General features: G+C 72.3%; 104 protein-coding genes and 1 tRNA gene (2 of these 105 running past the window's edge). 46 read left to right on the top strand and 59 right to left on the bottom strand.

Going from position 1 to position 112471, the window contains the following annotated elements:
• The 4 genes from MOV08_RS32410 to MOV08_RS32395 all read right to left on the bottom strand — a co-directional run.
• Positions 1 to 94 carry the 5' portion of an HAD family hydrolase gene (locus tag MOV08_RS32410; protein WP_275309862.1) on the bottom strand. The gene continues 1196 nt to the left of window position 1, outside the view, so 94 of the gene's 1290 nt are visible here — the first part of the coding sequence; the start codon lies at positions 92 to 94; its stop codon lies off the left edge, out of view.
• Between the two features lie 77 nt (positions 95 to 171).
• Entirely contained in the window at positions 172 to 972 is an 801-nt protein-coding gene (locus tag MOV08_RS32405) for a 3-oxoacyl-ACP reductase (RefSeq protein ID WP_039637907.1), read from the bottom strand.
• A 43-nt stretch (positions 973 to 1015) separates the two neighbouring features.
• Positions 1016 to 2389 carry an aldehyde dehydrogenase family protein gene (locus MOV08_RS32400; RefSeq protein ID WP_275309861.1) on the bottom strand — a complete coding sequence of 458 codons (1374 nt, stop codon included), beginning with the start codon at positions 2387 to 2389 and terminating at the stop codon, positions 1016 to 1018.
• Positions 2390 to 2398: 9 nt separating this feature from the next.
• Positions 2399 to 3766 (bottom strand): glutamine synthetase family protein, encoded by a 1368-nt coding sequence (locus MOV08_RS32395; RefSeq protein WP_275309859.1) that lies wholly within the window; start codon positions 3764 to 3766, stop codon positions 2399 to 2401.
• Positions 3767 to 3839: 73 nt separating this feature from the next.
• Here MOV08_RS32395 and MOV08_RS32390 point away from each other — a divergent pair, with 73 nt between their 5' ends.
• From MOV08_RS32390 to MOV08_RS32380, 3 genes are all read left to right on the top strand, one after another.
• A complete protein-coding gene (locus tag MOV08_RS32390) occupies positions 3840 to 4571 on the top strand; it encodes a FadR/GntR family transcriptional regulator (RefSeq protein WP_039637904.1) in 732 nt (243 codons plus the stop codon).
• A gap of 144 nt (positions 4572 to 4715) precedes the next feature.
• Positions 4716 to 6182 carry an ethanolamine permease gene (gene eat, locus MOV08_RS32385; protein ID WP_039637902.1) on the top strand — a complete coding sequence of 489 codons (1467 nt, stop codon included), beginning with the start codon at positions 4716 to 4718 and terminating at the stop codon, positions 6180 to 6182.
• Between the two features lie 36 nt (positions 6183 to 6218).
• Positions 6219 to 6929, top strand: coding sequence for a gamma-glutamyl-gamma-aminobutyrate hydrolase family protein (locus MOV08_RS32380; RefSeq protein ID WP_039637901.1), 711 nt, complete (start codon positions 6219 to 6221; stop codon positions 6927 to 6929).
• A gap of 274 nt (positions 6930 to 7203) precedes the next feature.
• Here MOV08_RS32380 and MOV08_RS32375 read toward each other — a convergent pair whose 3' ends face one another.
• Positions 7204 to 7767 carry a helix-turn-helix domain-containing protein gene (locus tag MOV08_RS32375; RefSeq protein ID WP_275311964.1) on the bottom strand — a complete coding sequence of 188 codons (564 nt, stop codon included), beginning with the start codon at positions 7765 to 7767 and terminating at the stop codon, positions 7204 to 7206.
• A gap of 147 nt (positions 7768 to 7914) precedes the next feature.
• Here MOV08_RS32375 and MOV08_RS32370 point away from each other — a divergent pair, with 147 nt between their 5' ends.
• Positions 7915 to 9048, top strand: a complete 1134-nt coding sequence (locus tag MOV08_RS32370) for an aryl-sulfate sulfotransferase (protein ID WP_275309858.1) — start codon at positions 7915 to 7917, stop codon at positions 9046 to 9048.
• Positions 9045 to 10229, top strand: coding sequence for a uracil-xanthine permease family protein (locus MOV08_RS32365; RefSeq protein ID WP_275309856.1), 1185 nt, complete (start codon positions 9045 to 9047; stop codon positions 10227 to 10229). Before MOV08_RS32370 ends, MOV08_RS32365 begins: the two co-directional genes overlap by 4 nt.
• A 179-nt stretch (positions 10230 to 10408) precedes the next feature.
• Here MOV08_RS32365 and MOV08_RS32360 read toward each other — a convergent pair whose 3' ends face one another.
• Positions 10409 to 11362 (bottom strand): LysR family transcriptional regulator, encoded by a 954-nt coding sequence (locus MOV08_RS32360; protein WP_275309854.1) that lies wholly within the window; start codon positions 11360 to 11362, stop codon positions 10409 to 10411.
• A 70-nt stretch (positions 11363 to 11432) separates the two neighbouring features.
• Here MOV08_RS32360 and MOV08_RS32355 point away from each other — a divergent pair, with 70 nt between their 5' ends.
• Positions 11433 to 12617 carry a TDT family transporter gene (locus tag MOV08_RS32355; protein WP_275309852.1) on the top strand — a complete coding sequence of 395 codons (1185 nt, stop codon included), beginning with the start codon at positions 11433 to 11435 and terminating at the stop codon, positions 12615 to 12617.
• A 4-nt stretch (positions 12618 to 12621) separates the two neighbouring features.
• On the opposite strand, the gene MOV08_RS32350 is transcribed toward MOV08_RS32355, so the two are convergent.
• Complete coding sequence (locus MOV08_RS32350) at positions 12622 to 13380, bottom strand: helical backbone metal receptor (RefSeq protein WP_275309850.1); 759 nt, start codon at positions 13378 to 13380, stop codon at positions 12622 to 12624.
• Here MOV08_RS32350 and MOV08_RS32345 point away from each other — a divergent pair.
• Complete coding sequence (locus tag MOV08_RS32345; RefSeq protein ID WP_338057245.1) at positions 13267 to 13653, top strand: HNH endonuclease; 387 nt, start codon at positions 13267 to 13269, stop codon at positions 13651 to 13653. The two genes, MOV08_RS32350 and MOV08_RS32345, sit on opposite strands and share 114 nt — an antisense overlap.
• Before the next feature lie 1305 nt (positions 13654 to 14958).
• Entirely contained in the window at positions 14959 to 15894 is a 936-nt protein-coding gene (locus MOV08_RS32340; RefSeq protein WP_275309847.1) for a major capsid protein, read from the top strand.
• Between the two features lie 85 nt (positions 15895 to 15979).
• Here MOV08_RS32340 and MOV08_RS32335 read toward each other — a convergent pair whose 3' ends face one another.
• Positions 15980 to 17086, bottom strand: a complete 1107-nt coding sequence (locus MOV08_RS32335; protein WP_275309846.1) for a helix-turn-helix domain-containing protein — start codon at positions 17084 to 17086, stop codon at positions 15980 to 15982.
• 652 nt (positions 17087 to 17738) lie between these two features.
• On the opposite strand from MOV08_RS32335, the gene MOV08_RS32330 reads away from it, so the two are divergent.
• Both MOV08_RS32330 and MOV08_RS32325 read left to right on the top strand, forming a co-directional pair.
• Positions 17739 to 18221 carry a glycine-rich domain-containing protein gene (locus MOV08_RS32330; RefSeq protein ID WP_275309844.1) on the top strand — a complete coding sequence of 161 codons (483 nt, stop codon included), beginning with the start codon at positions 17739 to 17741 and terminating at the stop codon, positions 18219 to 18221.
• Positions 18222 to 18253: 32 nt separating this feature from the next.
• Positions 18254 to 18514, top strand: coding sequence for a hypothetical protein (locus MOV08_RS32325; protein WP_275309842.1), 261 nt, complete (start codon positions 18254 to 18256; stop codon positions 18512 to 18514).
• 50 nt (positions 18515 to 18564) lie between these two features.
• On the opposite strand, the gene MOV08_RS32320 is transcribed toward MOV08_RS32325, so the two are convergent.
• Positions 18565 to 18840: a GntR family transcriptional regulator gene (locus MOV08_RS32320; protein ID WP_275309840.1), complete on the bottom strand. Its 276-nt coding sequence runs from the start codon at positions 18838 to 18840 to the stop codon at positions 18565 to 18567.
• Entirely contained in the window at positions 18723 to 19619 is an 897-nt protein-coding gene (locus MOV08_RS32315; RefSeq protein ID WP_275306313.1) for an IS982 family transposase, read from the bottom strand. The genes MOV08_RS32320 and MOV08_RS32315 overlap by 118 nt, the downstream gene beginning before the upstream one ends.
• 342 nt (positions 19620 to 19961) lie before the next feature.
• Here MOV08_RS32315 and MOV08_RS32310 point away from each other — a divergent pair, with 342 nt between their 5' ends.
• Together MOV08_RS32310 and MOV08_RS32305 are read left to right on the top strand one after the other, a co-directional pair.
• Positions 19962 to 20327 carry a hypothetical protein gene (locus MOV08_RS32310; protein ID WP_275309838.1) on the top strand — a complete coding sequence of 122 codons (366 nt, stop codon included), beginning with the start codon at positions 19962 to 19964 and terminating at the stop codon, positions 20325 to 20327.
• Positions 20324 to 20527 carry a hypothetical protein gene (locus tag MOV08_RS32305; protein ID WP_275309836.1) on the top strand — a complete coding sequence of 68 codons (204 nt, stop codon included), beginning with the start codon at positions 20324 to 20326 and terminating at the stop codon, positions 20525 to 20527. Before MOV08_RS32310 ends, MOV08_RS32305 begins: the two co-directional genes overlap by 4 nt.
• A 106-nt stretch (positions 20528 to 20633) precedes the next feature.
• Here MOV08_RS32305 and MOV08_RS32300 read toward each other — a convergent pair whose 3' ends face one another.
• The 3 genes from MOV08_RS32300 to MOV08_RS32290 form a co-directional block, all read right to left on the bottom strand.
• Positions 20634 to 21071, bottom strand: coding sequence for a hypothetical protein (locus tag MOV08_RS32300; RefSeq protein ID WP_275309835.1), 438 nt, complete (start codon positions 21069 to 21071; stop codon positions 20634 to 20636).
• A gap of 207 nt (positions 21072 to 21278) precedes the next feature.
• A complete protein-coding gene (locus MOV08_RS32295; protein ID WP_275309834.1) occupies positions 21279 to 23879 on the bottom strand; it encodes an ABC transporter permease/substrate binding protein in 2601 nt (866 codons plus the stop codon).
• Positions 23872 to 25026 (bottom strand): quaternary amine ABC transporter ATP-binding protein, encoded by a 1155-nt coding sequence (locus tag MOV08_RS32290; RefSeq protein WP_039637889.1) that lies wholly within the window; start codon positions 25024 to 25026, stop codon positions 23872 to 23874. The genes MOV08_RS32295 and MOV08_RS32290 overlap by 8 nt, the downstream gene beginning before the upstream one ends.
• A 246-nt stretch (positions 25027 to 25272) precedes the next feature.
• Between MOV08_RS32290 and MOV08_RS32285 the strand changes: the two genes are divergently transcribed.
• The gene (locus tag MOV08_RS32285; protein ID WP_275311962.1) at positions 25273 to 26187 is read left to right on the top strand and encodes a 5'-3' exonuclease; all 915 of its coding nucleotides are present in this window, start codon (positions 25273 to 25275) and stop codon (positions 26185 to 26187) included.
• Between the two features lie 78 nt (positions 26188 to 26265).
• A complete protein-coding gene (locus tag MOV08_RS32280) occupies positions 26266 to 27117 on the top strand; it encodes a siderophore-interacting protein (protein WP_275309833.1) in 852 nt (283 codons plus the stop codon).
• A 7-nt stretch (positions 27118 to 27124) separates the two neighbouring features.
• Here the strand turns inward: MOV08_RS32280 and MOV08_RS32275 are convergent, their stop codons facing one another.
• Entirely contained in the window at positions 27125 to 27841 is a 717-nt protein-coding gene (locus tag MOV08_RS32275; protein ID WP_275309832.1) for a MerR family transcriptional regulator, read from the bottom strand.
• 223 nt (positions 27842 to 28064) lie between these two features.
• On the opposite strand from MOV08_RS32275, the gene MOV08_RS32270 reads away from it, so the two are divergent.
• From MOV08_RS32270 to MOV08_RS32260, 3 genes are all read left to right on the top strand, one after another.
• Complete coding sequence (locus MOV08_RS32270) at positions 28065 to 28994, top strand: hypothetical protein (RefSeq protein WP_420834310.1); 930 nt, start codon at positions 28065 to 28067, stop codon at positions 28992 to 28994.
• A complete protein-coding gene (locus MOV08_RS32265; RefSeq protein WP_275309829.1) occupies positions 28991 to 29443 on the top strand; it encodes an ABA4-like family protein in 453 nt (150 codons plus the stop codon). Before MOV08_RS32270 ends, MOV08_RS32265 begins: the two co-directional genes overlap by 4 nt.
• A gap of 329 nt (positions 29444 to 29772) precedes the next feature.
• Positions 29773 to 30897, top strand: coding sequence for an LLM class flavin-dependent oxidoreductase (locus MOV08_RS32260; RefSeq protein ID WP_039637883.1), 1125 nt, complete (start codon positions 29773 to 29775; stop codon positions 30895 to 30897).
• A gap of 81 nt (positions 30898 to 30978) precedes the next feature.
• Here MOV08_RS32260 and MOV08_RS32255 read toward each other — a convergent pair whose 3' ends face one another.
• The 11 genes from MOV08_RS32255 to MOV08_RS32205 form a co-directional block, all read right to left on the bottom strand.
• On the bottom strand, positions 30979 to 33795 hold the full coding sequence (locus MOV08_RS32255; RefSeq protein WP_275309827.1) for a DEAD/DEAH box helicase: 2817 nt from the start codon (positions 33793 to 33795) through the stop codon (positions 30979 to 30981).
• Positions 33796 to 33996: 201 nt separating this feature from the next.
• Complete coding sequence (tatC, locus tag MOV08_RS32250; RefSeq protein ID WP_039637881.1) at positions 33997 to 34953, bottom strand: twin-arginine translocase subunit TatC; 957 nt, start codon at positions 34951 to 34953, stop codon at positions 33997 to 33999.
• Between the two features lie 63 nt (positions 34954 to 35016).
• Entirely contained in the window at positions 35017 to 35316 is a 300-nt protein-coding gene (gene tatA / locus MOV08_RS32245; protein ID WP_039637880.1) for a Sec-independent protein translocase subunit TatA, read from the bottom strand.
• Between the two features lie 208 nt (positions 35317 to 35524).
• Positions 35525 to 35734, bottom strand: coding sequence for a hypothetical protein (locus MOV08_RS32240; RefSeq protein WP_039637879.1), 210 nt, complete (start codon positions 35732 to 35734; stop codon positions 35525 to 35527).
• Positions 35735 to 35793: 59 nt separating this feature from the next.
• Positions 35794 to 36054: a hypothetical protein gene (locus tag MOV08_RS32235; protein WP_052287004.1), complete on the bottom strand. Its 261-nt coding sequence runs from the start codon at positions 36052 to 36054 to the stop codon at positions 35794 to 35796.
• Between the two features lie 57 nt (positions 36055 to 36111).
• Positions 36112 to 37062, bottom strand: a complete 951-nt coding sequence (locus MOV08_RS32230) for a helix-turn-helix transcriptional regulator (protein WP_275309826.1) — start codon at positions 37060 to 37062, stop codon at positions 36112 to 36114.
• 14 nt (positions 37063 to 37076) lie between these two features.
• The gene (locus tag MOV08_RS32225) at positions 37077 to 38087 is read right to left on the bottom strand and encodes a helix-turn-helix transcriptional regulator (protein WP_275309825.1); all 1011 of its coding nucleotides are present in this window, start codon (positions 38085 to 38087) and stop codon (positions 37077 to 37079) included.
• 114 nt (positions 38088 to 38201) lie between these two features.
• The gene (locus MOV08_RS32220; protein WP_039637875.1) at positions 38202 to 38576 is read right to left on the bottom strand and encodes an FKBP-type peptidyl-prolyl cis-trans isomerase; all 375 of its coding nucleotides are present in this window, start codon (positions 38574 to 38576) and stop codon (positions 38202 to 38204) included.
• A gap of 69 nt (positions 38577 to 38645) precedes the next feature.
• Positions 38646 to 39662, bottom strand: a complete 1017-nt coding sequence (locus MOV08_RS32215; protein WP_052287003.1) for an FKBP-type peptidyl-prolyl cis-trans isomerase — start codon at positions 39660 to 39662, stop codon at positions 38646 to 38648.
• 154 nt (positions 39663 to 39816) lie between these two features.
• Positions 39817 to 41178 (bottom strand): Pup--protein ligase, encoded by a 1362-nt coding sequence (gene pafA, locus MOV08_RS32210; RefSeq protein ID WP_016570833.1) that lies wholly within the window; start codon positions 41176 to 41178, stop codon positions 39817 to 39819.
• Between the two features lie 9 nt (positions 41179 to 41187).
• Positions 41188 to 42447, bottom strand: coding sequence for an MFS transporter (locus MOV08_RS32205; RefSeq protein WP_275309824.1), 1260 nt, complete (start codon positions 42445 to 42447; stop codon positions 41188 to 41190).
• Positions 42448 to 42571: 124 nt separating this feature from the next.
• Between MOV08_RS32205 and MOV08_RS32200 the strand changes: the two genes are divergently transcribed.
• Entirely contained in the window at positions 42572 to 43726 is a 1155-nt protein-coding gene (locus MOV08_RS32200; protein WP_275309823.1) for a LacI family DNA-binding transcriptional regulator, read from the top strand.
• A 57-nt stretch (positions 43727 to 43783) separates the two neighbouring features.
• On the opposite strand, the gene prcA is transcribed toward MOV08_RS32200, so the two are convergent.
• The 5 genes from prcA to arc form a co-directional block, all read right to left on the bottom strand.
• The gene (prcA, locus tag MOV08_RS32195) at positions 43784 to 44659 is read right to left on the bottom strand and encodes a proteasome subunit alpha (RefSeq protein WP_039637873.1); all 876 of its coding nucleotides are present in this window, start codon (positions 44657 to 44659) and stop codon (positions 43784 to 43786) included.
• A gap of 70 nt (positions 44660 to 44729) precedes the next feature.
• Entirely contained in the window at positions 44730 to 45575 is an 846-nt protein-coding gene (prcB, locus tag MOV08_RS32190; protein WP_039637872.1) for a proteasome subunit beta, read from the bottom strand.
• A gap of 274 nt (positions 45576 to 45849) precedes the next feature.
• Positions 45850 to 46068 (bottom strand): ubiquitin-like protein Pup, encoded by a 219-nt coding sequence (locus tag MOV08_RS32185; protein ID WP_039642048.1) that lies wholly within the window; start codon positions 46066 to 46068, stop codon positions 45850 to 45852.
• A gap of 188 nt (positions 46069 to 46256) precedes the next feature.
• Positions 46257 to 47768: a depupylase/deamidase Dop gene (gene dop, locus MOV08_RS32180; RefSeq protein WP_338057242.1), complete on the bottom strand. Its 1512-nt coding sequence runs from the start codon at positions 47766 to 47768 to the stop codon at positions 46257 to 46259.
• 274 nt (positions 47769 to 48042) lie between these two features.
• Positions 48043 to 49809 (bottom strand): proteasome ATPase, encoded by a 1767-nt coding sequence (arc, locus tag MOV08_RS32175; RefSeq protein ID WP_039637870.1) that lies wholly within the window; start codon positions 49807 to 49809, stop codon positions 48043 to 48045.
• 249 nt (positions 49810 to 50058) lie between these two features.
• Between arc and MOV08_RS32170 the strand changes: the two genes are divergently transcribed.
• Positions 50059 to 50352, top strand: a complete 294-nt coding sequence (locus tag MOV08_RS32170; RefSeq protein ID WP_039637869.1) for a ferredoxin — start codon at positions 50059 to 50061, stop codon at positions 50350 to 50352.
• 101 nt (positions 50353 to 50453) lie between these two features.
• Here the strand turns inward: MOV08_RS32170 and MOV08_RS32165 are convergent, their stop codons facing one another.
• From MOV08_RS32165 to MOV08_RS32155, 3 genes are all read right to left on the bottom strand, one after another.
• Positions 50454 to 51044, bottom strand: a complete 591-nt coding sequence (locus tag MOV08_RS32165) for a hypothetical protein (protein WP_039637868.1) — start codon at positions 51042 to 51044, stop codon at positions 50454 to 50456.
• A 203-nt stretch (positions 51045 to 51247) separates the two neighbouring features.
• The gene (locus tag MOV08_RS32160) at positions 51248 to 52267 is read right to left on the bottom strand and encodes a tRNA (adenine-N1)-methyltransferase (protein ID WP_275309821.1); all 1020 of its coding nucleotides are present in this window, start codon (positions 52265 to 52267) and stop codon (positions 51248 to 51250) included.
• A 245-nt stretch (positions 52268 to 52512) separates the two neighbouring features.
• Positions 52513 to 53817 carry a site-2 protease family protein gene (locus MOV08_RS32155; protein ID WP_039637865.1) on the bottom strand — a complete coding sequence of 435 codons (1305 nt, stop codon included), beginning with the start codon at positions 53815 to 53817 and terminating at the stop codon, positions 52513 to 52515.
• 185 nt (positions 53818 to 54002) lie between these two features.
• Between MOV08_RS32155 and MOV08_RS32150 the strand changes: the two genes are divergently transcribed.
• A complete protein-coding gene (locus MOV08_RS32150; RefSeq protein WP_039637864.1) occupies positions 54003 to 55037 on the top strand; it encodes a RecB family exonuclease in 1035 nt (344 codons plus the stop codon).
• A gap of 25 nt (positions 55038 to 55062) precedes the next feature.
• On the top strand, positions 55063 to 55734 hold the full coding sequence (locus MOV08_RS32145) for a response regulator (RefSeq protein ID WP_039637863.1): 672 nt from the start codon (positions 55063 to 55065) through the stop codon (positions 55732 to 55734).
• Between the two features lie 102 nt (positions 55735 to 55836).
• On the opposite strand, the gene MOV08_RS32140 is transcribed toward MOV08_RS32145, so the two are convergent.
• The 4 genes from MOV08_RS32140 to metH form a co-directional block, all read right to left on the bottom strand.
• Entirely contained in the window at positions 55837 to 57432 is a 1596-nt protein-coding gene (locus MOV08_RS32140; RefSeq protein ID WP_275309820.1) for an ABC transporter substrate-binding protein, read from the bottom strand.
• Between the two features lie 83 nt (positions 57433 to 57515).
• Positions 57516 to 59126, bottom strand: coding sequence for an ABC transporter substrate-binding protein (locus MOV08_RS32135; RefSeq protein WP_275309819.1), 1611 nt, complete (start codon positions 59124 to 59126; stop codon positions 57516 to 57518).
• Between the two features lie 360 nt (positions 59127 to 59486).
• Positions 59487 to 60239 (bottom strand): HAD family hydrolase, encoded by a 753-nt coding sequence (locus tag MOV08_RS32130; RefSeq protein ID WP_420834231.1) that lies wholly within the window; start codon positions 60237 to 60239, stop codon positions 59487 to 59489.
• Positions 60240 to 60432: 193 nt separating this feature from the next.
• The gene (gene metH / locus MOV08_RS32125) at positions 60433 to 63981 is read right to left on the bottom strand and encodes a methionine synthase (protein WP_275309818.1); all 3549 of its coding nucleotides are present in this window, start codon (positions 63979 to 63981) and stop codon (positions 60433 to 60435) included.
• A 239-nt stretch (positions 63982 to 64220) separates the two neighbouring features.
• Here metH and MOV08_RS32120 point away from each other — a divergent pair, with 239 nt between their 5' ends.
• From MOV08_RS32120 to MOV08_RS32095, 6 genes are all read left to right on the top strand, one after another.
• A complete protein-coding gene (locus MOV08_RS32120; RefSeq protein WP_039637857.1) occupies positions 64221 to 64985 on the top strand; it encodes an IclR family transcriptional regulator in 765 nt (254 codons plus the stop codon).
• Positions 64986 to 65212: 227 nt separating this feature from the next.
• Positions 65213 to 66001, top strand: coding sequence for an MIP/aquaporin family protein (locus MOV08_RS32115; protein WP_039637856.1), 789 nt, complete (start codon positions 65213 to 65215; stop codon positions 65999 to 66001).
• Between the two features lie 49 nt (positions 66002 to 66050).
• Entirely contained in the window at positions 66051 to 67607 is a 1557-nt protein-coding gene (gene glpK, locus MOV08_RS32110) for a glycerol kinase GlpK (protein ID WP_039637855.1), read from the top strand.
• 13 nt (positions 67608 to 67620) lie between these two features.
• Entirely contained in the window at positions 67621 to 69225 is a 1605-nt protein-coding gene (locus MOV08_RS32105) for a glycerol-3-phosphate dehydrogenase/oxidase (protein ID WP_039637854.1), read from the top strand.
• A gap of 218 nt (positions 69226 to 69443) precedes the next feature.
• Entirely contained in the window at positions 69444 to 70589 is a 1146-nt protein-coding gene (locus tag MOV08_RS32100) for an LLM class flavin-dependent oxidoreductase (RefSeq protein ID WP_275309817.1), read from the top strand.
• A gap of 90 nt (positions 70590 to 70679) precedes the next feature.
• A complete protein-coding gene (locus MOV08_RS32095) occupies positions 70680 to 71351 on the top strand; it encodes a FadR/GntR family transcriptional regulator (RefSeq protein ID WP_039637853.1) in 672 nt (223 codons plus the stop codon).
• Positions 71352 to 71370: 19 nt separating this feature from the next.
• Here the strand turns inward: MOV08_RS32095 and MOV08_RS32090 are convergent, their stop codons facing one another.
• The 8 genes from MOV08_RS32090 to MOV08_RS32055 form a co-directional block, all read right to left on the bottom strand.
• The gene (locus MOV08_RS32090) at positions 71371 to 72156 is read right to left on the bottom strand and encodes an SDR family NAD(P)-dependent oxidoreductase (protein WP_052287001.1); all 786 of its coding nucleotides are present in this window, start codon (positions 72154 to 72156) and stop codon (positions 71371 to 71373) included.
• 159 nt (positions 72157 to 72315) lie between these two features.
• Positions 72316 to 73164, bottom strand: coding sequence for an amidohydrolase family protein (locus MOV08_RS32085; protein WP_275309815.1), 849 nt, complete (start codon positions 73162 to 73164; stop codon positions 72316 to 72318).
• 37 nt (positions 73165 to 73201) lie between these two features.
• Positions 73202 to 74215: an aldo/keto reductase gene (locus MOV08_RS32080; RefSeq protein WP_275309813.1), complete on the bottom strand. Its 1014-nt coding sequence runs from the start codon at positions 74213 to 74215 to the stop codon at positions 73202 to 73204.
• Between the two features lie 13 nt (positions 74216 to 74228).
• On the bottom strand, positions 74229 to 75260 hold the full coding sequence (locus MOV08_RS32075) for an ABC transporter permease (protein WP_039637850.1): 1032 nt from the start codon (positions 75258 to 75260) through the stop codon (positions 74229 to 74231).
• The gene (locus tag MOV08_RS32070) at positions 75257 to 76879 is read right to left on the bottom strand and encodes a sugar ABC transporter ATP-binding protein (protein WP_420834230.1); all 1623 of its coding nucleotides are present in this window, start codon (positions 76877 to 76879) and stop codon (positions 75257 to 75259) included. Before MOV08_RS32070 ends, MOV08_RS32075 begins: the two co-directional genes overlap by 4 nt.
• Positions 76876 to 77928, bottom strand: a complete 1053-nt coding sequence (locus tag MOV08_RS32065) for a sugar ABC transporter substrate-binding protein (RefSeq protein WP_420834229.1) — start codon at positions 77926 to 77928, stop codon at positions 76876 to 76878. Before MOV08_RS32065 ends, MOV08_RS32070 begins: the two co-directional genes overlap by 4 nt.
• A 116-nt stretch (positions 77929 to 78044) precedes the next feature.
• Positions 78045 to 78830, bottom strand: coding sequence for an SDR family NAD(P)-dependent oxidoreductase (locus tag MOV08_RS32060; protein ID WP_039642040.1), 786 nt, complete (start codon positions 78828 to 78830; stop codon positions 78045 to 78047).
• Entirely contained in the window at positions 78827 to 80158 is a 1332-nt protein-coding gene (locus MOV08_RS32055; RefSeq protein WP_039637848.1) for an enolase C-terminal domain-like protein, read from the bottom strand. The genes MOV08_RS32060 and MOV08_RS32055 overlap by 4 nt, the downstream gene beginning before the upstream one ends.
• A 319-nt stretch (positions 80159 to 80477) precedes the next feature.
• Between MOV08_RS32055 and MOV08_RS32050 the strand changes: the two genes are divergently transcribed.
• A complete protein-coding gene (locus tag MOV08_RS32050; protein ID WP_275309812.1) occupies positions 80478 to 81581 on the top strand; it encodes a PAC2 family protein in 1104 nt (367 codons plus the stop codon).
• Between the two features lie 88 nt (positions 81582 to 81669).
• On the opposite strand, the gene mshC is transcribed toward MOV08_RS32050, so the two are convergent.
• The 4 genes from mshC to MOV08_RS32030 all read right to left on the bottom strand — a co-directional run bounded on the left by mshC (position 81670) and on the right by MOV08_RS32030 (position 85414).
• A complete protein-coding gene (gene mshC, locus MOV08_RS32045; protein WP_039637847.1) occupies positions 81670 to 82899 on the bottom strand; it encodes a cysteine--1-D-myo-inosityl 2-amino-2-deoxy-alpha-D-glucopyranoside ligase in 1230 nt (409 codons plus the stop codon).
• Positions 82900 to 83113: 214 nt separating this feature from the next.
• Positions 83114 to 83989, bottom strand: coding sequence for an SCO1664 family protein (locus MOV08_RS32040; RefSeq protein WP_275309811.1), 876 nt, complete (start codon positions 83987 to 83989; stop codon positions 83114 to 83116).
• Between the two features lie 5 nt (positions 83990 to 83994).
• Positions 83995 to 84585: a DUF3090 domain-containing protein gene (locus tag MOV08_RS32035; RefSeq protein WP_039637845.1), complete on the bottom strand. Its 591-nt coding sequence runs from the start codon at positions 84583 to 84585 to the stop codon at positions 83995 to 83997.
• Positions 84586 to 84715: 130 nt separating this feature from the next.
• Complete coding sequence (locus tag MOV08_RS32030; protein ID WP_039637844.1) at positions 84716 to 85414, bottom strand: histidine phosphatase family protein; 699 nt, start codon at positions 85412 to 85414, stop codon at positions 84716 to 84718.
• 150 nt (positions 85415 to 85564) lie between these two features.
• Here MOV08_RS32030 and corA point away from each other — a divergent pair, with 150 nt between their 5' ends.
• Positions 85565 to 86557 carry a magnesium/cobalt transporter CorA gene (corA, locus tag MOV08_RS32025; RefSeq protein WP_039637843.1) on the top strand — a complete coding sequence of 331 codons (993 nt, stop codon included), beginning with the start codon at positions 85565 to 85567 and terminating at the stop codon, positions 86555 to 86557.
• A 21-nt stretch (positions 86558 to 86578) separates the two neighbouring features.
• On the opposite strand, the gene MOV08_RS32020 is transcribed toward corA, so the two are convergent.
• Both MOV08_RS32020 and MOV08_RS32015 read right to left on the bottom strand, forming a co-directional pair.
• Positions 86579 to 87367, bottom strand: coding sequence for a hypothetical protein (locus tag MOV08_RS32020; RefSeq protein ID WP_039637842.1), 789 nt, complete (start codon positions 87365 to 87367; stop codon positions 86579 to 86581).
• A 258-nt stretch (positions 87368 to 87625) separates the two neighbouring features.
• A complete protein-coding gene (locus tag MOV08_RS32015; RefSeq protein WP_039637841.1) occupies positions 87626 to 88681 on the bottom strand; it encodes an LLM class F420-dependent oxidoreductase in 1056 nt (351 codons plus the stop codon).
• A 160-nt stretch (positions 88682 to 88841) separates the two neighbouring features.
• Here MOV08_RS32015 and MOV08_RS32010 point away from each other — a divergent pair, with 160 nt between their 5' ends.
• From MOV08_RS32010 to MOV08_RS32000, 3 genes are read left to right on the top strand one after another with little or no spacing between them, the layout of a single operon-like run.
• The gene (locus MOV08_RS32010) at positions 88842 to 89825 is read left to right on the top strand and encodes an aldo/keto reductase (RefSeq protein WP_275309810.1); all 984 of its coding nucleotides are present in this window, start codon (positions 88842 to 88844) and stop codon (positions 89823 to 89825) included.
• Positions 89822 to 90361, top strand: coding sequence for a hypothetical protein (locus MOV08_RS32005; protein WP_275309809.1), 540 nt, complete (start codon positions 89822 to 89824; stop codon positions 90359 to 90361). Before MOV08_RS32010 ends, MOV08_RS32005 begins: the two co-directional genes overlap by 4 nt.
• Positions 90280 to 92235, top strand: a complete 1956-nt coding sequence (locus MOV08_RS32000; protein WP_275309808.1) for a helix-hairpin-helix domain-containing protein — start codon at positions 90280 to 90282, stop codon at positions 92233 to 92235. The genes MOV08_RS32005 and MOV08_RS32000 overlap by 82 nt, the downstream gene beginning before the upstream one ends.
• Positions 92236 to 92313: 78 nt before the next feature.
• On the opposite strand, the gene MOV08_RS31995 is transcribed toward MOV08_RS32000, so the two are convergent.
• A complete protein-coding gene (locus MOV08_RS31995) occupies positions 92314 to 92997 on the bottom strand; it encodes a hypothetical protein (RefSeq protein WP_039637838.1) in 684 nt (227 codons plus the stop codon).
• Between the two features lie 47 nt (positions 92998 to 93044).
• Between MOV08_RS31995 and MOV08_RS31990 the strand changes: the two genes are divergently transcribed.
• Positions 93045 to 93233: a DUF5703 family protein gene (locus tag MOV08_RS31990; RefSeq protein ID WP_018537156.1), complete on the top strand. Its 189-nt coding sequence runs from the start codon at positions 93045 to 93047 to the stop codon at positions 93231 to 93233.
• 85 nt (positions 93234 to 93318) lie between these two features.
• Here the strand turns inward: MOV08_RS31990 and MOV08_RS31985 are convergent, their stop codons facing one another.
• The 3 genes from MOV08_RS31985 to MOV08_RS31975 all read right to left on the bottom strand — a co-directional run bounded on the left by MOV08_RS31985 (position 93319) and on the right by MOV08_RS31975 (position 96148).
• On the bottom strand, positions 93319 to 94170 hold the full coding sequence (locus tag MOV08_RS31985) for a chaplin (protein ID WP_275309807.1): 852 nt from the start codon (positions 94168 to 94170) through the stop codon (positions 93319 to 93321).
• Positions 94171 to 94362: 192 nt separating this feature from the next.
• Positions 94363 to 94596: a chaplin gene (locus MOV08_RS31980; RefSeq protein ID WP_039637836.1), complete on the bottom strand. Its 234-nt coding sequence runs from the start codon at positions 94594 to 94596 to the stop codon at positions 94363 to 94365.
• 226 nt (positions 94597 to 94822) lie between these two features.
• Positions 94823 to 96148, bottom strand: a complete 1326-nt coding sequence (locus MOV08_RS31975) for a M20/M25/M40 family metallo-hydrolase (RefSeq protein ID WP_039637835.1) — start codon at positions 96146 to 96148, stop codon at positions 94823 to 94825.
• 304 nt (positions 96149 to 96452) lie between these two features.
• On the opposite strand from MOV08_RS31975, the gene MOV08_RS31970 reads away from it, so the two are divergent.
• A tRNA-Leu gene (locus tag MOV08_RS31970) sits at positions 96453 to 96540 on the top strand.
• Positions 96541 to 97013: 473 nt separating this feature from the next.
• Positions 97014 to 97688, top strand: coding sequence for an HAD family hydrolase (locus MOV08_RS31965; protein WP_275309806.1), 675 nt, complete (start codon positions 97014 to 97016; stop codon positions 97686 to 97688).
• Between the two features lie 82 nt (positions 97689 to 97770).
• On the opposite strand, the gene MOV08_RS31960 is transcribed toward MOV08_RS31965, so the two are convergent.
• Positions 97771 to 99435, bottom strand: a complete 1665-nt coding sequence (locus MOV08_RS31960; RefSeq protein ID WP_275309805.1) for an ABC-F family ATP-binding cassette domain-containing protein — start codon at positions 99433 to 99435, stop codon at positions 97771 to 97773.
• 350 nt (positions 99436 to 99785) lie between these two features.
• Positions 99786 to 101210 carry a cytochrome P450 gene (locus MOV08_RS31955; protein WP_275309804.1) on the bottom strand — a complete coding sequence of 475 codons (1425 nt, stop codon included), beginning with the start codon at positions 101208 to 101210 and terminating at the stop codon, positions 99786 to 99788.
• A 147-nt stretch (positions 101211 to 101357) separates the two neighbouring features.
• On the opposite strand from MOV08_RS31955, the gene MOV08_RS31950 reads away from it, so the two are divergent.
• Positions 101358 to 101765, top strand: a complete 408-nt coding sequence (locus MOV08_RS31950) for a hypothetical protein (protein WP_039637761.1) — start codon at positions 101358 to 101360, stop codon at positions 101763 to 101765.
• Positions 101766 to 101958: 193 nt separating this feature from the next.
• On the top strand, positions 101959 to 102714 hold the full coding sequence (locus tag MOV08_RS31945) for a response regulator transcription factor (protein WP_063777482.1): 756 nt from the start codon (positions 101959 to 101961) through the stop codon (positions 102712 to 102714).
• Between the two features lie 140 nt (positions 102715 to 102854).
• On the opposite strand, the gene MOV08_RS31940 is transcribed toward MOV08_RS31945, so the two are convergent.
• Positions 102855 to 104141 carry an MFS transporter gene (locus tag MOV08_RS31940; RefSeq protein ID WP_275309803.1) on the bottom strand — a complete coding sequence of 429 codons (1287 nt, stop codon included), beginning with the start codon at positions 104139 to 104141 and terminating at the stop codon, positions 102855 to 102857.
• Positions 104138 to 104791 carry a winged helix-turn-helix domain-containing protein gene (locus MOV08_RS31935; RefSeq protein WP_275311956.1) on the bottom strand — a complete coding sequence of 218 codons (654 nt, stop codon included), beginning with the start codon at positions 104789 to 104791 and terminating at the stop codon, positions 104138 to 104140. The genes MOV08_RS31940 and MOV08_RS31935 overlap by 4 nt, the downstream gene beginning before the upstream one ends.
• 269 nt (positions 104792 to 105060) lie before the next feature.
• Between MOV08_RS31935 and MOV08_RS31930 the strand changes: the two genes are divergently transcribed.
• The 9 genes from MOV08_RS31930 to MOV08_RS31890 form a co-directional block, all read left to right on the top strand.
• Positions 105061 to 105957, top strand: a complete 897-nt coding sequence (locus tag MOV08_RS31930) for a DMT family transporter (RefSeq protein ID WP_275309802.1) — start codon at positions 105061 to 105063, stop codon at positions 105955 to 105957.
• Between the two features lie 146 nt (positions 105958 to 106103).
• Complete coding sequence (locus MOV08_RS31925; RefSeq protein ID WP_275309801.1) at positions 106104 to 106751, top strand: TetR/AcrR family transcriptional regulator; 648 nt, start codon at positions 106104 to 106106, stop codon at positions 106749 to 106751.
• Positions 106748 to 107539 (top strand): glucose 1-dehydrogenase, encoded by a 792-nt coding sequence (locus MOV08_RS31920; RefSeq protein ID WP_275309800.1) that lies wholly within the window; start codon positions 106748 to 106750, stop codon positions 107537 to 107539. The genes MOV08_RS31925 and MOV08_RS31920 overlap by 4 nt, the downstream gene beginning before the upstream one ends.
• Before the next feature lie 65 nt (positions 107540 to 107604).
• Positions 107605 to 108156, top strand: coding sequence for an NUDIX hydrolase (locus tag MOV08_RS31915; RefSeq protein WP_275309798.1), 552 nt, complete (start codon positions 107605 to 107607; stop codon positions 108154 to 108156).
• Positions 108157 to 108160: 4 nt separating this feature from the next.
• Positions 108161 to 108544, top strand: a complete 384-nt coding sequence (locus tag MOV08_RS31910; RefSeq protein WP_205363732.1) for a YidH family protein — start codon at positions 108161 to 108163, stop codon at positions 108542 to 108544.
• A gap of 15 nt (positions 108545 to 108559) precedes the next feature.
• A complete protein-coding gene (locus MOV08_RS31905; protein ID WP_039637754.1) occupies positions 108560 to 108916 on the top strand; it encodes a DUF202 domain-containing protein in 357 nt (118 codons plus the stop codon).
• Positions 108917 to 109031: 115 nt separating this feature from the next.
• On the top strand, positions 109032 to 109988 hold the full coding sequence (locus MOV08_RS31900; protein ID WP_275309796.1) for an MBL fold metallo-hydrolase: 957 nt from the start codon (positions 109032 to 109034) through the stop codon (positions 109986 to 109988).
• A gap of 194 nt (positions 109989 to 110182) precedes the next feature.
• Complete coding sequence (locus MOV08_RS31895; RefSeq protein WP_275309795.1) at positions 110183 to 111232, top strand: phosphotransferase family protein; 1050 nt, start codon at positions 110183 to 110185, stop codon at positions 111230 to 111232.
• A 7-nt stretch (positions 111233 to 111239) separates the two neighbouring features.
• Positions 111240 to 112471 carry the 5' portion of an acyl-CoA dehydrogenase family protein gene (locus MOV08_RS31890; protein WP_039637751.1) on the top strand. It continues 19 nt past the right edge of the window, so the window shows 1232 of its 1251 coding nt (coding positions 1-1232); its start codon is at positions 111240 to 111242; its stop codon lies beyond the right edge, outside the window.

The following is a 112471-nucleotide window of genomic DNA, read 5'->3' as shown; positions in this document are numbered from 1 at the left end:
CGGCGGCGGTGGCCGGCGTGGTGGCCGTGAGGGCGGCGAGCGCGGCGGTGCCGGCGAGGCCGAGGGCGAGCAGCCGCCTGAGAGGTGTCGTCATGGGTCCTCCGTGGTCAAGGGGGGAAGCACGGCGGGACCGGCACCCGGTGGTGCCGGTCCCGCTGTTGATCATGGAGCCTACAGGGGGGTGACGTAGGCACCCGCGATGCCTCCGTCGACCAGGAATTCGGCGGCGTTGACGAACGAGGAGTCGTCGCTGGCGAGGAAGGCGACCGCGGACGCGATCTCCTCCGGCTCGGCGAACCGGCCGACCGGGACGTGCACCAGGCGGCGCGCGGCGCGCTCGGGGTCCTTGGCGAACAGCTCCTTCAGCAGCGGGGTGTTGACCGGCCCCGGGCAGAGCGCGTTGACGCGGATGCCCTCGCGGGCGAACTGCACGCCCAGCTCGCGGGACATGGCCAGCACGCCGCCCTTGGAGGCGGTGTAGCTGATCTGCGAGGTGGCGGCGCCCATCACGGCCACGAAGGAGGCGGTGTTGATGATGGAGCCGCCGCGCCCGGTCTGCTCGAACTGGCGCTGCATGTAGGGCAGGGCGTGCTTGCAGCAGAGGTAGACCGAGGTGAGGTTGACCTCCTGGACGCGCTTCCAGGCGTCGATCCCGGTGGTGAGGATGGAGTCGTCGTCGGGCGGCGAGATGCCGGCGTTGTTGAAGGCGATGTCCACCGAGCCGTAGGTGTCGAAGGCGGTCTTGTAGAGCGCCTCGACCTGCTCGGCGTCGGTGACGTCGACCTGGACGAAGGTGCCGCCGACCTCTTCGGCGGCGGCCTTGCCGGCCGTCTCGTCGATGTCGGCGCAGACGACGTTGGCGCCCTCGGAGGCCAGCCGGCGGGCGGTGGCCAGGCCGATGCCGCTGCCGGCCCCGGTGATCACGGCGGTACGGCCGACGAGGCGGCGGCACACGGCGGTCTGGTCGGTCACTTGCTCTCCTCGCGGGTGGTGGTGGTGCTGGTTGCGGTGCGGATCACGAGCCGGCCGGCTCGGTGGCGATGAAGACGTTCTTGGTCTCGGTGAAGGCGGCCAGCGCGTCCGGGCCGAGCTCGCGGCCGAGTCCGGACTGCTTGAACCCGCCGAAGGGGGTCCAGTAGCGCACGCTGCTGTGGGAGTTGACGGAGAGGTTGCCGGCCGCGACGGCCCGCGAGACGCGCAGTGCGCGGCCGACGTCGCGGGTCCACAGCGAGCCGGAGAGGCCGTAGTCGGTGGCGTTGGCGATCCGGATCGCGTCGGCCTCGTCGTCGAAGGGGATGGCCACCGCGACCGGGCCGAAGATCTCCTCGACGGCGGCGCGGTCCTCGGGGCGGCCCTCCAGGACGGTGGCCGGGTACCAGAAGCCCTTGCCGGCCGGGGCCTCGCCGCGGATGGCGGCGGGGGCGTCCTCGGGGACGTAGGACCGTACGCGGTCGCGCTGGGCGGCGGAGATCAGCGGGCCCATCTGGGTGGCGGGGTCGCTCGGGTCGCCGACGGTGAACGCCTTGACGGCGGGCTCCAGCAGCTCCAGGAAGCGGTCGTAGACGCCGCGCTGGACCAGGATCCGGCTGCGGGCGCAGCAGTCCTGGCCGGTGTTGTCGAGGAAGGAGCCGGGGGCGGCGGCCGCGGCGGCCTCGATGTCGGCGTCGGCGAAGACGATGTTGGGGCTCTTGCCGCCGAGTTCGAGGGTGAGCCGCTTGGTCTGCGCGGCGCACTGGGCGGCGATCCGGCGGCCGGTGGCGGTGGAGCCGGTGAAGACGACCTTGGCCACGCCGGGGTGGTCGACCAGTGCGCTGCCGGTGACCGGGCCCTCGCCGGGCAGGACCTGGAAGAGGCCCTCGGGGAGCCCGGCCTCCAGGGCGAGTTCGGCGAGCCGGAGCGCGGTGAGCGGGGTGGTCTCGGCGGGCTTGAGGAGGACGGCGTTGCCGGCCGCGAGGGCGGGGGCGGTGCCCCAGGCGGCGATCGGCATCGGGAAGTTCCAGGGGGCGATGACGGCGACCACGCCGAGCGGTTCCTGGAGGGTGATGTTCAGGCCGCCGGCGACCGGGATCTGCGTACCGGTCAGGCGCTCCACTCCCCCGGCCGCGTAGTGCAGCAGGTCGCGGACGTTGCCCGCCTCCCAGCGGGCGTTGCCCAGCGGGTGGCCGGCCTCGCGCAGTTCCAGCGCGGCGAGGGGTTCGATCGCCGCGTCGACGACGTCGGCGAACCGGCGCAGCAGGCGGGCCCGGTCGCCGGGCGCCACCGCGGCCCAGGCTTCCTGCGCGGCGGCGGCCCGGCGGACGGCCGCGTCGACCTCGGCGGGCGAGGTGGTGGGGACGGTGGCCACCACCTCCTCGGTCGCCGGGTTGAGGATGGTCAGCTCTTGCAACACGGGCGTTCCTTACATGCGCTCGAAGGAGCGGAAGCGCTCCCAGTCCGTGACGGCGGCGTCGTAGGCGTCCTGTTCGACGCGGGCCATGTGGCGGTAGTGGTCGACGACCTCGTCGCCGAAGGCGGCGCGGGCGATCGAGCTGTTCTCCCACAGTTCGGCGGCCTCGCGGAGGGTGGTGGGGACGTGCGCGGCACCCCCCGTGTAGGCGTTGCCGGTGGTGGCGTCGGGGAGCTCCAGCTCGTGCTCTATGCCGTACAGGCCGGCTGCGACCATGCCGGCGACCGCGAGGTAGGGGTTGACGTCGCCGCCGGGCAGGCGGTTCTCCAGGCGGTGGGAGCGGCCGTGGCCGACCACCCGCAGGGCGCAGGTGCGGTTGTCCGGGCCCCAGGCGACGGCGGTGGGCGCGAAGGAGCCGGGGCGGAACCGCTTGTAGGAGTTGATGTTGGGCGCGTACAGCAGCGTGAAGTCGCGCATCGCGGCGAGTTGGCCGGCGAGGAAGTGCTGCATGGTCCGCGACATGCCGTGCGGTCCCGCGTCGTCGGCCAGCACCGGCCGGCCCTGCTCGTCCTGGAGCGAGAGGTGGATGTGACAGGAATTGCCCTCGCGCTCGTCGTACTTGGCCATGAAGGTGAGCGCCATGCCCTCCTGGGCGGCGATCTCCTTGGCGCCGGTCTTGTAGATGCTGTGCTGGTCGCAGGTGGTGAGCGCCTCGTCGTAGACGAACACGATCTCGTGCTGGCCGAGGTTGCACTCGCCCTTGGCGGACTCGACGGTCATGCCGGCCGCGCCCATCTCGTTGCGGATCCGGCGCAGGACGGGCTCGACCCGGCCGGTGCCGAGGACCGAGTAGTCGCCGTTCCACTGGTTGGCCGGGGTCATCCCCCGGTAGCCGCGCGTCCAGGCGTCCTCGTAGGAGTCCTTGAAGATCATGAACTCCAGCTCGGTGCCGGCGTGGGCGGTCCAGCCGCGCTCGGCCAGCCGGTCGAGCTGACGGCGGAGGATCTGCCGGGGGGAGGCGACGACCGGGGAGCCGTCGTGCCAGGCGAGATCGGCGGTGATCAGGGCGGTGCCGGGGTTCCAGGGGGTGCGGCGGAGGGTGGCGGGGTCGCCGTGCATGGCGAAGTCGCCGTAGCCGCGCTCCCAGGAGGACATCGCATAGCCGTCGACGGTGTTCAGGTCGACGTCGACGGCGAGGAGGTAGTTGCAGCCCTCCGTGCCGTGTTCGAGGACGGTGTCGAGGAAGTAGCGGGCGGCGAACCGCTTGCCCTGGAGCCTGCCTTGCATATCGGTGAAGGCGAGGACGACAGTGTCGATCTCCCCGTTGTCGACGAGGGCGGTGAGCTCCTCGACGGAGAGCGGGGGCCTGCGGTCTGCCACGGTGGTGCCTCCTGTCGCTGCATCCGGAGGTCATAAGGTAGGCACACGAACCATTGATTGGGAAGGGGTTCAGATGGACGGTGCGGCCGATCGGCTGGCGCCGGTGCTGCGGCCGGTCCGGGCGGGCAACGGCTTCGAGGAGGCGCTGGAGCAGATACTCCAGATCGTCCGGCTCGGGCTGGTGCCGCAGGGCGAACGGCTGCCCGCCGAGCGGGAGTTGGCGGAGCGGCTGCAGATCAGCCGGGTCACCCTGCGCGAGGTGCTCAAGGTCCTCCAGGACGAGGGTTTGGTGGAGAGCCGGCGCGGCCGGTACGGGGGCACCTTCGTGCGGGTGCGCACCGAGAATCCGGGCGAGGCGGAGCTGCGCCGCCGGGTCGAGGGCATCGACGTGGAGGACGTGCTGCGCTTCCGCGAGGTGCTGGAGGTCGGCGCGGCCGGGCTGTGCGCGACGCACGGACTGTCGGACGACCAGGCGGAGCGGCTGCGGGAGGCGCTGGCCGCGACCCAGGACGCACCGCTGGCCGACTACCGCCGGCGCGACACGCTGCTCCACCTGACCCTGGCGGAGCTGTCCGGGTCGGCGTCGCTGGCCGCCCAGTACGCCGCGGTCCGGGCCGGCGTCAACGACCTGCTGGACTGCATCCCGCTGCTGGTGCGGAATCTGGAGCACTCCCAGAACCAGCACGCCGCGCTGGTGGAGGCGGTGCTGGAGGGCGACGCGGACGGCGCCCGCGAGGTGATGCGGGAGCACTGCTGCGGCACCGCGGCCCTGCTGCGCGGCTTCCTGGCGGCGCCGGCCCCGTAGCCCCTGCCGCACCGGCCCCGCGGCCCGCGCTCCGCCGCCCCGTAACCAGTCTTTTACGCAGGGGTCTTGCGCTGAGCCACCCGGACAGCAAAGGTATGCGGCTAAACCTTTACTCCGGATGTCCCCGCGAGGCAGGAGCGGCTCATGGCCGACAGCACCCGTGCGCAGACCGCAGCGTCCCCCGGTGGCGGGCCCCCGGGCGACGGCGACGCCTATCTGGAGCGGCGGACGCTGCGCCGCGGCAGCGCCGGCCCGCTGCTGCTGACCGGCCTGGGGGTCGCCTACGTCGTCTCCGGCGACTTCTCCGGCTGGAACAACGGGCTGGCACAGGGCGGTTTCGGCGGGCTGGCGATAGCCGCCGTCCTGATGGGCCTGATGTACACCTGCCTGGTCTTCGCGCTGGCGGAGCTGGCCTCGATCCTGCCCACCGCGGGCGGCGGCTACGGCTTCGCCCGGCGCGCGCTGGGCACCTGGGGCGGCTTCCTGACCGGCACCGCGATCCTGATCGAGTACGTGCTGGCGCCGGCCGCGATCTCCATCTTCATCGGCGACTACGTCGAATCGCTGGGTCTGTTCGGGCTGCACTCCAGCTGGCCGGTCTATCTCGCCTGCTTCGTGATCTTCATCGGGATCCATCTGTGGGGCGTGGGCGAGGCGCTGCGGTTCAGCCTGATCGTCACCGCGATCGCGGTCGCCGCGCTGCTGGTCTTCGCGGTCGCCGCGCTCAGCGACTTCCATGTGGACGCGCTCAACGACATCCCGGTCAGGTCCGGTGCCTTCGGGGCGAGTTCCTGGCTGCCGTTCGGCGTGTTGGGGATCTGGGCGGCGTTCCCGTTCGGCATGTGGTTCTTCCTGGGCGTGGAGGGAGTGCCGCTGGCGGCCGAGGAGACCAAGGACCCGGTCCGCTCGCTGCCCAGGGCGATGGCCGCCGCGATGGGCATCCTGCTGCTGCTCGCGCTGATCACCTTCGTCGCGGCGACCGGGGCGCGCGGCTCGGCCGCGATCCAGTCCGTCGGCGACCCGCTGGTCCAGGCGCTCCAGCCGCACGGCACCCCGACCACGGTCAGCCGGATCGTCAACTACGCCGGGCTGGCCGGCCTGGTGGCGTCCTTCTTCTCCCTGATCTTCGCCGGCTCCCGGCAGCTCTTCGCGCTCTCCCGGGCCGGCTATCTGCCCCGCTTCCTCTCCCTGACCAGCCGCCGCAAGGCGCCCTACCTGGGGCTGCTGGTCCCCGGCGCGCTGGGCTTCGGACTCGCCGCGGCGACCGGCGACGGCGCCCGGATGCTCAACGTCGCGGTCTTCGGGGCCACCATCTCCTATGCGCTGATGGCCCTTTCGCACCTCGTACTGCGCCGTCGCGAGCCCGGTCTGCACCGCCCGTACCGCACCCCCGGCGGCATGCTGACCTCCGCCGTCGCCTTCGTGCTGGCATGCTCGGCGCTGGTGGCGACGTTCCTGGTCGACAAGGAGGCCGCGTTCATCGCGCTCGGCGTCTACGGGGTCGCCCTGGCCTATTTCGCCTTCTACTCCCGCCACCGGCTGGTGGCCGCCGCGCCCGAGGAGGAGTTCGCGGCGCTGGCCGCCGCCGAGGCCGAACTCGAACGCGACTGACCCGCCCCGCACCGCACCGTACGGAGGAACCACCCGATGTCCCAGCCGCAGCCGCCCCTCATCGGCATCAGCACCTACCAGGAAGAGGCCCGGTGGGGGGTGTGGACGCTGCCCGCCGCGCTGGTGCCCGCCGGATATCCCCGCCTGGTGCGGCGCTCGGGCGGGCTGGCGGCGCTGTTGCCGCCGGGCGACCCGGAGACCGCCGCGGCGACCGTCGCCCGGCTGGACGGGCTGGTGATCGCCGGCGGCGCGGACATCGCCCCGGACCGCTACGGGGCGGAGCCGCACCCCCGGACCGGCCCGCCCGCACCGGACCGGGACGCCTGGGAACTGGCCCTGATCGAGGCGGCGTTGGCGGCCCGGGTGCCGCTGCTGGGGATCTGCCGGGGGCTCCAGCTGCTGAACGTGGCGCTCGGCGGCACCCTCGTCCAGCACCTGGACGGGCACTCCGGTCCGCCCGGGGTCTTCGGCCGGCACGACATCGAGCCGGTGCCCGGCACGCTGCTGGCCGCCGCGCTGCCCGAGCCGGTGGCCGTGCCGACCTACCACCACCAGGCGGTGGACCGGCTCGGCCGCGGGCTGGTGGCCTCGGCCCACGCGGCGGACGGCACCATCGAGGCGGTGGAGCTGCCGGACGCACCGGCCTTCACACTGGCGGTGCAGTGGCATCCGGAGGCCGGCGAGGACACCCGGGTGATGGACGCGCTGGTGGCGGCGGCCCGCGAGGCGTCCCCGGCCGGGGTGTGAACCCCGGACGGCCCGGCGGGCGCCCGACCACCGGGCCGTCCGCTTCGTCGGACACGCCCCAGGGCCTGTCCGACGGGTCAGGCCCTAGGCGCGGTTCACCGTGCAGCCGCGGGGTATCCAGCCGCGGATGCCGCGGCATCCCCCTGTTGTCCGGTGACGGTGCGTCAGTCCTCACCGCGGCCGCCGGAACGGCCGCGATCGACGATTGCGCACACAGTAGCGTGCGGGTCCGACAACGCCCGTCGCACAGGGTCCGGTCCTGACCCTCGGCGGCTCAGCCCCCGAAGTCGTCCGACACCCCCACCAGCAGCACCCGGCTCTCCGGGACCAGCGCCCGCCAGCGGTGGGTGACCCCGCCGGAGCAGTAGAGGGTGTCGCCCGGCCCGAGCTCGTAGCGGTGGCCGTCCGCCTCGGCCTCCACCGCGCCCTGGACGACGTACATCAACTCGTCGTGCGGATGCCGGAATTCACGCCGCCAGTCGTGCCGGCCGGTGAACTCCAGGGCGTGCAGCTGCTGGTGGCCGCGGACCAGCGGGCGCACCCGGCCGGCCTCGCCGTCCTCGGGGACCGCGGCGGAGTCGGCCCGCACCACATCGACCGTGCGCGGCCCGTCGGCGGCGGCCAGCAGCCGGACGGCGGTCGTCTCCAGGGCGTCGGCGATCAGTTGGAGCGAGCGCATGCTCGGTCGGGCCCGGTCGTTCTCGACCTGACTGAGGAAGGGCGCGGACAGCCCGGTGGCGCGGGCGAGGTCGGCCAGCGTCAACTCCCGCGCGCGGCGCCGCCGGCGGACCGCCGCCCCCACCCGCGGGACCTCCGCCCCGGCCTCGGCCCCGCCCATCCCTCGCTCCTCACCGACTCCCTCGCGCACCCGCACACTCCTTATCGAGCCGTTCACGGCGCTGCAACACTCCGCCCCTAGCGTCTACGCTGTTTGATCCCATCAAACAAAGTTTGACAAGACGTAGTTTGACGAGGGGAATTCGGCATGACCTCCGGCCCTACCGCAGTCGATCAAAACACACGGCGCCGCCGCGGCACCGGCCTGATCGCGCTCGACGCCACCGCCGCGTACGACGGCTACACGCTCTACGCCCCGCTCACCGGCGGCGGCCAGGTCCTGCTGATCGACCTGCGCGGCACCGTCGTCCACCGCTGGCAGCTGCCGCACCGCCCCGGCCGTCACGCCCGCATCCTCCCCAACGGCAACCTCGCCTACAACGCCACCCTCCCGGACCAGCACGCGCTCTTCCCGATGTGGCACAAGTACCGCGGCGGGCTGATGCAGGAGATCGCCCCGGACGGCACGGTGCTGCGCTCCTTCACCGATCCGCTCCAGCACCACGACGCCCACCACCACGGCGACGGGCGGATCCTCTACTCCGCGCTGGAGCCGCTCACCGGCGACCGGTCCGCGGCGGTCCGCGGCGGCGTCCCCGGCTCCGCGCCGGACGGCACGGTGTACGCCGACACCCTCCGCGAAGTCGACGCGGACGGGCGGCTGTTGTGGTCCTGGAACGCCGCCGACCACCTCGACCCGGACGACCACGCCCTGCACCCCGCCTACTCCCGCGAGCACTGGCCGCTGATCAACTCCGTGCTGCCGCTCGCCGACGGCAACGTGCTGGCCAGCCTGCGCAGCACCTCGGCGGTGATCGTCATCAGCCGGGCGACCGGCGAGGTGCTCTGGCGCACCGGGCCCGGCGTGGTCTCCCAGCAGCACCATCCCACCGAGCTGCCGAACGGCAACTTCCTGATCTTCGACAACGGCGTCTTCCGGCCCGGCTGCGACGTGCCCCACTCCCGCGTCATCGAGGTGGAACGGGCCACCGGCGCGGTGGTCTGGGAGTACCACGACCCGGCCCGGGAGGCGTTCTTCGCGCCGTTCATGGGCAGCGCCCAGCGACTGCCCAACGGCAACACCCTGGTGACCGACTCCCCCGCCGGCCGGCTCTTCGAGGTCACCGCCGAGGGGCAGGTGTGCTGGGAGTACGTCGTCCCGGAGTTCGGCGGCTACCACGAGCCGGAGGTCGGCGAGCTGTTCCCCAGCCGGCACAACGCGGTCTTCCGCGCCTACCGCTACGCCGCCGGGGAACTCCCCTGGCTGAAGCGGCAGGTGTGAGCGATGGCCGCCCCGCGCCCGCCGTGGCGCCGGTGGACGCACGGGTGCCCCCAGCCCGGCTGGTGCCGCTCGCCGCCCAGCACGTCCTGGCGATGCTCGCCGCGCCGGTCTCCACCGTCTTCCTGCTGGCCGGCGGGTTGCGCCTGCCGCCCGACCGCACCGCCGCCCTGCTCAGCGCCACCCTCGTGCTGTGCGGCATCGGGGCACTGCTGCAGTCCTTCGGGGTGCTGCGGATCGGCGCCCGGCTGCCGTTCATGATGCTGCCCGGCGGCGCGGCGGCGGCCCTCTTCCTCCAGATCGCCCGGGAGCACGGACCGGCCACCGCCTCCGGCGCGGTGCTGCTCGCGGCCGCGCTGCTGCTGGCCGTCCTGCCGCTGTACGGGCGGATCGTGCGGTTCTTCCCGCCGCTGGTGATGGGCACCACGGTGCTGGTCATCGGCGTCAACATGGTCGCCGCGGCGGCCCCGATGGCGGCCGTCGGCAGCGGTCCGGCGCTGGTCACCGTCGCCGCCACCGCGCTGGGCCTCGTGCTGCTGCGCGGCGTCCTGCGCCAGCTGTCGGTCCTGTTGGGCATGGCGGTGGGCACCGCCGCCGCGGCCCTGACCGGCGCCCCGTTCCGCGCGGTACCGGGAGACGCGGTGCTGGCCCTCCCCCGCCTCCTCCCGTACGGCGCGCCGCACTTCGATCTGCTCGCCGCGCTCCCGCTGCTGGTCTTCGCGCTCGCCTCGCTCGCCGAGGCCACCGGTCAGACGGTGCTCAACAGCGAGGCGGTGGGCCGGGCCCCGGAGCCGGCCCGCGACGTGCCGCGCACCGCCCGCGCGGACGCGGTGGCCTCGCTCGCCGCCGGGCTGCTCGGCGGCACGACGATGGTGACCAGCGCGGAGAACATCGGCATCGTCCGACTCACCGGCGTGCGCAGCCGGTTCGTGACCGCGGCGGCCGGGGCGCTGCTGGTCGTCTGCGGGCTGCTGGCCCCGGTCACCCGGCTGCTGGCGGCGCTACCGGTGCCGGTCGTCGGCGGCGCCGCCCTGGTGATCTACGCGGTGATCGCCGCCATGGGCATCGACATGCTGCGCCGCACCGACCTCACCGACCGCGCCGCCTCCACCGTCGTCGCCCTGGCCCTCCTGGCCGGCCTGCTCCCCGTCCTGGCCCCGCGGCTGTACGCGCCTCCCCCATAGCCCTGAACGGGCATGGGAGGTGCCCCCACCCCGACTGGGCGCACACCCTCTTCGGCAGCGGCGTACCGGCCGCCGCGCTCACCGCGGCGCTGCTCTCGGCGCTCTTCGGCCGGCTGGACGCGGGCGGCCGGACCGCACCGGCCGGGGCGGGCTGACGGCCGCGGCCGGCCCCGGCCGGGTCAGGACACGCGCCGGGTCAGCCCCAGCAGATCACGGGCCGGTCCCACCGGGCGCTGGCCGGCCGGCCACACCGCGCGCAGCTCCCGGCCCAGCCGCAGCGCACGCACCGGGACCTCCACCAGCCGGCCAGCGGTCAGCTCCTCGCGGACCGCCAGCTCGCTCACCACGGACGGGGCCGCCTCGCTGACCACCGCCGACTTCACCGCGGTGGTCGAGGCCAGCTCCAGCAGCGGCTCGGCCAGCCCGCCCGCCTCGGCCAGTGCCGCGTCCAGCACCTGGCGGGTGCCCGAGCCGCGCTCCCGCAGGATCAGCGGCGTGGCGGCCAGCTCGACGGCGGTCAGCTCGGTGCGCCGCCGGGCCCAGGGGTGGGACGGGGCGGCCACCACGATCAGCCGGTCGTGGCCGATCACCGCGCCGTCCAGTCCCGCCGGGACGTCCAGCCCCTCCACGAAGCCGAGGTCCGCCTCGCCCGCCAGCAGCCGCTCGGCGACCACCCGGGAGTTCCCGGCCAGCAGCGACACGGCCGTCCCCGGGCGCTGGGCGCGCAGCGCGATCAGCCAGCCGGGCAGCAGGTACTCGGCGATGGTCATGCTGGCCGCGACCCGCAGCCGGGAGTCGCGCCGCCCGCGCAGCGCCTGGGTGCCCGCGTCGAACGCCTCGGCGGCCTCCACCACCCGGCGCGCCCAGTCGGTGACCAGCACCCCGGCGTCGGTGAGCCGGGAGCCGCGCGGCGACCGCTCGACCAGCGCCACTCCCAACTGCCGCTCCATGGACCGGATCCGGCTGCTGGCGGCCGGCTGGGTGATGCCCAGGGTTCGGGCGGCCCGGCCCAGACTGCCGAGCCGGGCGACGGCGAGCAGCAGCTCCAGCGCCCCGAGGTCGGGCACCCGGTGGTGCAGCGGCACGCCGGCGTCCGGCGGCTCGACCGGCCGCCCCTTGGTCTCCCCAGTCATAACCCCAGCTTATGCCCTCATAGAGACAAGATCCCTGGTGGGCACGCCCCGCTCCGGCGAACCTGGAGACATGCCAACGCTCGCCCCCACCCCGTCCCGGAACCCCGCCACCAGCGGCGGCTCCCCCGGCACCGGCCCCTCGGTCCGTCACCTCGGCCCGAACTGGTACGCCGCCGTCATGGGCACCGCGATCGTCGCCAACGCCGGCGCGACGCTGCCCCTCGCCGCCCCCGGCCTCCGCACGGCGTACCAGGTGGTCTGGGCGCTGTCGGCGCTGATGCTGCTCACCCTGTTGGCCGCCCGCACCGTCCACTGGATCCGCCACCGCGACCAGGCCCGCCGCCACCTGCTCGACCCGACCGTCGCGCCGTTCTACGGGTGCCTGTCCATGGCGCTGCTCGCGGTCGGCGGCGGCACCCTGGCGGTCGGCAAGGACGTGCTCGGCGAGCCCGCCGCGGTCGCGGCCGACGCGGTGCTGTGGTCCGTGGGAACCGCGGTCGGCCTGGCCGCCGCCGCGGGCATCCCGTACCTGATGGTGGTCCGGCACCGGATCACCGTGGGCAGCGCCTCACCGGTGTGGCTGCTGCCGCTGGTCGCCCCGATGGTCTCGGCCGCGCTGGGCCCCGCGCTGGTGCCGCACCTGCCGCCCGGCCAGCCGCGCGAGACGCTGCTGCTGGGGTGCTACGCGCTCTTCGGGATGTCGCTGCTGATGACCGTGCTGGTGCTGCCGCTGGTGCTCAGCCGGCTGATCCACCACGGGCCGCTACCGCTCGCCCTCACCCCCACCCTCTTCCTCGTCCTGGGTCCGCTGGGCCAGTCCACCACCGCCGTCAACAACCTCGCCGACGCCGCCCCCGGCGTCGTCGTCCCCTCGTACGCGCACGCCATGAGCGCCTTCGCGGTGCTCTACGGGGTGCCGGTGCTGGGCTTCGCGCTGCTGTGGCTGGTGCTGGCGACGGCGCTGGTGGTGCGCGCCGTCCGGCACGGCATGGGCTTCGCGATGACCTGGTGGGGCTTCACCTTCCCCCTCGGCACCTGCGTCACCGGCGCCGCGGGCCTGGCCCGGCACACCGGGCTGACGGCCTTCGGCTGGCTCGCGACGGCGCTGTTCGCGCTCCTGGTCACCGCGGTCGCGGTGGCCGGCACGCGCACCGCCCACGGCCTGCTGCGCGGCACGCTGCTGGCCCCGCCGCCCGCCGCGGCGCCCCGACCGACGGCGCCCCGACGGACGGCGCCCCGACGGACGGCGGCCTGACGGTTCAGGGGCCGGTGCCGCGGAGCAGCGCCGGCCCGTCCAGGGCCGCCGCCAGCACCTTCGGCGCCTCCACCAACGAGGGCCCGTACCAGGTCAGATGGCGCCCGCTGAGCAGTGCGGCGGGCAGCCCGGGGAACGCCTCGGGCCCGTCCTCCGCGGTGAAGCGGTAGGGCTCGTCGGGCAGCACGACCAGGTCCGCCGACGCGGCACGGAGGTCCTCCAGCGGGATCCGCGGATACCGCTCGGCGTGCCCGGCGTGGACGTTGCACACCCCGAGCCGGGCCAGCACGTCCCCGGCGAAGGTGTCCCGCCCCAGCACCATCCACGGCCGCCGCCAGATCGGCACCACCGCGGCCCGCTCCGGCGGCCCGCCCGGCAGCGCCCGCCATGCCTCCTCGGCGGCGTCCAACCACCCGGGCCGGGCCAGCCCGCAGCCCTCCACCAGCACCCGCGCCAGCTCCCGGAACGCCTGCTCCAGGGTGCGGACCTCGGTGACCATGACGGCCAGCCCCGCCGCCCGCAGCGCGTCGAGGTCCTGCGGACGGTTCTCCTCCTCATTGGCGATCACCAGATCCGGCGCCAGACGGGCGATCCGTTCGGTATCGGGGTTCTTGGTCCCACCGATCCGCACGACATCCAGCCCCACCGGATGACTGCACCAGTCGGTCGCCCCGACCACCATCCCCGGCGCACTCACCGCCACCGCCTCGGTCAACGACGGCACCAGCGACACCACCCGCCGCCCGCCTCCATGCAGCTCCATTCCCCCACCGTACGCACCCACTCCCACCCCACCAGAGAACCCCACCCCACCACCCCATCGGCACCACTCACGCCGGCCCCCACCCACCGTCTTGATCGCAAGGGGCACGGCTGGTGCGCCTGGTGCCGGGACGCCTTCCCCGCGTCCGATGTCGATGTGGATCACGTGCGGCCCCTCGCGTCGGGAGGGACCGACACGGACGGAAACGTTCAGGTGTTGTGTCGTGGGTGTCGTCGGTTGAAGACCGAGGCGGAGTTTGGGGCGACTGCCTAACGGCTCGTCCACCAGGCGACTCCTGAACCGCCCGCTGCTGTCGCGAGTGCGACGAGCCACGCGGGTACTCGCTGGATGGTCAAGTGCAGGCCACCACAACGGAGTTCGAAGGTCGGTTGGGTGGTGTTCTGGTTGAGGTTTCGTCGCATGGCTACAGCGCACCATGCATCGACGACCGCCCGCTACAAAATCATGTTGCCTCCGGTTGCCTCTTGTTGCTCCGGTTGCTCTCCCTGCCTGTCCTGCTGACGCATCCGCTGGTCCCGGGTGCCCTGAGCTGACGCAGAACGGCGGACGCCGCCTACCTCGGTTCACCGGCTCGTCCACCAGGCGGCGCCGCTACCGATGGCTGCAGTCGCGAGCGTGATGAGCCACCCGGGGACGCGCTGAATGATCAAGTGCAGGCCGCCGCAGCGGAGTTCGAACTGCGGACGCTGTCTGGTGGTGCTCGGTTTCGAGGTCATGCCCCATTTTGGCGCCCCGCGCAGGGGGCCCGTCATGAGCCGTGTGTGTACAAAACGTCATCCCAAACTTAGACCTTGTGGAGCATGAGCAGCCGAAATGGCGTGGTGGGGGCCATGTGTCAGGGCAGCGGCATCGACCATTGCTGATCAGAAGTGCGCTAAGGCGGGGTGGTTCCACGTAACTGAGTCGGCCAGGGACAGCATGTCGTCAGTGACGACCTGATGGCCCTGTTCACCTGCGTTGTTCCAGTGCCACACGATGTGTGCCCCGTCCTGGAGGTGATCCCCCCATGTCCCGAAGACCCCGCCCCCCTTGCTCTGTCCCCGGGTGCCCCGAGCTGACCCGGGCCGGCGGACCCTGCGACCGACACCAGCGGCAGGCGAACCGGGAACGTGCGTCGCGTGGTGGCGCTGTCTACACGACTCGTTGGCAGCGCATCCGTAAGGCGTACCTGTAGGCGAACCCGTGGTGCGTGCTGTGCGGTGCTGCTGCGAACGTTGCGGATCATTTCCCTTTGAGTAGACCGGAGTTGATCGCGCGAGGTGACTCGAATCCGGATGCGGCGAAGCATCTTCGGCCTTTGTGTATCGCGTGTCATAACACGGAGACGGCGAGGAATCAGCGCGGTGGATTCGCTGCTGAATTTATTTCCCGCCGCGAATCCGGGGAGCGTCCGCCTTCTGACCAGGCGGGTACCCCCATCCCCTCCGCTGACTGAGCGGCAGGGAGAAATTTCTTTCGCATGGCTAATTATGGAGTTCTTGTGGACGCTTCAGTCATCGCCAATTAATCCATGCTCGCGTGAAAACCGATCGCGGGCACCTCTAAAGGAGAATGCCTATGTCTCTTACTCTCGCCGGATCAGCCAAGCTGTCCCTTGACCAGTTGCAGCGCGGAGTAATCGAAACTTTCGTACAGGAATCTCCGATCCTGGACCGGATGCCACTGATCCAGGTAGCGGGTAACGCCTACAAGTACAACGAGGAATCGATTCTGCCTGGGGTTTCCTTCCGGGCTGTGAACGAGGCGTACCCGGAGAGCACGGGCACGCTGAATCAGCAGGTTGAAACCCTGGCCATCTTTGGTGGGGATGTGGACGTGGACAAGTTCATCGTCCAGACGCGGGGTAACCTCAACGACCAGCGGGCGGTACAGACTGCACTCAAGGTCAAGGCCGCGTCCGTCCACTTCGCGGACCAGTTCTTCAACGGTGATGTCGAAGTCAACCCGAAGGGTTTCGATGGTCTGCGGAAGCGACTGTTCGGCTCTCAGGTGCTGGACGCAAAGGAAACGGGGCCGGTCGTCAACGGCTATGACTTCTTTGACACGTTGGATGCGCTGACAGCGCAGGTGCGAGGTATCAACGGTTCCAACGGAGCGCTCTACATGAACGCTGCACTCCGGGCGAAGGTCGAGTCCGGGTTCCGCCGACTCGGCGGCGGCGAACTACTGAGAGAGGAGATCGCCGGAAAGCGCACTGTCACGTGGAAGGGTATGCCTCTCCTGGACGCCGGGCAGAAGCTGGACGGTAGCGACGTACTGCCACTGACGACGGGCGCTGACGGAAAGCAGACCGGCGATATCTACGCGGTTCGCTTTGGGGCGACCGAAGCTGACGCTGGAGTCTCGGGACTGACCAACGGCGGCGTCCAGGTCACCGATCTGGGCGAGTCCCACGACAAGCCCGTCTACCGCACTCGCATCGATTTCTACTGTGGTCTGGCCCTGTTCGGGGGCAAGGCAGCCGCCCGCCTGACCAACGTCCTCGCCGGATGAACCACTGAGAGCCCCCGCGCTCGTCACCCTTCACCGGGCGACGGGTGCGGGGGCTTTTGGCGTATTCGGAGACGCGCCCCTCAACTCAGGACGCCTCTACCTCTGTCATCAGCAGTCGCAACGTCAGGGAGTGCTTTTCGGGCGGCAGAGCGTCCAACGCCGCCCGTGCATACGCCGTTCCCCCCGCCTTGTCGCCCGATCGGGCGAGCATGAGTCCCCTGTGCATCTCAAGGTGCGTTGCGAAGCGAGGCAGTGTGGCGGGCAACTCTCGCCGAGCCGCATCTTGCGCCGCCACTGCCGTGCCCTCATCTCCGAGTCGTGCGGCCAGCAGCGAGACAAACACGTTCATCCGCCACCACGGAACTGCGTAGTCCGACGTCTGCTCGTATGACGCTGCCTTGTCGAAGACCCGGCGCCCCTGGTTCATCAGCTTTCGTGCCGTTGCGCGGTCGCCACGGATCGCCGCCGCGTGAGCCTTGCCCATGATGGCGTTGAGGAGCCCCAGTGACGGTTTGTCGCTGATGGCCATTGCCTGATCGGCAAGCACGTCGGCGACTCCGAGTGAGGCCCCCTCGTACCCGAGCGCGATCGCTGCGCGTCCCCGAACCCACACCCGAGCCTGAGCGTCCCCGGATCGGTCGGCAGCCTTGGCTGCCATGCGGTACCAGTTCACGGCCTTGGAACCGTCGGAGCCGGGGAACGTCTTGGCGTAGAGGGTCATGAGTCGGGAGGCAACGGACCAGAGGTGCGGGGTGTCCAGTTGCTGCTGCACAACGACCAACTCGCCGGACACACGCCGCTGGATGTCGGCGGCGCCGAGACTCATGTACTCGGTGCCATACGTCGTCAGCTTGCCTTCCCAGTCGTCCGCAGATGGCCCGCCGTCAAGTCGGGCGCTGAATCCCGCGGTCAGCAGATCGGAGGCCACTACTGGTGCTATGGCGGTCGCTGCCACATCAGACAAGAACTTACGTCGCTTCACTTCACCCTCCAGCACTGCCAAGGGCACGTCGAGGACGGCCGAGAGACACCGGAGGTAGAACCGCCCCGGCGTCACCTTGGAACGCTCCCAGCGGCTGATGTACTCCCTGTCCAGATTCGTGCCGAAGGCATCGTTGATCGCTGACGCCAGCCGTCCCTGCGACCAGCCGCGCGCTTTGCGGAGGTCCGTGATCAGTTCCCCGATGGCCATGAGTCCATCTTGCCCCTACGCCTGCCACTGGCGGATCAACATTCGTCTTGGGTGGCTTACTTGCCCCTAGGCATGCCCCTAGGGGGTGCCACTGGGCGGCGGGATGCTCCGTGCACCGACACGCGCGAGGGGACGGCGAGAAGTCATGAGCAACCCGATTCGGTATAGCCAGTCACCCGTTGAACTCCCTCTGGACAACTGGCTGTTGGAAGGCATTCCGGCACCCGGCTGCAAGGTGTGCACCGCCCTGAACCTCCAGCGGAGCGAGGCGCGGAGGCGGAACGACTGGACTGCCGCTTGTGCTGCTGCACGGGAGATCAGGAATCACAGCCGGCGACACGGCGAGCCGACGTGAGCACCCTGGAGCCGCCCCCTCAGCCCATATACACCGGCGCGCTGCCTCGGAGCAGACGGCCGGAAGGCCCCCGACCGGACAAGCCTGGGAGTACGGGCAGACGTGCCCGGACTGAGCGGACGTGCTCAGGCTCCCGCCCCGGTCCGCCCCTTAGCTGGGGTGCCGCCCTGGGCGGTGAGGGCGAACACTTCGGACCCAGGGAAGCCGAAGCATCCACCCGCCCGCCCCGACTCGGGAACCCCGGCAGGTCAGCGGCCGGGGCGGGCCATTGATGAACCACAACAAGGAGGAAGGCACATGCACGATGTACGCGCGTTACTCACCCCTGCTGCGTTCGGGGGTGTTGTCGCAACGGTCCTCGACAACAACCCGGGCATGGAGGAGCCTACGGCGGTCCGGATCGTTACGGAAGCGCTGAAGTTCGTCGACGCAGCAGCCAAGTTCCCCACCATGAAGATCACGCCGTCGAACGTGGTAGACGAAGGCTGGCACGCCTTGATCCTGCACACCGGGCCGTACGCCAAGCTGTGTGAGGGCTTGGGACGCTTCGTGCACCACTACCCGGAGCGGCCCGCCCCCGAGCGTCACGATGCGCAGGCGCTCACACGTACGGTGGCCCTGATCGAGGAAGCCGGGCACCAGATCGACCACGAACTGTGGACCGGCCCGACCGAAGCTCTGGTGGCAGTAGGGGCCAACTGCTCCCACACCCCGAAGCCCGGCGGCTGCGGACCGATCAACCCCGGGAACTGCGCCACGCACGGCGGTGACGGTAGCTAGGCTCCGGGAACGTACGGCGGAAGGGTGATGGCATGAACGCGGAACAAGCCCGGCAGGTGGACGCCACGCTCCGGCGGCTCGGCATCCCGGGAGTGGTCGCCCCGGAGGACCCGGAGAACGCAGCGGGCGCGTGGCGGGTGTACGACGGCGCCGATCCCGCGATCCGCAAGGACATCACCGCTGATGTTCTGGCCGCCTTCGTAGCGAAGTTCCGGGAGGCCAACCCGGAGCCGCCTGGGAAGCCCCAGGCAGGCCCTATGCGTGGCTTCATCATTCCGCCCGAGGACAACTGACTACTCGTATCGCCCCGTCCGTGCGCTGCTCCCGCGGCATGCGGGCGGGGCTAATCGCTGTTCTGGTCGGCAGCGCGTTCGCTGACGAATGACCCCATCCCAGGCGTGGTGGTGATCAGCCCCTCCTCGCGCAGCGCCGCAGTCGCCTTGCGGACCGTGGTCCGGGTCACGCCGAACTCGTTCTCTAGACGAGTCTTTCCGAACACGTTTAGTGGTCGTAGGCGGTCAGTGAGCGGCTGACCGCCTGGCCGGTCTGGAAGTTGTGCCAGATCGCGGTGGCCAGCGCGAGGACGCGCTGCGCGACGCGCACGGCAACGCCTTCGCATGTGCGGCCGCCGTGTTGTTCCAGGTCAAGCTGGCCCTTGAGGGTGTCGTTCACCGACTCGATCAGCTGGCGGACCTTCTTGAGCATCGGCTCTCCGGGGCGGGCGGCCTCGCGTTTCATCGACGGCCGCAGCAGCGAAATGCCGTGCTCGGACAATGACCGCTCGAAGGCTCTGGACGCAAAGCCCTTGTCCGTGATCAGCAGCAGGCCGGGCCGCTCACGCACGAGCGGGGCATCGACCTCCAGCATGGCAGCCAGGACTTCGCGCTCGTCGATCTTCGGGCTGGCCAGGGCCCACAGGACTGGCATCCCGGTTGGGGTGCACACCAGGAACAGCCGCAGCCCCCAGTAGAACCGTGAGTGGGACGAGCAGTAGCCGTAGTTCGCCCAGCCCGCCACCTCCGACCGCTTCACCGTGGGCCGCGACGTGCCGCAGGGCACGGGGGTGGAGTCGCAGAGCCACACGGTGTCATGCCAGAAGTCTGTGTCCCTGGCCAGGACCCGGATGAGGCGTTTGACCTGCGGCAAGGCCGCCCGCAGGCGCTTGTTGTAGCCGGCGTCCTGCGGGATGTACGGGAACATGCCGCGGTAGTGGGCGCGTACGTGCCGCAGCCAGCGGGCCTCGCTGTGGAAGCCGAGCAGGGCCTGCATGACGGCCAGGCACAGCAACTCGGAGTGGCTCAGTTTCGGCGGCCTGCCTGGCAGTCGGGCGATCCCGGCCGAGTCATCGTCGATCTTCACGTACAGTGCGGTTACGAGGGTGGTCAAGTTCGTCGTCACAAACGGATCTTGAGCACCCTCGTCTCATGCCCGCAGGCATTCGGAAAGACTCGTCTAGCTGAACCTCGGATACCAGGTGCCGCGCCGGGTACTCGCCTCTTTCAATGCGTCGCCGCACTACTTCAGCGATCTGGTGCCACTTGGGACGGGTGGGGTCGAACTCAAACACGCGCGGAACCTACCTATCACCTCCAGTGGCTGCATAGAGACTCCTGTATATACCTGTACGTAGACATCCCTGCATGCACCCCGCTACCGTCGGACACGAAAACGCCCCGGAAGACCGGTCCTACGCGGTCCGCCGGGGCTTGCCGAAACAGCTACACAGGAGCTGAAACAGCCATGCGCGATGCTATCGCCCGCGCCCTTACCTGGGAGCTCGCCTTACTGCCCTGGACCCGCCGACCGGGACGTCACACCGCCGCACACCTCGCCGACCAGCCCGCCCCCGAGCCCGCACCCGTCAGCCCATGGTCGAAGCCCTGGACGACTCCCACACCACAGCACGTCATCGAACGGCACACGCCCATCCCCGGCGAGGAATCGCACCCCATCCGGCCCTACGTGTTCACAGAAACCACGCTCACGCTGCGGAAGGTGTGCGAACGCCGAAAAGCTCTCGCCGCTGCCGTGCTGTTCGGCGAGGACTACCCATACGCCTTCGAAGGGTCGCACTCCGCCGCTATCACGGAGGGGAGCGCCGCATGATCGCCGAGGAAGCGTTCCCCGGCACCCTGTCCGGCATTGCGGCGCTGTGCATCGAGTGCAAGGCACTCACTCGCGCCCCGATCCCCGTCCGGTGGATCGAGAGCACTAGCGGCCCCGGAACGACGCTGTACGCCTGCCCCGATCACGCCGTGAAGCTCGGCGCGGGGCCGACCCCGGATGACGTGATCCGGACCCGCTAGCACCGCACTACCTCCGCCCCGTCCGGGCCATCTCCGGGCGGGGCACTCTCAGGCCCGTCACAGAAGTACCAGTTTCGAGCTTCGGGAAAGCCGACAACGTGGGATGTCAACCAAGCGCCGCGGCCCCCCGGCGCCGCAGCCGATACGCCGCCCCGCCCGCCACCGCCAGCAGCGCCAGTCCCCCGATCACCTGCGCCGCGCCGACGGAGTCGGCCCGTCCCTCGGTCACCGTCACGCTGTCGACGTGCCGGGCCCCGCCGCGCCCGCACTCGATGGTCACCTGGTAGCGGCCCGGCGCCACCTCCTGGCCGACCCGGACCTCCGCGGCCATTCCCCGGGCCCCGGGCCGCAGCGCCACCGCCCCGAACAGCTCCGAGGCCGCGGTGGCCTGCCGGATCGGCCCGCACCACCCGCCGTCGTTGATGCTGACCCGCTCGCCGGCCACCACCGGATCGGGCTCGGCCGTGGCCCGGGCCGCCGGTGCGGCCAGGGTGACCGCGAGGAGGCCGAGCAGCACGGCGGCGGTCGGTCGGGCAGGGTTCACGGTCGGCTCCCGGGCCGGTCGCGGCCACTGTGGCCGCCGAGGACGGACACCGGCACAGGGCGAGCGAACCACCGGCCGGCCCGCCGGGCCAGGCGGACGCGCCCAGTCAGGTGGCGGATCGCCGCCACCGTGTCCGGGAACGACGGCGCGCCCCGCCGCCGGCCGCTGCCGGGGCGGGGCGCGCCGCCATGTGCCCGTGGACCGGGGCTACTTCACCGGTGCCATCTTGTCGACGATGCCCGGGTGGTCGTCGATCCACTTCTCGACGCCCTTGTCCTCGTTGCCCTTTCCGGCGTCCTGGATGTCCTGCTCCAGGCTGCCGAGCTCGTCGGGGGTCATCTTCCAGTTCTTCAGCCAGCCGTGGAACTCCGGGAACTTGTCCGGGAAGCTCTTGTTGGCGAGCGTCTTGATCTGGTTGTTGGCGCCCCAGGTGCCCTTGGGGTCGGCGAGCTTGGTGAGCTGGTACTTGCTGTACGCCCAGTGCGGCGACCACAGGACGACCGCGATCGGCTCCTTCTTGTGGTACGCCCGGTCCAGCTCCGCGAGCATCGCGCTGGTGCCGGCCGAGGTGACCTCGAAGTCCGTCAGGCCGTAGGCGGGCAGCACGGTGCTCTTCAGGCGCTGCATCTCGCCGGTGCCCGGCTCGATGCCGATGATCTTGCCCTTGAACTCGTCCTTGTGCTTCCGCAGGTCGTCCATGGACTTGACGTCCTTGACGTACGAGGGGACGGCGATCTCCAGCGAGGTCTTGTCGTACCAGGCGCCGACGTCGGTGAGGTCGTTCTGGTACTTGTCCCAGTACTGCTTCTGGGCGACCGGCAGCCAGCCGTCGGTCTCCACGTCGATCTGGCCGGTGGACAGGCCGGTCCACATCGGTCCGACGTCGAGGTTGCGCAGGTCGGGGCGGTAGCCGCGCTTCTCCAGGACGTTCTTCCACAGGTAGGCGGTGGCGATGCCCTCGTCCCACGCCGGGTACCCGATGTGGGGGGCCTTGCCGGCGTCCTTGCCCTTGGCGTAGCTGGCGTGCGCGGACGGGGCGATCTTCTCGACCAGGCCCGGGTTCTTCTTCAGCCAGGTGCGGACGCCGTCCTGCTCATGGCCCTCACCGGCCGACTTGATGTCGTTCTCCAGGCTGGTGAGCTGCTTCTCGTCGAGGTGGAAGTTCTTCATCCACTTCGCGACCTCGGGCAGGTCCTTGCTGAAGCCCTTGCGGCCGATCAGGTGCAGGCCGTCGCCGGAGCCGAAGGAGCCCTTGGGGTCCTTGAGCTTGGTGAGCGGGTACTTGTCGTACGCCCAGTGCGGGGACCACAGGGTGACCGCGATCGGCTTCTTGTTGTGGAGGGCGCGGTCCAGCTCGCTCAGCATGGAGGCGGTGCTGGACTCCTGCACCTGGTACTCGCCGCCGAGGCCGTAGTCCTTGAGGACCTTGTCCTTGAGGATCTTCATCTCGCCGGCGCCCGGCTCGATGCCGGTGATCTTTCCGCCGAACTCGGCGGCCTTGCCCTTGAGGTCGTCGAGCGTCTTGACGTCCTTGACGTACGACGGGACCGCGATCTCCAGCGAGGTCTTGTCGTACCAGGTGCCGAGGTCCTCCAGCTTGTCCTTGTACTTGTTCCAGTACTCGGCGTGGGTCACCGGCAGCCAGGCGTTGGTCTGGACGTCGATGTCGCCGCGGGCCTGCCCGGCGAAGAGCGGGCCGGCCTCCAGCGCCTGGACCTTGGGCTTGTAGCCGCGCTCCTCCAGGATCTCCTTCCAGAGGTACGTGGTGGCCTTGCCCTCGTCCCAGTTGACGTAGCCCAGGGTGATCGGCTTGCCGTTGCCGCCGGACGCGGCGTCGCCGCTCTTGCCCAGAAAGCTCATCCCGCCGGCCAGCAACGCCAGGACGACGACGCCGACCATGGCCACCGAGGTCGCCGGCCGCCAGTGCAGGAACTTCCATCCGCCCAGCGCCGCCTGCGCCTTGGCCAGCGCCCGCCGGCCGAGCGGCGAGACCCGCTGGTTGAGCGCGCCGGTCATCCGGTCCAGGTACATGGCGAGGATGACCACGGCGAGGCCGGCCTCGGCGCCCAGGGCCACGTTGACCGAGCTGATGGCGTTGTAGACGGAGGCGCCCAGGCCACCGCCGCCGACCATGCCGGCGATCACGACCATGGACAGCGCGAGCATGATGACCTGGTTGATTCCGGCCATGATCGTGGGCAGCGCCAGCGGCAGCTGCACCCGCAGGAGGGTGCGCCGCGGGTGGGTGCCGAACGCCTCGGCCGCCTCGACCAGTTCCTCGTCCACCTGCCGGATGCCCAGCTCGGTCATCCGCACCGCGGGCGGCATGGAGAAGACGATGGTGGCGACGATGCCGGGGACGACACCGAGGCCGAAGAAGAGGATGCCGGGGATGAGGTAGACCATCGCCGGCATGGTCTGCATCAGGTCCAGCACGGGGCGCAGCACCCCGCCGACGACCTTGCTGCGGGCCGCCCAGATGCCCAGCGGCACCGCGACCACGACGGTGATCAGGCAGGCCACCAGCACCAGCGAGAGCGACTCGATGGTCGGGTTCCACTGCTGGATGGAGTCGATCAGCGCGAAGCCGAGGAAGGTGAGCACCGCGGCCGGCAGCCCGCGCAGCCACCAGGCGAGCACCGCCAGGATGCCTGCCAGGATCAGCGGTTCCGGGGCCGCGAGGACGGTGTGGATGGCGTTGTAGAGGCCGTTCAGGACCGTGGTGATGAGGTTGAACAGCCAGTCGAGGTTGTCCCGCAGCCAGTTGACGGCGTCGTTGGCCCAGCTGCCTATCTGGATCCTAGGCATCGGCGGCCACCGTCCCCTCGGCCTCGTCGGCGGACGCCGGGCCCGACGGGGACGGCACCGCAGCGGCCTGTGCCGCCGGCCGCCCCGGCTCCCCCAGCACGGCGAGCAGCCGCTCGGCGGTGACCGCGCCGGCCAGTTCGCCGCGCTCGTCGGTAACCGCGACCGGTATGTCGCTGGCCGAACAGGCGCTGAACAGCTCCACGAGCGGGGTCTCGGTGCCGACGGTGGCGGGCGCGGCGGCCCGGAACTCGGCGGCGGTGCCGAGCTTCGTCCCGTCCTGGCAGGTCATGCCGAGGACGGTGCCGACCTCCGCCATGACCGCACCGGCGGTCAGCACCCGACTGCGGTCCACGTCCTGGATGAAGGAGGCGACATAGTCGTTGGCGGGCCGGACGAGGATGTCCTCGGCGCTGCCGGTCTGGACGATCCGGCCGTCGCGCATGACCGCGATCCGGTCGCCGAGCCGCATCGCCTCGTTGAGGTCGTGGGTGATGAAGACGATGGTCTTCTTCAGCGTCTTCTGGAGCTCCAGCAGCTGGTCCTGCATGTCGCGGCGGATCAGCGGGTCGAGCGCGCTGAAGGACTCGTCCATCAGCAGCAGGTCGGCGTCGGTGGCCAGCGCGCGGGCCAGGCCGACCCGCTGCTGCATACCGCCGGAGAGCTCGTCCGGCCAGGACTTCTCCCAGCCCTTGAGTCCGGCGAGCTCCAGCGCCTGGGTCGCGCGCCGCTCCCGCTCGGCGCGCGCCACGCCCTGGACCTCCAGACCGTAGGCGGCGTTCTCCAGCACGCTGCGGTGCGGGAAGAGCGCGAAGTGCTGGAAGACCATGGAGATCTTCCGGGAGCGGACGGTGCGCAGTTCCTTGTCGCTGAGCGAGGTGAGGTCCTGGCCGTCGAAGCGGACGGTGCCCGAGGTCGGTTCCAGCAGCCCGTTCAGCATGCGCAGCAGCGTGGACTTGCCGGATCCGGACAGACCCATGACGACGAAGATCTGGCCCTCGTCCACCTCGATGGAGGCGTCGATCACCGCGGCGGTGGTGCCTTCGGCCCGCAACTCGTCCCGGCCGGCGCCGGCCTGGAGTGTGCGGACCGCGTCCTCGGGTCGTCTGCCGAACACCTTGTACAGGTGCTCGGCTTGCAGCCTGGACACATATACCTCTCTTGTCGCACGAGAAACGACCTGCCACCCCCCGCAGGGTCCGTCCGATGGGTCGGCAGGTCGTGGTGCGGGACGAGTTCCGCTCGCCTTCACCGGCGGTGTGGGAAAAGTTCGGCCGGGCCCGCTCCGGCTGCGCGCCTGCCCGGCTTTTTAGGGCTCAAACGCATCGGTGATTCAGCTCACAACACAGGCGCGTTTGGGGCATACGGCATCATGCGGGGTGTGACTCGACGCCTGATGCTCCTCGACACCGCCTCCCTGTACTTCCGCGCCTATTTCGGGGTACCGGAATCGGTCAAGGCCCCGGACGGCACCCCGGTGAACGCGGTGCGCGGACTGCTGGACTTCATCGCCCGGCTCGTCCAGGACCACCACCCCGACGACCTGGTCGCCTGCATGGACTTCGACTGGCGCCCCCAGTGGCGGGTCGATCTGATCCCCTCCTACAAGGCGCACCGGGTCGCCGAGGAGGCCCCCGCGGGCTCGGCCGCGCCCGACGCGGAAGAGATCCCGGACACCCTCTCCCCGCAGGTCCCGGTGATCGAGGAGGTGCTCGACGCGCTGGGCATCGCCCGGATCGGCGCCGCGGGCTACGAGGCCGACGACGTCATCGGCACCCTGACCGCGCGGGCGAAGGGCCCGGTCGACATCGTCACCGGCGACCGCGACCTCTTCCAGCTCGTCGATGACGCCCGCGGCATCCGCGTCCTGTACCCCCTCAAGGGCGTCGGCACCCTCCAACTCACCGACGGGGCGCTGCTGCACGAGAAGTACGGCGTGGACGGCCCCGGCTACGCGGACCTGGCGCTGCTGCGCGGCGACCCCAGCGACGGCCTGCCGGGCGTCCCGGGCGTCGGCGAGAAGACCGCCGCCAAGCTGCTGGACGCCTACGGCGACCTGGCCGGGATCCTCGCCGCCGCCGAGGACCCGTCCTCCAAGATCACCCCGGCGCAGCGCAAGCGGCTCACCGAGGCGCGCCCCTATCTGGCGGTGGCCCCGAAGGTGGTCCGGGTGGCGACCGACGTCCCGGTGCCGGACGTCGACCACGCGCTGCCGGACGAGCCGGCCGACCCGGAGCGGCTGGAGGCGCTGGCCGCACAGTGGGGCCTGGGTGGCGCATTGCAGCGGTTGTTGGTCACACTGCGACGGTGACCTGTTAGGTTAGGTAAACCTAACCGGCGGTGCCGCCCGCAAGCGCGCCCGCCCTCGACCGCGTCAGGGGAGACCACCGTGGCAGCAGAGCGACCGGCCCGCAGCACGCCCACACTGCACCGCGCCCGGGTGCGGCGCACCGAGCGGCTCACCCCGCACATGATGCGGGTCGTCCTGGGCGGCGAGGGACTGGCCGCGTTCGACGCGGGCACCTACACCGACCACTACGTCAAGCTGGTCTTCCCGCTGCCGCACGTCAGCTACCCCGAGCCCTTCGACATGGGCCGCATCCGGGCCGAGCTGCCGCGCGACCAGTGGCCCCGGACGCGCACCTACACCGTGCGCGCCTGGGACCCGGCGGCGCGCGAGCTGACCGTGGACTTCGTCGTCCACGGCGACACGGGGCTGGCCGGGCCGTGGGCGCTGGCCGCGCGGCCGGGCGACGAGATCACCTTCCTCGGCCCCGGCGGCGCCTACGCCCCGGACGCCGCCGCCGACTGGCATCTGCTGGCCGGCGACGAGAGCGCCCTGCCGGCCATCGCCGCGGCACTGGCCGGGATGCCGGCGGACGCGGTGGGGCACGCCTTCGTCGAGGTCGCCGACCCCGAGGAGCGGCAGGAGCTGACCGCGCCGCCCGGCGTGACGGTCAGCTGGCTGTTCCGCGGCGCCGCCCCGGTCGGCCGCGAACTGGTCGCCGCCGTACGGGCGTTGGAGTTCCCCCAGGGCCGGGTCCAGGCGTTCGTGCACGGCGAGGCGGGCTGCGTGAAGGAGCTGCGCAAGCTGCTCCGCGTCGAGCACGCCGTCCCCCGCGAGGCGCTGTCGATCTCCGGCTACTGGCGCACCGGCCACGACGAGGACGGCTGGCAGGCCGGCAAGCGCGCCTGGAACGACCAGGTGGAGGCGGAGCAGGAGCCCGCGGCGGCGGCCTGACGCTCCATCACTCCGAGGGCGGCACGACCCGGGACGGGTCGGCGCCGCCCTTCTCCACACCCTCGTCCGCGCCGCCCCCCGCCACCGGCCGGCCCTCCCCGTACCCCTCGTACCGCCGCGCCGAGCGGTCGACGTGCGCCAGCCGCCGCAGCGCGGTGAGCACCGCGTCCCCGAGGACGGTTCCCACCACCACGCTCTCCACCAGTTCCTCCACGTCCGCGTGGCGCCCCACGTACGCCAGGTCGGCGTCGGCGATCCGCTCGCAGGCCTCGGCGTAGTCGTCGAGCACCTCCACGAACGCGCCCTGCCCGAGGTCCTGGAAGGCGGCCAGCGCGACCGCCATGGCCTCGGCGGCCGGGTGGTCCTCCTCGGCCAGCCAGCCGCGCCGACGGATCAGCTCCGCGACCGTCCGGCGGGCCTGCGGCAGCCCTTCCGGGCGGCCAGGCGGCACCGGGGTGATCGCGTCGTGCGCCGCCCCGAGCACCTTGTGCACCGCCCCACCTGGTGCGTCCACGGCGGCCAGCACCTCGCGCACCGCCGCGACCGAGAGACCACCGACGTCGATCAGCCCGCGGATCAGCCGCAGCCGGCGGACGTGACTCTCGTCGTAGCTGGCCTGGTTGGGGCTGGTGAGCCGGCCCGCGGGCAGCAGCCCCTCGCGGACGTAGAACTTGATCGTCGGGACCGCCACGCCCGTCTCGCGACCCAACTCACCGATGCGCATCCGATGCCCTCTCCGTCCCGGACCCCGGTCCCGGGATCCGCGTGTTCCGGAATGTCCGGGTGCCCCACCACCACCCAGTCTTGCCAACCGGCCTCCCATCATAGATAGTCGCGCTATCAGATAGTGGAGAGCGCCACTATCCGTAGTGCAACTATCCACTACTCTTCCAGGGGGTTCCGTGCGCATGTCCAGATACCGTTCGCTGCTCGGCTTCTCATGGGCGATGGCCGCACTGGCCGTGATCGCGGCGGTCGGGATGATCGTCGACGACCGGGTGCTGGTCGGCGCGCCGATCTGGTTCAAACCGCTGAAGTTCGCGGTGTCGTTCGCCGCCTACGGGCTGACGCTGGCCTGGATGCTGTCCCGCCACCCCGCCCCGGGCCGGGCCGGCACCTGGGCCGCGCACACCGTCGTGGTCGCCGGCCTGATCGAGATGGCGATCATCGTCGGCCAGACGCTGCGCGGCCGGCGCAGCCACTTCAACGTCGAAACCCCGCTGGACCGGGGCCTGTTCCTGGTCATGGGCGGCACCATCGTCGCCCTGTGGACCGCCACCCTGGTCCTGGCGGTGCTGCTGTTCCGGGCCCGGCTGGGCGACCGCGCCACGACCTGGGCGATCCGGCTCGGCGCACTGATCGCCCTGGCCGGACTGCTGCTCGGCGGGCTGATGGTGATGCCCACCCCCGAGCAGCGGGCCCAGCAGGCCGCGGGCCTCGCGCCCACCCTCATCGGCGCGCACAGCGTCGGCGTCCCCGACGGCGGCCCGGCCATGCCGCTGACCGGCTGGAACACCACCGGCGGCGATCTGCGCATCCCGCACTTCGTCGGCATGCACGCCCTCCAGGCCCTGCCGCTCTTCCTCTACGCGATGGAGGCGCTGGCCCGCCGCAGCGCCCGACTGCGGGGCGAGCGGGTCCGGCTGCGGCTGGTGCTCACCGCGGCCGGTTTCCTCACCGGGCTGCTCGCGCTGGTGACCTGGCAGGCACTGCGCGGCCAGGCCCTGATCCACCCCGACGCGGTCACCCTCAGCGCGCTGACCGCCCTCGCCGTCGCCACCACGGCCGGCGGCTGCGCGGCGCTCCGCCCCTCCCCCGCCGCCGATGCCACCACCGGCACCGAACAGACCTCCCGCCCAACGGAGTTGACCCGATGACCGACCGCACCCTCTTCAGCCTCGCGTTCGCCCTCGCGGCCCCGTTCTGGGCCCTGCTGATCCTCGCACCCGGCCGCCGCTGGACCGACCGGATCGCCGCCTCACCGCTGCCGATGGTGCCGGTCATCGGCGTCTACCTCGCCCTGGCCATACCGGTCTTCCCGCAGCTGTGGGCCGCGGTGAGCCGCCCTGACCTGGCCGGCTTCCAGCAGCTGCTGGCCCTCGGCGGCGGCGCCGGGGCGATCTGGGCGCAGCTGATCGCCTGGGACCTCTTCCTCGGCCAGTGGATGTACCGCGAGGCGCGCACCCTGGGCATCCACCCCTTGGTGATGGGTCCGCTCCTGGCCCTGACCATCCTGCTCTCCCCCTTCGGTGTCCTGCTCTTCCTGTGCCTGCGCGGCACGCTCCGGCTACGAGGCCGGCAGCGGCGACCACTGGCGCCGAACTAACGCCTCCGTCGGGCACGTTGGGACGGGCAAGCGGCCGAGCCCGCAGAAGCGCCCGACTTCCGACGGCACATGCTTTCCCCAGCAATGGTTGACGGCGCATGGACCTGCCTGTTCCACTGGCCCCATGCGACCTCAGCAACGGCTGGTCACCCGGGACCACATCGACTTCGGTCGCGTGTGGTCCGCCTCCTGTTGCCTCTGACGTCACGGTGTCGCGCCGGGCGCACCGCCCCGCACACCCGCATGTCGCCCTGCCGGTATTCCCGCGCACCGCGCATGCCCTCGCATGCCCGCCCACGCATGATCGACGAGAAGACGAGGCCGCACCCATGCCTGTCGAGTTCCTCGGCATAGCCGCCACCCACGACGGCTCCGAAGTCACCCCGCGCTCCGGCGCCTCCTTCAACAAGGACTACACCCTCGAACTCGCCCGCGCCCACGAGGAGTACGGCTGGGACCGGGTCCTGTTCGCCTACGGCTCCGGCTCCCCCGACCCCTCCCCGGCCGCCGCCTACGTCGCGGCCCACACCGAGCGGCTCCAGCTCCTGGTGGCGCACCGACCCAACGTCTCCTACCCGACGTTCGCCGCCAAGACCTTCGCCACGCTGGACCGGATCAGCGACGGCCGGCTCGCGGTGCACTTCATCACCGGCGGCAACGACCACGAGCAGCGCCGCGAGGGCGACACCCTCACCAAGGACGAGCGCTACGCCCGCACCCGCGAGTACATCCGGATCGTCAAGAAGGTCTGGACGAGCCGGGAGCCCTTCGACCACGAGGGCGCGCACTACCGCTTCCAGGACTTCGTCTCCGACACCTTCCCCGTACAGCAGCCGCATCCGCGGGTGTCGTTCGGCGGCTCGTCTCCGGCGGCCTACGCGGCGGGGGGCGCCGAGGCGGACATCTACTGCCTGTGGGGCGAGCCGCTGGCGCAGACCGCCGAGCAGATCGCCTCGGTCAAGGCGGCCGCCGCCGCGGCCGGCCGCACCGACGTGCCCAGGATCCAGGTCGCATTCCGGCCGATCATCGCGCCCACCGAGGAGCTGGCCTGGGAGAAGGCACACCACACCCTGGCCCGGATCAAGGCCCGCAAGGCGGGCGGCGCACTCAGCCGCCGCCATCCGCTGACGAGTCCTCAGAACGCTGGCTCGCAGCGGCTGTTGGCGGTGGCCGCGCAGGGCGAGCGGCACGACCGGGCGCTGTGGACGCCGACCGCCGCGGAGACCGGCGGCGCCGGCAACTCCACCGCCCTGGTCGGCACGCCGGAGACCGTCGCCCAGGCCCTGCTGGACTACTACGACCTGGGCGTGACCATCCTCTCCGCGCGCGGCTACGACCTGCTCGACGACGCCGTCGACTTCGGACGGCACGTCATCCCGATCGTCCGCGAGGAGGTCGCCAAGCGCGACGCCCGGCGCGGCGCCGAACGGGCGGCGGAGCGCACGGCGTCCTGACCGCTGCCGCCACGGCGCCCGCCGGGCCGCGGCGTCGGAACATCCCGCTCCGACGCCGCGGTCCGGCGGCCGCTCAGCCGCTCAGCCGACCGACGAGTACGCCACGACTCCGCGCAGCACCCCGTCCATCGCCTTGCGCGCGGACCGCGCCACCGTGCCCTCGGTCGGCGCCGCCGCCGCGATCTGCCCGAGGACGTCCACCAGTTGCTTGCACCAGCGGACGAAGTCGCCGGCCGGCATGTCCGCCTCGCTCAGCACCTCGTCGAGGCCGAAGCCGGAGGCCCAGCGGTACGCCGCCCAGGCGAAGCCCAGATCGGGCTCCCGCTGGCCGACCCCCTCCGCCTGGCTGATCTTGTGGTCCTCCTCCAGGGCGTCCAGCCGGCCCCAGATGTGCACCATCTCCGCCAGCGCGTCCCGCGCCTTGCCGGCCGGGAGCTTGGGCGCCACCGCGTCGTCCGCCTGCCGCGCCTCGTAGACCAGCGCCGAGGCACAGGCCGCCAGCTCCGCGGGGCCGAGGTCCTCCCAGACGCCCTCCCGCAGACACTCGCTGGCCAGCAGGTCCAACTCGCCGTAGAGGCGGCCCAGTCGGCGGCCCTCGTCGGTGACGGTGTCGCCTTCCAGGTAGTCCAGCTCGGTCAGCAGCGCGCAGATCCGGTCGAAAGTGCGGGCGATGGTGTTCGTCCGGCCCTCGATCCGGCGCTCCAGCTGGCGGGTGTCCCGCAGCAGCCGGTGGTAGCGCTCCGCCCAGCGGGCGTGGTCCTCCCGCTCGTCGCAGCCGTGGCAGGGGTGCGCGCGGATATCCTTGCGCAGCCGGGCGACCTCGCGGTCGTCGGCCGCCTCCGCACGCGGCTTGCGGTGCCGCGAGGGCACCAGATGGCCGGCCTTGGTGCGCAGCGCGGACGCCAGATCGCGGCGCGACTGCGGGCTGCGGGCGTTGAAGGTGCGCGGGATCCGCATCCGGTCCAGGGCCGTCACCGGCACCGGGAAGTCGATCGAAGCGAGCCGCTTGACCTGCCGCTCGGCGGTGAGCACCAGTGGCCGCGGGCCGTCGTGGGCGTCCAGACCGCGGTGGCCGTTGGTCCGCCCGGAGGGCATACCGGGATCCAGCACCAGCGCCAGTCCGGCGTACTTGCCCGTCGGCACGTGGATGACATCGCCCGGCCGGAGCTTCTCCAGCGCCGCCGCGGCGGCCGCCCGCCGCTGGACCGCGCCCTGCTTGGCGAGTTCGGTCTCGCGGTCCTTCAACTCCCGCCGCAGCCGCGAGTACTCCTCGAAGTCGCCGAGGTGGCAGATCATCGCCTCGCGGTATCCGCCCAGGCCCTCCTCGTTCCGCTGCACCTGGCGGGTGATGCCGACCACCGACCTGTCGGCCTGGAACTGCGCGAACGACATCTCCAGCAGCTCCCGCGAACGATGCCGCCCGAACTGCGAGACGAGATTGACCGCCATGTTGTACGACGGCTTGAAGGAGGAGCGCAGCGGGTACGTCCGGGTCCCGGCGAGACCGGCCAGCGCGGCCGGGTTCATCCCGCGCTGCCACAGCACCACCGCATGGCCCTCGACGTCGATCCCGCGCCGCCCGGCCCGGCCGGTCAGCTGGGTGTACTCGCCGGGGGTGATGTCGGCGTGCTGTTCGCCGTTCCACTTGACGAGCTTCTCCAACACCACCGACCGCGCGGGCATGTTGATGCCCAGCGCCAGCGTCTCGGTCGCGAAGACGGCCTTGACCAGGCCCTTGACGAACAGCTCCTCGACGACCTCCTTGAAGGTGGGCAGCATCCCGGCGTGGTGCGCCGCGATGCCCCGCTCCAGGCCCTCCAGCCACTCGAAGTAGCCGAGCACGTGCAGGTCGTCGTCCGGAATGCCGGCCGTCCGGGCCTCGACTATCCGGCGGACCTTCTCCCGGGCCTCCGTGTCGTTGAGCCGCAGGCCGGAGTGCAGGCACTGTTGGACGGCCGCCTCGCAGCCGGCGCGGCTGAAGATGAAGGTGATCGCCGGCAGCAGGCCCTCGTTGTCCAGCCGGTCGATCACCTCGGGCCGGCTCGGCGTCCAGATCCGGGCGCGCTGCCGCCGCTCCCGCTCCCGGTCGGCCTCGCGCATCGTGCGGCCGCGCCGCTTGTCCCGGCCGAACGTCGGCCGGCTGCCCTCCATCCGGGCCAGCCGCTCCAGGTCGGGGTTGACCTCGCGGCGGCTGCCGGCGGCACCGTTCCGCTCCTCGAAGAGGTCGTAGACCCGGCGGCCGGCGAGGACGTGCTGCCACAGCGGGACCGGGCGGTGCTCGGAGACGATCACTGAAGTGTCGCCGCGGACGGTGTCCAACCAGTCGCCGAACTCCTCGGCGTTGGAGACCGTCGCCGACAGCGAGACCAGCGTCACCGACTCCGGGAGGTGGATGATCACCTCTTCCCAGACGGCGCCGCGGAAGCGGTCGGAGAGGTAGTGCACCTCGTCCATGACGACATGGCCCAGGCCGGTCAGCGACTGCGAGCCGGCGTAGAGCATGTTGCGCAGCACCTCGGTGGTCATCACGACCACCGGGGCGTCGCCGTTGACGCTGTTGTCGCCGGTCAGCAGACCGACCTTCTCGGGACCGTAGCGCTTGACCAGGTCCTGGAACTTCTGGTTGGACAACGCCTTGATCGGCGTGGTGTAGAAACATTTTCGGCCCTGTGTCAGGGCCAGGTGGACGGCGAACTCGCCGACGATCGTCTTGCCGGATCCGGTGGGAGCGGCGACCAGCACACCCTTTCCGGCCTCCAGGGCCTGGCACGCCTCGACCTGGTACGGGTCCAGCTCGAAGTCGTACAGCTCCCGGAACGGCGCGAGTGCGGTGGCCTGCTCGGCCGCGCGGATTTTGGCGGCGGCATAGCGCTCAGCAGGGGACATGTCCTCGGTCATCGTGCTTACGAGACTACCGGCCACCTCTGACATCGACCGGATCTTTATGGCGGCCCTTTACCTGCCCACCCGTACCTGCCCACCCGTCACGTCACCCGACCACCGCCCCCACAGCAGCGGCCCCCGGCTCGAAGAGCGCGGGGGCCGCGAAATCCGTTCCGCGGAAGGTCACTTCACGTGACCCCGCGACTACCCATCACCTCACGTGACGTCGTCGTAACCGCGGCGCCCGTCCTGGGCACCGTCCCCGTCGGCCTGCTCCGGCAGCATCCGGGTCGGCGCGACCGGCTCGATCGCCTCGATGTCGGTGGGCGTCAGGTCGAGCTCGGACGCCTCGTCGTCGTCCAGCTCCCGGTCGGGGTTGGCCAGCCGCCGGCGGCGGTCGTTGAACAGGCAGATGCCCACGGCGCCGAAGTACAGCAGCACGATCGGCGCGGCCAGCAGCGACATCGTCAGCGGGTCACCGGTCGGCGTGGCGACCGCCGCGAAGATCGTGATGCCGAGCACCATGAACCGCCACCAGCTCAGCACCCGCTTACCGGTGAGCACACCACCGAAATTCAGCAGCACCAGCAGCAGCGGCAGCTCGAAGGACAGTCCGAAGACCAGGACCATCCGCGTGACGATGTCGAAGAAGTCGTCGGCCGGGAAGAGGTTGGACCAGTCGCTCGGGGTCAGGCCGACCAGCGCGCCCGCGGTGGTCGGCAGCACCGCGTAGGCGAGGTAGGCGCCACCCAGGAAGAGCGGCGCACCGGCGGCCACGAAGCTCAGCGCGTACTTCTTCTCGTGCTTGTGCAGGCCGGGAGCGAGGAAGGCCCACAGCTGGTAAAGCCAGAGCGGGCTGGCCGCGACCAGGCCCACGGTCAGCGACAGCTTGAGCATGATCGTGAACGGCGCGATGAAGCCGTTCGCGACGATCTCCGCGCACGGATGGGGCTGCCCGCCGGCGGAAGCACCACCCTTGGGGCAGCCCACGGCCGCGATGGTCGGCCCGGTGATGAAATGGGCGATGGGGTCGTACTGCCACATGGCGACGACGGTGACCACGAGGATCGCGAGCACCGATTTCAGCAGCCGGTTGCGCAGCTCACGCAGATGCGCCGCGAGGGGCATCCGCCCCTCGGGGTCCTTCTGCTGATTGCGGGCAGACTTGAGCAACCCACTTCCTCGTCTCGTACGTCAGCCGCACCGACGGCGTCGGCACGGCCGGGATCGGCTGGGTCAGCTCTGGTTGGTGCGGTTCGGCTCTGCCACGGGGCGCGAGCTGGCCACGTCACCGGGCGCAGCCTGAATCGTACGAGGCGCCTGCTGGGCGGCGTCCGCCGGAGCCTGCGACGCGGTGCCGGCGTCAGCCGTCCGCTCCGCCTCGCTCTCCTTCTTCATCGCCTTGGCCTCGCTCTTGAGGATGCGGGCCGACTTGCCGAGCGAACGCGCCATGTCCGGAAGCTTCTTCGCGCCGAACAGCAGAAAGATCACGGCGATGATCAGCAGAATCTCGGGGAGCCTCAGGTTGGCTAGCATGTGCGACTACCTTCTCGCCGGGGCGGCGTCTCCTGTGGTGCCTGCCGATGGAGTCGGACTGGCGTCCTGGTGGTGCCTCGATCGTAACGTTCGGCGGTGAACGTCCGGCAATCCCCGTGCATCCTGTGGATTGACCGCGCCACCGTGGTGTCTGAACCGCTGAGCAGCCTACCTTCCGGACGTCCGGGTCAGCAGGGTGCTGCCGCCGTCAGCTACGGTCGCGTCCCACGTCGTGCATCCGGGAGGCGAGCGGCACCGCGGCCCGTTCCAGGTCCTGTGCGGCCCGCTGGATCCGCTCGGTCGCCGTGCCGACCTCCCTGGCCAGCCGCCGCACCTCCGCGAAGACGCGGAGGGCGAGGACTCCGAGGACGGCGATCCCCAGGAATCCGAGGGCGACAGCGATCATGGGCCAGAGCATGGGGCGAGCCTATCGGCCGCCCCGGCCCGAAAGGCCCGGCGGGCGGCGCGCGGCACCGATCAGCCGGTGTGCAGCCGCAGCGTGCGCACCCCGCCGCCGGTCAGCAGCTCGACGATCCGCTCCCCGGCCGGCCGGCGCACCGCCCGGCCGCAGTCGGGGCAGGTGAAGGAGTAGAAGGTGGTGCGGCGGCTGGCGCCGATGGCCAGCCGGAAGGCGTCCGAGGCCAGCTCGAAGCGCCCCCGGCACTCCGGGCAGGCCGCCTTGAAGAGCACCGGAGCGGCCATGTCCGCCAGGGTGGTCGTCGCCATCGTGGTCGTCATCCTTCGCTGCCTCCTACGGTCATCGGTGCGCCGGCCCGCCACCAGGGCGGGCCGGTCTCACTCGCCGTACGCCGTGAGCGCCTGCCGGGCGGCCTGCCGGGCGCTGGCCGCCAGCGCCGGCGGCGACACGATCCGGCCGTCCCCGCCCAGCCGCAACGCCAGCCGGCGCAGCGACGCCGGGTCGGGCGTGCGCAGGGTGATCCGCAGGCCCCCGTCGGGGAGTTCCTCGGCACTGTCGTGCGGGTAGTACTCGGCGACCCATCGGCCGCCGGGCCCGACCTCGACGGCGACCTCGGGATCCTCGGCCGCGGGCTGGACCAGCCCCTCCGAGAGGTCGCGCAGCTCGACCGGCGGCGGGTCGGCGGGCGCGTCCAGCAGTTTGATCTCGGCGACCCGGTCGAGGCGGAAGGTGCGCCGGGCCTCGGAGAGCCGGCACCACGCCTCCATGTAGGTGTGGCCGACGGCGAAGAGCCGGATCGGGTCCACCTCGCGCTCGGTCAGCTCGTCGCGGGCCGGGGAGTAGTAGCGCAGCCACAGTCGGCGCCGCTCGGCGATGGCGCGGTCCACGTCGGCGAAGACCCCGCCCTCGGACTCGAAGGTCACCGACAGCCGGGAGCTGGCCCCGGCCGCCTCGCCGGCCGCCGCCTCCAGCTTGGCGGTGGCCCGCAGCAGCGCCTGCCGGTCGCCCTCGCGCAGCCCCGGGAGGGTGGCCACCGCACGGGCCGCCACCAGCAGCGCGGTGGCCTCGTCGGCGGCCAGCCGCAGCGGCTCGGCGACGTCGTCGGGGTTGTGCCACCAGATCCGGTCGCCGTCGGTGTCGATGTCCATCAGATCGCCGCCGCGGAAGCTCGTCCCGCACATCGGCAGCACGTCGAGGTCGGCGATCAGCTCGTCCTCGGTGATGCCGAAGGCCCGGGCGACGTCCTCGACGCGGGCGCCGGGGCGCTCGCGCAGATAGGTCACCAGCGACAGCATCCGGCGGGTCTGGTCGATCGCGTTCGTAGCCATGTTCCGTCCCCCACTCAGCCCTTGGCCACCGCGCGCAGCCGGTCGATGACCTCGGCCCGCAGCTCCGCCGGTTCCAGTACGACCACATCGGGCCCGAACTCCACCAGCCAGGCGTCGAGTCCGTGCCCGTAGGGGATCTCCAGCTCGTCCCAGTCGCCGTCCAGCGCGCGGACGGCCAGCGCCCGGGCGCGCAGCGGATAGCCGTGCCCGGTGCGGAGCTTGATCCGCGCGGTGCCGGTGGCGGTCTCCCCCGCCCAGCGCTCGACGGTCTCGCGGACGGTGACGTGGTCGGGCACCGGCGCGGTGAACTTCCCTTGCCGGGAACGGACCTTGCCGGTGATCCGGGAGAGCCGGAAGACCCGCTCGGCGCCGCGGTCCCGGTCCCAACCGGCGACGTACCAGTGGCCGCGCCAGCACTCCAGGATCCAGGGCTCGATGTGCCGCTGCTCGGGGTGGGCGGCGTTGGACTTGCGGTAGTCGAAGATGACCGGGCGGCGGTCCCGGCAGGCCAGCATCAGCGGTTCGAAGGCCGCCTCGTGGGTGGGGATGCGGGGCTCCAGCGCGCTGTGCGGCGCCCCGGCCTCCACCTCGTCGCGCTCCCCGGCCAGCGGCATCCCGGCCGCCCGCAGCTTCTGCAGGGCGCCGCTGGCCGCGCCGGCCAGCCGGGCCTGCTGCCAGACCTTGGCGGCCAGCCCGAGGGCCGCGGACTCCTCGGCGTCCAGCGTGATCGGGGGCAGCCGGTTGCTGTCGCGGCGGGCGAGGTAGCCGACCTCGCCGTCGATGCCGTCCACGGTCTCGATGACCAGGCCCAGCTCGCGCAGGTCGTCCTTGTCCCGCTCGAACATCCGGTTGAAGGAGTCGTCGCCGGCGGTGCTCCCCGTCCCGAAGCCCGTCCCCGCGCCCGGCCCGAAGGCTTCGACGTAGGCCTCGATCGACGACCGCAGCTCGTGCTTGGTCAGCGGGCGTCGCGTCCCCAGCAGGCACAGCGCCAGATTCATCAGCCGCTCGGCCTTGGCAATCGCCATCGACGCCCTTTCTCGTTGGCTCCCAACGGGTGACCGTACCGCCCTGGGTGCGTACCGCAAAAGCGGAGGGCCCGCGCCGGTCGGCGCGGACCCTCACTGCGTCCTACGGGCGTCTCAGACGGCGACCAGGTCGCAGACGAAGATCAGCGACTCGTTGGGCGCGATCCGGCCACCGCCGGCGCCGCGCTCGCCGTAGGCGAGGTGCGGCGGGATGGTCAGCCGGCGCCGGCCGCCCACCTTCATGCCCTGCACACCCTGGTCCCAGCCCGCGATGACCTGGCCGGCGCCCAGCTGGAACTGGAGCGGCTTGCCGCGGTTCCAGCTCGCGTCGAACTCCTCGCCGGTGCTGAAGGAGACGCCGACGTAGTGCACGGAGACCATGTCCCCGGCCTTGGCGACCGGCCCGTCGCCCTCCCACAGGTCCACGATCTCCAGGTCAGTGGGAACCGGGCCCTCGGGGAAGTCGATCTCGGGCTTGTCGATGTTCACGTATGTGCTCCTACTTGCGAATCTTTGCGATTACCGGGTCAGTCTGGCAGATCGCGCAGGTCACCCGGGTCAGACCGTGCCGACGATGTCGACCACGAAGACCAGGGTGTTCTTCGCCAGCTCGTGCTGCGGGCTGGCGCCGTAGCCCAGCTTCGGCGGGATCACGATCTCCACCCGGTCCCCGACGTGCTTGCCGACCAGCGCCTGGTCCCAGCCCTGGACGACCTGCCCGGTGCCGATCTGGAAGGCGGTCGCGCCACCGTGGTCCCACGACGAGTCGAACTTCTTCCCGTCCTCCCACTTCACGCCGGTGTACTGGGCGATCAGGCCGTCACCGGCCTTGACCTCCGGGCCCTTGCCCTGGATCAGCACCTGCTGCTTGAGGTCGGTGGGCGCCTTCTCCCCCTTGGGGATGGTGATCGTCGCCGCCTTGTCGTCCTCGGCCTTGACCTCCGGCATCCCGTCCTCCGGCGCCGCCTGGGTGCCCTCGGCCTTCGCCTTCTTGTCCACCTTCTTCGCGCCGACCACGTCGACGACCCAGACCAGGCCGTCCTCCGGCTTGATCCCCGACTGCGGGTTGAGGCCCTCGCCGATCAGCGCCTTGGCGGTGCCCTCGACCTCGAACCGGCCGCCGACCTTCTGCCCGGCCGCGGCGGTCAACACCTTCGGCGGCAGCATCTGCTGCGTCATCTGGTCGGTGACCTCGGTGACGACCTGGGTGCGCGCCGCACCCGGCTTGGTGCCCGGCTGCGGCGTCCAGCTGCTGCCGAGGTTCTGGCCCTTCATGGTCTGCGCGGAGAAGTCCAGCCGAACCAGATCGCCCTTGTTGACCACCGCGCCCTTGCCCTCGACCAGGGTCTTGGTGACGGCCTTGTCGGCCGGCTTGGCGTCCTTGGGCACGGAGATCGTCGGCTTCGCACCGGGCTTGCCCGTCACCTTGACCACCGCCTCGTCGGAGGTCTTGCCGTCGTCGGACCCGCAGGCGGCGGTGAGGAGCAGAACGGGCACCGCCAGCGCGGCAGCGACGGCGCGACGGGTGTGCGTGGCGAAGGGGCGGGGGAAGCGCCCCCCGGGAGAATTCAGCATCTGTCCAACTCGGGCTCGTGGGGTAGATGGGCAATGCCCGCCACTCTACGACCTGTCGCTGTGGCCGCTTCCGGTAAACACAGCAGCCCGGCGCGACACGGCGATGCGCCGGGAGCATTCACGCTCCCGGCGCACCGCTGCGCATTCCGGACACTCACATTCCGGCGATCAGCTTCTCCACCCGGTCGTCCACGGAACGGAACGGGTCCTTGCACAGGACCGTGCGCTGCGCCTGGTCATTGAGCTTCAGATGCACCCAGTCGACCGTGAAATCACGACGCTGTTCCTGGGCCCGGCGAATGAAGTCGCCGCGCAACCGCGCGCGCGTGGTCTGCGGCGGAACCGACTTGCCCTCGAAGATCTTCAAGTCGTTGCAGATCCGTGCCGCTTGTCCCTTCCGCTCCAGGAGGTAGTAAAGGCCCCGGCGGCGGTGGATGTCGTGATACGCGAGGTCTATCTGGGCCACGCGTGGATGGGACATGCTGATGTTGTGCTTCGCGCGATACCGCTCGATGAGCTGATGTTTCATCACCCAGTCGATCTCGGTCGCAATACGGTCGAGCTCCTGGTCGCGAACGGCTTCCAGCGTGCGGCCCCACAACTCCAGGACGCGCTCGACGGTGCCCGTGCGGATTCCGCGGCGGTCGCAGAAATCCACGGCCTTTTCGTAGTACTCCTGTTGCACTTCGAGCGCGGACGCCTCACGTCCGCTGGCCAACCGCACCTTGCGCTGGCCGGTGGTGTCGTGACTGACCTCGCGGATCGCCCGGATCGGGTTCTCCAGCGTCAGATCGCGCATGACGGTGCCCGCCTCGATCATCCGCAGCACGAGGTCGGTGGCCCCGACCTTGAGCATCATCGTGGTCTCGGACATGTTGGAGTCACCGACGATGACGTGCAGACGGCGGTAGCGCTCGGCGTCCGCGTGCGGTTCGTCCCGGGTGTTGATGATCGGCCGGGAGCGGGTGGTCGCCGAGGAGACGCCCTCCCAGATGTGCTCGGCGCGCTGACTGACGCAGTAGACCGCGCCACGCGGCGTCTGCAGCACCTTGCCGGCGCCGCACAGCAGCTGCCGGGTGACGAGGAACGGAATGAGGATGTCCGCGAGCCGGGAGAACTCGCCGTGCCGGGCCACGAGATAGTTCTCGTGGCAGCCGTAGGAGTTTCCCGCCGAATCGGTGTTGTTCTTGAAGAGATAGACGTCGCCCGCGATTCCCTCCTCGTGCAGGCGGCGTTCGGCGTCGACGAGCAGACCTTCGAGAATGCGTTCGCCGGCCTTGTCGTGGGTGACCAGCTCGGTCACGTTGTCGCACTCGGGAGTTGCGTATTCCGGGTGTGAACCCACGTCCAAGTACAGGCGGGCGCCGTTCCGCAGGAAGACATTGCTGCTGCGGCCCCATGACACGACACGGCGGAAGAGGTACCGCGCCACTTCGTCAGGCGACAGTCGGCGCTGTCCCCTGAACGTGCACGTGACGCCGTACTCGTTCTCCAGCCCGAAAATGCGGCGGTCCATGACTGAACATTACGCCTGATGGCCTGCTCTGAAACCGGGTTCGACAGCCCCGTTTCGATCATTTTCCGCCCGGACCGCACCGGCGGCGGGCACCACCGGTTCCCCGAGGAATCGCTTCATCGACAAAAGCACCAGCAGCGCGGCGACTCCGGAGGCGCCGGCGACCGCGAACCCCGAGGCCGGTCCGCCGTCCTCCAGCACCGGGCCGGCCACCGAGGCGCCCACCGCCGAGCCGACCCCGAACGTCGTCACCAACCAGGAGAACGCCTCCGTCACCGTCCCCTTGGGCGCATGCCGGTCCACCACCACGAACGCGCAGGCCAGGGAGGGCGCCAGGAACACCCCGGCGAGACCGGTCAGCGCCGTCATCCCGGCCACCCCGGGCACCAGGAACAGCGGGAGATAGCCCAGCGCCAGCAGCGCCACGAGCAGCCGCAGCCGCGCCTCCGGGCGCCCCGGCCACTGCCGGGCGCCGTAGACCAGGCCGCCGAGCAGCGCGCCCAGGCCGAGCGCGGAGAGCAGACAGCTGGAGACCATCCCGCCGCCGTGCCGGTCGGAGTAGGCGACCGCCGCCACCGCGATCGACCCCAGCGCCAGCCCGACGAAGAAGAACGCACCGATCAGCACCAGCATCCCGGGCGAGCGCAGGGCGCCGAGCCAGTGCGCGTCCCGGGGCGCGCTGCGCCACTGCCGCGACGGCGCGGAGACCGCGACGGAGAGCGCGCCGAGCACCCCGATCGCGTTGATCACCAGCAGCGCAGCCCCCGCCGACCAGGCCGCCACGCAGAGCGTGACCAGCAACGGCCCGACCGTGAACATGACTTCCTGGGCCACCGCGTCGAGCGCGTACGCGGCGTGCACCCGGTCCGCCCGCTGGAGCACGCCGGGCCACAGCGCCCGCAGCCCGCCCTCCAGCGGCGGGGTGAAGAACCCGGCGATCGCCACCGCCCCGTAGGCGGCCCAGCGCGGCTCCACCCCGACGGCGGCGAGCAGCGCCATGCCGAGCGCGGAGAGCACCGAGGCGGGCAGCATCACCCGGGGCTGGCCGCAGAGGTCCACGGCGCGGCCGAGCAGTGGCTGGCCGACGGCGTTGCAGACGCCGTAGATCGCGGACAGCGCGCCGGCCAGGGCGTAACTGCCGCCCTGCCCCCGGACGAAGAGCACCAGCGCCAGCGCCGCGGTGGCGTTCGGCAACCGGCCGATCAGGGTCCCGGCCAGCAGCCGGGCGGCATACCGGGTCCTGAGCAAATCCGCATATCCCGCGGCCACGCCTGCCCCTCTCCGCCCGGTCCGACACCGGGAAGTGTTACGTATAACTTACGGCGTCATACGTACCATGGCGGCAACCCGCGGGTCCACCCCGCAGTGCCGGACCCAAGGAGTGACGCACCCGGTGAGCAGCCACGAGGGCGCCGTGCCCGCCGTCCCCGAGCTCGCGCGGGCAGGCACCCCCGGCCGGGCCGCCGCCCGGGTCACCAGCCGCGACGTCGCCCGCGCCGCCGGCGTCTCGCAGGCCGCGGTCTCCCTGGTCCTCGGCGACAAATGGCGCGGCCGGGTCTCCCCCGGCAAGGCCGAGGCGGTCCGGGCCGCCGCCCGCGAACTGGGCTACCGCCCCAACCTCGCCGCCCGCAGCCTGCGTACCGGCCGCACCCGCACCGCGCTGCTCGTCGTCCCCGCGCTCACCACGGAGTTCTTCGCGCGGGTCTATACGGGAGCCGCCCGGATCGCCGCCGACCACGACTTCGGCGTGGTCCTCTACCCCTCGCCCGAGGGCATCGGCCCGGCCCGCCCGTCGCCCTCCACCGCCCACAGCGGAAGGCCCGTTCGAGCCCCTTTGGTTCCCGACCCCTTCGCCTCCGCCTCGGCCGCCCTGGACGGCGTGATCGCCTCGTCGATGGCGGCCGACGCCCTGGCCGCGCTGCGCGGCGCCGGACTGCCGCTGGTCATGCTCGACAGCGACCCGGGCGACGCCACCGCCTCGGCCACCGTGAACCTCGACATCGCCGACGGCGTACGGCAGTTGGCCGCCCACCTCACCGGCCTCGGACACCGCCGGATCGCCCACCTCGCGGCCGACGTGGACTCCTGGACCTTCGCCGTCCGCACCCGGACCCTCACCGACGCCCTGGCCGGCACCCCGGACGCGGTCGTGCACCGGGTGCCCACCGCGCTGGGCGTGGACGCCGGCCTGCGGGCCGCACACACCGCGCTGACCGCCCCCGGGCCCCGCCCCACCGCGCTGCTGTGCGACGACGACATCATCGCCGCCGGCGCCTGCAAGGCGGTGCGCCGCCTCGGCCTGCGGGTCCCCGAGGACGTCTCGGTCACCGGCTTCGACGACCTGGCCCTCGCGGTCGCCGTGGAGCCGGAGCTGACGACCGTGCGGCTGCCCGCCGAGGAGTTCGGCGAGGCCGGGATGCGGGCCCTGATGGCCGTCCTGGACGGCGCCCCGACCGACACCGCCACCCTTCCCGTCGCCCTCGTCCCGCGCGGCTCCACGGCGCCGCCGCCGGGCGCCCCGCACAACACCGCGCGCCCCGGCGGGTGATGACCCACCGGGGCGCGTGGTCCGGGCGGCCGGCCCGGAAGCGGTGTGCCGCGGTCCTCAGTCGTCCGCGGCGCCGGACTCCGGCTCGTCGGCGTCCGCCGCGGACGCGCCGGAGCCGTTCTTCCCCGCGGCGCCGCCCTTGCCGGCGCCCTTGCCGTTCCCTCCGGTGGAGCCGGTGTCCGAGGACTCTCCCGCGCCCTCCCCGGGCCGGTCCTTCTCCTGCTCCCCGGCGGCGTGCTCGTCCAGCAGCCGGGACAGCTGCCGCCCCAGGATCCGCTTGAACTTCCGCTTCTGCGGGCGGGTGCGGTCCAGTACCGCCACTTCGAGGTGCTCGGCGGTCAGCGTGCGCTCGCCGCCGTTGGTGTCCCGGGAGAGCGAGTCCACCGCCAGCCGGAGCGCCTCCGCCAGGGTCATGCCGTCCCGGTGGCGCTGGTCGAGGTAGCTGCTGATCTGGTCGGCGTTGCCGCCCACCGCGACCGAGCCGTGCTCGTCCACGATCGAGCCGTCGTGCGGCAGCCGGTAGATCTGGTCGTCCTCGGGGGCGTTGCCGACCTCGGCGACGATCAGCTCGACCTCGTAGGGCTTCTCGGCCGCGCTGGAGAAGATCGTGCCGAGCGTCTGGGCATAGACGTTGGCCAGCCCGCGGGCGGTCACGTCCTCCCGGTCGTAGGTGTAACCACGCAGGTCGGCGTAGCGGACGCCGCCGATCCGCAGGTTCTCGAACTCGTTGTACTTGCCGACCGCCGCGAAGGCGATCCGGTCGTAGATCTCGCTGACCTTGTGGAGGGCGCGGGAGGGATTCTCGGCGACGAAGAGCACGCCGTCGGTGTACTGCAGCACCACCACGCTGCGGCCGCGCGCGATGCCCTTGCGGGCGTACTCGGCGCGGTCGGCCATGGCCTGCTGGGGTGAGACATAGAACGGCGTCGACACCGGCTATCCGTCCCTTCCTGTCAAAAGCTCTCTCGCTGTCTGGGGGCGCACCGCGGAACCGTCCGTCCCGTCAGAGCAGCGCGGCGCGCGGGCCGTCGGGCTGTTCGAGGCGGCGCTCGTGAACGGCACGGGCGATCTCCGAGACCTCGGCCTCGGTCAGCTTCTTGAAGCCCTCTTCGGTGATCACCGTGACGATGGGGTAGATCCGCCGCGCCATGTCCGGCCCACCGGTCGCCGAGTCGTCGTCGGCGGCGTCGTAGAGCGCCTGCACGACGGCGGTGGCGGCCTGATGCTCCGTGAAGTCCTCCCGGAAGAGCTTCTTGAGCGCGCTGCGCGCGAAGACCGAGCCGGAGCCGGTCGCCGCGAAACCGTGCTCCTCCGAGCGCCCGCCGGTGACGTCGTAGGAGAAGATCCGGCCCTTCTCGCGGTCGAGGTCGTAGCCGGCGAACAGCGGCACCACGGCGAGGCCCTGCATGGCCATCCCGAGGTTGCTGCGGATCATCGTCGAGAGCCGGTTCGCCTTGCCCTCCAGGGAGAGTTGGGCCCCCTCGACCTTCTCGAAGTGCTCCAGTTCCAGCTGGAACAGCTTGACCATCTCCACCGCGAGACCTGCCGTGCCCGCGATGCCGACCGCCGAGTACTCGTCGGCCGGGAAGACCTTCTCGATGTCGCGCTGTGCGATGACGTTGCCCATCGTCGCCCGGCGGTCGCCGGCGAGCACCACACCGCCGGGGAACGAGGCCGCCACGATGGTCGTGCCGTGCGGGGCCTCGATGACCCCCTGCACCGACGGCAGCGGGCGGTTGCCCGGCAGTAGTTGGGGCGCGTGCTGCCCGAGGAAGTCCACGAAGGACGAGGATCCAGGCGTCAGGAAGGCAGCCGGCAGACGCCCGGTGCTTGGAGTGTTGGCTTCCACACGTTTCCTTCCGGATACTCGGCCGCCCGCCCGAGGTACGTCCGGCCGACTCCTTGAATTGACCCAAGGTTGCGTTGCAGCTGAAGCAGAGTACGCCTCGGACCCTACCCGCCCCGGAGCCGTGATCCACATCGTGGGATCCCGATATCGAACGGACCGGGCGGCACCGCCCGAAGCCGTGCGCGCCGGCCGGGCACCGTGCGCGGGAATTTCTCTTCCCACCGCGCACGGCACACCGACCGGCGGGCGTCAGATATATGCGCCCGTTTTGCGGCTACTGTCCGCCTTTTTGGACAAATGACCGCACGAAATCCTCAGCGTTTTCTTCGAGGACGTCGTCAATCTCGTCCAGGACGGAATCCACGTCGTCGGACAATTTCTCCTGGCGTTCCTTGAGGTCCCCCGACGCCTGCGCGTCCTGCGTCTGCTCCTCGACCTCTTCGGTGGACCGGGTGGCCCGCTGCTGTCCGCCGCCGCTGTCCTTGGTCGCCATATCCCTCACCCCGCTCGGTTTGCCCCGCTCGATGTGACCTTCAAGATCCGACCCTACAAGCAGGGTCCGACATCGGCCCTGCACTTGCTGCAACGCCCGGGAGTCACCTCGATGATTCCCGCACCGCGGTCGTTTCAGCCGTGGATCGGCCGTGGATCATGGTGCATTTGCCATGAACCTGCCCCGCTTCAGCGCCCGGACAACGTCCTGACCAGCTCTTCTGCCGTCCGGCAGCGGTCCAGCAGCTCCTTCACATGCTTACGGGTCCCGCGCAGCGGCTCCAGCGTGGGCACCCGTTGCAGAGAGTCACGGCCGGGCAGGTCGAAGATGACCGAATCCCAGGAGGCTGCGGCCACGTCGTCCGCGTACTGCTCCAGGCAGCGGCCGCGGAAGTAGGCCCTGGTGTCCTCCGGGGGCTTCAGCTCGGCCTGCTCGACCGCCGGCTCGTCCAGCAGCCGCTTCATCCTGCCGCGGGCCACCAGACGGTTGTACAGGCCCTTCTCGGGGCGCACGTCGGCGTACTGGAGGTCGATGAGGTGCAGCCGCGCGGCGTCCCAGTCCAGGCCGTCACGGCGGCGGTAGCCCTCCATCAGCTCCCGCTTGGCGACCCAGTCCAGCTCGCCCGACAGGCTCATCGGGTCGTTCTCCAGCCGTCCCAGCACGTCCTCCCAACGGGAGAGCACGTCCCGGGTCTGCTCGTCGGCGTCCGCGCCGTAGCGGTCCTCGACGTACTTGCGGGCCAGCTCGAAGTACTCCATCTGGAGCTGCACCGCGGTCAGCGTGCGCCCGCTGCGGAGGGTGATCAGATGGCGCAGCGACGGGTCGTGCGAGACGTGGTGGAGGGTGCGTACCGGCTGGTCGACGGCGAGATCGACGGCGATGAAGCCGTCCTCGATCATGGACAGCACCAGCGCGGTGGTGCCCAACTTCAGGTACGTCGAGATCTCGGAGAGGTTGGCGTCGCCGATGATCACGTGCAGCCGGCGGTACTTCTCGGCGTCCGCGTGCGGCTCGTCGCGGGTGTTGATGATGGGCCGCTTGAGGGTCGTCTCCAGGCCCACCTCCACCTCGAAGTAGTCGGCGCGCTGGCTGAGCTGGAAGCCGTGCTCGTGGCCGTCCTGGCCGATGCCGACGCGTCCGGCGCCGGTGACCACCTGCCGGGAGACGAAGAACGGCGTCAGGTGGCGCACGATGTCCGAGAACGGGGTCTCCCGTTTCATCAGGTAGTTCTCGTGCGTCCCGTAGGAGGCGCCCTTGTTGTCGGTGTTGTTCTTGTAGAGGTGGATGGGCTGGGCACCGGGGACCTGGGCGGCACGCTCGGCGGCCTCGGCCATGATCCGCTCGCCGGCCTTGTCCCACAGGACCGCGTCCCGCGGGTTGGTGACCTCGGGCGCGCTGTACTCGGGGTGTGCGTGGTCGACGTAGAGCCTGGCCCCGTTGGTGAGGATGACATTGGCCAGGCCGATGTCCTCGTCCGTCAGCTGGCTGGAGTCGGCGGCCTCGCGGGCGAGGTCGAAGCCGCGGGCGTCCCGCAGCGGGTTCTCCTCCTCGAAGTCCCAGCGGGCACGTCGTGCCCGGTGCATCGCCGCCGCGTAGGCGTTGACGACCTGGGACGAGGTGAGCATGGCATTGGCGTTCGGGTGGCCGGGGACGGAGATCCCGTACTCCGTCTCGATGCCCATTACTCGCCGTACGGTCATGCGGCCCTCCTTGCCCGGCGGCGCCCCCGGATGGGGCAGGCGCTCGAAAACCGCTGCGCTTCCGGTCCGTGTCCGTTCCCCGCGCCCGCACAGCGAGACGCAGCGGTACCGAAGAGCCTAGAACGCCTTTGCGGCGCTGGGGAGATCATTACAGTCATTGCTCCAGTCCGGTTTTCCCTGATCCGTCGCCGGCTCGCCGGGGCGATCCGCCGCCCCCGGAAATGCGTCCGGCTGCGGACGCCCCGTGCAGGACATCCGCAGCCGGCGAGCGGTGTTACAGGTATTGGCCGGTATTCGCCACCGTGTCGATGGAGCGACCGGTGTCCGCGCCTTGCTTTCCGGTGACCAGGGTGCGGATGTAGACGATCCGCTCACCCTTCTTTCCGGAGATCCGGGCCCAGTCGTCCGGGTTGGTGGTGTTGGGCAGGTCCTCGTTCTCCTTGAACTCGTCCACGCATGCCTGGAGGAGGTGGGAGACCCGCAGACCTTTCTGGTTGTGCTCCAGGAAAGCCTTGATGGCCATCTTCTTGGCACGACCCACGATGTTTTCGATCATCGCGCCGGAGTTGAAGTCCTTGAAGTAGAGGACTTCCTTGTCACCATTGGCATAGGTGACCTCCAGGAAACGGTTTTCCTCGGATTCCGCGTACATCTGCTCGACGACCGACTGGATCATTCCGCTGACCGCCGCCTTGCGGGAATTTCCGTGCTCGGCGAGATCGTCGGCATGCAGCGGGAGATTTTCCGTGAGGTACTTCGAGAAGATGTCCTTGGCGGCCTCCGCGTCCGGACGCTCGATCTTGATCTTCACGTCGAGGCGACCGGGGCGCAGGATCGCGGGGTCGATCATGTCCTCGCGGTTCGAGGCGCCGATCACGATCACGTTCTCCAGGCCCTCGACGCCGTCGATCTCGGAGAGCAGCTGCGGGACGATGGTGTTCTCCACGTCCGAGCTGACTCCGGAGCCACGGGTCCGGAAGAGGGAGTCCATCTCGTCGAAGAAGACGATGACGGGCGTGCCCTCGCTGGCCTTCTCCCTGGCCCGTTGGAAGACCAGGCGGATGTGCCGCTCGGTTTCGCCGACGTACTTGTTGAGCAGCTCGGGGCCCTTGATGTTCAGGAAGAAGCTCTTCCCGGCGGGCTGCCCGGTCACCTCGGCGACCTTCTTGGCAAGGGAGTTGGCGACTGCCTTGGCGATGAGGGTCTTGCCACAGCCGGGCGGGCCGTAGAGCAAGACGCCCTTGGGCGGGCGGAGTTCGTGCTCCTTGAAGAGGTCCGGGTAGAGGTAGGGGAGCTCGACCGCGTCCCGGATCAGCTCGATCTGACCGCTCAGACCGCCGATCTTGGTGTAGTCGATGTCCGGGACCTCTTCGAGGACCAGTTCCTCGACCTCGCTCTTGGGGATGACCTCGTAGACGTAGCCGGAGCGGGAGTCGAGCAGCAGGGCGTCGCCGGGGCGGATGGTGATGTCCAGCAGCGGCTCGGCGAGCCGCACCACCCGCTCCTCGTCGGTGTGCCCGATGACCAGCGCGCGCTCGCCGTCCTCCAGGACTTCCTTGAGGGTGACGATGTCGCCGGCACTCTCGAACTCCATGGCCTCGACCACGTTGAGTGCTTCGTTGAGCATCACCTCTTGGCCGCGCCGGAGGTCCTCGGCCTCGACGCTGGGGCTGACGTTCACCCGGAGCTTGCGGCCCCCGGTGAAGATGTCGACGGTGCCGTCCTCGTTCGCCTGCAGGAAGACACCGAAACCCGCCGGCGGCTGCGCGAGCCGGTCGACCTCTTCCTTGAGGGCGACGATCTGGTCGCGGGCCTCGCGGAGCGTATTGGCGAGGCGTTCATTCTGGGCGGAAACGCCGGCCAGGTTGGTCTGCAGCTCGACGATCCGCTCTTCGAGAATCCTCGTGTGCCGCGGAGAGTCGGCGAGCTTGCGTCGCAGGACGGCGATCTCCTGCTCAAGATAGGCAACCTGACCGGCTGGATCTTCAGACCCGCGCCCCGGCCGGATGCCGCGGTTGATGTCGTCGTCGTGGGCTGCCACGGTCCTCACCTCCTCCAAGGAGCTGGACGCTTCCAGACCCTACCTGGGCCGGTGCAGGTTGAAACCCCTAGATCGAAAAGACTGTCGGGGTGTGTCCGATCTTCACCCTTGCGCACGTCCTCACGCCAGGGGAATACCCACCCAACAACATCGGAAAGCGAGCGGTTGTATCGTCGAGTCGGTCAACACCCGTCAGGGCTGGCGCCACTTAGGCAAAAACGGTTCACGTACGCAAGAACGGCAGGCGAGATGACCGCGCAGGACGAAGCACCGGAGCTGGAAGTCTGGATCGACCAGGACCTGTGCACCGGGGACGGGATCTGCGCGCAGTACGCGCCGGAGGTCTTCGAGCTGGACATCGACGGCCTGGCGTATGTCAAGAGCCCCGACGACGAGCTCCTGCAGGAGAAGGGCGCCACAACGCGCGTGCCGTTGCCGCTGCTCAACGACGTGCGGGACTCGGCCAAGGAGTGCCCCGGCGACTGCATCCACGTGCGCCGGGTCGCGGATCTCGTCGAGGTCTACGGGCCGGACGCGGAGTGACCGGCCGCGCCGACGCGGAGTAGACGCGGCGCGGACGCGGCGTAGAGACGACGTAGGCACGGCGTAGCGGAACACGGGACGCCCGCACACCGTGTGAGGAATCAGGCACCCTCGGTTGCCGTATCGGCGGGGAGTTCGCTCTGGACGAACTTCCCGCCTTGCCATTGCCACTTGACGGTCTTGTGCACGTCCGGCATGTAGCGCGGCACGTCGGGTGACGAATAGCCCTGGACGGTCGCGGAGACGACGCGGCCCTCCAGGTCGATGTCCTGGACGGAGAGCCGCTGGGCGGGCGCCAGGAGCGTCGCCACGATGCGCGGAGCGGCCTTGGGGTCGGAGGGCTGGGCGAGGACGTAGACGCCGCTGGGCGGGGTGCCGGCCCCGCTGTGGCAGCGGACCACGGCGACGGTCTGGATGCCGCCCGCGCCGTCGAGGTCCCCGGAGACCTTGCGGACCACGTCGAGGCGGTTGGGTCCGCAGTTGACGGGGAAGGCCACCCGCCCCGGGTCGGGGGCCGCCGCGGCGACCGGGGCGTCCTTGACGGACGACGCACTGGCGGCGGTGGCGGTGGCACTGGGGGGTTGGACGAGGGACGAGACCGCGATCACGGCCGAGATGGCGGTGGCGGTGGCGAGCCAGTGCATGGGGTGGGGCTGGGTGTGCAACAGGTCCTGGCCTGCCAAGGGCTGCACGCGGGGTAACTCCTGTGAGGTGCTGTGGCGGTGGGAGTGCCCAGCATCGTTCCACAGCGGGCGGCGGCAAGGAACCGGCGGGGGCGGAGTTTTCCACGATTTCCGCACCGGTTCGTGAGGGGAACGAAGCGGCGCCGCCGACGGTTCCCGCTCGGGGGAACTCGTCGGCGGCGCCGGTCGGTTCGGTGGCCTGCCGGCCGGCGTCAGCCGCGCTCGGGCGACCCGTCCGCGAGGTCGGCGGTGAGGTCGGCCGCGGCGGCGCCGTCGGGCTTGCCGGGGGCGCTCTTCTCCCGCCCGCCCGACGCTGCCTGTTCCCGCCCGCCCGGCACTGCCTGTTCCCGCCCGCCCGGCCCGGTGTAGTCCTCGCCGTAAGCGCCCTTCGCGGGCCGGCGGCGGCGCAGCGGGGGCTCGACGCCGTCCGCCAGCCGGCGGGCGGTCAGCAGGAAGCCGGTGTGGCCGATCATGCGGTGGTCGGGGCGGACGGCCAGGCCCTCCACGTGCCAGGTGCGGACCATGGTCTCCCAGGCCGACGGCTCGTTGAAGGTGCCGTGTTCGCGGATCGCCTCCACGGTGCGGGCCAGCTGCGTCGTCGTCGCCACGTAGGCACAGAGGATGCCGCCGGGCACCAGGGCCTTGGAGACGGCCTCCAGGCACTCCCAGGGGGCCAGCATGTCCAGGATGACCCGGTCGACGTCGGTGTCGGAGAGGTTGTCCTGGAGGTCGCCGACGGTGAGCGTCCAGGCGGGGTGCGGACCGCCGAAGTAGCGCTCCACGTTCTGGGTGGCGATCTCGGCGAAGTCGGCGCGGCGCTCGTAGGAGTGCAGCATGCCGTCGTCGCCGATGGCGCGCAGCAGGAAGCTGCTGAGCGAGCCGGATCCCACCCCCGCCTCGACGACGCGGGCGCCGGGGAAGATGTCGGCCATCGCCAGGATCTGCCCCGCGTCCTTGGGGTAGACCACGGCGGCACCGCGGGGCATGGACAGGACGTAGTCGGGGAGCAGGGGACGCAGCGCGAGGTAAGCGACGTTTCCGGTGGTACGGACAACACTGCCCTCGGGCGCGCCGATCAGCTCGTCGTGGGGGAAGGCTCCCTTGTGGGTGTGGAAGCTCTTGCCCTCTTCGAGCGTGAAGGTGTAGTGGCGTCCCTTGGGGTCGGTGAGCTGGACCTGGTCCCCGACCTTGAAGGGCCCGCGACGGCGGGCGGCACCGGTCGGTTCGGACATGTGACCAGCCTACCGGCCGTTTGGCGTCCCCCGTACCGCGGGCGCCGGACCGGGCTCTCCCCAGGGCCCGTCGAACGGGGCCGGCCCCCCGGCTGGGGGCTGCCCAGGGGCGGGCCCGGTCATGCCCGCCCGGAACCGGGTGCCCGCGGGGCGGCCGCCCGGGCCGGGCGTCGGAGGAGCGGCCGGGTGCACCGGGTCGCGGGTTCCGGACCGGCGTTCCGGGGCGGGTGTTCCGGGGCGATCGGTCAGGGCGTGCGGGCCATGGCGGCCACGAAGGCGCGTTCCACGTCGGTGGTGGACAGGACGCCGTAGATCTCGCCGGAGTGCTCGACGACGAGGTATTCCGTGGCGGGGGTGGCGCGCAGGTGGTCCAGGAGGCCCTCGCCGGCGAGTTCGGCGCCGACCCGCATGCCGTCCTTGAGGTCCTGGGCGAGGGTGCCGACCGTGACCCAGGGGCGGCGGTGCTCGGGGATGCCGATGATGGCGGCCTCGCGGACCAGGGCGGTGGGGGAGCCCTGCCGGTCGACGACGACCAGGGCGCGGGCGCCGGCGTCGTCGGCGCGGCGCAGCGCCTCGGACAGCGGGGTGTCGGTCTCGACCGGGATGGCGCGCCGGGTGAGCGTACGGGCGGTGAGGTCGGGGAGGCGTTCGCGCAGGCGGGCCATGCGGAGGCTGTTGCCGGCGCCGGTCCAGATGATCGCGGCGAGGATCGCGGCGAGCAGGGCGTCGGTGAGCGAGTCGGCGCCGCCGATCTCCTCGGGGGCCCGGCCGAGGGCGCCGGTGTGGGTGAGCAGCGGCAGGCCGATGAGGACGGTGACGGCCAGCGCGCGGCCGACCCAGGCGGCGGCGACGGTGCCGCTCATCGGCTTGCCGGTGAGCTTCCAGACGACGGCGCGCAGCATCCGGCCGCCGTCCAGCGGGAGGCCGGGGAGCAGGTTGAAGACGGCGACGATGAGGTTGGAGATCATCAGGCCGGCGAGCAGCACGCCGGGGACCGTGCCCGGTTCGACCAGCTGCATGCCCACGTAGAAGACGCCGGCGAGGACCAGGGAGAGGAGCGGGCCGACGAAGGCCAGGACGAACTCCCGCCCGGGGGTCTCGGTCTCCTTCTCTATCTCCGAGACGCCGCCGAAGAACTGGAGCTGGATCCGGCGGACGGGGAGCTTGAAGCGGATCGCCGCGACGGTGTGCGCGAGTTCGTGGACGAGCACCGAGGCGTAGAAGGCGACCGCGAAGAACAGGGAGACCAGGTAGCGGGCGGCGCCCAGCTCGGGCAGGACCCGCTCCAACTGGCCGCCGAACACCCAGGTGATCAGGGCGGCGACCAGGAACCAGCTGGGCGCGACGTAGACGGGCACGCCGAAGGGGCGGCCCATGAGGATGCCGCCGCCGGGGGCCTTCGGCTCGGCGTGCGCCCGGTCCGCTCGCCCTGGAGTTCCCGGGGTGCCCGGGGACGGCGGCTGGGGTCCGTCGGGGGCGTGTTCGGTCGGCTGGGGCGGCCGGTCCGGCCCGGACTCCTGGGGGTCCTGCGGCTTCCCGCTCTCGTCCACGGCGTCCCCTCGTCGAATACGGCTACGGCACCTGCACTGTCTGACAACTCGATCATGCAGGGCAAAGGTGCCCGACGTCGATGGTATGCGGAGCTTCCGGCCGCGCTCGGCCGCGGGGTCGGGCAGGGGTCTCACCGTCGGTGACGCGTCGGCGATTGTCAGTGGCGGGCCGTAGGGTTCTGTGCATGGGATGGAGCACGGAGAAGACCGAGGCGGAGGCGCCGGGCGCCGGTCCGGAGCCGGCCGCGGTGCCGGCGCAGGGTGCGGTGCCGGCGGGGGCCGTGGTGCCGGCGCGGGGCGGGGCGCAGCCGCCGGTGGCGCTGTCGCCGTCGCGGGCGAGCGACTTCATGCAGTGCCCGCTGCTCTACCGCTTCCGCGTGATCGACAGGTTGCCGGAGAAGCCGAGCCCGGCGGCGACCCGGGGCACGGTGGTGCACGCGGTGCTGGAGCGGCTCTTCGACGCCCCCGCGGCGCAGCGCACGGCCGTCGGGGCCCGCGCGCTGGTGCCGGTCGAGTGGGAGAAGCTGCTGGCCAAGCGCCCCGAGCTGGCCGAGCTGTTCGCGGACGACGCGGACGGGGAGCGGTTGGGGCAGTGGCTGGCGGAGGCCGAGGCACTGGTGGACCGCTGGTTCACGCTGGAGGATCCGACGCGGCTGGAGCCGGCCGACCGCGAGCTGTACGTCGAGACGGTGCTGGAGTCCGGGCTGCGGCTGCGGGGGTTCATCGACCGGGTCGATGTGGCGCCGACGGGCGAGGTGCGGCTGGTCGACTACAAGACCGGCAAGGCGCCCCGGCCGCAGTTCGCCGAGGGCGCGCTGTTCCAGATGAAGTTCTACGCGCTGGTGGTGTGGCGGTTGCGGGGCGTGGTGCCGCGCCGGCTGCAACTGGTGTATCTGGGCAACGGCGAGGTGCTGACGTACGACCCGGACGAGCGCGATCTGCGGGGCGTGGAGCGGAAGTTGCTGGCGCTGTGGGAGGCGATCCGGCAGGCGACGGAGACCGGTGAGTGGCGTCCGCGGCCGACGAAGCTGTGCGGCTGGTGCGACCACCAGGCGCACTGCCCGGAGTTCGGCGGCACTCCCCCGGTGTATCCGTTGCCCGTGCGGGCGGCGGCGGCCGAGCCGGTCGGAGCGCCCGGGGCGGTGCCCCGGGAGAGGCAGTCGGTGCGCCCGGCGGACGGCGGGGCCGGGCCACAGGGCAGAATGGAGCGGATCGAGTAGATCCCTCCCCCTCGAAGGAGAGCTAGTGGCAATCCGCGTCCTGCTGGTCGACGACCAGCCCCTGCTGCGTACGGGTTTCCGGATGATTCTGGAGGCCGAGCAGGATCTGGCGGTCGTCGGTGAGGCGGGCGACGGACTCCAGGCACTGGAACAGGTGCGGGCGCTGCAGCCCGATGTGGTGCTGATGGACATCCGGATGCCGCGGATGGACGGGGTCGAGGCGACCCGGCAGATCACCGGCCCGGCGAAGGACGGCCCGGCGAAGGTGCTGGTGCTGACCACGTTCGACCTGGACGAGTACGTCGTCGAGGCGCTGCGGGCCGGGGCCAGCGGCTTCCTGCTCAAGGACGCCCCCGCGCACGAGCTGGTGCAGGCGATCCGGGTGGTGGCGGCGGGCGAGGCGATGCTCGCGCCCAGCATCACCCGGCGCCTGCTGGACAAGTACGCCGGCCATCTGCCGTCGGGCGAGGAATCGGTGCCGAACACCCTCCACACGCTCACCGAGCGGGAGGTGGAGGTGCTGAAGCTGGTGGCCCGCGGCCTGTCGAACGCGGAGATCGCGGCGGACCTGTTCGTCAGCGAGACGACGGTCAAGACCCACGTCGGCCACGTGCTGACGAAACTGGGGCTGCGGGACCGGGTGCAGGCGGCGGTGTACGCCTACGAGAGCGGGCTGGTGCGGCCCGGCGCCCAGTAGGGCCCCGCGCAGGCGGAGGCGTCACCCACGGCGGCGGGGCCGGCCCGGGATGTCCCGGACCGGCCCCGCCGCCGTGCTGCTCCGGCGTGCCGCCGGGCCGGCTCAGGCGTCGTTCGACTTGCTGATCTCCCAGAAGCGGAAGACGGTCGAGGAGTCCAGGGTCCATTCCAGGCCGGAGACTCCCTGGCGGGCCACCGCGTACTGCTTGCCCTGCCAGATCGGTATGACCGGCAGGTCCTTGGCGATGATGTCCTGGAGCTCGCGGAAGGCGGCCTTGGTGGCGCCGCGGTTGGGCTGGTCGGCCGTCTCGGGCAGCAGCCGGCCGGTGATGTCGGGCGAGCTGTAGTGGTTGGCCAGCACGCTGTCCTTGCCGAAGAACGGCTGGGTGAAGTTGTCCGGGTCCGGGTAGTCCGGGATCCAGCCCTTGACGTAGACGCCGAACTTTCCGCCGGCCATGCCCTGGTCGTACTCCTGGGTGGGCACGCTGTGCACCGTGGCCTCGAACAGGCCGCTGGCGTTGAGCTGTTCGGCGATCTCCTGGACGGCGGCGACGGTGCCGGGGCCGTACCGGTCCGGGGTGGCCCACAGGGTCAGCGGGACCTTGCCCTGGACGCCGGCGTCGCGCAGTGCGGCGGCGGCCTTGTCGGGCTGCGGGCGGTCGCCGTAGGTGTTGAAGAAGGCGGTGTTGTGGCCGGTGATGCCGGCCGGGACGACCGAGTACAGCGGTTCGGCGGTGCGCTGGTACACGTCCCGGACCAGGGTGGAGCGGTCCAGGAGGTAGGCGATGGCCTTGCGGACGCCGAGCTTGCCGGCGACCGGGTCCTTGAGGTTGAAGACCAGGTGCATGACCTCGGCGCTGCCGCCCTCGACGACCTGGGTGCCGTGCTGCTGGTGCAGGGACGCCTGGTCCAGCGCGGCGATGTCCTTCATGGCCAGGCCGCGGTAGGCCAGGTCGATGCCGCCGCTCTGGACGGCCTTCTTGAGCTGGTCGCGGCTGGCGTAGAACTTCAGGGTCATCCCGGAGTTCTTGGCCTTGGCGGGGCCCTTGTAGGACGAGTTGACCGAGAGCTTGGCCTGCTCGGGGCCGTAGGAGTCGAGGGTGTAGACGCCCGAGCCGACGGCCTTGCCGTCGGTGCGCAGCCGGTCGGCGGGGTAGGCGGTGTGGTCGACGATGGAGCCGGCGCCCGAGGCGATCTTCATGGGGAAGGTGGCGTCGGGCGACTTGAGGTGGAAGACCACCGTCTTGGCGTCCGGCGTCTCGACGCTCTCCAGGGCGGAGAACATCACGGCGGGACCCTTGTCGTCCTTGATGCGCTGGATGCGGTCGAAGGAGAACTTGACGTCCTGTGAGGTGAGCTGGTCACCGTTGCTGAAGGTCAGGCCGTCCTTGAGGGTGCAGCGGTAGACCCTGCTGTCGGAGCCGGTGAAGCCGCAGCTCTCGGCGGCCTCCGGTTCCGGCGTCGTCTGGCCCTTGGGGAAGCTGAGCAGCGACTGGAAGACGTTGTTGAACAGCAGCCAGGAGTCGGGGTCATAACCCGAGGCTGGGTCGGTGGCCACGACCTTGCCGGTCGTGCCCATGACGACGGGCTCGCCGTGGCCGGACGACGCCGAGGTGTCGGTGCCGCACCCGGCGACCGCGAGCAGGACTGTCGCCAGCCCCGCTCCGATCGGGGCGGCCAGCCACTGGTCACGCTTCACTCGGTGGTTCCTCACGTTCTGGTGGTGCCGATCGGGTCGCGGCGGGGTGCCGCGACGGTGGACGGTGCGGGGCGGGCCGGCGGTCAGCTGGAGACGCCGCGGCCCAGCTCCCAGATCTGCAGCGCCGAGGCGGAGTTGACGGCCCATTCGACGCCGGTGATGTTGTCACGGGCGGCGACGTACTGCTTGCCCTGCCACAGCGGGAGGTACGGGACGTCCTCGGCGAGGATGTCCTGGGCCTGCTTGAAGCCGGCCCCGGCGGCGTTGCGGTCGGTCTGCTGGCGGGTGGTGGGGATCAGCTGCGACTCGATCTTGTCGTTGCGGTAGGGGGAGTTGAGGAAGTTCCCCTTGCCCACGAACGGCGCGATGTAGTTGTCCGCGTCGGGGATGTCGGCGAACCACCCCATGCCGTACGCGGCGTACTTGCCGCTCGACCCGTCGGTGCGGAACTGCTGCCAGCGGTCGACGCCCTTGATGCTGACGTCGAACAGCTTGGTGCTGTTGAGCTGCTGCTGGAGGGCGGCGAACTCCTTGGCCGTGTTGGGGCCGTAGTGGTTCTTGCTGTAGGTCAGGGTGAACTTCACCGGGGTGGTGATGTTCGCCTGCTGGAGGGTCTGCCGGGCGGCGGCGACGTCGGGGTTGCCGTACTTGGTGTAGAAGGAGTTGATGTGCCCGGTGAGGCCGGTGGGGACGAGCGAGTAGAGCGGGTCACCGGTGTACGAGTAGACGTCGCGCACCAGCTGGGAGCGGTTGACGACCTGGGCGATCGCCTGCCGGACGGCCTTGTTGGAGACGGCCGGGTCCTTGATGTTGAAGGCGATGTAGCGGATCTCCTGGCCGGGCATCTCCTGGAGCGTGAGGTGCTTGTCCGAGGAGTTCTGCAGGCCCTTGACCTCGTCGGGCGTCAGGCCGCGGCTCAGCAGGTCGACGTCGCCCTTGCGGAGCGCCGCCGCCATGCCCGCCGAGTCGTCGAAGAACCGCATCTCGACCTGGTCGTTCTTCACCGTCAGCCCGCCCTTGTACTCGGGGTTCTTGGTGAAGACGGCCTTGGTGAGGCGGTCGCCGCTGTGCTCGGTCTTGACGGTGTACGGGCCCGAGCCGACCGTCTCCCAGCCCTTGTAGAGGCTGTTCCTGGGGTACACCTGGCTGTCGACGATGGCCGCGGCGGGGGTGGCGAGCTTCTGCGGGAAGGTGGCGTCCGGCTTGGTGAGGTGGAAGACCACCTCGCGGTCGCTGGGCGTCTCGACCCGGTCGATGTCGTCGAGCAGCGACACCGGGCCGTTGGTGTAGTTGATGGCCCGCATCCGGTCGAAGGAGAACTTCACGTCCTGGGCCGTCAGGTCGTGGCCGTTGGAGAACTTCAGCCCGCTGCGCAGGGTGCAGCGGTACTGCTCGTTCTGGGTGTCCCGGAAGCCGCACGACTCGGCGGCCTCGGGCACCACGGCGGTACCGGTCCGGGGCAGCCGCATCAGCGTCTGGAAGGTGCTGCGCAACACGTTCCAGGCGTCGACGTCGTACGCCTGCGCAGGATCCAGCGGCGCGGGCGCCGCCTTGGTGGCCTCGATCTGCGAGGCGACGCCGACCACTATCGGCGAGCCGTCCGAGCCCGCGCCGTCGGTGTTGCCGCAAGCAGCGAGAGCCGGGGCGAGGAGACCGGCAGCCAGCGCCGGCAGCACCAAGGTCTTGCGATTCATCGTCGGCAGGTTCCTTATCAGCGCAGAGGTGTTGCTCGCGTCGAGATTAGTAGGCACCGCCAGCGGCTCATCGACGCAAGGAAGTTACATCGATAAGGCGGTGGGATAACGGTGACAGCGTGATCGATATCCGGACGGCGGAACGTATCGCACGTTGCCCCACCAATCCGGACACTTACCCCCGTAGAAACCACCACCGGGACCCGGTGGATCACCTGCCGGGGCCGCTGTCGACGGCCCGGCACGTGAGAAACGTCACGCATCCTAGCGGCCCCGTAGCGCTGAGAATTCGCCCGGGTATTCGTCACGGAAAATAAGCGGATCGCTGCCGTGAGTTCCCGGGCATTCCGCACAGCACGCTCAGTGCACGGACCCTTGGCTTTCCGTGATGAGCGCCTGGAGAAAAGGGAGATCGACTTCTTCGAGGGAGCGCACCACGGTCCGCCCGGGAGCCGGCGGGATGGGCGTCACGGACGGCACCGCGACCACCCGGCAGCCGGCCGCCTCCCCCGCCCGCACCCCGGTCAGGGTGTCCTCGACGACGGCGCAGCGGGTCGGGTCCACCCCCAGCCGGGCGGCGGCGGTCAGATACGGGTCCGGGTGCGGCTTGGTGCGCATCAGGTCGTCGCCGGCGACCGTGAGGACGAAGTTCTCCGGGCCGAGGGAGTCCAGCATCCGGTCGATGATGGTCCGGTGCGAGGCGGAGACCAGGGCGGCCGGCACCCGGTGCGCGGCCAGCTCGCACAGCAGTCGGCGGGCGCCCGGCATCAGCGGGACGCCGCGGCCGATCCGGGCCACGAACGCCTCGTTGAGCAGGGTGCTCAGCTCCGTCAGGCCGATGTCGGCGCCGGTCTCCCGCAGCAGATAGCCGGCGCTGCGGGACATCGGCCCGCCGACCACGACCTCCCGGTGGCCGTCGTCCAGGACGTGGCCGAGCCGCGCGAAGACCTCGGCCTCGGCCTCCCACCAGAAGCCCTCGGTGTCCACGAGGGTGCCGTCCAGATCGAGGAACACGGCCTGGAGGGTCACGGCTTCGGCCATGGGGGTCTTCCCTGTTCGCGCGGAGCCGAGAGCTTGGGGAGAGGCGCCGACTGCGGGGATGCTGCTGGTCATCCGTCCACCTCCGTGGGGACGTCCCCGGAGGGACGAAAAGGCCGGCCGCCACCCCCGGCTGGGGGAAAACGACCGGCCACTACCGGATCGACCAGTGTACGACCGTGCGCGCCGGAACGCCCGGGGAAGGCGGAAGGTCCGCTTCCCCGGGCGCCGCGCCGGGCGTCCCGACGGGCCGGCCGGCTACGGTGCGTCACCGCGCGTTGAAGTACTTGGCTTCCGGGTGGTGGATGACGATGGCGTCGGTGGACTGCTCGGGGTGGAGCTGGAACTCCTCGGAGAGCTGGACGCCGATGCGCTCCGGCTGCAGCAGGTCCGCGATCTTGGCCCGGTCCTCCAGGTCGGGGCAGGCGCCGTAGCCGAGGGAGAAGCGCGCGCCGCGGTACTTCAGCGCGAACATGTCCTCGACGTCCGCCGGGTCCTCGCCCGCGAAGCCCAGCTCGGCCCGGACCCGGGCGTGCCAGTACTCGGCCAGCGCCTCGGCCAACTGGACGGACAGGCCGTGCAGTTCGAGGTAGTCGCGGTAGGAGTTGGCCGCGAACAGCTCGGCCGTGGCCTCGCCGATCCTCGATCCGACGGTGACCACCTGGAGGCCGACCACGTCGCTCTCGCCGGACTCCTCCGGACGGAAGAAGTCGGCCAGGCACAGGCGGCGGCCGCGGCGCTGGCGGGGGAAGGTGAAGCGGGTCCGCTCGGTGCCGTCCTCGCCCAGCAGGATCAGGTCGTCGCCCTTGGAGACGCAGGGGAAGTAGCCGTAGACCACGGCCGCCTCCAGGAGGTTCTCGGTCTGGAGCTTGTCCAGCCAGCCGCGCAGCCGCGGCCGGCCCTCGGTCTCCACCAGCTCCTCGTACGTGGGGCCTTCGCCGGTGCGGGCCTGCTTGAGCCCCCACTGGCCCTTGAAGAGCGCGCCCTCGTCCAGCCAGGAGGCGTAGTCGGCGAGCTGGATGCCCTTGATGACCCGGGTGCCCCAGAACGGCGGGGTGGGCACCGGGTTGTCGGTGGCCACGTCCGAGCGGACGGCGCCCTGATCGGGCTCCGGGTCGGTGCTCCGGCCCGCGGCGCCGGCCGCCGGTGTCGCGCGCTGGGGCACCCGCCGCTGCTTGAGCTCGGGCAGGGTCGCGCCCGGCACGCCGCGCTTGACGGCGATCAGGGCGTCCATCAGCCGCAGGCCCTCGAAGGCGTCGCGGGCGTAGCGGACCTCGCCCTCGTAGATCTCGTGGAGGTCCTGTTCGACGTAGGCGCGGGTGAGGGCGGCGCCGCCGAGGATGACGGGGTAGTCGGCCGCCATCTTGCGCTGGTTGAGCTCCTCCAGGTTCTCCTTCATGATCACCGTGGACTTGACCAGGAGCCCGGACATCCCGATGACGTCGGCCTTGTGCTCCTCGGCGGCCTCCAGGATCGCGGAGACGGGCTGCTTGATGCCGAGGTTGACGACGTTGTAGCCGTTGTTGGACAGGATGATGTCGACGAGGTTCTTGCCGATGTCGTGGACGTCGCCGCGGACGGTGGCCAGCACGATGGTGCCCTTGCCCTCGTCGTCGGACTTCTCCATGTGCGGCTCCAGGTAGGCCACCGCGCTCTTCATGACCTCGGCGGACTGGAGCACGAACGGCAGCTGCATCTGGCCGGAGCCGAACAGCTCGCCGACGACCTTCATGCCGTCCAGCAGGGTCCCGTTGACGATGTCGAGGGCCGGGCGGTCCACCAGGGCCGTTTCGAGGTCGGCCTCCAGGCCGTTCTTCTCGCCGTCGATGATGCGCCGCTTGAGCCGCTCCTCCAGCGGCAGCGCGGCCAGCTCGGCGGCCTTGTCGGCCTTGAGGGACTTGGCGGTGGCGCCCTCGAAGAGCTCCATCAGCCGCTGCAGCGGGTCGTAGGCCGGCTCGTCCCCTCGCGCGGGGCGTCGCCGGTCGTAGATCAGGTCGAGCGCCGTGGTGACCTGCTCCTCGTCGAAGCGGGCGATCGGCAGGATCTTCGAGGCGTGCACGATCGCCGAGTCCAGGCCAGCCTTGACGCACTCGTCCAGGAAGACGGAGTTCAGGACGATGCGGGCGGCCGGGTTCAGGCCGAAGGAGATGTTGGACAGGCCGAGGGTGGTCTGGACGTCGGGGTGGCGCCGCTTCAGCTCCCGGATCGCCTCGATGGTGGCGATGCCGTCCTTGCGCGACTCCTCCTGGCCGGTGCAGATGGTGAAGGTCAGGGTGTCGATGAGGATGTCGGACTCGTGGACGCCCCAGTTGCCGGTCAGGTCGTCGATCAGCCGCTCGGCGATCTCCACCTTCTTCTCGGGGGTGCGGGCCTGGCCCTCCTCGTCGATGGTCAGCGCGATCAGGGCCGCGCCGTGCTCGGCCGCCAGCCGCGTCACCTTCGCGAAGCGGGACTCCGGGCCGTCGCCGTCCTCGTAGTTGACGGAGTTGATCACCGCGCGGCCGCCGAGCTTCTGCAGCCCGGCTTGCAGGACGTCGACCTCGGTGGAGTCCAGGACGATCGGGAGCGTGGAGGCGGTGGCGAAGCGGCCGGCCAGCTCCTCCATGTCGGCGACGCCGTCCCGGCCCACGTAGTCCACGCACAGGTCGAGCATGTGCGCGCCCTCGCGGATCTGGTCGCGGGCCATCTCCACGCAGTCGTCCCAGCGGCCGTCCAGCATCGCGTCGCGGAACTTCTTCGACCCGTTGGCGTTGGTCCGCTCGCCGATCGCCAGGTAGGAGGTGTCCTGGCGGAACGGGACGGTCTGGTAGAGGGAGGCCGCGCCGGGCTCGGGGCGCGGTTCGCGCACGGTGGGCGCCATGCCCCGGACCCGCTCGACGACCTGCCGCAGGTGCTCGGGGGTGGTACCGCAGCAGCCGCCCACCAGGGACAGCCCGTACTCGCCGACGAAGGTCTCCTGGGCGTCGGCCAGCTCGGCGGCGCTCAGCGGGTAGTGCGCGCCGTCCTTGCCCAGGACCGGCAGGCCGGCGTTGGGCATGCAGGACAGCGGGATGCGGGAGTGCCGGGCCAGGTAGCGCAGGTGCTCGCTCATCTCGGCCGGGCCGGTGGCGCAGTTCAGGCCGATCATGTCGATGCCCAGGGGCTCCAGCGCGGTGAGCGCGGCGCCGATCTCCGAGCCCAGCAGCATCGTGCCGGTGGTCTCGACGGTGACCGAGCAGATGATCGGCAGGTGGGTGCCGGTCGCCTCCAGGGCGCGGCGGGCGCCCAGCACGGCGGCCTTGGTCTGGAGGAGGTCCTGGGTGGTCTCCACCAGCAGGGCGTCCGCGCCACCGGCGATCATGCCCTCGGCGTTGCGCTGGTAGGCGTCCCGCAGGGTGAGGTAGTCGACGTGGCCGAGGGTGGGGAGCTTGGTGCCCGGGCCCATGGAGCCGAGGACGTAGCGCTGCTGGCCGGTCGAGGCGGTGAACTCGTCGGCCACCTCGCGGGCGATCGCCGCACCGGCCTCGGAGAGCTCGAAGACCCGCTCGGGGATGTCGTACTCGGCCAGGGCGGCGAAGTTGGCGCCGAAGGTGTTGGTCTCCACGCAGTCCACGCCCACCGCGAAGTACTCCTCGTGGACCGAGCGCACGATGTCGGGGCGGGTGAGGTTGAGGATCTCGTTGCAGCCCTCCAGCTGCTGGAAGTCCTCCAGGGTCGGATCCTGCGCCTGGAGCATCGTTCCCATGGCGCCGTCGGCGACCACCACCCGTGAGGCGAGGGCCTCGCGGAGCGCGGTGACGCGGGACGAGCTGGTGGACGAGGGCGTATTCGAAGCCATGGAGGTGCTCCCGTGGTTGCGACGGCTGTCGGCTTTGCACCCCTCCTGAAGAGGGCGCACCCGGCCAGCGTAGCTTCCGGGCCGGGACAGGTGTTCTCCATTCCACGGCGTGGACAGCGGTTATCGACCGCGGCCCGGTCCGCTATCCATGATCGTTGATCGCCCTGCCCACTCCCCATGGTCGGCATGGGCCGATATCGTTCAGCATTGTCGAACCAGATACTTCGGAGGTCGCCCCGATGGCACGCACCATCCAGTCGCTGGAGCGAGCAGCCGCCATGCTGCGACTGCTCGCCGGGGGAGAACGGCGGCTGGGTCTCTCCGACATCTCCTCCTCACTGGGCCTGGCCAAGGGCACCGCCCACGGCATCCTGCGCACCCTCCAACAGGAGGGCTTCGTGGAGCAGGACGCGACCTCGGGTCGCTATCAGCTGGGCGCCGAGCTGCTACGGCTGGGCAACAGCTACCTGGACGTCCACGAGCTGCGGGCCCGCGCCCTGGTGTGGACCGACGATCTGGCCCGCTCCAGCGGGGAGAGCGTCTACCTGGGCGTCCTGCACCAGCAGGGCGTACTGATCGTGCACCACGTCTTCCGGCCCGACGACAGCCGGCAGGTGCTGGAGGTCGGCGCGATGCAGCCACTGCACAGCACCGCGCTGGGCAAGGTGCTGTCGGCCTACGACCCGGTGGCGCACAGCGAGGCCGTGGAGACTGCACGGGAGGCGTTCACGCCGCGGACCACGACCGGACTGCCGGACTTCGAGACGGTGCTGGATCTCACGCGGGCGCGCGGCTGGGCCGCGGACGTGGAGGAGACCTGGGAGGGCGTGGCCTCGATCGCCGCGCCGATCCACGATCGGCGCCGGATGCCGGTGGGCGCGGTGGGTGTCACCGGGGCCGTGGAGCGGGTGTGCCGGGACGGCGAGCTGCGGCCGGAAATCGTCGCTGCTGTGAGGGATTGCGCACGTGCGGTCTCTCGTGACCTCGGCGCAGGGCGATTTTGACCCCTTACGCCCCAGTTGTTCACCTAAGTTTTTGGCCACAGAACCCTTGACGAGGTCTGGGAGGTAAATAAAACTGCCGTTCGTCGGTCGGCATTGCCGAACACCTAACGGCAATAAGCGTTATGGTGTGGACTGCCGCGGGCCGACCAACGCCCTCTCGGAGGGTGCGGACCACCGGAGGGACCCGGGGTTCGCCTTCCCCTGGACGAAGGACAAAGGAGTCGCGGGTGTCCAGCTCCGACATCTTCATCAGCGAGACCATCGGTACCGCTGTTCTGATCTTGATGGGCGGTGGCGTCTGCGCCGCCGTCACCTTCAAGCGCTCCAAGGCGTTCAACGCCGGATGGGTCGCCATCGCCTTCGGGTGGGGCTTCGCCGTCCTCACGGGTGCCTACATCGCCGCCAAGTCCGGCGCGCATCTCAACCCCGCCGTCACCATCGGTCTCGCGATCAAGGGCGGCATCGAGTGGAGTCAGGTGCCGGTGTACTTCGCCGGCGAGTTCCTCGGGGCCATGATCGGCGCGGTGCTGGTCTGGCTGGTGTACTACGGGCAGTTCCGGGCGCATCTGACCGACCCGGAGGTGGTGTCCGGCCACTTCGGCGAGGAGGGCATGGTCGACCCTGCCGCCGCTCCCAAGGCCGGCCCCGTGCTGGGCATCTTCTCCACCGGCCCGGAGATCCGGAACGTGGTGCAGAACCTCGTCACCGAGATCATCGCCACCATCGTGCTCGTGCTGGCGATCCTCACCCTCGGGCTGAGCGACAACGGCAAGGGCGTGGGCGCGATCGGCACACTGCTGGTCGCCCTGGTCGTCACCGGCATCGGCCTCTCCCTGGGCGGACCGACCGGCTACGCCATCAACCCGGTCCGCGACCTCGGTCCGCGCATCGTGCACGCGCTGCTGCCGCTGCCGAACAAGGGCGGATCCGACTGGGGCTACGCCTGGATCCCGGTCGTCGGCCCGCTGATCGGCGGAGCCCTCGCCGGGGGCATCTACCAGTTGGCGTTCGCCTGAGCCGCCCCGCCCACCACGCCTCCGCCTGCACCGAAACCTGGAGCACACCATGAGCGACACCCCCAGCACCTCCTCGCACGGCCACGGTCCGTTCATCGCCGCGATCGACCAGGGCACCACGTCCAGCCGCTGCATCGTCTTCGACCGGGACGGCCGGATCGTCTCGGTCGACCAGAAGGAACACGAGCAGATCTTCCCCAAGCCGGGCTGGGTCGAACACAACGCCACCGAGATCTGGGCCAACGTCCAGCAGGTCGTCGAGGGCGCCATCGAGAAGGCCGCGCAGAGCAACCCCGGCTTCACCTCGGCCGACGTCAAGGCCATCGGCATCACCAACCAGCGCGAGACCACCCTCCTTTGGGACAAGAACACCGGTGAGCCGGTCCACAACGCCATCGTCTGGCAGGACACCCGCACCGACGGGCTCTGCCGCGAGCTGGGCCGCAACGTCGGCCAGGACCGCTTCCGCCGGGAGACCGGCCTGCCGCTGGCCTCGTACTTCGCCGGCCCGAAGGTCCGCTGGCTGCTGGACAACGTCGAGGGGCTGCGCGAGCGCGCCGAGCGCGGCGACATCCTCTTCGGCACCATGGACTCCTGGGTCATCTGGAACCTCACCGGCGGCGTCAACGGCGGCGTGCACGTCACGGACGTCACCAACGCCTCCCGCACCCTCCTGATGAACCTGCACACCCTCCAGTGGGACGAGCGGATCCTGGATTCGCTGGAGATCCCGGCGGCCGTGCTGCCGGAGATCCGTTCCTCCGCCGAGGTCTACGGCACCACCGCCACCGGAGTGCTCGAAGGCGTCCCGGTCGCCTCCGCGCTCGGCGACCAGCAGGCCGCGCTCTTCGGCCAGACCTGCTTCGCCGAGGGCGAGGCCAAGTCCACCTACGGCACCGGCACCTTCATGCTGATGAACACCGGCCACCAGCCGGTGAACTCCTACAACGGGCTGCTGACCACGGTCGGTTACCGGATCGGCGACGAGCAGCCGGTCTACGCCCTGGAGGGCTCCATCGCCGTCACCGGCTCGCTCGTCCAGTGGATGCGCGACCAGATGGGGCTCATCAACAGCGCGGCCGAGATCGAGACGCTGGCCAGCACCGTCGAGGACAACGGCGGCGCCTACTTCGTGCCAGCCTTCTCCGGCCTGTTCGCCCCCTACTGGCGCTCCGACGCCCGCGGCGTCATCGCCGGCCTGACCCGTTACGTCACCAAGGCGCACATCGCCCGTGCCGTCCTTGAGGCCACCGCCTGGCAGACCCGCGAGATCACCGACGCCATGACCAAGGACTCCGGTGTCGACCTGACCGCGCTCAAGGTCGACGGCGGAATGACCTCCAACAACCTGCTGATGCAGACCATCTCGGACTTCCTGGACGCACCCGTGGTGCGCCCGATGGTCGCCGAGACCACCTGCCTCGGCGCTGCCTACGCGGCCGGACTGGCCGTCGGCTTCTGGTCCAGCACCGACGAACTGCGCGCCAACTGGCGTCGGGCCGCCGAATGGACCCCCCGCATGGACGCGGCCATCCGTGACCGCGAGTACAAGAACTGGCTCAAGGCCGTTGAGCGGACCATGGGCTGGCTCGACGACGAGAGCTGACGAGGAGCACATCATGAGCACCCTGCAGAGCGTCCCGGCCCTCGGGACGCACCCGGCCGCCGGTTCCCTGCCGAGCCGCGCCGAAACCCGGGAGCAGCTGTCCAAGGCGACGTACGACCTCCTGGTCATCGGCGGCGGCATCCTGGGCATCTCCACCGCCTGGCATGCCGCGCAGGCCGGACTGCGGGTTGCCCTGGTGGACGCCGGCGACTTCGCCGGCGCCACCTCCTCCGCCTCCTCCAAGCTGCTGCACGGCGGTCTGCGCTACCTGCAGACCGGTGCGGTCAAGCTGGTCGCGGAGAACCACTTCGAGCGCCGCGCGGTCTCCCGCGAGGTGGCCCCGCACCTGGCCAACCCGCTCACCTTCTACCTGCCGGTCTACAAGGGCGGCCCGCACGGCGCCGCCAAGCTCGGCGCGGGCGTCTTCGCCTACTCCGCGCTCTCCGCGTTCGGCGACGGCGTCGGCCACGTCATAACCCCGGCCAAGGCCCAGCGCGACGTGCCGGAGCTGCGCACCGAGAACCTCAAGGCCGTGGCCGTGTACGGCGACGACCAGATGAACGACTCCCGGATGGCGCTGATGACCGTCCGCGCGGCGGTCGCCGCCGGCGCCACGGTCCTGAACCACTCCGAGGTCACCGGCCTGCGCTTCACCCAGGGCCGGGTCACCGGCGCCGAGCTCAAGGACCGCCTGGACGGCACCGAGTTCGGCGTCAACGCCCGCCTGGTGCTCAACGCCACCGGCCCCTGGGTCGACCACCTGCGCAAGCTGGAGGACCCCAACGCGGCGCCCTCCATCCGCCTGTCCAAGGGCGCGCACCTGGTCCTCAAGCGCACCTCCCCCTGGAAGGCCGCGCTGGCCACCCCGATCGACAAGTACCGCATCACCTTCGCCCTCCCCTGGGAGGACATGCTGCTGCTCGGTACCACCGACGAGGAGTACGAGGGCGACCCGGCGGACGTCGCGGTCACCGAGAAGGACACCGCCCAGATCCTGGACGAGGCCGCCTTCTCCGTCCGCGACCAGCAGCTCTCCCGCGACCTGATCACCTACTCGTTCGCCGGTCTGCGGGTGCTGCCCGGCGGCCCCGGCGACACCTCCAAGGCCAAGCGCGAGACGGTGGTCACCGAGGGCCGCGGCGGGATGCTGTCGGTGGCCGGCGGCAAGTGGACGACCTTCCGGCACATCGGCCGCACGGTGATGAACAAGCTCGCCGCGCTGCCCGGCCACCCGCTGGCCGAGGACATGGAGCCGATCTCGCAGCTGCCGAAGAAGCTCCCGCTGCCCGGTATCGCCAACCCCAACGCGGTCGCGCACCGGCTGCTGATCGACGGCGGCACCCCCGGGCCGCGGATGTCCGCCGACACCGCGCGCCACCTGGCCACCCACTACGGCTCGCTCTCCTTCGACATCGCCCGGCTGGCGAACGAGGACCCGGCGCTGGCCGAGCGGATCCACCCGGACGCGCCGGAGATCTGGGCGCAGGTCGCCTACGCCCGGGACCACGAGTGGGCCGAGACCGCCGACGACGTGCTGCGCCGCCGGACCACGCTGACCATCCGCGGCCTGGCCACGGACGACATCCGCGCCCGGGTCGAGAGCATGCTGGAGCGCTGACGAATAGTCAGAAACCTGCACGGGTGAGGTGAGTCGGGGCGGTCCACGGGCCGCCCCGACCCCTTTTCCCGGAGCACACCGCGGCGCGCGTCCCCGTTCGGGGCGCGCGCCGCGGCCGTCCGGCGGCACGGTGCCACGCGGCCGACACACCGCGGCAACGTCCGGCGCGCACAGTGGGAGGACCACCGCCGGGGTGGCCCCCACGCCGGAAGGACGCCATGAAATTCTCCGTGCTCTCCCTGATCGGCCATGCACCGCACCCGCTGACCGGCAGGCTCCCCGCCCCCGCCGACCGGTTCGCGGAGGTCGTCGAGACCGCCGTGGCGGCCGAGCAGCTCGGCTTCGACGCGTACGCCGTCGGCGAACGGCACGCCGGGCCGTTCCTCTCCTCCAGCCCGTCGGTGGTGCTGGGCGCGCTGGCCGCGCGGACGTCCCGGATCCGGCTGCAGACCGGGGTCGCCGTCGTGGCGATCCTCGACCCGGTGCGGGTCGCCGAGGACTACGCCACGCTCACCCAACTCGCCCGCGGGCGGCTGGAGCTGGTCATCGGCAAGGGCGCGGAGGCCGGGCACTTCGCCCTCTTCGGGCTCGACGAGGAGCGGCAGTGGGACCTCCAGGCCGAGAAGTACGCCCTGCTGCGGCGGCTGTGGAGCGAGGAGAACGTCGACTGGGAGGGCGAGTTCCGGCCGCCGTTGAAGAACGTGACGACCGTGCCGCGCCCGTACGGCGGACCGCCGCGGATCTGGCACGGCTCCGCCACCAGCCGCAACTCCCCCGAGCTCGCCGCGAAGTACGGCGATCCGCTGTTCACCGCCAACGCGATCCAGCCGCGCGCCGCCTACGCCGAGCTGATCGCGCACTACCGGGAGCGGTTCGCCGCGTACGGGCACGACCCGGCGCGGGCCCGGGTGGCCGCCGGCTCCGGCGGGCTGCTGATCGCGAACAGCGAACGGGAGGCGATCGCCCGCTACAAGGACCTCTACGAGGCGAAGGTCGCCCAGACCTTCCAACCGCAGCTGGCGGGCAGGGCGGGCTACAACACCCCGTTCCGCACCATCGAGGACGCCATCGCGGACGGTCCGCAGCTGATCGGCTCGCCGCAGCAGATCATCGACAAGATCCTCGGCTGTCACGCGGTGTACGGGCACGACCTCCAGTCGATCAGCGTGGACGGCTTCGGCCTGGCGCACGCCGAACAGCTGGAGACGCTCCAGCGGTTCGCCGAGGAGATCGCCCCCGTGGTCCGCCGCGAGGCGCCCAGCACGCTGTGGGAGGCGGCCGACGCAGCGCCGGACGCGCAAGACGCACAGGACGCGGCGCGGGACGGCGCGGCGGACGGCGACGCGGGCGGGTACGGGCGCTGAGCGCGTCCCGCGGGCCATAATGCCCCCAGACATCGGATGTCTGTGGGCGGGCCCGCGGCGTCCGGGCGGGTCCGGACGGGGAGGACGACCATGGCGGTCACCGACGAGGCCATCGAGAAGATCAAGGGGATGATCGTCTCCGGTGCGCTGCGGCCGGGCGACCGGCTGCCCAAGGAGAGCGAACTCGCCGCGGAACTGGGGCTGTCCCGCAACTCCCTGCGGGAGGCGGTGCGGGCGCTGTCGCTGATCCGGGTCCTGGACGTCCGCCAGGGCGACGGCACCTACGTCACCAGCCTGGACCCGCAACTCCTGCTGGAGGCGATGAGCTTCGTGGTGGACTTCCACCGCGACGACACGGTGCTGGAGTTCCTGGCCGTCCGCCGGATCCTGGAGCCGGCCGCCACGGGCCTGGCGGCCGGCCGGATCGCGGTGGCGGAACTGGACGCGCTCCAGGCGCAGTTGGACGCGCTGGGCCCGGCGCCGTCGGTGGAGGAGCTGGTCGCCGGCGACCTGGAGTTCCACCACCGGATCGTCGCCGCGTCCGGGAACTCGGTGCTCTGCTCCCTCCTGGACGGCCTGTCCGGCCCGACCACCCGCGCCAGGATCTGGCGCGGGCTGACCCAGGAGGGCGCGGTGGCCCGCACCCTCACCGAGCACCGGGCGATCCTCGGCGCGCTGCGCGACGGGGACGCCGAGGCGGCGCGGGCCTGGGCGACGGTGCACGTCGCGAGCGTGGAGCAGTGGCTGCGGGCGTCGCTGTGAGGGCCGCTGCGGCCGGCGGTCAGGCCGCGTAGCCGCCGTCGACCGCGAGCGCGGCACCGGTGATGTACCGTCCGCCGTCGCCCGCCAGGTGGGCCACCGTCGCCGCCACCTCCGCCGGCTGCCCGTACCTGCCGAGCGAGGTCAACTGCGCCTGGAACGCGGCGTTCTCGCCGTCCGCGGGGTTCATGTCGGTGTCGACGGGCCCGGGGTGGACGACGTTGACGGTGATGCCGCGCGGCCCCAGCTCCCGGGCCAGGGCCTTGGTCAGGCCGACGAGCGCGGCCTTGCTGGTGGCGTAGAGGGAACCGCCGGGGAAGGCCACCCGCTCGGCCATGCAGCTGCCGATCGAGATGATCCGGCCGCCGTCGCCGAGGTGGGCGGCGGCGGCCTGCGCGGTCAGGAACGGGGCCCGGACGTTGGTCGCCAGCACCCGGTCCACGTCGTCGAGGGCGATCCCCTCGAAGGGGCCCATGACGCCCGTGCCCGCGTTGTTGACCAGGATGTCCAGCCGCCCCATCCGGTCGGCCGCGGCGGCGACCGAGGCGCGCACCGCCTCCGGGTCGGCGCCGTCGGCCCGGATCGCCCAGGCCCGCCCGCCGGCCTCCGTGATCTCCTTGACCACCTGGGCGGCCAGGTCGTCCCGGTTCCGGTAGGTCAGCGCCACCATCGCCCCGTCGGCCGCCAGCCGCACCGCGATCGCCGCGCCGATGCCCCGGCTGCCGCCGGTCACCAGGGCCGCCTTGCCGGTCAGCGGGCGGGTGCCGGATGCGGTGGGTGCGGGGGTCGTGGCCGTCGTCATCGTCATCACCTTGTCTGATATCGAAATCCGAGCAATACGTACCGGTTCGGTGAGATCCGGGATGCTTTCTCTGCTTCCGGGGGCTTCCTCCGCGGTACGGCTCGATCCTCCGGCAGGGCGGCGGGCGGTGCTGGCGGAATCCGGACGCCGCGGCCTTCCGCTGGATCATGGCCGGGTCCGCGGCAGTGCGGCGAGGCCGTAGACCCGGGTCGCGGTGCCCCCGAAGACGGCCCTGCGCTCGGGCGCGGTGAGCCGGTCGGTGGCGGCCTCGGCGAGGGCGACGACGTCGGCGTAGTCGGCGGCCAGGGTGCAGACCGGCCAGTCGGAGCCGAACATCACCCGGTCCGGGCCGAAGGCGTCCAGGGCGTGCCGGGCGTAGGGCAGGATCTGCCGCGGCCGCCAGGCGGCCCAGTCGGCCTCGGTGACCAGCCCGGACAGCTTGCAGGCGACGTTGGGGAGGGCGGCCAGGGCGGTGAGCGCGGACGCCCAGGGCTGCCAGTCGCCGCGGGCGACGGCCGGTTTGGCGGCGTGGTCCAGCACGAACGGCAGCTCGGGCAGGGCCCGCACGACGGCCTGTGCGGCGGGCAGTTCGCGCGGGGTGACCAGCAGGTCGTAGACCAGGCCGCGGTCCGCCAGGGTGCGCAGGCCGCGCCGGACCTCGGGGCGGCCGAGCCAGTCCGGGTCGGGCTCGTCCTGGACCTGGTGGCGCAGGCCGACGAGCCCGGCGGGCAGCGCCGCGAGCGCGTCCGGCAGCCCGGGGGCGGTGAGGTCGGCCCAGCCGACGACGCCGCGCACCGGGCCGTCCGCGGCGGCGACGGCGAGGAGTTCGAGAGTCTCCCGGTCCGAGGCGGCGGACTGCACCAGGACGGTGCCGTCGATGCGGTGCGCCGCGAGGTGCGGGACGAGGTCGGCCTGGGTGTAGCGGCGGCGGATCGGGTCGGCCCAGGGGCCGTCCATCCACGGCTGCGCGCGGCGGGTGGGGTCCCAGAGGTGGTGGTGGGCGTCGATGCGCATCGGGCGGCTCCCCCGGTCGGGGTCGGCGGGCGGGGCGTCAGGCGTCGGCGACAGGCCCCAGCGGCAGCGGCAGGTCCGGGTCGAGCAGACCACGGGCGACGAGGGCGTGCCAGAGGCCGTCGGGCACGGGGTGGCGGAAGAGGGCGGCGTTCTCGGCGGCCTCGGCGGGCGCGGCGGCGCCGACCACCGCCGCGGCGACGGCCGGATGCCCGAACGGGAAGCGGAGCGCCGCCGCCTTCAGGGGCACGTCGAACTCGGCGCAGACGGCGGCCAGTCGGCGGGCCCGGGCCAGGACCGCCGGCGGCGCCGGGGCGTAGTCGTAGGGGGCGCCGGGCGACGGGTCGGCGAGCAGCCCGGAGTTGTAGACCCCGCCGACCACCACCGAGGTGCCGCGCCGGGCACACACCGGCAGCAGGTCGTCGACGGCGGTCCGCTCCAGCAGCGTCCAGCGGCCGGCGCAGAGCACCACGTCGACGTCCAGGTCGGCGACCAGACGGGCCAGCACGCCGCTGTGGTTCATGCCGAAGCCGATGGCGCGGACGGTGCCCTCGGCGCGGAGGGCGGCCAGGGCCGGGTAGCCGGTCTCGTAGACCTCGCGCAGATGGTCCTCGACGTCGTGGAGGTAGACGATGTCCACCGCGGCCACGCCGAGCCGGTCCAGGGACGCCTCCAGGGTGGCGCGGATGCCGTCGCGGGTCAGGTCGCGGACGCGGGCCCGGGCGGGGGTGGCCACGAAGCCCTCGCCGGCCGCTGTCTCGCCGGGCGCGAGCGGGCGGAGCCGGCGGCCGACCTTGGTGGACAGCACGTAGCCGGCGCGGTCGACGCCGCGCAGCGCCCGGCCCAGGCGCTCCTCGGAGAGGCCGACGCCGTAGTGCGGGGCGGTGTCGAGGTAGCGGGCGCCGGTGGCCAGGGCGGTGCGGACGACCGCCTCGGCGCGCTCCTCGGGAACGGCGCGGTAGAGGTTGCCGAGCGGGGCGCAGCCCAGGCCCAGCGGCGGGACGACGACGCCGCTGCGGCCCAACTCCCGTGGCCCTTGGGGCGGACGGTTCATGGCGGCGGTCCCTTCACTCCTGCTTCTCGCCGCTGGTGAAGCGGGAGACGACGAGCGCGAGGAGGATGATCGCGCCGTTGAGGAACTGCGTCCACAGCGGCGGCACCCCGCCCAGCGTCATCACGTTGATGACGAGTTGGAGGGTCAGCACGCCGGTGAGCGCCCCGAAGAGGGTGCCGCGACCGCCCTTGAGGCTGATGCCGCCGATCACCGCGGCGGCGAAGACCTGGAAGATCCAGCCGCTGCCCTGGCTGGCGGAGACCGCGCCGTAGTGGCCGGTGTACAGGACGCCGGCGAAGGCGGCGAGGACGCCGGCCAGCACCAGGACGGTCCAGGTGATCCGGTCGGTGCGGATGCCGGCCGCGCGGGCCGCCTCCGGGTTGCCGCCGATCGCGTAGAGCGCCCGGCCGTGCCGGAGGTAGCCGAGCGCCGCGCCGCCGAGCGCGAAGAGCGCCAGGCAGATCCAGACGGCGGCCGGGACGCCCAGCCAGGAGGTCCGGCCCAGGTAGGAGAAGGAGTCCGGGACGTCGGCGAGCGAGCGGCCCTCGGAGAGGCCCAGGTGCAGGCCGCGCAGCATGGTGAGCATGCCGAGGGTGGCGATGAAGCCGTTGACCCGCAGCCGGAGCATGAGGAAGCCGTTGGCGGCGCCGATCGCCGCGCCCACGGCCAGGCACAGCGGGACCGCCGTCCAGGAGGGCAGCAGCCCCAGGCCGGCGAACCGGCCGCCGTGGGCGGGCAGGACCAGCCACAGCGCGACCACCGGCGCCAGGCCGATCGTCGACTCCAGCGACAGGTCCATCCGCCCGCTGATCAGGACCAGCGCCTCGCCCAGCACCAACAGGCCGAGCTCGGTGGACTGTTGGACCACGCCGATGAGGTTGTCCCCGGTGAGGAAGGCCGGCGAGACGATGAAGCCGACGACGCCGAGGAGCAGGATCACCGGGACGAGCGAGACGTCCCGCCAGCGGCCGGGCGTGATCCGGGGGCGGCGCGCCGGGCCGGCCGGCGGCGCGTCGGCGGCCGGTGGGGCCGTGGTCTCGGTCATGGCGCGGTCCCTTCCGTCGTGGGGGTGTCCGGTGCGGCGGGCGGGACGGGTGTGCCGGCGGTGACGCCCTCCATGGCGGCCACCAGGTCCGCCTCGCGCCAGCCGCGGCCGAACTCGGCCCGGACCCGGCCGCGGAAGACCGCCACCACCCGGTCGCAGATCCGCAGGTCGGCCGGTTCGTCGGAGACGATCAGCGCGCCGCGCCCGCCGTCCGCGACCTGCCGTACGACGCCCAGCAGCGCCTCCTTGGACCGGACGTCCACGCCGTTGGTGGGGCGGACGGCGACCAGGACGGCGGGGTCGCGGGCCAGCGCGCGGGCCACCACCACCTTCTGCTGGTTGCCGCCGGAGAGCCCGGAGACCGGCTGGTCGGGCCCGGTGGTCCTGATGTCCAGCGCCGCGATCATCCGCCGGGCGAACTCCCGGGTCCGGGCGGGCAGGACGGTCCCGCACGGCCCCAACTGCCCGGTGACGGCCAGGGTGGCGTTCTCCGCGACGCTGCGGGCGGGGACCAGTCCCTCGCGGTGCCGGTCCTCGGGGACGTAGCCGATGCCGGCGTCGAGGGCGTGCGGCACGCTCCCGGGGCGTACCGGTCGGCCGCGCACGGTGATCCGCCCGGCGTCCGGGGACCGGAGTCCCGCCAGGGCCTCGGCGACCGCGGTGGTCCCGCCGGCGGCGGCGCCCGCCAGGCCCACCACCTCGCCGGCCCCCACGGTCAGGTCCAGCGGGCCGAAGTGTCCGCGCAGCGCCAGTCCTTCGGCCCGCAGCACCGGCGCGCCGTCGGTGCGCGGGGCGGGTGGCGCCGGCGGTGCCGGGGCGCATACCGGGCGCCGGTGCCCGGTGCCCTCCCCCGTCATCGCCGCCACCAGGGCGTCCTCGCCGAGCTCGGCGACCGGGGCGGTCAGCACCCGGCGGGCGTCCCGGAGGACTGTAACGGTGTCACAGAGGGCCCGGACCTCCTGGAGGTGGTGGGAGATGAACAGGAACGCCACCCCCTGTGCGCGCAGTTCCCGCAGCCGGCCGAAGAGCCGGGTGATGCCGGGTGCGTCCAGCCGCGCGGTCGGCTCGTCCAGGACGATCAGCCGGGCACCGCGCGAGAGGGCGCGGGCGATCTCGACGAACTGGCGCTGTTCGACGTCGAGTTCTTCGAGCCGGACGGCCGGGTCGACGTCCACGCCGTAGCCGGCGAGCAGGTCCCGCGCCCGCTCGCGCAGCGCCCGCCAGCGGAGGGCGGGGCCGCCGGGGAAGTGGTTGAGGAAGAGGTTCTCGGCCACCGTCAGGCCGGGCACGGTCATCGACCGCTGGTGGACGCAGGCGACCTGGCGCTGCCAGGCGGCGGGGTCGCCCCAACGGGGCGCGGGGACCCCGCCGAAGGCGACCCGCCCGGCGTCCGGCCGGGCCATCCCGGTCAGCACCGACACCAGGGTGGACTTGCCGGCGCCGTTGCGGCCGACCAGGGCGTGCGCCTCGCCGGGCCGGACGGCCAGGTGGACCCCGTCGAGGGCGAGGGTGGGCCCGTAGCGCTTGACGATGCCCTCGGCCCGCACCGCCGCGGGCTCGGCGACCGCCGGCTCACGGGCCGGCTCCTCGGGCGCCGGGCCGCCGGGCGCGGCCGTCACTTCCCCTGCTCCGACTGATTGGCCCACAGGTGGGGGTCGTCGACGTTCTCCTTGGTGACCAGCGGCGCGGGCAGCTGGTCCTCCAACCCGTTCTTGATCCGCACGATGGTCGAGCCGTGGTCGGTCGGCCCGGGCCGGAAGGTCTTCCCGGCGAGCGCCGCCCGGGCGTAGTACAGCGCGTACCGGGCGTAGAGGTCGGCCGGCTGGGAGAGGGTGGCGTCCAGGGTGCCGGCCCGGATGGCGGCCAGTTCGTCGGGGATGCCGTCGTTGGAGACGAGGGTGAGGTGCCCCGGTGTCCCGACGGGTTCGAGCAGCCCGCGCTGCCGCAACAGGGCCAGCACCGGCTGGAGGAAGGCGCCGCCGGCCTGGAGGTAGACGCCGTCGAGGTCGTGGTGCTGGGCCAGCAGGCTCTGGAGCTTGGCGGAGGCGACCTCGCCCTTCCAGTCGGTGGCCAGCTCGTGCACGGTGATGCCGGGGTACCTCCGCTTCATGCAGGCCGCGAACGCCTCCGAGCGGTCCCGCCCGTTGATCGAGCTGAGGTCGCCCTGGAGTTCGGCGACCCGGCCGTGGCCGCCGAGCCGCTCGCCCAGGAACACGCAGGACCGCTCCCCGTAGGCGCGGTTGTCGGCCCGGACGACCATGTAGACCGGGCCGTCGTCGGGGCGGGTGTCGATGCTGACGACCGGGATCCTCCGGTCGGCCAGGCGCCGGAGTTCGGCGGTGATGGCGCCGGTGTCCTGCGGGGCGATCACGATCGCCCGGGCGCCCTGGCCGGTCAGCGCCTGGACGTCGGAGACGACCTTGCCGATGTCGTTCTGCGAGTTGGCCAGCGGCAGCGCGGCCGGGCCGCCGTGCGCCAGGTCGGCCTTCAGGTGGTCCTGGTAGGAGTCCCAGAAGTCGGTGTCGGTGCGCGGCACGTCGATGCCGATCCGGCCGGTGGCGTCGCTGGCCCGGTTGCAGCCGGTCAGCACGGCCGCCCCGGCCAGCAGGGCCAGGGCGAGCACCGCGGCTGCGACCGCCGCGCCGGTGGTGCGGGTACGCAGTCTCATGGGGGTCCCTCGCGTCGGGTCGGTGGTCCCTCGGTCGTGGCGGGCGGCGGTCATGGGGCGACGGCGGTGGGCGGGCGGCGTCCGGGCCTCGGCCTCCGGGTGGCCTCCGGGGTGGCTCAACGGGCCGGGCGCGGCCGCAGCCCCTGCATCCCGCCGTCCACGGCCAGCGCGGTGCCGGTGACGCCGGAGGCGGCCGGGGAGGCCAGGTGGACGAGGGCGGCGGCGACCTCCTGCGCGGTGACCATCCGGCCCAGGGGCTGACGGGCGTGCAGCGCGGCCCGTTCGGCCGCCGGGTCGGCGGCCCGGTCGAGCAACCGGGCGACCCAGGGGGTGTCCGCGGTGCCGGGGTTGACGCAGTTGACGCGGATGCCGTCCCGGAGGTGGTCGGCCGCCATCGCCAGGGTCAGCGCGAGCACCGCCCCCTTGCTCGCGCCGTACAGCGCCCGCTGCGGCAGCCCGGCGGTGGCGGCGATGGAGCAGGTGTGGGTGATGGAGACCGCGCCGGGCGCGTCGGCCGCGGCCCGCCGCAGGTGCGGCAGCGCGGCCCGGGCGGTGCGCACCAGCCCCAGGACGTTGACGTCCAGGACGCGGCCCCACTCGGCGTCGTCGTTGTCCTCGACGGTGCCCACGGCGCCGATCCCGGCGTTGCCGACGAGGGTGTGCAGGGCGCCCAGCTCCGCCGCCGCCGTCGCGACCGCGGCCCGGACACCGGCGTCGTCGGTGACGTCCGCGGCGATCCGCAGCGCCCCCGGGGGCGCCCCGGCCGGGTCGCGGTCCAGGACGGCGACCCGGGCGCCACGGGCCAGCAGCAGGGCGGCGGTGGCCGCGCCGATCCCCGAACCGCCGCCGGTCACCAGGGCGGCCAGGCCCGCGAAGTCGTCCGCTCCGGCCGGCCCGTTCATGCCGGTACCCCGGCTTCCCGGCGCGGCCCGCGGGCCCGCCACACCGGCCCGTCGGGGAAGCGGTACGCGGCCAGCGACGCCGGCTTCATCCGGGCGGAGAAGCCGGGCGCGACGGGCGCGCGGTAGCGGCCGCGCGCGAGGACCGCCGGATCGGTGAAGTGCTCGTGCAGGTGGTCCACGTACTCGATCACCCGGTCCTCCCAACTCCCGGACACCGCCACGTAGTCGAACATCGCCAGGTGCTGCACCAGCTCGCACAGCCCCACCCCGCCGGCGTGCGGGCACACCGGCACCCCGTACTTCGCGGCCAGCAGCAAAATCGCCAGGTTGTCGTTGACCCCGGCCACCCGGACCGCGTCGAGCTGCACGAAGTCCACCGCGCCGGCCTGCAGCAGCTGCTTGAACACCACGCGGTTGGCGACGTGTTCGCCGGTGGCGACCTTCACCGGCTGGCCGGCGCGCACCGCGGCGTGGCCCAGGACGTCGTCCGGGCTGGTCGGCTCCTCGATCCAGTGCGGGGCGTAGGGCGCCAGCGCGGTCATCCAGCGGACCGCCTCGGCCACGTCCCAGCGCTGGTTGGCGTCGACCGCGATCCGCACGCCGGGCCCGACCGCGTCCCGGGCCAGTCGCAGCCGCCGCAGGTCGTCGTCGAGGTCGGCGCCCACCTTGAGCTTGATCTGGCCGAAGCCGTCGGCGACCGCGGCCTCGGCGAGCCGGACCAGGGTCGCGTCGTCGTGGCCGAGCCAGCCGGGCGAGGTGGTGTAGGCGGGATAGCCCTCGGCCTTGAGGCGGGCGGTGCGCCCGGCCCGGCCGGGCTCGGCGGCGCGCAGCAGGTCCAGCGCCTCGGTGGGCGTCAGCGCGTCGGTCAGGTAGCGGAAGTCCACCAGCCCGACCAGCTCTTCGGGACTCAGCCCGGCCAGCAGCTCCCAGACCGGCCGGCCGGCGCGGCGCGCGGCCAGGTCCCAGGCGGCGTTGACCACCGCCCCGGCGGCCATCTGCGCCACGCCCTTCTCCGGGCCGAGCCAGCGCAGCTGGGAGTCGTGGGTGAGGGCGCGGTGCAGCGCGCCGAGCCGGCCGACGGTGGCCGGGGCGGGGCGGCCGACGACGTACGGGGCCAGGGCGCCGATCGCGGCGGCCATGACGTCGTTGCCGCGCCCGAGGGTGAAGCAGAGGCCGTGCCCGTCCGGCCCGTCGGCGGTGCGCAGCACGACATAGGCGGCGGAGTAGTCGGGATCGGGATGCATCGCGTCCGACCCGTGCAGTTGGTCGGAGGTGGGGAAGCGGACGTCGTGGACCTCCAGCCCGGTGACGATGTCGGTTACGGCCATGGGCACGCCCCCTGGGATGTCGCGCGGATCTCGCGGAGAACATCGGACCTTTCCCGGTCCTCCGATGTATAGACCCGCCCCGGAGAGCGCGTCCAGACCCCGTACCCGAATCCACCGGGAATTCCACGGGTGTTGACCGGAGCCCTCCGCTCCTCCCCTACCACAGATCGGACCTCTCTCCGACCGGCCTCTCCGCACACACGCTCGTAAAGGGGCTGCGGATCGGCACCCGGGAAGCCGTAGTCTTGGGAGCGCACGCAACGGAACTGCTGCCGGCGGCCGCCCCAAGGCGGCGGGGCCGGCCGGAAGGAGGGGCTGGGTGATCGAGCTGGAGGGGGTGCCCGAGCTGATCGACCCGGTCATGGTGGCCGCGTTCGAGGGCTGGAACGACGCCGGCGACGCCGCCTCCGCCGCGGTCGCCCACCTGGACCGGGAATGGAAGGGCGAGGTCTTCGCCGCGCTCGACGCGGAGGACTACTACGACTTCCAGGTGAACCGCCCGACGGTCTTCCTGGAGAACGGCGTCCGCAAGATCACCTGGCCCACCACGCGGCTCTCCGTCGTCCGCGTCGGCGACGCCGACGGCAAGGGGAACCCCCGCGACCTGGTCCTGGTCCGCGGCATCGAGCCGAGCATGCGCTGGCGCTCGTTCTGCAACGAACTCCTCGGCTTCGCCCATGAATTGGGCGTCGAGATGGTGGTGGTGCTGGGCTCCCTGCTGGGCGACACCCCGCACACCCGGCCGGTCCCGGTCAGCGGGGTCACCTCCGACGCCGACGTGGCGCGCCGGCTGGATCTGGAGGAGTCCCGCTACGAGGGCCCGACGGGCATCGTCGGCATCCTCCAGGAGGCGTGCACACACGCCGGCGTCCCGGCGGTCAGCCTGTGGGCCGCGGTGCCGCACTACGTCTCCCAGCCGCCCAACCCCAAGGCCACCCTCGCCCTCCTCAACCGCCTGGAGGACCTGCTCGACCTGCGGATCCCGCTCGGCGAGCTGACCGAGGACGCCCGCGCCTGGCAGCTGGGCGTGGACCAACTCGCCGCGGAGGACAGCGAGGTCGCCGAGTACGTCCAGTCGCTGGAGGAGGCCCGGGACACCGCCGAACTGCCGGAGGCGTCCGGCGAGGCCATCGCCCGCGAGTTCGAGCGCTATCTGCGCCGCCGCGACCCGCAGGCCGGCCCGGGGGTGGGGAGCGAGGGCGGCGTCGCCGACGGCCGGGACAGCTCCTACCTCCGCGACCCCGCCAGCGGACGCACCCGGCACCCCCGCGCCGCGTCCAAGGAGCCGCGCGAGCCCCGGTCGCCGGAGGAGTCCGGGCCGCCCCCGAAGGCGGCCGACGGCCCGGCGCCCGGCGAGGGCACCGGAGAGGACGGCGGGCACACCGACGCCGACGGCCCGGAGGACCCCGGCACCGAGCGCTGACCGGCCGCCCGGCCCCGCGCCGGCACGACGAAGGGGCGCCCCCACCATCCGGCGGGGGCGCCCCTGACGTATCCGACCGCGGGCGTCCCTACAGCGCGACGCCGAGCAGCGCGTCCACCGCACGGGTGACGAGCCCGGGAGCGCTCTCGTCCGTGCCCCCGTCGGCCTGCTGCGCGGCGGCCCAGCGGTCCACCGCGGCCAGGGCGGCGGGCGCGTCCAGGTCGTCGGCGAGGGCGGCGCGGACCTCCGCCAGCAGGGCCTCGGCGGGCGGACCGTCGGGGCGGGACACGGCGGCCCGCCAGCGGGCCAGCCGGGCCTCGGCCTCCGGGATCGCCTCGTCGGTCCACTCCCAGTCGCTGCGGTAGTGGTGGGCCAGCAGCGCCAGGCGGATCGCCGCCGGGTCGACACCGTCCCGGCGCAGCGCCGAGACGAAGACCAGGTTGCCCTTGGACTTGGACATCTTCGCGCCGTTCAGCGCGACCATGCCGGCGTGCACATAGGTCTTGGCGAAGGGGTGTTCACCGGTCAGCGCCTGGGCGTGCGAGGCGCCCATCTCGTGGTGCGGGAAGACGAGGTCGGAACCGCCGCCCTGGACGTCGAAGCCCATGCCGAAGTGGTCCAGGGCGATGGCGACGCACTCGATGTGCCAACCGGGCCGGCCGCGGCCCAGCGAGCCGCCGTCCCAGCTCGGCTCGCCGTCGCGGGCGGCCATCCACAGCATCGGGTCGAGCGGGTTCTTCTTGCCCTCGCGCTCCGGGTCGCCGCCGCGCTCCGCGGACAGCAGCCGCATCGCCTCGGCGTCCAGGCCGGAGACCCCGCCGAAGTGCGGGTCGGCGGCGACCGAGAAGTAGATGTCGCCGTCCAGCTCGTAGGCGGCGCCGGCGTCGCGCAGCCGCTCGACCAGCGGGACGATGCGCGGTATCGACTCGACGGCGCCTATGTAGTGCCGCGGCGGCAGCATCCGCAGCGCCGTCATGTCCTCGCGGAACAGGGCGGTCTCGCGCTCGGCGAGCGCGGTCCAATCGTCGCCGGTCGCCACCGCCCGCTCCAGCAGCGGGTCGTCGACGTCGGTGACGTTCTGCACGTAGTGCACCTGACGCTTCGTGTCGAGCCACATGCGCTGAACGAGGTCGAACGCGTTGTAGGTCGCCGCGTGCCCCATGTGGGTGGCGTCGTACGGCGTGATGCCGCAGACGTAGATACGGGCGACGGGACCGGGGTCGAGGGTTACCCGTCCGCCGGTCGCGGTGTCGTGGATCCTCAGGTCGCGGCCCTGACCGGGCAGGGCGGGGACCTCAGAAGCGGGCCATGCATGCATGCCTTGAGCGTAACCGGATGCATGTTCCGCATACGAACCGGAGGGGTCCCTCTGGCCGGAAAGGCGGTCTTGTGTTCCGCCGCCGGATGTGCCAAGGGCAAGCGGCAGCACATGGTGCGGCGTCAGCCGCGCCCGGTGTCGGGGGTCTCCCTGATCCGGTGCGGTCGGGACATCGGGCGGCGGTGCCCGCACCGGCTGCCCGGCGGACCGCTGTTCAGACCGGCGGCCAGGGAATCGCCGGCCACTCCCCGCTCGGCTCCGGGTGCCGCCCGCTGCTCAGCATCCCGTCCACCCGCGCCCGCAGCGCCGCCAGCTCGGCGTCCGTGATGAGTTCGGCCAGCCGGACGGCGAGCGGCGCCCCGTCCGCCAGCGCCTTGGCCAGGCCGCGCAGCACCGCCGACGCCTCGTCGGTCAGCGGTTCCCCGGCCCAGCCCCACAGCAGCGTGCGCAGCTTGTCGGCCGAGTTGAACGTCACACCGTGATCGATCGCGAAGAACGCGCCATCGGCACCGGGCAGCAGATGGCCGCCCTTGCGGTCGCCGTTGTTGATCACCGCGTCGAGGACGGCCAGCCGCCGCAGCCGGGGGTGGTCGGCGTGGACCAACAGCGCGGTGCGGCCGGCGCCGATGTCCGCCCGGCCGACCGCCTTCCAGCCCGGCGCCGGCTCGTCCTCGGCGACCAGCGCCAGCAGCTCGGGCGCCACGTCGCCGTCCCCCGGCGGCGCTATCCACTCCTGGACCATGCCGGTGCCGTACGGGCCGTCCCGCAGCACCGTGGTGGGGATGAGGTCCCAGCCGCAGGCCCGGGAGACCTCGTAGGCGGCGACCTCGCGCTGGGCGAGCGTGCCGTCCGGGAAGTCCCACAGCGGGCGCTCCCCGGCGACCGGCTTGTAGACGCAGGCGGCGCTGCGGCCGTCCAGTTCGACGGTGCAGTAGAGCACCGCGTTGGAGGCGTCCGGGATCTGGCCGCGGACGGTCAGCTCGCCCTCGGCGAGCAGCGACGGCGCCAGGCTCCCGACGGGCTCGGCGGCGGGCGCCGGCGGCTGCTGCGGGTCCGTGGGCGTGGGCACCGGTTCGACGGTGGGCTCCATGGGGCTCAGGCGTCCCGCCGGTATCCGTTCTGGCGCGGGCATACGTGTCCCTCCGGATCGAGCGGCAGGCTGCACAGCGGGCACGGCGGGCGGCCGGCGTTGACGACGTCCAGCGCCCGCTTGGCGAACGCCCGGGCCATGGTGCCGGTCAGCCGCACCCGCAGCATCGGCGGGCCGTTCTCGTCGTCCTGGAGCAGCCGCTCCTCGGCGTCGGCGAGGTCCTCGTCGCTGTCGGCCTCCAGCTCGACCAGCGCCTGGGCCTCGACGATCATCCGCTCTTCCTCGCCGTCCCAGGCCAACGCCATGGTGCCGACCCGGAACTCCTCCTCCACCGGCGACTCCAGCGGCGCGGTGTCGGCCATCTCGGTCGGGGAGACGGCGGGCACCGGGGCGCTGCCGCCGCTGCGCCGCACCACCTCGTCCAGGAGCTCGTCGATCCGCTCGGCGAGCGCCGCCACCTGCGTCTTCTCCAGGGCGACGCTGGTGGTGCGACCGCTCGCGGTGGCCTGGAGGAAGAAGCTACGGCGGCCAGGCAGCCCGACCGTACCGGCCACGAAGCGGTCCGGTAGGTCGTAGAAGAACACCTGACGGGACAACGTCCTGCTCCGTTTGTCTCGACTGCTGGGTCAGTGCGGTCGCTGCGGTCGCTGCGTTCCGGAGGGGTACTGCGCGGATCACACGGGCGTCGCGGGCAGCGCCGTCGCACCACCCTACTGCGCCCGCTGATCACGCTGCGCCCGCACCACCACCGATGGCCGCGTCCCGCTCGCTCCCGGCCCCGCCGCCCTCCTCGCGGGGCACCAGCGAGGCGAGGTCGCCGGTGTCGCCGAGCCGTACGAGGTAGGGGCGCAGCCGGGTGTAGCGGATCACGGTCACCGAGCACGGCTCCACGGAGATCCGCTGGAAGAGGTCCAGGTGCATGCCGAGGGCGTCGGCGACCAGGGATTTGATGATGTCACCGTGGGAGCACATGAGGTAGGTCGCCTCGGCGCCGGACGTCTCCTCGACCCGGGCGTTCCAGTCCCGGACCGCGGCCACCGCGCGGGCCTGCATCTCCCGCATCGACTCGCCGCCGGGGAAGCCGGCGGCGGAGGGGTGCTGCTGGACGACCTCCATCAGCGGCTCGTCGGCCAGCTCCCCGAGCTTGCGGCCCGACCAGTCGCCGTAGTCGCACTCGGTGATCCGCTCGTCGTTCTCCAGGCGCAGCCCGGGGCGGGCGTCCACCAGCGGCCCCAGGGTCTCCCGGCAGCGTTGCAGCGGGCTGGTGACAGCGACGGCAAGCGGGATCCCCGCGAGCCGGGCGGGCAGCGCCGCGGCCTGGGCGGCGCCCCGCTCGTCGAGGGCGACAGCGGGGGTCCGGCCGGCGAGCACCCCGGCGGTGTTGGCGGTGGAGCGGCCGTGCCGCACCAGGATCAGCGTGGGCATGACCGCAACACTAGGGCCTGTCCGGCGGATCGGGGGTGGCCGGGCCCACTCCACAGCGCTCGGTCCGCCCTCGGTCCGCCCGCGGTCCGCCCTGCGTCCGCCCCCGTCCCGGCCCGGCTTCCCTGGCAGGGCCCCCTGCGACGGGCGAGAATGCCTGATGTGATCGTGGACTGCGCCATCTACCGCGAGGGCCGCCGCCATGAGTGCGCGACGGATTTCTCCCGCGCGCTGGAGGCGGCGCGGGCGGAGGGCCACTCCTTCCTGTGGCTGGGCATGTACGAGCCGACCCAGCACGAGTTCGACCAGGTCAGCAGCGAGTTCGGGCTGCACCCGCTGGCCGTGGAGGACGCCCTGAACGCCCACCAGCGGCCGAAGCTGGAGGTCTACGACGACTCGCTGTTCATGGTGCTGAAACCGATCACCTACGACGTCACGGCCGACACCGTGACCGCCTCGGAGCTGATGGTCTTCGTCGGCGACTCGTTCGTGGTCACCGTCCGGCACGGGACGGCAAGTCCGCTGGCGGCGGTCCGGCGGCGGCTGGAGCACCACCCGGAGATCCTGCGGCACGGCCCCGGGGCGGTGCTGTACGCGGTCAGCGACGCGGTGGTGGACCACTACATCGAGGTGGCCGGCGAACTCCAGGTGGATCTTGAGGAGTTGGAGGCGGAGGTGTTCGCCCCGATCCGACGGGAGACCAGGAACACCGCCGCCCAGATCTACGCGTTCAAGCGCGAGGTCCTCGAATTCCGCCGGGCCACCGTCCCGTTGGCCGACCCGATGTCCCGTCTCCAGAGCCCCGGCGTGCCCTTCGTACACGACCACGCCCGGCCGTTCTTCCGGGACGTCGGCGACCACCTGACCCGCGCCAACGAGTCGGTGGAGGGCCTGGACCGGCTGCTCTCGGACATCCTGGCCGCCCATCTGGCGCAGATGGGGGTCCGGCAGAACGACGACATGCGCAAGATCTCGGCGTGGGCCGCGCTGGCCGCGGTGCCGACCCTGATCGCGGGCATCTACGGCATGAACTTCCGGGACATGCCGGAACTGTCCTGGTCACTGGGCTACCCGATGGTCCTGCTGATGATGGCGGTCATCGAGGTCTCGCTCTACCGGCTGTTCAAGCGCCGCGGCTGGCTGTGAGGGGGCGGACCGGCGCACCGCTCAGGCGAACTCCGGCGCGGCGGTGGCCGGACCGCCCAGCGCGTTTTGCCGCTCGGGCATCGCCAGGCTGACCATCCGCCGCCAGCCGAACAGCCGCTCGTAGCCGTAGAGCGCCGCGATCCCGGCCCGGAGCAGCGCGGACCTGGCCCTCGACCACCCCAGGATGCGGCCCATCCGCGCCATCACGGCCAGGCTGACGTCCCGGTGGACGGCGATCTCGGCCAGTGCGCACTCCCGCAGGGTCCGCTGGATCGCCCGCCCGTGCCCGGCCCCGGCCAGCCGGAGCAGTTCCTCGTGGCAGTACGCGAGGTGGTTCTCCTCGTCGTGGCAGATCATCCGGACCGCCCGGCCCACCTCGGGGTGGTCGCCGAAGTACCTGCGCAGCAGCACCATCTGCTCGGCCGCGCGCTGCTCGGTGACCCGGCTGTGCGCGAGGTAGGTGACGATGTCCCGCTCGCTGAGCGGCTCGTCGCGGCGGAGCCTGTCGTGGGCCAGCCCGATGCCCCGCCGCTCCAGCAGCATGGTGTAGTCGGTGGCGGCGGGGACCTCTACGGGCGTCAGCCCGCGCTTGCGGAGCAGGGCGTTGAAGATCCGGCCGTGCTTGTCCTCGTCGGCGCCGTGCCGGGCGACCTTGGGCGCCAGGGCGCGCTGGGAGTCCGGGAGCAGCGCGGCGATCCGCCCGTTCTCCCAGCCGCCCTGCGCCTCCCCGCTGGCCGCGATGGAGCAGAAGAGACGGTAGGAGGCGTCGTTGTCGACGATCTCCTGGAACAGGCTCCTGGCCGAGAACATCAGCGTCACCTCCGAACGGACACGCCCGTAGAGGGAAAGCCAAATGCCGCCTTTCGCCGCCGGCAACCGGGGGCGCGGCCGGCTGCGCCCGTTCGCCTGACCCGCGCGGGGCGGGCCCCGTAACCCGCCCGCCCCTGAGCCGTTGAGTTCCGTGACGGCCGTGGCGGGGAAGACCCCCGAGCCCCCACCACGGCCGCAGCGCTTCCTCCGCCCGGCGCCCAGGCGCCGGGCTCTCGCGCGTCCGGGCCCCGTCCGGGGCTACGCCAGGCCGGCCCGCTCCAGGGCCTCGGTGCCCGCGCGGAGCGCGGCCATCCGCTCCTCCAGCGTGAACCCGGCCGGCGCCACGGTCAGGGTGGTCACCCCGGCCGCCGCGTACGCCTGCATCCGCTCGGCGATCCGGTCGACCGAGCCGAGCAGGGTGGTCTGGTCGATCAGCCGCTCGGGGACGGCAGCGGCGGCGCCGGCCTTGTCCCCGGCCAGGTACTTGTCCTGGATCTCGGCGGCCTCCTTCTCGTACCCCATCCGCCGCGCGAGCTGGTTGTAGAAGTTCTGCTTCCGGCTGCCCATGCCGCCGACGTACAGCGCGGTGTACGGGCGGAAGGTGTCGGCGAGCGCGCTGACGTCCTTGTCCTCGCCGAGGGCCAGCGGGAGGGTGGGGCAGACGTCGAAGCCGTCCATGGTCTTGCCGGCCGCCTCCCGGCCCGCCCGGATGTGGGAGATCGCGGTCTCCTCCAGGTGGTCGGCGGAGGGGAAGATCAGCAGCGCGCCGTCGGCGATCTCGCCGGTCTGCCGGAGGTTCTTGGGCCCGATCGCGGCGATGTAGAGCGGGATGTGCTCGCGCTGCGGGTGGACGGTGAGCTTGATCGGCTTGCCCGGGCCGCCCGGCAGCGGCAGCGTCCAGTGCTCGCCCTCGTAGGAGAGCCGCTCGCGGGACATGGCCCTGCGGACGATCTCCACGTACTCCCGGGTGCGGGCCAGCGGCTTGTCGAACTTCACGCCGTACCAGCCCTCGGAGACCTGCGGGCCGGAGACGCCCAGGCCGAGCCGGAAGCGGCCGCCGGAGAGCGAGTCCAGGGTCGCCGCGGTCATCGCGGTCATCGCGGGCGTGCGGGCGGGGATCTGGAAGATCGCCGAACCGACGTCGATCCGCTCGGTCTGCGCGGCCACCCAGGAGAGCACCGTGGGGGCGTCGGAGCCGTACGCCTCGGCCGCCCAGCAGACCGCGTAGCCGAGGCGGTCGGCCTCCTGCGCCACCGCGAGATTGTCGGAGTCCATGCCGGCGCCCCAGTAGCCGAGGTTGATGCCGAGCCTCATGCCGCTCCCCTTACCCATCAGTAACGTCGCTGTTGCGGGGACTCTAGCGTGCGGGTGCCGCGGCCGTCACCGGCAGGCCGGAACCCGGTCCGCACACCGCCGTCCGGCCTTTGTCCACAGGTCCCCTGATCGTGGGGCCCGGCGCGTAGGGTCTGGGCCCATGGAGCAAAGGCACCTCGGCCGCACGGGCCTGCGCGTGTCCCGCCTCGGGCTGGGCACCCTGAACTGGGCACGCGACACCGGCGAACAGGACGCCGCCGAGCAGCTCAAGATGTTCTGGGAGGCCGGCGGCACCCTGGTGGACACCGCCGACATCTACGCCGACGGCGGCGCCGAGTACCTCCTGGGCCGGCTGCTCGAAGGACTGGTGCCGCGTTCCGACCTGGTCGTCGCCACCAAGGCCGGCAGCGTCCTGGAGCCGGACCGCCGGGTCGACGGCTCGCGCCGCCACCTGCTCGCCGCACTGGACGCCTCCCTGGAGCGCCTGGGCACCGACTACGTGGACCTCTGGCAGCTGCACGCCTTCGACCCGCACACCCCGCTGGAGGAGACCCTCCAGGCCCTCGACGTGGCGGTGACGAGCGGCCGGGCACGCTATGTGGGCCTGTCGAACTTCTCCGGCTGGCAGCTCGCCAAGGCCGCCACCTGGCAGCTGGCCGCCCCCGACGTCCGCAACCGGCTGGCGAGCACGCAGATGGAGTACTCCCTCCTCCAGCGCGGCGTCGAACGGGAGGTGCTCCCCGCCGCCCTGGACCTGGGCCTCGGCCTGCTGCCGTCGTCCCCGTTGGGCCGCGGGGTGCTCACCGGCAAGTACCGCCACGCCACCCCGGCCGACTCCCGGGGCGGCTCGGAGCACCTCGCGCCGTTCGTGGCGCCCTATCTCGACGAGGACGCCGGCCGGGTCGTCGACGCGGTCGCCACCGCCGCCGACGGACTGGCCGTCACCCCCCTCCAGGTCGCGCTCTCCTGGCTCCGCGACCGCCCCGGGGTCACCGCCCCGCTGCTCGGCGCCCGCACGGCGCAGCAGCTCAGAGCCGCATTGTCAGTGGAGGCGCTTAGTCTTCCTGACGAGATCCGCCGGGCGCTGGACGATGTGTCGGCTCCGGTGCACCACTATCCCGACCACGACTGGAGCACGCTGTGAGTACCGACCGCGCCGGCGACAACCCGCCCGAGCAGGAGGCCGCCGCGCCCGGTGGCGAGGCGGGCCGCGAGGCCGGCGGCGCACCAGCACCACGGTCCGACTCCGCCGCGTCCCTGGCGTCCCTGGCGGCGGCGGTGCGGGCCGTGGAGAGCGGCGAGCGCTCCGCCGCCTCGTTCTTCGCCGAGACCCCGCGGTCCGCCAAGGCCCCCGCCGCCCGCCCGGCGCGGGACGGCGCGGCCGGCGCGGCCCCGGCATCGGCCCCGCAGCAGGCACCACAGGCGGCGTCGGCGGGCCCGGCCCGCGAGGAGGCCGCGCAGCGCCCGCCGGGCCGCCGCCCGCCCCGGCCCGTCCGTCCGCGCCCGAGCCTGGCGCCCAGGGCGCCACGGCCGACCCCACGGTCCCGGCGGCCCGTCCCGCGCTCGTCCCGGCCCCCGGCATCGAGGGCGTCCGGCGGGTGCTGGCGGCCGGCGGCGCCCCCGAGGCGCTCGCGGAGCGCGCCGCGGAGGCGCTCGGTCAACAGGCCGCCGAGGCACTGACCGAGGACCCCTGGCAACTGCTCACGGTGCCCGGGGTGCGCCCCGAGCAGGCCGACGGCTTCGCCCGCGCACTGCTCGGCCCCGCCTGCGGGCCGGGCGACGAGCGGCGCGCCCAGGCGCTGATCGGCTGGCTGCTGGAGCAGGCCGCGGTCGCCGGCCACTCCGCCCTGGAGACGTCCGCACTGCGCGCCGCCCTCGCCCAGCGCGCCGTCCCGGAGCCGGACGAGGCCCTCCAGAGCGCCATCGCGGACGGCGCGGTACTGGTCTTCCAGGACGCCCTGGACACCCCGGGCCGCCCCCGGGCCGCCACGGACGACGACGAGGAGCAGCCGATCCGCGTGCTGCTCGGCCTGGACCGGCTCGCCATGGCCGAGGAGAGCGTCGCCGACGGACTGGCCCGGCTGCTGAACACCTTCGAACCCCCGGCGGACGAACGGTCCAGGATCGCGCCGGGCACCGCACCGGACGACACCGGGGCGGACGACGCGGCCCCGGCCCCCCAGGACACCCCGGCCGCCGACGACACCGAGGCCGCCGCCCCGGAAAGCGACACCACGGACGCCGTGGATGCCACAGATGCCGCGGACGACACGGACGACACGGACGCCTCCGGCCCCCGGGTCCGCCCCTCCGCCGGCGCCTGGGCGGCCGTCGCGACGGCCGCTCCCTCGGGCTGCGCCGCGGAGCTGATCCAGACCGTCGCGCTCAGCGGACTGGTGACCCACACCGGCGGCGAGGCGGCCCGCGCCGAGCCCGCCGCGCTGATCGCCGCGGCCCGCGCCCTGGGGCTGCGGGCGTACGGCGCGGCCCACACCGCCGACGGCCGCCGCCGGCTGGCCGCGCACCTCGCCGAGGTCGCACCGGACACCGCCCCCGGGGAGCCCGCCGGCCCGGCCGCGGCCGCGGTGACCGTCTCCGGCCTGCTGTCCGGCGCCGAGGGCCCGGGCCGGGACGCGGACGGCGCGCTCGCCCTCGACCTGCTCGTCGTGCTGGACGCCCCGCAGCTCGACCTGGAGACCACCGCCCTGCTCGTCGAATCGCTGACCGACGGGACGCGCCTGGTGCTCAGCGGCGACCCGGGCGTCCTGTGGTCCGCGGGCCCCGGGCGGCTGTTCCAGGACGTCCTGCAGTCCCGGTTCTGCCCCCAGGTCGCCTCCCGCACGCCGGACTTCGGGCCGATCGGCGAGCTGGTGTCGGGCATCAGCGTCGGCGAGCTCACCGAGGTCGATGCGCCCGGCAAGGAGGTGGTGACCGTCCCGGTGCGGGACGCCGCCGAGGCGGTGCACCGCACGGTCCAGCTGGTCGCCGACTCGGTGCCCCGGGCGCTGGGCATCCCCGCCGAGCAGACGCAGGTCATCACCGTCGGCCACGGCGGCGCCGCCGGCACCCGCGCGCTGAACGCCGCGCTCAAGGAGCGGCTGAACGCCGGCCCCGGCCGGTTCGGCGGCTTCGACCCCGGCGACCGCGCGGCCTACTCCCCGGCGCTGGGCCGTACGCTCCTCGGCACGGTCACCGGCGCCGAGGCCGACGGCCTGCACCTCGACTGCGCGGGCACCGCCGTGGTCGTCCCGCGCGAGCAGGTCGGCTCCGGCGCGGTCCGGCACGGCTGGGCGCTCACCGCCCATCAGGCGGCCGGGTCGCGCTGGCCCGCCGCGGTCGTGGTGCTCCCCGGCGACGCCGCCGGCGGGCTGACCCGCGCCTGGGTCCACACCGCCTTCGGCCGCGCCGAACGGCATCTGTCGGTGGTCCAGGGCGTGGGCCAGGCGCTGTCCCGCGCGGTCGCCGAACTCCCCGCCAAGGAGCGCACCACCCGACTGCGGACGCTGCTGCGGCTCCAGGCCGAGGAGCAGTCGGCGGACCCGGCGGCGGACTGACCACGCGGCCCGAGCGGTGGGCCCACGGGGCGGCGGCGCACCGGCCGTCCGCCCCGCGGGCCCGTTCCGCCGGGCGCCTCACCGCCTCCCGTCGGCCGGCTCCAGCAGATCGTCGTCCCCGTCGTCGAGTTCTTCCTCGTCGAAGACGGTGCTGACGTCGAAGCGGCACACCACCCGCTGCGGATCCGCCTGGTCGAACGGCGCGGCGAGCCACTCCCCCGGCTCGGCCGGCTCGTCGACGGCCGCCACCCACAGCGTGGAGTCGCCCTCCTCCAGGCCGAACTCCTTGTGCCGGGAGGCGATCTCATCCGGTTCGTACTCCCCGAAGAGCACCCCGAGCGCGGCGTAGGCGCTGCTGCCGACGAGCGCGGCGGCATCGGGGGCGTTGCCCGTGGCGTCGTCGGCGGCGTCCGGGTCCAGGGCCGCGATGCGCTGTGCCTGATGCAGCAGGCGCTGCGGCTCGGCGACGGTGTAGTCGCGTCGGATCAGCACGCTCAGCGCGCTCGGCTCCTCGGGACCCGCATACGCGGGCAGGGCGTCGTTACCGGGGATCTCGAAGGGGGTGACCTCGTCGTAGGTGTCGTAGAGCAGCTCGTCATAGCGCTCGGCAGCCGCGGCGAGTTCGTCGAACGCGGCATAGACGGCGGGATCGTCCGCCCCCGCGCGGCGTTCGACCGCGGCGAGGTGACGGTCCAGCGCGGCTTTGACCGCCTCAGCGGCGGCACGAACCTCGGCAGCGGAAGGCTGCGCAGCATCAGACATAGTGCAGACGCTATCCGTACCGGGGCCGGTCCCGCACAATAGATGCGATGCCGGAATACGAATTCTGCGATGTGTACGTGCCCCGGGGCGTCTCCCGCAAGGCCGCCACACGCCTGCTGACCGACCATGCCGAGTACGGACACTGGGAGTTGGACCGACTTCGTCTCAATCCCGACGGTAGCCGCCGGGTGCGGCTGCGTCGCCGGATCATCCGACAGCTCCGCGCCACGTGGTGACCGCCGGAAGGGTGTGATCGCAGCAGAGCGGGCCCGGTCGAAGACGGGGCCCGCTCCCTCGCGCGCTCACACGGAGCGCCGCTGATCAGCTACGGACGGTACGGGCCCGCCGGTAGAGGACGGCGCCACCGAGCAGCAGCCCGGCACTGATCGGCACCGCATAGCCCAGCGCCCCGGCACCGGTGTGCGCGAGCTGCCGCGCACCGTGCTCCGGCGTCGCCGCGGCCTGGGCGTGCGCCCCACGGGCGCCCGCGGTGTGCGTCCGCGGCCCCGGCGCGTCCGGGGTCTGCGGGGTGACGGACCGCGGCGCGTGCGGGCCGCCGGGCTGCGCCGGGTGCCCCGGGTGGTGTGCGGAGCCCGGTTGGTGCGGCGTGCCCGGGTGGTGGGGCGTGCCGGGGCCGTGCGGGTGGCCCGGCTCCGGCTGACCGGGCTGCGACGGGTGACCGGGGTGGTGCGAACGGCCCGGGCCCCCCGGCGAGGCGTTGTCGCAGTCGTTGCCGAAGGACGGGTTCATCGCGCCGACGACGTCAACGCTGTTGCCGCAGACGTTGATCGGGACGTCGACCGGAGCCTGGATCACATTGCCGGATCCGACACCGGGCGAATGCGCCGCCCCGCCCGTGGCGCTGGCACCGCCGTGCCCACCGGGCGTCCGCCGGTGCTTGCCGCCCGGACCGTGCCCGTGCCGCCCGTCGGAGCCGTTCGCGCAGTGGTTGCCGAACGACGGGTTGAGCGCGCCGACGACATTGACGGTGTTGCCGCAGACGTTGATCGGGACGTCGATCGGAGCCTGGATCACGTTGCCGGATCCGACACCGGGCGAATGCGTCGCACCCCCCGCGGCCGCGGAGTCCGCGTGCGCGTATCCGGCGGCCATGGCGAGCGCGCCGCCGGCCGCCGCCATGGTGATCAGGCCTTTTCTCGCGACCTGCCTCATAGTTTTCCCCTGCCTAGTGCCTTACATGAATGCGGACGGGTGGCGGCCGGCGGAGGTGAGATCAACTCCGCGGACTGCCTCTTGAGGAGGTTCACCCGCCGCGAAATACCCAGAGGCTCCGGAACGTCGGAGCGACATTCCGGAGCCGGACCGGGCCGGGCCCTCAAAGGGCCGGTGAGGCCGTCGGTAACGTCAGCTGTTCACACAGGTGTTGCCGAAGGTCGGGTTCAGCAGGCCGATCACGGAGATCGTGTTGCCGCAGACGTTCACCGGAACGTGCACCGGGGCCTGGACGACGTTGCCGGAGAGCACGCCCGGGGAGTGCACCGCGGCACCCTGGCTCTGCGCGTCGGCAACGGCAAGGCCGGCGCCGGCGAATACGACTCCACCGGCGACCGCAGCAGCGGCGACGACCTTCTTGATCATGGTTCCTCCTTGTAGGCATTGCGGTCCCAGCCGCGGACCGCAATGACGTCAACGGAGGCCAGGCCGTTGAAGATACGAACACACCGCGGCGTTCACTCGTTTCAGCGAAGTCAACGCGAAAGGCAGGAAATTCACGCCGACTTCACCCTCATCCGCACCAGCCCACGCACCGCGCACCGCACCGTCCCCCCGATCGGAGAACCGCTTCCCGGCGAACCGTTTCGACTCAACTCAGTTCGATGAACCGGTCGAGCACCCGCACCCCGAACTTCAGCCCGTCCACCGGCACCCGCTCGTCCACGCCGTGGAACATCCCGGCGAAGTCCAGCTCCGGCGGCAGCTTCAGCGGCGCGAACCCGAACCCGCGGATCCCCAGGTCGTCGAAGGACTTGGCGTCGGTCCCCGCGGAGAGCATGTACGGCACGGCCCGCGCGATCGGGTCCTCGGCCTGCAGCGCCGACTGCATCGCGTCCACCAGGGCGCCGTCGAAAGTGGTCTCCAGCGCCTTGTCCGCGTGGACGTCCTCGCGCCTGACCCGCGGCCCGAGGATCCGGTCCAGGTCCGCCAGGAACTCCTCCTCGAACCCGGGCAGGAAGCGGCCGTCCACGTGGGCGGTGGCCTCGCCCGGAATCACGTTGATCTTGTAACCGGCGCCCAGCTGCGTGGGGTTGGCGGTGTTCCGCAGCGATGCGCCGATCAGCTTGGCGATCCCGCCGAGCTTGGCCAGCGTCTCGTCCATGTTCTCCGGGTCCAGCTCGGTGCCCAGCGCGTCCCCGAGCTCGTCGAGGAAGGCCCGCAGCGTCTTGGTCACCCGCACCGGGAACTCGTACCGGCCCAACCGCCCGACGGCCTCGGACAGTTCGGTGATCGCATTGTCCCTGTGGATCATCGAACCGTGCCCGGCCGAGCCGGCCACGGTCAGCTTCATCCAGTGCATGCCCTTCTGGGCCGTCTCGACGAGGTACAGCCGCAGGTTCTCGTTGACGGTGAAGGAGAACCCTCCGACCTCGCTGATCGCCTCGGTCACCCCCTCGAACAGCTCCGGGTGGTGGTCGACGAGGTAGCGCGCGCCGTACGTGCCACCGGCCTCCTCGTCCGCGAGGAACGCCAGCACGATGTCCCGCGGCGGCTTGCGCCCCGTGCGCAGCCGGTCGCGCACCACCGCCAGGGTCATCGCGTCCATGTCCTTCATGTCGACCGCGCCGCGGCCCCACACGCACCCGTCCGCGATCTCCCCGGAGAACGGGTGGTGGGTCCAGTCGTCCGCGTTGGCCGGCACCACGTCGGTGTGCCCGTGGATCAGCAGCGCCGGCCGCGAGCGGTCCTCCCCCTCGATCCGCGCGACGGTCGAGGCGCGCCCCTTGTGGGACTCGAAGATCCGCGGCTCCAGGCCGACCTCGGCGAGCTTCTCCGCGACGTACTCGGCGGCGACCCGCTCCCCCGGCCCCGAGTGGTCGCCGTAGTTGCTGGTGTCGATCCTGATCAGATCCCGGCACAGATCGACGACCTCGTCCTCGCCGGTGACCGTACGGGCCTGCTGTGACTCGCTCATGCCGAGACCTCGCTTCGCTCGGCCCCGCATCCGCAGGGCTCGCACCGATCCTTGGTTCGCTCGCGGAGCTCGCTCACACTGCCTCCTCTGGGTTCACGGCCGCGGCACCCTCCACGGGCACGCCACGGCGGGGTCCACCGCCATCCTCCACCCCGCACCCGCTCCGCCCAAGGCCGCAATACTCCCGACATGCGCTGGTCACAGCCCCGCGGCGGCCCCGGACCACGCGTGATCGACCACCCCCGAACGTTTGCTATTGTTTTCCTCGTCGGAACGGCCCGGAGGCCGCAACGACAGACACCTTGTCCGGGTGGCGGAATGGCAGACGCGCTAGCTTGAGGTGCTAGTGCCCTTTATCGGGCGTGGGGGTTCAAGTCCCCCCTCGGACACCATGAGGCAATCAGGCCCCAGATCTTCGGATCTGGGGCCTGGTGCTTTTCCCGGGCACCGGTGGTCACCGGCATGGCGCACAGGCGTGAGCGGGACATCTTCCAGGCGGACGCGCCTCGCCCGCCATTCCGGGGTACGGCCCTGCCCTCGTGAGGAGGAGCGCTCGCGCCGAAGGGCGGCCTCCAGCCCGCCGGCGCAGCCGAACCCGGTAGGGGTGACGCATTTCACGAGGGGGCTCGATGAGTTCGGAGCGGCGGGGTCCGTCGCGAGCGCGACCTCGTTGGGCGCGTCGAGCACTTCCACGAGGAGACCGGATCCGACGGTTGGACCTCGCTACGGGGTCGAGCATCGACAGCCTCACCTCCGGCGGCGAGTAGGCCGTTCCCTTCCACCTCGGACCCGTATTTCCGGTGCGGGTGTGGCGGGACCGTCCGTAGGGTGCCCCCGTTCATGGACGGCGAGAGGGGCGCGAGTGATGTTGATCTTTGATGCGGACGACACGTTGTGGGAGAACAACGTGATCTTCGAGCGGGTGATCGACGAGTTCACGGCGTGGATGGCGGGGCCGGGGACCGATCGGGCAGCGGTGCGGGCCGTGTTGGACGAGATCGAGGCGGTCAACACCAGGACGCTGGGGTACGGGAGCAAGATGTTCCTGCGGAGCCTCGGGGAGTGCGTGGAGCGGCTGCGGGGGCGGGCGGCCACGGCGGCGGAGCGGGCGCGGATCACCGGGTGGGAGGCGGCCTTCGCGGGGGATCGGGTGGAGCTGATCCCGGGGGTGGCCGAGACGCTGGCGGAGCTGGCGGGGCGGCACGAACTGCTGTTGCTGACCAAGGGGGACCAGGAGGAACAGCAGCGGAAGGTGACCGCGTCGGGGCTGACCGGGCACTTCCGCGGGGTGCACATCGTGCCGGAGAAGAACGTGGCCGCCTACGAGGAGCTGACCCGCGGCTACGGGCTGGCGCCGGAGCGGACGTGGATGATCGGGAACTCCCCGAAGTCGGACATCCTGCCGGCGCGGTCGGCGGGGCTGAACGCGGTGTTCATCCCGCACGACCACACCTGGGTGCTGGAGCACGAGGAGTTGGACCCGGGGGACGAGAAGGTGTTGCGGCTGGGGGCGTTCCGGGAGTTGGTGCGGCACTTCTGAACGTCCGGCAGGAGGGGCCGGGGCCCGGTCGGCCACCGAGGGGCACGGCCGGGCCCCATCCCCGGCCGGGGCCGGGCGCGGGTCAGAGCGGGTCGGTGGCGGTGAGTCCGCCGGATTCGACGGTCAGCCAGCGGGTGAGCGACAGCTCGCGCAGGAAGCGGTGGTCGTGGCTGACCACGAGGAGGGCGCCCTCGTAGGAGTGCAGGGCGGTGACCAGGCGGCGGACGGAGGACATGTCGAGGTTGTTGGTCGGTTCGTCGAGGAGGAGGAGCTGGGGGGGCGGTTCGGCGAGCATCAGGGCGGCCAGGGCGGCCCGGAAGCGTTCGCCGCCGGAGAGGGTGCCGGCCTGTTGGTCGGCGCGGGCGCCCTTGAACAGGAAGCGGGCCAGGCGGGCGCGGATGCGGTTGTCGGTGGCGTCGGGGGCGTAGCGGGCGACGTTCTCGACGACGGTGAGGTCGTGGTCGAGGACCTCGTCGAGACGCTGCGGGAGGAAGCGGTGGGGGACGTGGACCTCCGCGGTGCCGGCAGCCGGCGGGAGTTCGCCGGCGAGGGTGCGCAGCAGGGTGGTCTTGCCGGAGCCGTTGCGGCCGGTGAGGGCGATCCGTTCGGGGCCGCGCACCTCCAGGTCGGCACGGGTGCCGTAACGGGTGCGCAGGCCGGTGAGGGTGAGGACGGTGCGGCCCGGTGGGACCGCGGTGTACGGGAGGTCGATGCGGATCTCGTCGTCGTCGCGGACGGCCTCGGTCGCCTCGACGAGGCGTTCCCGGGCCTCCTGGAGGCGTTCGGTGTGCAGGGCGCGGTGTTTGCCGGCCGAGACCTGGGCCTCCTGCTTGCGGCTGTTCATGACGATCTTGGGTTCGCGCTTCCGGGCGTACATCTTGTCGCCGTAGCGGACCCGGCGGGCCAGTTTGACCTGGGCGTCGGCCAGTTCGCGCCGCTGGCGGGCGACGTCGGCCCCGGCTGCCCGGACCATCCGCTCGGCCGCCTCCTGCTCGACGGCGAGGGCCTGTTCGTAGGCGGTGAAGTTGCCGCCGTACCAGTGGACCTCCCCGCCTCGGAGGTCGGCGATCCGGTCGACGCGTTCGAGGAGTTCGCGGTCGTGGCTGACCACGAGGAGGACCCCGGACCAGACGGAGACCGCGTCGTGGAGGCGGCGGCGGGCGGGCAGGTCGAGGTTGTTGGTGGGCTCGTCGAGGAGGAGCACGTCGGGGCGGCGGAGCAGCAGGGCGCTGAGGCGGAGGAGGACGGACTCGCCGCCGGAGACCTCGCCGATGGTGCGGTCGAGGTCGAGGGCGTGCAGGCCGAGTTGGTCGAGGGTGGCGCGGGCGCGCTCCTCGACGTCCCAGTCGTCGCCGACGGTGGTGAAGTGCTCCTCGCGCTCCCCCAAGCTCTCGACTTCGCTCGAACAGGGGGGACCCCCATCGCCGTTCTCGATGGCGTGCAGGGCGGCGCGGGTGGCGGCGATGCCGAGCGCCTCGTCGACCCTGAGGTGGGTGTCGAGGGAGGCGTGCTGCGGGAGGTAGCCGACCTCGCCGACGACCTTGACGCTGCCGGCGGTCGGGGTCAGCTCGCCGGCGATCAGCTTCAACAGGGTGGATTTCCCCGAGCCGTTGAGGCCGATGAGGCCGGTGCGACCGGGGCCGACGGAGAACTGGAAGTCGTCCAGGACGGGGGTGCCGTCGGGCCAGTCGAAGCCGGTGCGGGTGCAGACGACGGCCGCGGAGGGGGCGGTGGGGGGCTTTGACATGCGGGTCTCCAGGGAGGTGTGCGCGGGCGGGCGATGCGTGCGCAGGGAGACACCGCGGCAGTGCCGGGGTTCGGGTACGCCGTGCGTACGCCGAGGTCGCGGACGGGGCGCGCGGGGCGGGATCGCGGAGCGAATCGCCGGTCGCGGGCGCGGTGTCTTCCGGACCTCAGACGAGCAACGGCCTTCTCCTGTCGGGAGGGGAACCCGCCGGGGCGCTGCCCGGGCGGGGTGGACGACTACGACCGTAGAGGCTGACCGGCGGGAAGGCAAACGCTATTTTTGTTGCGTTTACATTCTCCGCTGTCCCGACGCCGGCCGCGCGCAGACGGGCGTCGGGTGCGGCGCGGTCGTCAGAGGGCGCGCAGGCGGACCCGGGCCGGACCGGTGGCCTGGAGGGTGATGCCGGCGGCGACCGGTACGTCCTGGTCGATGGCCTCCAGCTCGTGGGAGCGCAGCAGCGTCGCCAGGGCCAGGACGGACTCCAGCATCGAGAAGTGCTGGCCGATGCAGGCGCGCGGGCCGCCGCCGAACGGGAACCAGGCGTAGCGGTGGCGCTCCGCCTCGCGCTCGGGGGCGAAGCGGTCCGGGTCGAACCGCTCGGGGTCCTCCCAGAGGTCCGGGTGGCGGTGGGTGACCCAGGGGGCGACGACGACGTCGGCGCCGGCCGGCAGCGTGAAGCCGGCGACCTCGGTGGCCTCGACGGCGCGGCGGCTGACGACCGGGGCCGCCGGGTAGAGCCGCATGGACTCCTTGAAGGCCCGGGTGAGTCGCGGCAGGCGGTCCAGGTCTGCGGCGGTGGGGGTGCGGTCGCCGAGCACCCGGGAGAGTTCGGCGCGGATCCGGGTCTGTTCGCCGGGGTGCCGGGCGAGCAGATGGAGGGTGAAGGCCATGGAGGTGGCGGTGGTCTCGTGGCCGGCCAGCAGGAAGATCAGGACCTGTTCGCGGACCTCGGTGGCGTCGAGGGTGCCGTCCTCGTCGTTGCCGGCCGCGGCCAGCAGGGAGAGCAGGTCGTCGTGGTCGGAGACCTCACCGCCGGCGGCGGCCGCGCGGCGTTCGGCGATGATCCGGTCGCACAGCGCGTTGAGTTCGGCGGTGGCCCGGCGGTTGCCGAGGTTCCTGGGGGTGGGCCAGTCGCGGGGGACCTTCAGGGGGGCGTAGGCACGGCGTACGACGTAGTCGTTGATGACGGGGGCGGAGTGGTGGATGGCGGCCACCGCGGCCTCCACGTCCAGGCCGAAGAGGATCCGGGCGACGGTGCGCAGGGCGAGCCGGTTCATCTCGGGGACGAGGTCGACCACGCCCTCCTCGGCCGACCGCCAGCGGGCCGCGACCGCGTCGGCCTCGGTGGTGACGGCCGTTGCGTAGCCGTCGACCCGGCGCTTGGTGAACAGCGGCTGGACCAGCCGGCGCTGGCGGAGGTAGTCGTCGTCCTGGCTGGTGAGCAGGCCGTTGCCGAACGCCTGGCGGACCTCCTCGTAGAGCGGGTGGTCCTTGCGGAAGTTGGCGGCCTGGGTGCCGAGGATCTGCTGGACGCCTTCGGGCGCGAAGACGGCGTAGAAGACGCTGCGGAGTCCGGGCGGGCCGGCCTCCAGCCGGACCACGTCGCCGTGTTCGCGCTGGGCTCTTAAGAAGGCGCCGAGGGAGTCGCGGCGCAGGTCGAGCAGGGAGCCGATCACGGGGAGCCCGGCGGGTCCGGGGATGGCGGCCGGGGCGCCGCCGCCGGGCGTCTGCGCCGCGCCGGCGCCGGCGCCGGACGAGGAGTTGGTCAGGGACATGCCCCGATTCCTATCCAGGAACGGGCCCGGGAATGTCGTACCCCGGCGTCGAGTGGGTAACGGGCGGCCGGGAGGGACGACCGGGGGCGGTGGGGCGGGTGGCCGGGAGCCGGCGGGCGGCGCGGCGGCGGCACGTAGCATGGCCTGATGATCGAAAAGCGTGCCGGGCGGGCGGAGCGGGCCACCGCGCAACAGTGCCGGGTGACCGTCTGCCGCGGCTGCTGCTGCGGTGACGCGGCGAAGATCCCGGGGGTCGACCACACCGGGCAGATACCGCGGCTGCGGGCCGCGCTCGACGGGGCGGCGCCGGTCCGCGCCTCGGAGTGCCTGGACGTCTGCGACCAGGCGAACGTGGTCGTGGTGCAGCCCTCGGCGGCCGGGCGGGCCGCGGGCGGGCGGCCGGTGTGGCTGGGGCTGGTCAACGACGACGACGCGCTGGCGGACATCGCCGCCTGGGTGCGGGCCGGCGGGCCGGGCCTGGCGGAGCCGCCCGGCGTGCTGGACCTGTACGCGCTGACGGTGTCCCGGCGGGTGCGGGAGCAGCTGGAGAAGTAGCGGGGAGCCCCGGCCGGGCGGGACCCGGCCTCGGCGCGCGGCGGCGGGCCGACGGGTGTTGGCTGGAGGTATGCGGTCCCTCCTGACGGCGCGCCGCCGGACGCGCCTTCCGGGAACGGCGGGCTGAACGGTGCGCCGGGCAGTACCGCCCGCTCCCCCGGATCCGGCACCGGGGCCGCCGCACCGTGTCCTGGTGGTCGCGGACGACCCGGCCGTCGCCACGGCCGCCACCGCGGCCCTGGCCCGCGCCGGCCACACCACCGCGTACGCCACCGACGGCTTCACCGCCCTCGAACTGGCCGCGGACTTCCATCCGCACGTCGTCGTGCTCGATCCGGCGCTGCCGGGGATCCATGGTCTGGGGCTGCGCCGCCGGCTGCGCAGCGGCGCTCGGGCGCCGGTCCCCGTGGTGTCGTTGCCCGCGGGTGGCGGGGCGGCGGGAGCGGCGGCGGGCCGCGCGGGGGCGCCGCAGCTGGTGGCGCGGGTGGCCGAGGCGCTGCGCCGGGCCGGGCGTGCGGCGACGGGCGCCGAGGCCGCGCCCGTCCTGCGGGCCGGGGACCTGACCGCCGATCCCGGGACCGGGCGGGCGGTGCGGGCCGGTCGGGAACTCTCCCTGACGGCGGACGAGTTCGCGCTGCTGGTGTTCCTGATGCGGCACCCGGGGCGGGTCTTCTCCCGGGAGCAGTTGCTCCGGCGGGTCTGGGGGCGGGACTTCGGCGATCTGTCGGCGGTGGCGGCGCTGCTGGCGCGGCTGCGGACGGAACTGGCGGCGGGTCCGGGCGCGCCGGGTCCGCTGACGGAGGTGTGGGGGTCCGGCTACCGCTTCGGCGCCGGGGGCGGCGAGGCGGTCCCGGCGGGCGCGGGCGCACCCGCCGGGGAGACGGTGCCGGTGGGCGGGGCGGCCGATGCCGCGCCGGGCGGCCTCCGGGACCGGCCGTGGGCCGGGTGACGGGCCGGGTGACCGGGCCGTCGGACGACCGGGCCGCATGACGGGGTCGGCCCGACCGGCCGCGGGATCCCGGCTGTAGTGCATCCGGTGTGGCCGGTACAGCCGGTGCACCCGGCGAGCCCGGCGGGTAGTGCGGCGGCTCAGGGCCGCGCGAGGCGGTCGCCGTCGGGCGCGTCGACGCCTTCGGCCGCACGGCGGGAGGGCAGGTCGCGGGCCGTACGGATCGGCGAGGCCAGCAGGATCAGGGCGGCGAGCGGGACGCCCGCGGTGGTGATCCACAGGGCCGTGCGGACGCCGAGCGCCGCGCCGAGCGCGCCGCCGAGCAGGGCGCCCAGCGGCAGGGTGCCGTAGTTGAGGAAGGCGGCGCTGGCGGTCACCCGGCCGAGCAGCGCCGGCGGGCAGTACGCCTGCTGGAAGCTCGCCTTGAGGATGTTGCCGCCGACCACTCCCGCGCTGACCCCGAAGCCGCCGACGGCGTACAGGACGACGCCGGGCCCGGAGGTGGTGAGCGGGATGAGCAACGCCGCGGCGGGCAGGCCGAGTTCGAAGAGCAGGGTGGCGCGGGCGGTGCCGATCCGGGCGGCGGCCCGGCGGACCGCGAGGGCGCCCGCGATCCCGCCGGTGCCGGCCACCGCCAGCAGGGTGCCGACGGTGCCCGGCGACAGCCCGGCGGTGCGGACCAGGAAGACCGGCAGGATCGACTGGTACCCCATCAGGGCGAGGTTGGAGGCGGCGCCGAAGAGCGTCAGGGTGCGGAGCCAGACGTCGCCGGAGACCAGCCGCAGCCCCTCGGCGACCTCGGCGCGCAGGGACCGCCGGGTGCGCTCCCCCGTGCGGTCCGGGCGCGGTTCGCGGTACCGGATGCCGAGCAGGCAGAGCAGCGACACCAGGAAGGTGGCCGCGGTGGCGAGCAATCCGTTGGCGGCGCCGACGAGTTGGACCAGGAAGCCGCCCCCGCCCTGCCCGACGAGCTGCGCCGCGGAGGCGCTGCCGTGCAGTGTGGCGTTGCCCTCGCTCTGGTCGGCGGGGGCGAGCAGGCCGGGGAGGTAGGCGCTGTAGGCGGTCTGGAAGACCACCGCGGCGGCGCCGCTCAGCAGGGCCGCGCCGCCCAGCAGGCCGAGGCCGAGCCCGCCGCACCAGGCGAGGACCGGGACGGCGGCGAAGACCACCAGGGAGAGCCCGGCGGCGCCCAGCATCAGGGGCCGGCGGCGGGTGCGGTCCACCCAGACCCCGACCGGCAGCCCGATCAGCAGCCAGGGCAGCCAGCCGCAGGCGCTCAGCAGGCCGACCGCGAAGGTGTCGGCGCGCAGTGCGGCGACCGCGGTCAGCGGCATCGCCACCCCGGTGACCGCGGTGCCGAACTTGCCCGCGGTCTCCCCGCACCACAGCAGCCGGAAGTCGCGGTGGCGACGGAGCAGGCCGCTCACCGCCAGGTCCGCCCGGCGTCGTCCGTGCGGTCGGCGCGGTCCGGGTGCGCGGCGGCGTCCGACCGCGCCGAGCGGTCCGCCCGCGACGTCCGGGGGAAGGACTGGAGCTGGACGATGACGGGCCGCGCGGCACTCGCGCCGGGGGCCGCGGACGCCCGCTCGGCCGCCGCGGCCCGCGCGGCGGCCCGGTGCCGGTCGACGACGTCCTCCACCTCCTTGTTCAGCGCCGCCAACTGATCGGGCGTCAGCCGCAGGTCGTGCCACTGCGCGATGGCGCCGGCGTCGCGCCACTCCGGGCCCCAGTCCTCGGCGAGGTAGCCGACGACCTGGTGGAAGTGCTGCTGGACGAGTTCGTGGACGTAGACCGAGAGCGGGCCGCGGGCGTCCGGATCGTCGCGGAAGTCCGTGGTGTTGAGCTGGTGGGAGACCGCGACCGCCCGCCACCAGCGCTCGCGCCTGGTGCCGCGGCCGGTCTCCTCCTCGATGAAGTCGTGTGCGGCGAGCTGGCGCAGGTGCCAGCTGACCGTGCCGGTGTTCTCGCCGAGCCGCCGGGAGAGCCCGGTGGCGGTGTCCGGGCCGTCGAGGGTCAGCAGCTCCAGGATGCGCATCCGCAGCGGGTGGGCGAGGCCGCGCAGACTGCGGGCGTCCATCCGGCGGGTGGGGCGCGGCGCGGCGCGCGGCCCCTCGTCGTGGGTCGTCATGGCCTCAGCGTAGGGATGCAGAGACTTCTCTGCATAGGTGTCTCTGCAAAGAGTTCTCCGCAAACGGCGGTGGGCGGGGGCCGTTGCCCGCAACGGCCGGTGGTCGGTGGTACAGACGGGTGCGCGCGAGAATGGCGGGGCCGACGGCCGCGTTTCGGCCACCGTGGCTGACTATCCTCGGGCGCATCCCCCGCCCCGCGCGATACGAGGTGTGCGACGTGACGGTGATCCTGCTCGCCCTTGCCGCGGCTTGCTGTCTGGGCACCGGGTTCGTCCTCCAGCAGATCGCGGCGCAGCACGCCCCGCCGCAGGACTACCTCTCCTTCCGGCTGCTGCTGGACCTGGTGCGGATGCCCCGCTGGGTGGCCGGAATCGTGCTGATGGTGACGGGGATGGCGCTGGGCGCGGTGGCGCTGGGCATGGGCGACATCACCCTGGTCGAACCGCTGATGGCGACCAACCTGCTGTTCGCGATGGCGCTGGCGCGCCGGCTCTCCCGGCAGCGACTGGGCCGCAGCGGCTGGGCCGGCCTGTGGCTGCTGGCGGGCGGGGTGACCGCGTTCATCGTGGCCGGGCAGCCGCACGGCGGGCGCAACAGCGAGGTGGGGCAGCTGGCCCAGTGGTTGATCATGGGCGGGGTGCTGTCCGCCGCCCTGCTGCTGGCGGCGATCGCCAAGCGGGAACGGGTGCATGTGAGCCTGGAGGCCGCACTGCTGGGGGTGGCGGCCGGGCTGCTGTACGGACTGCAGGACGCGCTGACCCGGATCAGCGGCCTGCGGTTCGGCGCGGGCGGCTGGCGCGCGCTGCTGACGAGCTGGCACCCGTACGCGATCGTGGTGCTCGGGGTGCTGGCGCTGGTGATGGTGCAGAGCGCCTTCGAGTCGGCGCCGCTGCGGATGTCGCTGCCCGCGCTGACCGCCGCCCAGCCGCTGGCGGGCATCGCCTGCGGGGTGGGCTTCCTCGGCGACCAGCTGCGGGTGACGCCCGGGGCACTGGCCTTCCAGTCGGCCGGGATCGCCGCGGTGGTGGCGGGAATCGTACTGATCGGCAGCCATCCGGCGATGCCGCCGGGAGCCGGGGCGACCGACTCCTCGCGGGAGCTCCAGCCCCGCTAGGGCGTGTCCGCAAGGTCCCCTGCCGCGCCCCGTCCTGCGCGCGCAGTCGCGCCACACCGTCCGCACCGCGCGAGCCGCACCGCGCGCCGACCGACACACCACCACCCCCTTCCCCGTTTATTAATGTTCGACATTAGAATCGGCGCATGCCCAGGACATCAGGCCCCGAGACCCGGGAGAAGTTGATCCGCGCCGCCGAAGAGGTCTTCGCGGCGCAAGGCGTGGACGGCGCCCAGCTGCGCGACATCGTGGCGCTCGCCGGCCAGAGCAATCCCTCGGCGGTGCAGTACCACTTCGGCTCCCGGGCCGGACTACTGGACGCCGTGATGGCCGGCCGGCTGGCCCGTACGGAGGCGGCCCTGGCGCCGCCGCTGACCGCGGCGGAGGCCGGCGAACCGGCGCTCCGGGAGCTGATCGGGCTCCTGGTCACGGCGGAGGCCACCGAGCTGCGCACCGACCGCGGGCGGCGCTGTCTGCGGATCTCCGCGCAGCTCAGCCACGAGAGCGGGGTCCGTACCGGGGTCCCGCACCCCACGCTCGCCGGGACCGCCTACTGGCGGCTGATCTGCCGGGTGGCGGCGGCGCTGGCCGCCGCCGGGCTGGCGGAGCCGGTGCGGCTGGAGCGGCTGGACCTGGCGCTGACGCTGATCGGCGCGGCGCTGGCCGACCGGGCCCGGCACTACCTCGACGGTGCCGCACCCCTGACGGGCGAGGAGCTGTTTCTCGCCGACCTCACCGGGACGACGACGGCGTTCCTGCTCGCCGCCGCCCCCGAACCGAAGGAGTTCCCATGAGCGAGTCCACCCCGGCGGCCCCGGCCGCGGACCTGACCGGCAAGACCGTCGTCCTCACCGGTGCGGCCCGCGGGCTGGGTGCCGCGGCCGCCGAGCAGGCCGTCGCGGCCGGCGCCCACGTCGTCCTCACCGACGTCCTCCAGGAGGAGGGCGCGGCGACCGCGGAGCGGCTCGGCGAACGGGCCCGCTTCCTGGCCCACGACGTCACCTCCGAGGAGGACTGGCAGCGGGTCGCGGACTTCGCGGTGGCGGAGTTCGGCGGGATCGACGGGCTGGTGAACAACGCCGGGATATCGACCGGCGCGCCCCTGGAGACGCTCTCCACCGACTTCTTCCGCAAGGTCCTGGACGTCAACCTCACCGGCGTCTTCATCGGGATGAAGACCGTGCTGCCGGCCATGAAGGAGCGCGGCGCCGGCTCGATCGTGAACATCTCGTCGGCGGCCGGGCTGATGGGCCTGGCGATGACCGGGGGCTACGGCGCGTCGAAGTGGGGCGTCCGCGGCCTGACCAAGATCGGCGCGGTGGAGTGGGGCACCGCGCGGGTCCGGGTGAACTCCGTGCACCCCGGGATGACCTACACCCCGATGACCGCCCGGGTCGGCATCGAGGTCGGCGAGGGCAAGTACCCCAACACGCCGATGGCCCGGGTCGGCGAGGCGCACGAGATCGCCGGCGCGGTGGTCTTCCTGCTCTCCGACGCCGCCTCGTACATCACCGGCGCCGAGCTGGCGGTGGACGGCGGCTGGACCACCGGGCCGACCGTGAAGTACGTCATGGGGCAGTGAGCCGAAGACGCGGTGGCGGCGTCCCCGGCAGGTCCGCGCGCCGCCACGGGTGGTTCGATGGCCCCATGACCGATCAGCGACCGCGCACCGCGCAGGAGCCGCTCAACGCGGACGAAGTCCTCGATGTCGTCGACGAGCAGGACCGGGTCGTGGGGCAGGCCCCGCGGGCGGTGGCGTACGCCCGCCGGCTGCGCACCCGGTGCGCGTTCGTCCTGGTCCGGGACGCCGAGGACCGGATCTTCGTGCACCGGCGGACGCCCCGGAAGCTGGTGTTCCCCTCGCACTACGACATGTTCGTGGGCGGTGTGGTGGGCACCGGCGAGAGCTATGACCAGGCGGCGCTGCGGGAGGCCGAGGAGGAGCTCGGGGTGTCCGGGCTGCCGCGTCCGGAGCCGCTCTTCCGCTTCCTGTACGAGACGCCCGAACACACCTGGTGGTCGGCGGTCTACCAGGTGCGCTGCACGCTTCCGGTGGCGCCCCAGGAGACGGAGATCGACTGGCACGCCTTCCTGCCCGAGGAGGAGCTGGCCCGGCAGCTGGACGTGTGGCCGTGGACCCCGGACGGGCTGGCCGCGTACCGGGAGCTGACGGCCCGGCGGGCGGCCGGGGAGGGCTGAGCCGATGGGTCAGGGCATACGCCTGTGGTTCTCCCCGGGGCGGGTGCGTGAGGAGGGCACCACCCCCGACTACCGGTTCTCGCTCGCCAACGAGCGGACCTTCCTCGCCTGGCTGCGCACCGGGCTGGCGCTGGTCGGCGGGGGCTTCGCGGTGGACCAGTTCCTGCCGCGGTTGCACGGCAGCCTGCGGCTCGCCTTCACCGTCGTCCTGCTGGTGGGCGGGGCACTGTGCGCGCTGCGCGCGGTCAACCACTGGGTGCGCTGCGAGCGGGCGATGCGACGCGGCGAGGACCTGCCGCTCTCCCGCTTCCCGGCCGTGCTGGCGCTGTGCGTCGGGCTGCTGGCGGTGGCGGTGGTCGTGCTGACGCTGATCGGCTGGACGAACTAGCGGGTGGGGGAAGCGATGGGCGCGCCCCAGGGGGGCGGCCGGGCGCCGCGGCCGACGGCCGACCGGGACCCGGGGCTCCAGCCGGAGCGGACCCGGCTGGCCTGGCGGCGGACGGTGCTGTCGGCCGCGGTGGTGGCGGTGCTGGCCGGCCGGCAGGTACTGCGCAGCGGGGCCCCGGGCCCGGTCGAGGTGACCTTGGCGGCGCTGGTGGCGCTGGTGTGGGTGGCGTTCGCGGTCGCCGCGGACCTGCGGATGCGGACGATGGCGGCCGGGCGGCCGGCGGCCCTGCCGGCGCGGCTGGCCCTGCTGGTGGCCGGTTGCACGGTCGGACTGGCGGCGGGCGGCGCGGCGCTGCTGCTACCGGGGCGGTGAGATCGCGGACGGCGGTACGGTGAGCGGGCCCGCGCGGCACCGGCCCGGCTCCGGGATCCGGCGGCCGGCCGCGGTATCCGCACGGACCGACCGACCCATCCCCCGGGAGCGGAACATGACGGACCATCAGCAGGCCGCGGGGGCCGACGCGAACGGCACCGCCGCCGTCGCCGAGCCCTACCTCACCGAACTCGCCCCGGGCGTCCACGCGTTCGTCCAGCCGGACGGCGGCTGGTGCCTGAACAACGCGGGGTTCGTCACCGACGGCACCGCCACCCTGGTCGTGGACACCGCCGCCACCGAGCGCCGGGCGCGGCTGCTGCGCCGCCGGATCGCGGAGAGCGGCGCCCCCGCGCCGCGCACCCTCGTCAACACCCACCACCACGGCGACCACACCTACGGCAACGGCGTGTTCGCACCGGAGGCGACGATCATCGGGCACGCGGCCTGCCGGCGGGAGGTGCTGGCCGCCGGCTACCAGCTGCACGCGGTGTGGCCCGAGGTGACGTACGGCGACATCCGACTGACCCCGCCGGAGGTGACCTTCGAGGACCGCCTGACCGTGCACGTCGGGGAGTGCGAGGTGCGGCTGATCCACCCCGGGCCGGCGCACACGCCCGGCGACACCATCGTCTGGCTGCCGCGGCAGCGGGTGGTCTTCACCGGAGACCTGATCTTCCACGGGGGCACGCCGTTCCTCCTGATGGGCTCGCTGAGCGGGTCGCTGCGGGCGATCGAGCTGCTGCGGTCGCTCGGCGCCGAGACGGTCGTGCCGGGGCACGGCCCGGTGGCCGGGCCGGAGGTCTACGACGAGGTCGAGCGGTATCTGCGGTACGTCGGGGAGTTGGCGCGGGAGGGCCGCGCGGCCGGGCGGACGCCGTTGGAGGTGGCCCGGGAAGCGGACCCGGGGGCGTTCGGGGGACTGGCGGAGAGCGAGCGGCTGGTGGCCAACCTGCTGCGGGCCTACGCCGAGTTGGCGGGCGCGGCGCCGGGTGCGCCGCTGGACGCGGCGGCCGGGTTCGGGGCGATGGCGGAGCTGAACGGCGGGGTGCTGCCGGCCTGTCACGCCTGAGCGGGGGCCGGCCGGGGCGCCGGCGGTCGCCCCCCGCCCGCGCCCGCGCGCCGGGCCCGGTGGCGGAAATGCGTCGGGTGACCGACGCCCCACGACGGAGCACTGGACTCCATACCGACTAGTCGGCATGATCGGGCGGAACGGGCCCGCCGGCCCCGGACCGCCAACCGTCCACTCCGTACGGAGGAAGCACGATGAGCAACGGCACACCGCCCCCGTCGGCCGCCGGGGAGGCGCCGCCCGGCCTCGATCCGGAGCGCCTGCGGGAGCATCTGGACCGGGAGCGTCCGGGCCTGGTCTCCGGCCCGCTGCGCGCGCAGCTCATCGAGGGCGGACGGTCCAACCTCACCTACCGGGTCACCGACGGCACCGACTCCTGGGTCGTCCGCCGCCCGCCGCTCGGCCATGTGCTGGCCACCGCGCACGACATGCGCCGCGAGCACCGGGTGATCAGCGCCCTGCACGACACCGCCGTGCCGGTGCCACAGACGCTGCTGCTGTGCGAGGACGAGACCGTCGTCGGCGCGCCGTTCTACGTGATGGAGCTGGTGGCGGGCACCCCGTACCGGACCACGGAGCAGCTGGTTCCGCTGGGCCCGGAGCGGACCCGGGCGGTGGTGCTGTCGCTGGTCGACACGCTGGTGGCGCTGCACGCGGTGGAGCCGGAGGCGGCCGGACTGGCCGACTTCGGGCGCCCGGACGGCTTCCTGGAGCGCCAACTCCGGCGCTGGGGAAAGCAGTTGGCGGCCTCCAAGAACCGCGCACTGCCCGGCATCGACGCGCTCCACGAGGCGCTGGGCCGGGAGCTGCCCCCCTCCCCCGCGCCGACCGTCGTGCACGGCGACTACCGGCTGGACAACGTCCTGGTCGGCGCCGACGACACCATCACCGCCGTACTGGACTGGGAGATGTCCACGCTCGGCGACCCGCTGACCGACCTCGGGCTGCTGGCGATGTACTGCACCGACCTCGGGCTGCCGAAGTCGCCGGTCAGCACCACCAGCGGCGCACCGGGGCACCCCAGCCCGGAGGAGCTGATCGCGCGCTACGCCGAGCGCTCGGGCCGGGACACCTCGCGGATCGCCTGGTACACCGCGTTCGCGTGGTTCAAGCTCGCGGTGATCCTCGAAGGGATCCACTACCGCTACACGCTCGGCCAGACGGTCGGCGCGGGCTTCGACCGGATCGGCGAGCTGGTGCCCGTCTTCATCGACCGCGGACTGACCACTCTCAAGGAAGGCTGAGGCACCGATGGACTTCGCATTCGACGCCCGCACCGAAGAACTGCGCGCGAAGCTCGAAGCGTTCATGACCGCGCACGTGTACCCGGCCGAACGGATCGTGGAGGAGCAGCGGGCCGCGCTGGCCTCGCCGTGGGACACCCCGCCGGTGGTGGAGGAGCTCAAGGCCGAGGCCCGTCGGCAGGGCCTGTGGAACCTGTTCCTGCCGGACGAGGAGCACGGCGCGGGGCTGACCAACCTCCAGTACGCGCCGCTGGCCGAGATCACCGGCCGCAGCCCGCAGTTGGCGCCGACCGCGCTGAACTGCGCGGCGCCGGACACCGGCAACATGGAGGTGCTGGCGCAGTTCGGCGACGCCGAACAGAAGAAGCGGTGGCTGGAGCCGCTGCTGGCGGGTGAGATCCGCTCGGCGTTCGCGATGACCGAGCCGGAGGTGGCCTCGTCGGACGCCACCAACATCGAGACCCGGATCGTGCGGGACGATGGGGGCACCTCCCGCTCGAGCGGAGCCGAGAGCGGGGGAAGCTACGTCATCAACGGCCGCAAGTGGTACATCTCCGGCGCGATGAACCCGCTGTGCGAGATCTTCATCGTGATGGGCAAGACCGACCCGGATGGCCCGGACCTCCGCCGCCAGCAGTCGATGGTGCTGGTGCCGCGGGACACCCCCGGACTGACGGTCAAGCGCGCGATGCAGGTCTACGGCTACGAGGACCACTACCACGGCGGGCACGCGGAGGTGCTCTTCGAGGACGTCCGGGTGCCGGTCGGCAACCTGATCGGCGAGGAGGGCGGCGGCTTCGGCATCGCGCAGGCGCGGCTGGGGCCGGGCCGGATCCACCACTGCATGCGGCTGATCGGGATGGCCGAGCGGGCGATCGAGCTGATGTGCCGGCGGGCGGTGGCCCGTACGGCGTTCGGCAAGCCGCTGGCGCAGCAGGGCGTGGTCCAGGAGTGGATCGCGGACGCCCGGGTGGCGGTGGAGCAGCTGCGGCTGCTGGTGCTGAAGACCGCCTGGCTGATGGACACCGTCGGCAACAAGGGCGCGCACACCGAGATCCAGGCCATCAAGATCGCCACGCCGCGGACGGTCGTGGGCATCCTCGACAAGGCGGTCCAGCTGCACGGCGCGGGCGGGGTCAGCCAGGACTTCCCGCTGGCGGAGCTGTGGGCCGGCGCCCGTACGCTCCAACTGGCGGACGGCCCCGACGAGGTGCACCAGCGGTCGCTGGCACGGCGCGA

The sequence above is a fragment of the Streptomyces yunnanensis genome (assembly GCF_029011865.1).
In the GTDB taxonomy this organism is placed as follows: domain Bacteria; phylum Actinomycetota; class Actinomycetes; order Streptomycetales; family Streptomycetaceae; genus Streptomyces; species Streptomyces yunnanensis.
Note: the sequence above shows the minus strand (reverse complement) of the source record. Positions and strands in the feature narration are given on the sequence as shown.

Bases quoted from the DNA above. Each gene is read 5' to 3' on its own strand.
- MOV08_RS31965 (WP_275309806.1), top strand. From the start codon at position 97,014: ATGTTGATCTTTGATGCGGACGACACGTTGTGGGAGAACAACGTGATC.
- MOV08_RS32285 (WP_275311962.1), top strand. From the start codon at position 25,273: ATGCTCCTCGACACCGCCTCCCTGTACTTCCGCGCCTATTTCGGGGTA.
- MOV08_RS32380 (WP_039637901.1), top strand. From the start codon at position 6,219: ATGTCCCAGCCGCAGCCGCCCCTCATCGGCATCAGCACCTACCAGGAA.
- dop (WP_338057242.1), bottom strand. From the start codon at position 47,768: ATGACCGTACGGCGAGTAATGGGCATCGAGACGGAGTACGGGATCTCC.
- MOV08_RS32305 (WP_275309836.1), top strand. From the start codon at position 20,324: ATGATCGCCGAGGAAGCGTTCCCCGGCACCCTGTCCGGCATTGCGGCG.
- MOV08_RS31935 (WP_275311956.1), bottom strand. From the start codon at position 104,791: ATGGACGCCCGCAGTCTGCGCGGCCTCGCCCACCCGCTGCGGATGCGC.
- MOV08_RS32360 (WP_275309854.1), bottom strand. From the start codon at position 11,362: ATGACTGGGGAGACCAAGGGGCGGCCGGTCGAGCCGCCGGACGCCGGC.
- MOV08_RS32350 (WP_275309850.1), bottom strand. From the start codon at position 13,380: ATGGAGCTGCATGGAGGCGGGCGGCGGGTGGTGTCGCTGGTGCCGTCG.
- MOV08_RS32240 (WP_039637879.1), bottom strand. From the start codon at position 35,734: ATGCTCTGGCCCATGATCGCTGTCGCCCTCGGATTCCTGGGGATCGCC.
- MOV08_RS32225 (WP_275309825.1), bottom strand. From the start codon at position 38,087: ATGGCGATTGCCAAGGCCGAGCGGCTGATGAATCTGGCGCTGTGCCTG.
- MOV08_RS32065 (WP_420834229.1), bottom strand. From the start codon at position 77,928: ATGAGACTGCGTACCCGCACCACCGGCGCGGCGGTCGCAGCCGCGGTG.
- MOV08_RS32255 (WP_275309827.1), bottom strand. From the start codon at position 33,795: ATGACCGAGGACATGTCCCCTGCTGAGCGCTATGCCGCCGCCAAAATC.
- MOV08_RS32015 (WP_039637841.1), bottom strand. From the start codon at position 88,681: ATGAGGCTCGGCATCAACCTCGGCTACTGGGGCGCCGGCATGGACTCC.
- MOV08_RS31905 (WP_039637754.1), top strand. From the start codon at position 108,560: ATGGGCGCGCCCCAGGGGGGCGGCCGGGCGCCGCGGCCGACGGCCGAC.
- MOV08_RS32330 (WP_275309844.1), top strand. From the start codon at position 17,739: ATGCACGATGTACGCGCGTTACTCACCCCTGCTGCGTTCGGGGGTGTT.
- MOV08_RS32310 (WP_275309838.1), top strand. From the start codon at position 19,962: ATGCGCGATGCTATCGCCCGCGCCCTTACCTGGGAGCTCGCCTTACTG.
- MOV08_RS32095 (WP_039637853.1), top strand. From the start codon at position 70,680: ATGGCGGTCACCGACGAGGCCATCGAGAAGATCAAGGGGATGATCGTC.
- MOV08_RS32055 (WP_039637848.1), bottom strand. From the start codon at position 80,158: ATGGCCGTAACCGACATCGTCACCGGGCTGGAGGTCCACGACGTCCGC.
- MOV08_RS31990 (WP_018537156.1), top strand. From the start codon at position 93,045: ATGCCGGAATACGAATTCTGCGATGTGTACGTGCCCCGGGGCGTCTCC.
- MOV08_RS32170 (WP_039637869.1), top strand. From the start codon at position 50,059: ATGACCGCGCAGGACGAAGCACCGGAGCTGGAAGTCTGGATCGACCAG.
- MOV08_RS31960 (WP_275309805.1), bottom strand. From the start codon at position 99,435: ATGTCAAAGCCCCCCACCGCCCCCTCCGCGGCCGTCGTCTGCACCCGC.
- MOV08_RS32275 (WP_275309832.1), bottom strand. From the start codon at position 27,841: ATGCGCATCGGTGAGTTGGGTCGCGAGACGGGCGTGGCGGTCCCGACG.
- MOV08_RS32270 (WP_420834310.1), top strand. From the start codon at position 28,065: ATGGCCGCACTGGCCGTGATCGCGGCGGTCGGGATGATCGTCGACGAC.
- MOV08_RS31895 (WP_275309795.1), top strand. From the start codon at position 110,183: ATGAGCAACGGCACACCGCCCCCGTCGGCCGCCGGGGAGGCGCCGCCC.
- MOV08_RS32265 (WP_275309829.1), top strand. From the start codon at position 28,991: ATGACCGACCGCACCCTCTTCAGCCTCGCGTTCGCCCTCGCGGCCCCG.
- metH (WP_275309818.1), bottom strand. From the start codon at position 63,981: ATGGCTTCGAATACGCCCTCGTCCACCAGCTCGTCCCGCGTCACCGCG.
- MOV08_RS31915 (WP_275309798.1), top strand. From the start codon at position 107,605: ATGACCGATCAGCGACCGCGCACCGCGCAGGAGCCGCTCAACGCGGAC.
- MOV08_RS31985 (WP_275309807.1), bottom strand. From the start codon at position 94,170: ATGAGGCAGGTCGCGAGAAAAGGCCTGATCACCATGGCGGCGGCCGGC.
- MOV08_RS32215 (WP_052287003.1), bottom strand. From the start codon at position 39,662: ATGCTGAATTCTCCCGGGGGGCGCTTCCCCCGCCCCTTCGCCACGCAC.
- MOV08_RS31975 (WP_039637835.1), bottom strand. From the start codon at position 96,148: ATGAGCGAGTCACAGCAGGCCCGTACGGTCACCGGCGAGGACGAGGTC.
- MOV08_RS32085 (WP_275309815.1), bottom strand. From the start codon at position 73,164: ATGCGCATCGACGCCCACCACCACCTCTGGGACCCCACCCGCCGCGCG.
- eat (WP_039637902.1), top strand. From the start codon at position 4,716: ATGGCCGACAGCACCCGTGCGCAGACCGCAGCGTCCCCCGGTGGCGGG.
- MOV08_RS32105 (WP_039637854.1), top strand. From the start codon at position 67,621: ATGAGCACCCTGCAGAGCGTCCCGGCCCTCGGGACGCACCCGGCCGCC.
- MOV08_RS32120 (WP_039637857.1), top strand. From the start codon at position 64,221: ATGGCACGCACCATCCAGTCGCTGGAGCGAGCAGCCGCCATGCTGCGA.
- MOV08_RS32185 (WP_039642048.1), bottom strand. From the start codon at position 46,068: ATGGCGACCAAGGACAGCGGCGGCGGACAGCAGCGGGCCACCCGGTCC.
- glpK (WP_039637855.1), top strand. From the start codon at position 66,051: ATGAGCGACACCCCCAGCACCTCCTCGCACGGCCACGGTCCGTTCATC.
- MOV08_RS32030 (WP_039637844.1), bottom strand. From the start codon at position 85,414: ATGCCCACGCTGATCCTGGTGCGGCACGGCCGCTCCACCGCCAACACC.
- MOV08_RS32075 (WP_039637850.1), bottom strand. From the start codon at position 75,260: ATGACCGAGACCACGGCCCCACCGGCCGCCGACGCGCCGCCGGCCGGC.
- MOV08_RS32010 (WP_275309810.1), top strand. From the start codon at position 88,842: ATGGAGCAAAGGCACCTCGGCCGCACGGGCCTGCGCGTGTCCCGCCTC.
- MOV08_RS32345 (WP_338057245.1), top strand. From the start codon at position 13,267: ATGACTGCACCAGTCGGTCGCCCCGACCACCATCCCCGGCGCACTCAC.
- MOV08_RS32040 (WP_275309811.1), bottom strand. From the start codon at position 83,989: ATGGAGCCCACCGTCGAACCGGTGCCCACGCCCACGGACCCGCAGCAG.
- MOV08_RS32130 (WP_420834231.1), bottom strand. From the start codon at position 60,239: ATGACCAGCAGCATCCCCGCAGTCGGCGCCTCTCCCCAAGCTCTCGGC.
- MOV08_RS31950 (WP_039637761.1), top strand. From the start codon at position 101,358: ATGATCGAAAAGCGTGCCGGGCGGGCGGAGCGGGCCACCGCGCAACAG.
- tatA (WP_039637880.1), bottom strand. From the start codon at position 35,316: ATGCTAGCCAACCTGAGGCTCCCCGAGATTCTGCTGATCATCGCCGTG.
- mshC (WP_039637847.1), bottom strand. From the start codon at position 82,899: ATGCATGCATGGCCCGCTTCTGAGGTCCCCGCCCTGCCCGGTCAGGGC.
- MOV08_RS32150 (WP_039637864.1), top strand. From the start codon at position 54,003: ATGGGATGGAGCACGGAGAAGACCGAGGCGGAGGCGCCGGGCGCCGGT.
- MOV08_RS32060 (WP_039642040.1), bottom strand. From the start codon at position 78,830: ATGAACGGGCCGGCCGGAGCGGACGACTTCGCGGGCCTGGCCGCCCTG.
- MOV08_RS32325 (WP_275309842.1), top strand. From the start codon at position 18,254: ATGAACGCGGAACAAGCCCGGCAGGTGGACGCCACGCTCCGGCGGCTC.
- MOV08_RS31920 (WP_275309800.1), top strand. From the start codon at position 106,748: ATGAGCGAGTCCACCCCGGCGGCCCCGGCCGCGGACCTGACCGGCAAG.
- MOV08_RS32020 (WP_039637842.1), bottom strand. From the start codon at position 87,367: ATGTTCTCGGCCAGGAGCCTGTTCCAGGAGATCGTCGACAACGACGCC.
- MOV08_RS32335 (WP_275309846.1), bottom strand. From the start codon at position 17,086: ATGGCCATCGGGGAACTGATCACGGACCTCCGCAAAGCGCGCGGCTGG.
- MOV08_RS32235 (WP_052287004.1), bottom strand. From the start codon at position 36,054: ATGACGACCACGATGGCGACGACCACCCTGGCGGACATGGCCGCTCCG.
- MOV08_RS31900 (WP_275309796.1), top strand. From the start codon at position 109,032: ATGACGGACCATCAGCAGGCCGCGGGGGCCGACGCGAACGGCACCGCC.
- MOV08_RS31925 (WP_275309801.1), top strand. From the start codon at position 106,104: ATGCCCAGGACATCAGGCCCCGAGACCCGGGAGAAGTTGATCCGCGCC.
- MOV08_RS32390 (WP_039637904.1), top strand. From the start codon at position 3,840: ATGGACGGTGCGGCCGATCGGCTGGCGCCGGTGCTGCGGCCGGTCCGG.
- MOV08_RS32135 (WP_275309819.1), bottom strand. From the start codon at position 59,126: ATGAATCGCAAGACCTTGGTGCTGCCGGCGCTGGCTGCCGGTCTCCTC.
- MOV08_RS31910 (WP_205363732.1), top strand. From the start codon at position 108,161: ATGGGTCAGGGCATACGCCTGTGGTTCTCCCCGGGGCGGGTGCGTGAG.
- MOV08_RS32100 (WP_275309817.1), top strand. From the start codon at position 69,444: ATGAAATTCTCCGTGCTCTCCCTGATCGGCCATGCACCGCACCCGCTG.
- MOV08_RS32355 (WP_275309852.1), top strand. From the start codon at position 11,433: ATGCCAACGCTCGCCCCCACCCCGTCCCGGAACCCCGCCACCAGCGGC.
- MOV08_RS32295 (WP_275309834.1), bottom strand. From the start codon at position 23,879: ATGCCTAGGATCCAGATAGGCAGCTGGGCCAACGACGCCGTCAACTGG.
- MOV08_RS32090 (WP_052287001.1), bottom strand. From the start codon at position 72,156: ATGACGATGACGACGGCCACGACCCCCGCACCCACCGCATCCGGCACC.
- corA (WP_039637843.1), top strand. From the start codon at position 85,565: ATGCCTGATGTGATCGTGGACTGCGCCATCTACCGCGAGGGCCGCCGC.
- MOV08_RS32375 (WP_275311964.1), bottom strand. From the start codon at position 7,767: ATGGGCGGGGCCGAGGCCGGGGCGGAGGTCCCGCGGGTGGGGGCGGCG.
- MOV08_RS32320 (WP_275309840.1), bottom strand. From the start codon at position 18,840: ATGCGAAGGCGTTGCCGTGCGCGTCGCGCAGCGCGTCCTCGCGCTGGC.
- pafA (WP_016570833.1), bottom strand. From the start codon at position 41,178: ATGGACCGCCGCATTTTCGGGCTGGAGAACGAGTACGGCGTCACGTGC.
- MOV08_RS32080 (WP_275309813.1), bottom strand. From the start codon at position 74,215: ATGAACCGTCCGCCCCAAGGGCCACGGGAGTTGGGCCGCAGCGGCGTC.
- MOV08_RS31980 (WP_039637836.1), bottom strand. From the start codon at position 94,596: ATGATCAAGAAGGTCGTCGCCGCTGCTGCGGTCGCCGGTGGAGTCGTA.
- MOV08_RS32340 (WP_275309847.1), top strand. From the start codon at position 14,959: ATGTCTCTTACTCTCGCCGGATCAGCCAAGCTGTCCCTTGACCAGTTG.
- MOV08_RS31955 (WP_275309804.1), bottom strand. From the start codon at position 101,210: ATGTCCCTGACCAACTCCTCGTCCGGCGCCGGCGCCGGCGCGGCGCAG.
- MOV08_RS31995 (WP_039637838.1), bottom strand. From the start codon at position 92,997: ATGTCTGATGCTGCGCAGCCTTCCGCTGCCGAGGTTCGTGCCGCCGCT.
- MOV08_RS32370 (WP_275309858.1), top strand. From the start codon at position 7,915: ATGACCTCCGGCCCTACCGCAGTCGATCAAAACACACGGCGCCGCCGC.
- MOV08_RS32260 (WP_039637883.1), top strand. From the start codon at position 29,773: ATGCCTGTCGAGTTCCTCGGCATAGCCGCCACCCACGACGGCTCCGAA.
- MOV08_RS32160 (WP_275309821.1), bottom strand. From the start codon at position 52,267: ATGTCCGAACCGACCGGTGCCGCCCGCCGTCGCGGGCCCTTCAAGGTC.
- MOV08_RS32230 (WP_275309826.1), bottom strand. From the start codon at position 37,062: ATGGCTACGAACGCGATCGACCAGACCCGCCGGATGCTGTCGCTGGTG.